At 48.8% G+C, this 115,343-nt stretch carries 93 protein-coding genes, 3 tRNA genes, 7 rRNA genes and 2 pseudogenes (2 of these 105 running past the window's edge); 60 read left to right on the top strand and 45 right to left on the bottom strand.

The features are described from left to right. The 3 genes from N5E87_RS19160 to N5E87_RS19150 all read right to left on the bottom strand — a co-directional run. A protein-coding gene (locus N5E87_RS19160) for a hypothetical protein (RefSeq protein WP_086903071.1) crosses the window boundary here: on the bottom strand, nt 1–71 show its 5' end (the start). 250 nt of this gene lie to the left of the window's left edge; the window shows 71 of its 321 coding nt (coding positions 1–71); its start codon is at nt 69–71; its stop codon lies off the left edge, out of view. A 95-nt stretch (nt 72–166) separates the two neighbouring features. Then, entirely contained in the window at nt 167–1,246 is a 1,080-nt protein-coding gene (locus N5E87_RS19155) for a PepSY domain-containing protein (RefSeq protein ID WP_279775720.1), read from the bottom strand. Continuing rightward, a complete protein-coding gene (locus N5E87_RS19150; RefSeq protein WP_086903073.1) occupies nt 1,243–1,947 on the bottom strand; it encodes a peptidase in 705 nt (234 codons plus the stop codon). The genes N5E87_RS19155 and N5E87_RS19150 overlap by 4 nt, the downstream gene beginning before the upstream one ends. A 517-nt stretch (nt 1,948–2,464) precedes the next feature. On the opposite strand from N5E87_RS19150, the gene mraZ reads away from it, so the two are divergent. The 15 genes from mraZ to lpxC all read left to right on the top strand — a co-directional run bounded on the left by mraZ (nt 2,465) and on the right by lpxC (nt 19,438). After that, nucleotides 2,465–2,923 (top strand): division/cell wall cluster transcriptional repressor MraZ, encoded by a 459-nt coding sequence (gene mraZ, locus N5E87_RS19145; RefSeq protein WP_011624306.1) that lies wholly within the window; start codon nt 2,465–2,467, stop codon nt 2,921–2,923. 30 nt (nt 2,924–2,953) lie between these two features. Beyond that, nucleotides 2,954–3,895 carry a 16S rRNA (cytosine(1402)-N(4))-methyltransferase RsmH gene (gene rsmH, locus N5E87_RS19140; protein WP_011624305.1) on the top strand — a complete coding sequence of 314 codons (942 nt, stop codon included), beginning with the start codon at nt 2,954–2,956 and terminating at the stop codon, nt 3,893–3,895. 12 nt (nt 3,896–3,907) lie between these two features. Further along, nucleotides 3,908–4,222: a cell division protein FtsL gene (gene ftsL / locus N5E87_RS19135; RefSeq protein ID WP_011624304.1), complete on the top strand. Its 315-nt coding sequence runs from the start codon at nt 3,908–3,910 to the stop codon at nt 4,220–4,222. 13 nt (nt 4,223–4,235) lie between these two features. Continuing rightward, nucleotides 4,236–5,987 (top strand): penicillin-binding transpeptidase domain-containing protein, encoded by a 1,752-nt coding sequence (locus N5E87_RS19130; protein ID WP_086903074.1) that lies wholly within the window; start codon nt 4,236–4,238, stop codon nt 5,985–5,987. Continuing rightward, nucleotides 5,984–7,465 (top strand): UDP-N-acetylmuramoyl-L-alanyl-D-glutamate--2,6-diaminopimelate ligase, encoded by a 1,482-nt coding sequence (murE, locus tag N5E87_RS19125; protein ID WP_279775717.1) that lies wholly within the window; start codon nt 5,984–5,986, stop codon nt 7,463–7,465. The genes N5E87_RS19130 and murE overlap by 4 nt, the downstream gene beginning before the upstream one ends. Then, nucleotides 7,462–8,844 carry a UDP-N-acetylmuramoyl-tripeptide--D-alanyl-D-alanine ligase gene (gene murF / locus N5E87_RS19120; RefSeq protein WP_279775715.1) on the top strand — a complete coding sequence of 461 codons (1,383 nt, stop codon included), beginning with the start codon at nt 7,462–7,464 and terminating at the stop codon, nt 8,842–8,844. The genes murE and murF overlap by 4 nt, the downstream gene beginning before the upstream one ends. Then, nucleotides 8,845–9,927, top strand: coding sequence for a phospho-N-acetylmuramoyl-pentapeptide-transferase (gene mraY, locus N5E87_RS19115; RefSeq protein WP_011624300.1), 1,083 nt, complete (start codon nt 8,845–8,847; stop codon nt 9,925–9,927). Nucleotides 9,928–9,933: 6 nt separating this feature from the next. After that, nucleotides 9,934–11,253, top strand: a complete 1,320-nt coding sequence (murD, locus tag N5E87_RS19110) for a UDP-N-acetylmuramoyl-L-alanine--D-glutamate ligase (RefSeq protein WP_011624299.1) — start codon at nt 9,934–9,936, stop codon at nt 11,251–11,253. Continuing rightward, nucleotides 11,243–12,454 carry a cell division protein FtsW gene (gene ftsW / locus N5E87_RS19105; protein ID WP_011624927.1) on the top strand — a complete coding sequence of 404 codons (1,212 nt, stop codon included), beginning with the start codon at nt 11,243–11,245 and terminating at the stop codon, nt 12,452–12,454. Before murD ends, ftsW begins: the two co-directional genes overlap by 11 nt. Beyond that, a complete protein-coding gene (gene murG / locus N5E87_RS19100; RefSeq protein ID WP_011624928.1) occupies nt 12,454–13,542 on the top strand; it encodes an undecaprenyldiphospho-muramoylpentapeptide beta-N-acetylglucosaminyltransferase in 1,089 nt (362 codons plus the stop codon). Before ftsW ends, murG begins: the two co-directional genes overlap by 1 nt. Before the next feature lie 2 nt (nt 13,543–13,544). Beyond that, a complete protein-coding gene (gene murC, locus N5E87_RS19095; RefSeq protein WP_086903077.1) occupies nt 13,545–15,011 on the top strand; it encodes a UDP-N-acetylmuramate--L-alanine ligase in 1,467 nt (488 codons plus the stop codon). 151 nt (nt 15,012–15,162) lie between these two features. Then, nucleotides 15,163–15,912 (top strand): cell division protein FtsQ/DivIB, encoded by a 750-nt coding sequence (locus N5E87_RS19090; RefSeq protein ID WP_011718495.1) that lies wholly within the window; start codon nt 15,163–15,165, stop codon nt 15,910–15,912. Beyond that, entirely contained in the window at nt 15,893–17,128 is a 1,236-nt protein-coding gene (gene ftsA, locus N5E87_RS19085) for a cell division protein FtsA (protein ID WP_011718494.1), read from the top strand. Before N5E87_RS19090 ends, ftsA begins: the two co-directional genes overlap by 20 nt. 27 nt (nt 17,129–17,155) lie before the next feature. Then, complete coding sequence (gene ftsZ / locus N5E87_RS19080) at nt 17,156–18,337, top strand: cell division protein FtsZ (RefSeq protein WP_279775714.1); 1,182 nt, start codon at nt 17,156–17,158, stop codon at nt 18,335–18,337. 180 nt (nt 18,338–18,517) lie between these two features. Beyond that, a complete protein-coding gene (gene lpxC / locus N5E87_RS19075; protein WP_011624293.1) occupies nt 18,518–19,438 on the top strand; it encodes a UDP-3-O-acyl-N-acetylglucosamine deacetylase in 921 nt (306 codons plus the stop codon). A gap of 13 nt (nt 19,439–19,451) precedes the next feature. Here lpxC and N5E87_RS19070 read toward each other — a convergent pair whose 3' ends face one another. Continuing rightward, complete coding sequence (locus N5E87_RS19070; RefSeq protein ID WP_011718492.1) at nt 19,452–19,898, bottom strand: DciA family protein; 447 nt, start codon at nt 19,896–19,898, stop codon at nt 19,452–19,454. Nucleotides 19,899–19,925: 27 nt separating this feature from the next. On the opposite strand from N5E87_RS19070, the gene N5E87_RS19065 reads away from it, so the two are divergent. The 12 genes from N5E87_RS19065 (at nt 19,926) to rrf (N5E87_RS19010) (ending at nt 35,837) form a co-directional block, all read left to right on the top strand. After that, nucleotides 19,926–20,825 carry a M23 family metallopeptidase gene (locus N5E87_RS19065; RefSeq protein ID WP_011624932.1) on the top strand — a complete coding sequence of 300 codons (900 nt, stop codon included), beginning with the start codon at nt 19,926–19,928 and terminating at the stop codon, nt 20,823–20,825. Between the two features lie 60 nt (nt 20,826–20,885). Next, nucleotides 20,886–23,612 carry a preprotein translocase subunit SecA gene (gene secA / locus N5E87_RS19060; RefSeq protein WP_011718491.1) on the top strand — a complete coding sequence of 909 codons (2,727 nt, stop codon included), beginning with the start codon at nt 20,886–20,888 and terminating at the stop codon, nt 23,610–23,612. Between the two features lie 647 nt (nt 23,613–24,259). Continuing rightward, nucleotides 24,260–25,802: ribosomal RNA gene (locus tag N5E87_RS19055) — 16S ribosomal RNA — on the top strand. A 162-nt stretch (nt 25,803–25,964) separates the two neighbouring features. Next, nucleotides 25,965–26,041 (top strand) — tRNA-Ile (locus tag N5E87_RS19050). Nucleotides 26,042–26,086: 45 nt separating this feature from the next. Further along, nucleotides 26,087–26,162: transfer RNA gene (locus N5E87_RS19045), tRNA-Ala, on the top strand. A 273-nt stretch (nt 26,163–26,435) separates the two neighbouring features. Next, nucleotides 26,436–29,329 (top strand): 23S ribosomal RNA (locus N5E87_RS19040). A gap of 130 nt (nt 29,330–29,459) precedes the next feature. Beyond that, nucleotides 29,460–29,575: ribosomal RNA gene (gene rrf / locus N5E87_RS19035) — 5S ribosomal RNA — on the top strand. Between the two features lie 33 nt (nt 29,576–29,608). Beyond that, a tRNA-Thr gene (locus tag N5E87_RS19030) sits at nt 29,609–29,684 on the top strand. A gap of 34 nt (nt 29,685–29,718) precedes the next feature. Beyond that, a 5S ribosomal RNA gene (rrf, locus tag N5E87_RS19025) occupies nt 29,719–29,834 on the top strand. 1,009 nt (nt 29,835–30,843) lie between these two features. Further along, nucleotides 30,844–32,386, top strand: a 16S ribosomal RNA gene (locus tag N5E87_RS19020). 311 nt (nt 32,387–32,697) lie between these two features. Continuing rightward, nucleotides 32,698–35,591, top strand: a 23S ribosomal RNA gene (locus tag N5E87_RS19015). 130 nt (nt 35,592–35,721) lie between these two features. Continuing rightward, nucleotides 35,722–35,837 (top strand): 5S ribosomal RNA (gene rrf, locus N5E87_RS19010). Together the 16S, 23S and 5S rRNA genes with 3 tRNA genes alongside form the textbook arrangement of a ribosomal RNA operon. Before the next feature lie 470 nt (nt 35,838–36,307). On the opposite strand, the gene hemB is transcribed toward rrf (N5E87_RS19010), so the two are convergent. From hemB to rraA, 12 genes are all read right to left on the bottom strand, one after another. Beyond that, entirely contained in the window at nt 36,308–37,318 is a 1,011-nt protein-coding gene (hemB, locus tag N5E87_RS19005) for a porphobilinogen synthase (protein ID WP_011624289.1), read from the bottom strand. Nucleotides 37,319–37,327: 9 nt separating this feature from the next. After that, entirely contained in the window at nt 37,328–39,205 is a 1,878-nt protein-coding gene (locus N5E87_RS19000; protein ID WP_279775711.1) for a diguanylate cyclase, read from the bottom strand. Next, nucleotides 39,198–40,001, bottom strand: a complete 804-nt coding sequence (locus N5E87_RS18995; RefSeq protein WP_279775709.1) for a TatD family hydrolase — start codon at nt 39,999–40,001, stop codon at nt 39,198–39,200. The genes N5E87_RS19000 and N5E87_RS18995 overlap by 8 nt, the downstream gene beginning before the upstream one ends. After that, entirely contained in the window at nt 40,001–40,537 is a 537-nt protein-coding gene (locus tag N5E87_RS18990; RefSeq protein WP_279775708.1) for a hypothetical protein, read from the bottom strand. The genes N5E87_RS18995 and N5E87_RS18990 overlap by 1 nt, the downstream gene beginning before the upstream one ends. A 44-nt stretch (nt 40,538–40,581) precedes the next feature. Beyond that, entirely contained in the window at nt 40,582–41,331 is a 750-nt protein-coding gene (gene tatC, locus N5E87_RS18985; protein WP_011718487.1) for a twin-arginine translocase subunit TatC, read from the bottom strand. A 3-nt stretch (nt 41,332–41,334) separates the two neighbouring features. Continuing rightward, entirely contained in the window at nt 41,335–41,778 is a 444-nt protein-coding gene (gene tatB / locus N5E87_RS18980; protein WP_086902291.1) for a Sec-independent protein translocase protein TatB, read from the bottom strand. Between the two features lie 6 nt (nt 41,779–41,784). After that, on the bottom strand, nt 41,785–42,042 hold the full coding sequence (gene tatA, locus N5E87_RS18975; protein WP_011718485.1) for a Sec-independent protein translocase subunit TatA: 258 nt from the start codon (nt 42,040–42,042) through the stop codon (nt 41,785–41,787). 59 nt (nt 42,043–42,101) lie between these two features. Continuing rightward, nucleotides 42,102–43,751 carry a ubiquinone biosynthesis regulatory protein kinase UbiB gene (gene ubiB / locus N5E87_RS18970; protein ID WP_226059454.1) on the bottom strand — a complete coding sequence of 550 codons (1,650 nt, stop codon included), beginning with the start codon at nt 43,749–43,751 and terminating at the stop codon, nt 42,102–42,104. Continuing rightward, nucleotides 43,748–44,368 carry an SCP2 sterol-binding domain-containing protein gene (locus N5E87_RS18965; protein WP_109287961.1) on the bottom strand — a complete coding sequence of 207 codons (621 nt, stop codon included), beginning with the start codon at nt 44,366–44,368 and terminating at the stop codon, nt 43,748–43,750. Before N5E87_RS18965 ends, ubiB begins: the two co-directional genes overlap by 4 nt. Then, nucleotides 44,368–45,123: a bifunctional demethylmenaquinone methyltransferase/2-methoxy-6-polyprenyl-1,4-benzoquinol methylase UbiE gene (ubiE, locus tag N5E87_RS18960; protein ID WP_011624280.1), complete on the bottom strand. Its 756-nt coding sequence runs from the start codon at nt 45,121–45,123 to the stop codon at nt 44,368–44,370. The genes N5E87_RS18965 and ubiE overlap by 1 nt, the downstream gene beginning before the upstream one ends. Nucleotides 45,124–45,364: 241 nt before the next feature. Further along, nucleotides 45,365–46,417: a formimidoylglutamase gene (locus tag N5E87_RS18955; protein WP_279775707.1), complete on the bottom strand. Its 1,053-nt coding sequence runs from the start codon at nt 46,415–46,417 to the stop codon at nt 45,365–45,367. A gap of 130 nt (nt 46,418–46,547) precedes the next feature. After that, nucleotides 46,548–47,033 carry a ribonuclease E activity regulator RraA gene (rraA, locus tag N5E87_RS18950; RefSeq protein ID WP_011624278.1) on the bottom strand — a complete coding sequence of 162 codons (486 nt, stop codon included), beginning with the start codon at nt 47,031–47,033 and terminating at the stop codon, nt 46,548–46,550. A gap of 323 nt (nt 47,034–47,356) precedes the next feature. Between rraA and N5E87_RS18945 the strand changes: the two genes are divergently transcribed. The 4 genes from N5E87_RS18945 (at nt 47,357) to N5E87_RS18930 (ending at nt 51,264) form a co-directional block, all read left to right on the top strand. Then, entirely contained in the window at nt 47,357–47,605 is a 249-nt protein-coding gene (locus tag N5E87_RS18945) for a YgjV family protein (RefSeq protein ID WP_011073879.1), read from the top strand. A gap of 357 nt (nt 47,606–47,962) precedes the next feature. Beyond that, a complete protein-coding gene (locus N5E87_RS18940) occupies nt 47,963–48,475 on the top strand; it encodes a phosphatase PAP2 family protein (RefSeq protein WP_088209987.1) in 513 nt (170 codons plus the stop codon). A gap of 73 nt (nt 48,476–48,548) precedes the next feature. After that, entirely contained in the window at nt 48,549–49,589 is a 1,041-nt protein-coding gene (locus N5E87_RS18935) for an MJ1255/VC2487 family glycosyltransferase (protein ID WP_279775706.1), read from the top strand. Nucleotides 49,590–49,728: 139 nt separating this feature from the next. Further along, nucleotides 49,729–51,264: a thioesterase gene (locus tag N5E87_RS18930; RefSeq protein ID WP_279775704.1), complete on the top strand. Its 1,536-nt coding sequence runs from the start codon at nt 49,729–49,731 to the stop codon at nt 51,262–51,264. A gap of 15 nt (nt 51,265–51,279) precedes the next feature. Here the strand turns inward: N5E87_RS18930 and N5E87_RS18925 are convergent, their stop codons facing one another. From N5E87_RS18925 to N5E87_RS18910, 4 genes are all read right to left on the bottom strand, one after another. Next, on the bottom strand, nt 51,280–51,891 hold the full coding sequence (locus tag N5E87_RS18925; protein ID WP_279775703.1) for a DedA family protein: 612 nt from the start codon (nt 51,889–51,891) through the stop codon (nt 51,280–51,282). Nucleotides 51,892–52,059: 168 nt separating this feature from the next. Further along, nucleotides 52,060–52,980, bottom strand: a complete 921-nt coding sequence (locus tag N5E87_RS18920) for a manganese-dependent inorganic pyrophosphatase (protein WP_011624271.1) — start codon at nt 52,978–52,980, stop codon at nt 52,060–52,062. Between the two features lie 143 nt (nt 52,981–53,123). After that, nucleotides 53,124–53,585 carry a YhcH/YjgK/YiaL family protein gene (locus tag N5E87_RS18915; protein WP_011624946.1) on the bottom strand — a complete coding sequence of 154 codons (462 nt, stop codon included), beginning with the start codon at nt 53,583–53,585 and terminating at the stop codon, nt 53,124–53,126. A gap of 127 nt (nt 53,586–53,712) precedes the next feature. Beyond that, the gene (locus N5E87_RS18910; RefSeq protein ID WP_279751575.1) at nt 53,713–56,106 is read right to left on the bottom strand and encodes a TonB-dependent receptor; all 2,394 of its coding nucleotides are present in this window, start codon (nt 56,104–56,106) and stop codon (nt 53,713–53,715) included. Between the two features lie 307 nt (nt 56,107–56,413). On the opposite strand from N5E87_RS18910, the gene N5E87_RS18905 reads away from it, so the two are divergent. The 4 genes from N5E87_RS18905 to N5E87_RS18890 all read left to right on the top strand — a co-directional run bounded on the left by N5E87_RS18905 (nt 56,414) and on the right by N5E87_RS18890 (nt 59,667). Further along, entirely contained in the window at nt 56,414–57,469 is a 1,056-nt protein-coding gene (locus N5E87_RS18905) for an alpha/beta hydrolase (RefSeq protein ID WP_279775702.1), read from the top strand. Between the two features lie 139 nt (nt 57,470–57,608). Next, nucleotides 57,609–58,184, top strand: a complete 576-nt coding sequence (locus N5E87_RS18900; RefSeq protein WP_023266878.1) for an LON peptidase substrate-binding domain-containing protein — start codon at nt 57,609–57,611, stop codon at nt 58,182–58,184. A 52-nt stretch (nt 58,185–58,236) separates the two neighbouring features. Further along, nucleotides 58,237–59,154, top strand: a complete 918-nt coding sequence (locus N5E87_RS18895) for a pseudouridine synthase (RefSeq protein WP_023266879.1) — start codon at nt 58,237–58,239, stop codon at nt 59,152–59,154. Between the two features lie 147 nt (nt 59,155–59,301). Further along, nucleotides 59,302–59,667 carry a hypothetical protein gene (locus tag N5E87_RS18890; protein ID WP_279775701.1) on the top strand — a complete coding sequence of 122 codons (366 nt, stop codon included), beginning with the start codon at nt 59,302–59,304 and terminating at the stop codon, nt 59,665–59,667. A gap of 1 nt (nt 59,668) precedes the next feature. On the opposite strand, the gene N5E87_RS18885 is transcribed toward N5E87_RS18890, so the two are convergent. Beyond that, nucleotides 59,669–61,516, bottom strand: a complete 1,848-nt coding sequence (locus tag N5E87_RS18885) for an alkaline phosphatase D family protein (protein ID WP_279775871.1) — start codon at nt 61,514–61,516, stop codon at nt 59,669–59,671. Nucleotides 61,517–61,696: 180 nt separating this feature from the next. Between N5E87_RS18885 and N5E87_RS18880 the strand changes: the two genes are divergently transcribed. From N5E87_RS18880 to N5E87_RS18865, 4 genes are read left to right on the top strand one after another with little or no spacing between them, the layout of a single operon-like run. Then, a complete protein-coding gene (locus N5E87_RS18880) occupies nt 61,697–62,626 on the top strand; it encodes an SDR family oxidoreductase (RefSeq protein ID WP_279775700.1) in 930 nt (309 codons plus the stop codon). Beyond that, nucleotides 62,619–63,908: an ATP-binding protein gene (locus tag N5E87_RS18875; protein ID WP_279775699.1), complete on the top strand. Its 1,290-nt coding sequence runs from the start codon at nt 62,619–62,621 to the stop codon at nt 63,906–63,908. The genes N5E87_RS18880 and N5E87_RS18875 overlap by 8 nt, the downstream gene beginning before the upstream one ends. Next, entirely contained in the window at nt 63,905–64,456 is a 552-nt protein-coding gene (locus tag N5E87_RS18870; protein ID WP_133182261.1) for a response regulator, read from the top strand. Before N5E87_RS18875 ends, N5E87_RS18870 begins: the two co-directional genes overlap by 4 nt. Nucleotides 64,457–64,487: 31 nt before the next feature. Beyond that, nucleotides 64,488–64,961: a hypothetical protein gene (locus N5E87_RS18865; RefSeq protein ID WP_218678280.1), complete on the top strand. Its 474-nt coding sequence runs from the start codon at nt 64,488–64,490 to the stop codon at nt 64,959–64,961. Between the two features lie 92 nt (nt 64,962–65,053). On the opposite strand, the gene N5E87_RS18860 is transcribed toward N5E87_RS18865, so the two are convergent. Then, on the bottom strand, nt 65,054–65,764 hold the full coding sequence (locus tag N5E87_RS18860; protein ID WP_218678281.1) for an SDR family oxidoreductase: 711 nt from the start codon (nt 65,762–65,764) through the stop codon (nt 65,054–65,056). Nucleotides 65,765–65,790: 26 nt separating this feature from the next. After that, on the bottom strand, nt 65,791–67,356 hold the full coding sequence (locus N5E87_RS18855) for a cryptochrome/photolyase family protein (RefSeq protein ID WP_279775698.1): 1,566 nt from the start codon (nt 67,354–67,356) through the stop codon (nt 65,791–65,793). 603 nt (nt 67,357–67,959) lie between these two features. Between N5E87_RS18855 and N5E87_RS18850 the strand changes: the two genes are divergently transcribed. Then, nucleotides 67,960–68,799 (top strand): DUF6236 family protein, encoded by an 840-nt coding sequence (locus tag N5E87_RS18850; protein WP_279775697.1) that lies wholly within the window; start codon nt 67,960–67,962, stop codon nt 68,797–68,799. A 422-nt stretch (nt 68,800–69,221) separates the two neighbouring features. On the opposite strand, the gene N5E87_RS18845 is transcribed toward N5E87_RS18850, so the two are convergent. The 9 genes and pseudogenes from N5E87_RS18845 to N5E87_RS18805 form a co-directional block, all read right to left on the bottom strand. Then, nucleotides 69,222–69,809: a DUF4375 domain-containing protein gene (locus N5E87_RS18845; RefSeq protein ID WP_279770385.1), complete on the bottom strand. Its 588-nt coding sequence runs from the start codon at nt 69,807–69,809 to the stop codon at nt 69,222–69,224. 372 nt (nt 69,810–70,181) lie between these two features. Beyond that, the gene (locus N5E87_RS18840; protein WP_133178288.1) at nt 70,182–70,568 is read right to left on the bottom strand and encodes a DUF971 domain-containing protein; all 387 of its coding nucleotides are present in this window, start codon (nt 70,566–70,568) and stop codon (nt 70,182–70,184) included. A 145-nt stretch (nt 70,569–70,713) separates the two neighbouring features. Continuing rightward, nucleotides 70,714–72,042, bottom strand: coding sequence for an ATP-dependent protease ATPase subunit HslU (gene hslU / locus N5E87_RS18835; RefSeq protein WP_055648059.1), 1,329 nt, complete (start codon nt 72,040–72,042; stop codon nt 70,714–70,716). A gap of 18 nt (nt 72,043–72,060) precedes the next feature. Further along, nucleotides 72,061–72,585 (bottom strand): ATP-dependent protease subunit HslV, encoded by a 525-nt coding sequence (hslV, locus tag N5E87_RS18830; RefSeq protein WP_011073856.1) that lies wholly within the window; start codon nt 72,583–72,585, stop codon nt 72,061–72,063. Nucleotides 72,586–72,832: 247 nt separating this feature from the next. Then, nucleotides 72,833–74,011, bottom strand: a complete 1,179-nt coding sequence (gene fliB / locus N5E87_RS18825) for a flagellin lysine-N-methylase (protein WP_086902266.1) — start codon at nt 74,009–74,011, stop codon at nt 72,833–72,835. Between the two features lie 243 nt (nt 74,012–74,254). Further along, a pseudogene (locus N5E87_RS18820) lies at nt 74,255–74,674 on the bottom strand (pilus assembly protein PilD); the annotation flags it as partial. A 16-nt stretch (nt 74,675–74,690) separates the two neighbouring features. After that, complete coding sequence (locus N5E87_RS18815; protein WP_011787758.1) at nt 74,691–76,301, bottom strand: IS1634-like element ISSpu7 family transposase; 1,611 nt, start codon at nt 76,299–76,301, stop codon at nt 74,691–74,693. Between the two features lie 131 nt (nt 76,302–76,432). After that, nucleotides 76,433–76,609, bottom strand: a pseudogene (locus N5E87_RS18810) (prepilin-type N-terminal cleavage/methylation domain-containing protein); the annotation flags it as partial. A gap of 424 nt (nt 76,610–77,033) precedes the next feature. After that, nucleotides 77,034–77,636, bottom strand: a complete 603-nt coding sequence (locus tag N5E87_RS18805) for a response regulator (RefSeq protein WP_037422732.1) — start codon at nt 77,634–77,636, stop codon at nt 77,034–77,036. Between the two features lie 208 nt (nt 77,637–77,844). Between N5E87_RS18805 and N5E87_RS18800 the strand changes: the two genes are divergently transcribed. Continuing rightward, nucleotides 77,845–79,650: a sensor histidine kinase gene (locus tag N5E87_RS18800; RefSeq protein ID WP_279775696.1), complete on the top strand. Its 1,806-nt coding sequence runs from the start codon at nt 77,845–77,847 to the stop codon at nt 79,648–79,650. 186 nt (nt 79,651–79,836) lie between these two features. Here N5E87_RS18800 and N5E87_RS18795 read toward each other — a convergent pair whose 3' ends face one another. The 5 genes from N5E87_RS18795 to N5E87_RS18775 all read right to left on the bottom strand — a co-directional run bounded on the left by N5E87_RS18795 (nt 79,837) and on the right by N5E87_RS18775 (nt 86,186). Next, nucleotides 79,837–80,997 (bottom strand): putative sulfate/molybdate transporter, encoded by a 1,161-nt coding sequence (locus tag N5E87_RS18795; protein ID WP_279775870.1) that lies wholly within the window; start codon nt 80,995–80,997, stop codon nt 79,837–79,839. 278 nt (nt 80,998–81,275) lie between these two features. Next, nucleotides 81,276–82,664 carry a tetrathionate reductase family octaheme c-type cytochrome gene (locus N5E87_RS18790; protein WP_279775695.1) on the bottom strand — a complete coding sequence of 463 codons (1,389 nt, stop codon included), beginning with the start codon at nt 82,662–82,664 and terminating at the stop codon, nt 81,276–81,278. Nucleotides 82,665–82,711: 47 nt separating this feature from the next. Next, nucleotides 82,712–84,442 carry a DUF3373 domain-containing protein gene (locus tag N5E87_RS18785; RefSeq protein ID WP_279775694.1) on the bottom strand — a complete coding sequence of 577 codons (1,731 nt, stop codon included), beginning with the start codon at nt 84,440–84,442 and terminating at the stop codon, nt 82,712–82,714. A 177-nt stretch (nt 84,443–84,619) separates the two neighbouring features. Further along, nucleotides 84,620–84,949 (bottom strand): cytochrome c, encoded by a 330-nt coding sequence (locus tag N5E87_RS18780; protein ID WP_279775693.1) that lies wholly within the window; start codon nt 84,947–84,949, stop codon nt 84,620–84,622. A 505-nt stretch (nt 84,950–85,454) separates the two neighbouring features. After that, complete coding sequence (locus N5E87_RS18775; protein WP_279775692.1) at nt 85,455–86,186, bottom strand: SDR family oxidoreductase; 732 nt, start codon at nt 86,184–86,186, stop codon at nt 85,455–85,457. Nucleotides 86,187–86,347: 161 nt separating this feature from the next. Between N5E87_RS18775 and N5E87_RS18770 the strand changes: the two genes are divergently transcribed. Next, nucleotides 86,348–87,187 carry a LysR family transcriptional regulator gene (locus tag N5E87_RS18770; RefSeq protein WP_011718450.1) on the top strand — a complete coding sequence of 280 codons (840 nt, stop codon included), beginning with the start codon at nt 86,348–86,350 and terminating at the stop codon, nt 87,185–87,187. Between the two features lie 63 nt (nt 87,188–87,250). Here N5E87_RS18770 and N5E87_RS18765 read toward each other — a convergent pair whose 3' ends face one another. Both N5E87_RS18765 and N5E87_RS18760 read right to left on the bottom strand, forming a co-directional pair. Further along, on the bottom strand, nt 87,251–88,789 hold the full coding sequence (locus N5E87_RS18765) for a tetratricopeptide repeat protein (RefSeq protein WP_279775691.1): 1,539 nt from the start codon (nt 88,787–88,789) through the stop codon (nt 87,251–87,253). A 117-nt stretch (nt 88,790–88,906) separates the two neighbouring features. Continuing rightward, nucleotides 88,907–89,743 (bottom strand): mechanosensitive ion channel family protein, encoded by an 837-nt coding sequence (locus tag N5E87_RS18760; protein WP_220054002.1) that lies wholly within the window; start codon nt 89,741–89,743, stop codon nt 88,907–88,909. 168 nt (nt 89,744–89,911) lie between these two features. On the opposite strand from N5E87_RS18760, the gene N5E87_RS18755 reads away from it, so the two are divergent. Further along, a complete protein-coding gene (locus N5E87_RS18755; protein WP_088210021.1) occupies nt 89,912–90,391 on the top strand; it encodes a hypothetical protein in 480 nt (159 codons plus the stop codon). Between the two features lie 430 nt (nt 90,392–90,821). Then, the gene (locus N5E87_RS18750) at nt 90,822–91,997 is read left to right on the top strand and encodes a type III PLP-dependent enzyme (protein WP_088210022.1); all 1,176 of its coding nucleotides are present in this window, start codon (nt 90,822–90,824) and stop codon (nt 91,995–91,997) included. A gap of 59 nt (nt 91,998–92,056) precedes the next feature. Here N5E87_RS18750 and N5E87_RS18745 read toward each other — a convergent pair whose 3' ends face one another. Beyond that, nucleotides 92,057–92,269 carry a YdcH family protein gene (locus N5E87_RS18745; protein ID WP_011624237.1) on the bottom strand — a complete coding sequence of 71 codons (213 nt, stop codon included), beginning with the start codon at nt 92,267–92,269 and terminating at the stop codon, nt 92,057–92,059. A 412-nt stretch (nt 92,270–92,681) separates the two neighbouring features. Between N5E87_RS18745 and udp the strand changes: the two genes are divergently transcribed. Beyond that, on the top strand, nt 92,682–93,440 hold the full coding sequence (gene udp / locus N5E87_RS18740) for a uridine phosphorylase (RefSeq protein ID WP_011624236.1): 759 nt from the start codon (nt 92,682–92,684) through the stop codon (nt 93,438–93,440). A 93-nt stretch (nt 93,441–93,533) separates the two neighbouring features. Here udp and N5E87_RS18735 read toward each other — a convergent pair whose 3' ends face one another. Beyond that, entirely contained in the window at nt 93,534–94,286 is a 753-nt protein-coding gene (locus N5E87_RS18735; RefSeq protein ID WP_011624976.1) for an outer membrane protein OmpK, read from the bottom strand. Nucleotides 94,287–94,773: 487 nt separating this feature from the next. On the opposite strand from N5E87_RS18735, the gene N5E87_RS18730 reads away from it, so the two are divergent. Genes N5E87_RS18730 through N5E87_RS18720 form a run of 3 tightly spaced genes read left to right on the top strand, consistent with a single transcriptional unit; the run spans nt 94,774 to nt 97,123 of the window. Continuing rightward, nucleotides 94,774–95,244 carry an NfeD family protein gene (locus N5E87_RS18730; RefSeq protein WP_011718445.1) on the top strand — a complete coding sequence of 157 codons (471 nt, stop codon included), beginning with the start codon at nt 94,774–94,776 and terminating at the stop codon, nt 95,242–95,244. Between the two features lie 11 nt (nt 95,245–95,255). Next, nucleotides 95,256–96,191 (top strand): slipin family protein, encoded by a 936-nt coding sequence (locus N5E87_RS18725; protein ID WP_279775690.1) that lies wholly within the window; start codon nt 95,256–95,258, stop codon nt 96,189–96,191. Beyond that, nucleotides 96,191–97,123, top strand: a complete 933-nt coding sequence (locus N5E87_RS18720; RefSeq protein ID WP_088210025.1) for a stomatin-like protein — start codon at nt 96,191–96,193, stop codon at nt 97,121–97,123. Before N5E87_RS18725 ends, N5E87_RS18720 begins: the two co-directional genes overlap by 1 nt. A gap of 207 nt (nt 97,124–97,330) precedes the next feature. On the opposite strand, the gene N5E87_RS18715 is transcribed toward N5E87_RS18720, so the two are convergent. The 4 genes from N5E87_RS18715 to priA form a co-directional block, all read right to left on the bottom strand. Next, nucleotides 97,331–97,555, bottom strand: coding sequence for a hypothetical protein (locus tag N5E87_RS18715; RefSeq protein ID WP_011624229.1), 225 nt, complete (start codon nt 97,553–97,555; stop codon nt 97,331–97,333). Between the two features lie 567 nt (nt 97,556–98,122). After that, entirely contained in the window at nt 98,123–98,818 is a 696-nt protein-coding gene (locus N5E87_RS18710) for an SPOR domain-containing protein (protein ID WP_279775688.1), read from the bottom strand. Nucleotides 98,819–98,821: 3 nt separating this feature from the next. Next, nucleotides 98,822–100,567 (bottom strand): arginine--tRNA ligase, encoded by a 1,746-nt coding sequence (argS, locus tag N5E87_RS18705; RefSeq protein WP_279775687.1) that lies wholly within the window; start codon nt 100,565–100,567, stop codon nt 98,822–98,824. A 111-nt stretch (nt 100,568–100,678) separates the two neighbouring features. After that, nucleotides 100,679–102,889 carry a primosomal protein N' gene (priA, locus tag N5E87_RS18700; RefSeq protein ID WP_279775686.1) on the bottom strand — a complete coding sequence of 737 codons (2,211 nt, stop codon included), beginning with the start codon at nt 102,887–102,889 and terminating at the stop codon, nt 100,679–100,681. 103 nt (nt 102,890–102,992) lie between these two features. Between priA and N5E87_RS18695 the strand changes: the two genes are divergently transcribed. The 12 genes from N5E87_RS18695 to N5E87_RS18640 form a co-directional block, all read left to right on the top strand. After that, on the top strand, nt 102,993–104,168 hold the full coding sequence (locus N5E87_RS18695; RefSeq protein ID WP_279775685.1) for a FimV/HubP family polar landmark protein: 1,176 nt from the start codon (nt 102,993–102,995) through the stop codon (nt 104,166–104,168). A 165-nt stretch (nt 104,169–104,333) separates the two neighbouring features. Next, nucleotides 104,334–104,546: a 50S ribosomal protein L31 gene (rpmE, locus tag N5E87_RS18690; protein ID WP_011624224.1), complete on the top strand. Its 213-nt coding sequence runs from the start codon at nt 104,334–104,336 to the stop codon at nt 104,544–104,546. 511 nt (nt 104,547–105,057) lie between these two features. After that, nucleotides 105,058–106,302, top strand: a complete 1,245-nt coding sequence (locus N5E87_RS18685) for a malic enzyme-like NAD(P)-binding protein (RefSeq protein WP_086902251.1) — start codon at nt 105,058–105,060, stop codon at nt 106,300–106,302. Between the two features lie 213 nt (nt 106,303–106,515). Then, on the top strand, nt 106,516–108,426 hold the full coding sequence (gene csrD / locus N5E87_RS18680; RefSeq protein WP_279775683.1) for an RNase E specificity factor CsrD: 1,911 nt from the start codon (nt 106,516–106,518) through the stop codon (nt 108,424–108,426). Between the two features lie 238 nt (nt 108,427–108,664). Next, nucleotides 108,665–109,543 (top strand): MSHA biogenesis protein MshI, encoded by an 879-nt coding sequence (locus tag N5E87_RS18675; protein WP_279775682.1) that lies wholly within the window; start codon nt 108,665–108,667, stop codon nt 109,541–109,543. Continuing rightward, nucleotides 109,540–110,142 (top strand): PilN domain-containing protein, encoded by a 603-nt coding sequence (locus N5E87_RS18670; RefSeq protein ID WP_279775681.1) that lies wholly within the window; start codon nt 109,540–109,542, stop codon nt 110,140–110,142. Before N5E87_RS18675 ends, N5E87_RS18670 begins: the two co-directional genes overlap by 4 nt. Next, the gene (locus tag N5E87_RS18665) at nt 110,139–110,789 is read left to right on the top strand and encodes an MSHA biogenesis protein MshJ (protein ID WP_279775680.1); all 651 of its coding nucleotides are present in this window, start codon (nt 110,139–110,141) and stop codon (nt 110,787–110,789) included. Before N5E87_RS18670 ends, N5E87_RS18665 begins: the two co-directional genes overlap by 4 nt. Beyond that, nucleotides 110,776–111,093, top strand: coding sequence for an MSHA biogenesis protein MshK (locus N5E87_RS18660; RefSeq protein WP_126512036.1), 318 nt, complete (start codon nt 110,776–110,778; stop codon nt 111,091–111,093). The genes N5E87_RS18665 and N5E87_RS18660 overlap by 14 nt, the downstream gene beginning before the upstream one ends. Nucleotides 111,094–111,107: 14 nt before the next feature. Further along, nucleotides 111,108–112,793 (top strand): pilus (MSHA type) biogenesis protein MshL, encoded by a 1,686-nt coding sequence (gene mshL / locus N5E87_RS18655; RefSeq protein ID WP_279775679.1) that lies wholly within the window; start codon nt 111,108–111,110, stop codon nt 112,791–112,793. Between the two features lie 6 nt (nt 112,794–112,799). After that, nucleotides 112,800–113,729 (top strand): AAA family ATPase, encoded by a 930-nt coding sequence (locus N5E87_RS18650; RefSeq protein ID WP_086902244.1) that lies wholly within the window; start codon nt 112,800–112,802, stop codon nt 113,727–113,729. Then, complete coding sequence (locus N5E87_RS18645) at nt 113,726–115,051, top strand: tetratricopeptide repeat protein (protein ID WP_279775678.1); 1,326 nt, start codon at nt 113,726–113,728, stop codon at nt 115,049–115,051. The genes N5E87_RS18650 and N5E87_RS18645 overlap by 4 nt, the downstream gene beginning before the upstream one ends. Beyond that, nucleotides 115,048–115,343, top strand: partial view of a GspE/PulE family protein gene (locus tag N5E87_RS18640; RefSeq protein ID WP_279775677.1) — the 5' end (the start) only. Its footprint extends 1,465 nt past the window's final position; 296 of the gene's 1,761 nt are visible here — the first part of the coding sequence; the start codon lies at nt 115,048–115,050; the stop codon falls past the right edge of the window. The genes N5E87_RS18645 and N5E87_RS18640 overlap by 4 nt, the downstream gene beginning before the upstream one ends.

The raw sequence follows: 115,343 nt of genomic DNA, 5'->3' as shown, positions 1-115,343 counted from the left end.
ACCCGTTTTGGGGTTAATACGGGTTTTACTGGCTGTGCCAGCATAGCGTAAAGACTGTCCAATCCACTCATAGCGCCTCCTTGGTTTATGACCACTTAACCTTTTATCGGCGGGAACTGCTTAATATTTAGACTATACGCCGATTTAAGCCTGTGCGCGACACTCTCTAGCGCTTGGACTGTGACCAATATCTGTGCTGGGCTTTGGTGACTAATTCTAGTTTTCCAGGGTGCGCCTCGTGTTGGCAGCTCAGGCGAATACCTTGTGCTAGCTCAGCGGCGGTGAGTTTATCTAGATCATAATCATTGGGGCTGGGCGCCTGCTCGACAAATCTGAGTTTACAGAGGCCGCAGCGTCCGCCACCGCCACATTGGGTTCTTAATCTTTCACTCTCTCGATTAATACTTTCTAAATAGCTGCCACTAAGGTCAGACAATTCGGTAAGAAGCTGAGCGTCTTGAGTAAAAAGCGTCAGTTTTCCGCTGGTGTTTTTGCGCCTCAATAACGGCAGCGATAACTGACCTTGATGGAATTTATGCCCAAGGATGTAAATCCCCGAAAGACCTAACAACAGCGCGGCAATGCTGACAAGTTGTAACAATAAGTGATTAAAACCAATGCCATTATTGGGAGCATAATCCATAAAATGCAGCATAAAGAGCAGATCTTTGAGATCCGATTGGCGATTTTGGTGGGCAAGAACCGTACCCGAAGCAGTATCGATATAAATCCGCGTTCCAACTTCGTCCACGGCTGTCAGCATAGCCACTGGGCCACTGGCATCGAATGGCGTTTCGTGGGTGAGGATTTGCGGTGCGCTGAGTTCACTAGGGCCTGAGTAACTCTGTTTGGCAATAGCGAGTATCTCGGCATCACTCAAGGATAGCGGCTTTAGTGAGTCCGCCCAAAACCAGCGAGTTTGTTGAGTTGTGCTGAGCGCATATACGGCGCGTTCGAGCACTGAGGTTAGCTTAAGTTCGATAATGCCTTCTGCTTGATATTGTTGCAGCAGATTAGCCGTGGGGGCGAGTGCAGTAGTGGGACTCGCGGTTTTATGCGTGGTGCGATATGGGTTCGCATCCAAAAAACGCTCGTCAATCAGGTTAAAGGCGAGTCCTGTCACGACCCAAATTAATAATTGCAGGCCAACGATAAGCCCGAGCCATTTATGTACGGTTTGCAATACTAGGCTAATGGGATGTTTGGTGGCAGTCATGCTGGTATGGCGAAGCGTCGAGAGGCTCATACTGGCTCCTCACGATTTTTGTGTCGAAAACTGATATAGGTCAAGGCGATACCAAAGAGTGCCGTCAACAAGGCGAGACTGCTCATGAGTGTGAGTAAAGGATTGTTTACGTTCTCTCGGGTTTCGTAGTCCATAATGTGCAGCATCCACATCACATCGAAGAGTCGCCAATAATCATGGCGGACTGTGACGAGCTGTCCGGTTATTGCTGAAACATAAAGCGTCGAGTGCATGGCATCGTCTAACGTCAGTTGCCAAACGGGGAGTGCGCGGGCAGGGATTTCATTCGGAGCGTTCTGCTCAATGAGTGTCGAGCCGATAAATTTAGCCTGACCCGTATAGACTCGCTGTGCGGCGTCGAGCGCCTGTTGTTTATCGAGCAGCGGTAATACTTCACCCGTCTCACTGCTAAAGCGCTGCAATTTTCCCGCGACATTGGCGCGATAGTAGAGTGTGCCTTGATTCGCATACAGGCTGATCTCGGTCGAGTCGGGATGTGCTTTGATAAAGTCAGTAAAGCTGAAGGCGGGCGCATCCACTTGATACATAGCCGTACTTGCCTTATCTACCAGTGGCTTACCGCGAATAAATTCGATATCCATCCACACCATATAAGCGCCGGTGGCTAACCAAAGCAGCAATTGAATCGCGGTAAGTAGCGCAAACCACTTGTGCCAGGTTCGGATTTGAGTAGCTGTCATAGCGTTATTCTTTGAGTTAGTCCCGCGGGAGTTTTGATCTTCCTCGCAATCGTGAAATAAAGGCATCCCTAAATTGCAGAATAAATCCGCAACTGAAAATAAAATTTCAGCGATTTATGCTAGAAATTGACGCTCTATAAGCCAATGCGAATGTAAAAAATGAGTCTATTTTGTTGCCCCTTGTGAGTCCAGTGTGATTTTTCACACGGGAAAATCCCATATTTACAGAAACCCTGTGGCAAATATTTCATTGCAACTCCCTGAAAGCAAAAGGCTGCTGCTTTTTTGTTCGCTTTATATTCCCGTGGTTTTCGCCGTTTAGCCGATTTTCCGCTGATCTTTTTGTCAAAACTTTGTCGCTAAGTGATGGGCTCAACATGCTGCTAACCCGCTTGCCGACTGGCTTTATAAAAGGATCCCATCCCTTGACAATGCTTGTCTACTATCCCTAAACTTAGCATTTGTGGGAAATAGTGGATATTTGTGGATCAAAAATCAAAGGATAGGATGAATTAGCGTGTTTCGTGGAGCCAGTGCTATCAACTTAGATACAAAGGGACGGATCGCTATTCCAGTGCGATACCGCGAACCTTTGCAGCTAGAGCACCAAGGCCGCATCGTCATCACAGTCGATATTCAATCTGCGTGTTTACTCCTTTATCCCATCCATGAGTGGGAATTGATCGAAGCTAAGTTACTCAAGCTTTCAGATACCGACAAAACCCAACGGTCCCTTAAGCGCATGTTGCTGGGTTATGCCCATGAGGTAGAACTCGATGGCAACGGGCGCATATTACTGCCACCGCCGCTAAGGCAATACGCCAATTTAGATAAGCGCATCATGCTGGTGGGACAGTTAAACAAGTTTGAGCTGTGGGATGAGCAAGCTTGGCTGCAGCAAATTGATGAGTGTCAGGAAACGATTCGAAGCGAGGAGCTCGCGAATAACGAGCGTCTGGCGGATTTTTCACTCTAACGAGTCGCATAACTAAATAAGAAGAGAGTAATGAGTCAAGAATTTGCCCATTTATCCGTTCTGCTCGAAGAAACGGTTGGCGGTTTGAACATCAAAGACGATGGCATCTATATCGATGGCACGTTCGGCCGCGGTGGTCATTCAAGACAAGTGCTGCAAAGACTGGGTGAAAACGGACGTCTGATTGCGATCGATCGTGATCCTCAAGCCATTGAAGCGGCTAAACAATTCGCCGATGATCCCCGTTTTCAAATCGTACATGGTGGTTTTGGCCAACTAGCCGATTACGTCGAAGAGCTTGGTCTGGTTGGCAAAATTGATGGTGTGTTACTCGACTTAGGCGTGTCTTCTCCGCAGCTCGATGATGCCGAACGTGGCTTTAGTTTCCTGCGCGATGGTCCGCTCGATATGCGCATGGACAATAGCCAAGGCGAAACCGCTGCTCAGTGGTTAGCGCGCGCCGAAATTGAAGATATGGCGTGGGTATTCAAAACCTATGGCGAAGAGAAAAATGCGCGCCATATTGCCCGTTGTATTGCGGCTGACCGTGATAAAACCCCGTTTTTACGCACCAAAGATTTAGCCGATTTGATTGCGCGGATCACTAAAAATAAAGAGCGTAACAAACACCCTGCAACTCGGGTATTTCAGGCGATCCGTATTTATATCAACAGTGAATTAGATCAAATTGATCAAGCGCTTGAAGGTGCATTAACCGTACTGGCGCCACAGGGACGTTTATCGATTATCAGCTTCCACTCTCTGGAAGATCGCATCGTAAAACGTTTTATTCGTCGCCATAGCCAAGGTGAGAGCGTGCCCCACGGTCTGCCAATCACCGAAGATCAAATTAACAAGTCGCGTAAATTGCGCGCCATTGGTAAGGCGATTATGCCTTCCGATGAGGAAATTGAACGCAATGCCAGAGCGCGCAGCTCAGTGTTACGCATTGCCGAGCGATTAGATTACTAGAGGGCAAACAAAGTGAGTAAGCCCTCATTAAATCTGCCACGGATAGTATTAAACGACCTGTGGCAACACAAATGGATCTTGTTACTCGCACTGCTCGTGCTCAGTAATGCTGTGGCTGTGGTCTATACCAGCCATGTGAGCCGTAAGCTCACCACCCAATGGGATCAGCTGCTGCAGGAGCGTGACAGATTAGATATCGAGTGGCGCAATTTATTATTGGAAGAGCAATCCCAGACCGAGCACAGCCGGATCACGCGGATTGCATCAAAGGATCTCAACATGAGTCGACCCTTACCCAGCGAAGAAGTTGTGGTAAAGGTGCCGTGAACATAGGGAAGATATGACTAGGCAAGCAAAAACCAAACAGGCCAGCAAAAAGCAAAAGCCACAATTGATCCACTGGCGTTTATACGTCGTGGTTGGCTTTGTATTTGCGATGTTTTCGAGCCTTGTGGGTCGTGCTGCTTATATTCAAATTATCGAGCCCGATAAGCTGCGTCACGAGAGCGACATGCGCACCCTGCGTACCACCAGTCGTGAGGTGCAGCGTGGCTTAATCACAGATCGTAACGGCGATATGCTGGCGGTGAGTGTGCCGGTGCGTGCCGTGTGGGCCGACCCTAAACAAGTCAATGATAACAATGGTTTTACCGATATGCGCCGCTGGCAAGCGTTGGCGGACGTATTGCACGAACCCGTGGAAGATGTGCTCGACAAGGTGCGCAGCAATCCAACCAAACGTTTTACCTACCTTAAACGCCAAGTCACGCCTGCGGTGGCAGACTATATCACTCAGCTTAAATTGCCTGGGGTGTTTTTAAAGTCCGAGTCACGCCGCTACTACCCCGGTGGTGAGATCACCGCCCAGCTTATCGGCATTACCAATATCGACGATGTCGGTATTGAAGGTGTCGAAAACGCTTACAACAGTTGGCTTACTGGTACACCATCTAAACAAAAAGTGCGTAAATCCCGCGATGGTCATGTGGTTGAGCGTCTCGATATCGTTCAGGAAGGCGAGAGCCCGAATGATCTAGTCTTGAGTATCGACCAACGAATTCAACAACTTGCCTACCGCGAGTTAAAGCGCACGACCGAGATGAACCAAGCGACCTCTGGCTCGATCGTAGTGCTCGATATCCACACTGGCGAAGTTTTAGCCATGGTGAATACGCCATCCTATAACCCCAACTCGCGCGACAATCTGCAAACCTTCAGAATGCGTAACCGCGCGATGACGGATACCTTCGAGCCTGGCTCGACCATTAAACCTTTTGTGGTTGCTGCGGCGTTAGAAGCGGGCACGGTTAAGTCTACCGATGTGATCCCAACCTCTCCGGGTTGGATGCGTTTAGGCGGTCGCCAAGTACGGGATGCGGCGAACTACGGCGATATGACACTGGCACGTATTCTGGCGAAATCCAGTAACGTGGGGATCAGTAAACTCGCCCTGTCAATTCCTGTGCAGCAGTTATTAGGCACTTATCAATCCATGGGCTTAGGCAGCTTTTCGGGGATTAACCTCACGGGTGAGAGCGCGGGTTTGATCCAAGACCGCCACCGCTGGTCTGATTTTGAGCGCGCAACCTTATCTTTCGGCTACGGCCTAACGGCGACCACACTGCAACTGGCACGGATGTACGCCACTTTAGGTAATGGCGGCACTTTATATCCTGTATCGATTTTAAAACTGAAAAAGCCGCCCGAAGGTGAGCGCGTGATCTCACAAGAGGTCGCTCACGATGTGCTGCAAATGATGGTGGGCGTGACCGAAAAAGGCGGTACAGGTACGCTTGCGCATATCGATGGCTACCCCGTTGCGGGTAAGTCGGGCACCAGCCGTAAGGCGGTAGCTGGCGGTTATGGTGATGATTATGTTGCGTTATTTGCTGGTGTCGCGCCGGTGAATAATCCCAAACTCGCGATTGTTGTCGTGGTGAACGAGCCGAAAGGCGATCTCTATTATGGTGGTTCAGTGGCAGGGCCGGCATTCGCTAAGGTGATGTCAGGCGCACTGCAAATGTTAAATGTCGAACCCATTTCCGATAAAGAACAGGTGCAATTGGCGGGACTCGCCGGGAGAACTGAATGATGTTGTTAAGGGATCTATTAGCGCCTTGGTTCCCCTACGCGGGCGAACAAACCTTCTTAGATTTGACTTTAGATAGCCGCGCAATACGTCGCGGCGATGTGTTTTTAGCGTTGCCCGGCCATAAGGTCGATGGCCGTCAATTTATCGATAAGGCCTTAGCCCAAGGTGCGACTGCGGTGTTAGTGCATACGGATAGCATTGAAGAGCAGGGCAAGGTTATTGCGACTGAGCAAGGCGTGCAGATTTATTTCTATCAGTTAGCGAAGCTAGTGTCAGCGGTTGCCGCAGTGCGTTATCCCGTTATCCAAGGTCAGTCGATGGGCATTGTCGGGATCACCGGCACCAACGGTAAAACCTCGACCAGTCAGCTCTGCGCGCAATTAGTTACATTACTTGAAGGTAAAGCGGCGGTGATGGGCACGCTCGGTAATGGCCTGTGGGGCGAGTTAGTCGATAGCGGTAATACGACCGCCGATGCCATTACCCTGATGCACCAACTACATGAGTTTGCAGACAAAGGCGTTAATACCTGCGCGATGGAAGTCTCAAGTCATGGGTTAGTCCAAGGCCGAGTCGATGCCGTGCCCTTCGATGTGGCGGTATTCACTAACCTGACCCGTGATCACTTGGACTACCACGGCGATATGGAAAACTATGCCGCGGCTAAGCAAATGCTGTTTCGTTTCGACGCCCTGCGTCACGGCTTAGTGAATCTCGACGATCCCGTTGGCGCCGCCTGGTTATCCGAGCTGGCAAATGTCCCCGCGAAGATGTGGGGCTTTAGCATTGAAGCGCATCCCGAGGCGGCGTTTTACACTAAGAATGCCCAATTTAACGATCAAGGCGTGCAGGCAACATTAGTCTGGCCCGAGGGCGAAATCGACATTCGCTCTCCTTTATTAGGCGCCTTTAATCTCTCGAATTTACTCGCTGCTTTATCCGCCTTGTATTTACAGGGCATGGATATGCGTGCTCTGGCCGCTAAAGTGCCTTATTTAGTGCCCGTGGCTGGCCGTATGGAACGTTTTACTACCGCGGACAACATCACCTTAGTCGTCGATTATGCCCACACCCCGGATGCGATTGAACAGGCGCTGAATGCCCTGCGTCGTCACTGCGCGGGTGAGTTGTGGTGCGTGTTTGGCTGTGGTGGCGACCGTGATAAGGGTAAACGCCCGCTAATGGGACAAGCGGCGGAGCAATGCGCCGATCGCATTATGGTGACTAGCGATAATGCCCGCAGCGAAGATCCTAACCAAATTATTACCGATATTATCCAAGGGCTGACTCACCCAGAGCGTGCGCTGACCGAGGTTGACCGTGTGGCGGCGATCAAACGCGTCGTGGCACAGGCTAAACCTGGGGATGTGATTCTGCTTGCGGGCAAAGGCCATGAAACTTACCAAGAGGCGGCAGGTGTGCGTCATGACTATGATGAGCGCGCCCTGGCACGTCAGTTATCGGAGCAAAGCCAATGATCCCAATTTCTCTCGAGGCGCTAAGCCAACACTTAAGTGCGCATCGAGTAGGTGACGATGTCACTATCCAAGCATTAAGCAGCGATAGCCGTAAAATCGGCCCTGCGACCCTGTTTGTCGCCTTAAAGGGCGAGCGTTTCGACGGCCATGATTTTGCAGCCACGGCAATTGAAAATGGTGCGGTTGCACTGCTGGTTGAGCGTGAATTGGCCTTCGATGTGCCGCAGCTTATTGTTGCCGATTGCCAAAAAGCCATGGGCGCGATTGGTGCCTATGTACGTGACCAAGTGGATCCCATTTGTGTGGCCTTAACTGGCTCCAATGGCAAAACCAGCGTGAAAGAAATGATCGCCACAATTTTATCGGCGAAGCATCAAGTGCTTTACACCGCTGGCAATTTTAATAATGAAATCGGTGTGCCACTCACCTTACTGCGCTTAACGCCCAAGGATAAATACGGGGTGTTTGAGCTTGGCGCTAACCATAAAGGTGAGATTGATTACACCTCGAGTTTGGTGCGTCCTCACGTAGCCTTAGTCAATAACGTTGGCAGCGCCCACTTAGAAGGCTTTGGCTCACAGGCGGGTGTCGCCCAGGCCAAATCGGAAATCTACAACCATCTGCAACCCGGCGGTACGGCAATTATCAATGCTGATGATGCCTTTGCCGATGTGATGCGGGTGAAAGCGAAACAATATAAGCAATTAAGCTTCTCCCAGCAGGAAGGCGCGGCTAAACGTCAAATTGATGTGATTGCGACTGGCCACAAAGCCAATAGCGAAGGTTGCTATCGTTTTATCCTCAATTACGCGGGAGAGTCCTGCGAAGTGACTCTGCCTCTCGCGGGTCGTCACCAAGTTAGCAACGCGTTGGCTGCTGCAAGTGTTTGTATTTCTTTGGGATTAAGCCTGAAGGAAATCGCCGATGGTTTGAGCCAGTTGACCCCTGTTAAGGGCCGTATGCAACCCACTCAATTAGGACGCGTTCGCTTAATCGATGATAGCTATAACGCCAATCCCGTGTCAGTGGGGGCGGCTATCGCTTGGTTAAAGGAAATTTCTGAAAATCGCTGTTTGGTACTGGGAGATTTGGGCGAATTAGGCGACAATGCGCCCCTTTTACACGCTGAACTGGGACAACTGGCAAAGCAACAGGGCATCGATGCTCTGTTCTGTACCGGCACCTTAACTCAGCACACTAGCCAAGCTTTCGGGGCGGAGCACCATGACAGCGTGGCGACGTTAGTAGAAAAACTCATAAAACACATCAACCAGTTGCCGGGACAGGTGACGGTTTTAGTTAAAGGTTCACGTAGTGCCGCAATGGAGCGGGTCGTGGATGGCCTAACAGTAGCCTTCGGGCGTGGGGAGTTAGTGTAGATGCTGGTGTATCTGGCCGAGTATTTAACCCGTTTTCATACTGGGTTTAACGTATTTTCCTATGTGACATTTCGAGCCATTTTAGGCTTGTTAACCGCATTAATGTTTAGTTTATGGTGGGGTCCTAAACTGATTGAGCGTTTGCAGTTAATGCAGATTGGTCAAGTCGTGCGTAACGACGGGCCAGAGTCGCATTTCAGTAAACGCGGTACGCCGACTATGGGCGGCCTGATGATTTTAGGCGCCATTTTTATCAGTGTGCTGTTGTGGGGCGATCTCGGTAGCCGTTATGTGTGGGTGATGCTGTTTGTATTAGGCAGCTTCGGCATGATCGGTTTTATTGATGATTACCGCAAAGTCGTGCGTAAAGATACTAAGGGACTGATCGCGCGTTGGAAGTATATTCTGCAATCCTTAGCGGCGTTGATCATTGCTTTCTTCCTCTACACCACAGCGTCTAATCCGGGTGAAACCCAGTTAGTCGTGCCTTTCTTTAAGGACGTGATGCCACAGCTTGGCGCTGTGTTTATCGTATTGGCCTACTTTACTATCGTGGGTTCGAGCAACGCGGTGAACCTAACCGATGGCCTCGACGGTTTGGCGATTATGCCAACGGTAATGGTGGCCGCGGCATTCGCCTTGATTGCGTATCTGTCTGGCCATGCTCAGTTTGCTAATTACCTGCACATTCCGCATTTACCTGGTTCGGGTGAGCTAGTGATCGTTTGTACTGCGATTGTGGGCGCAGGCTTAGGCTTTTTATGGTTTAACACTTATCCAGCACAGGTCTTCATGGGCGATGTGGGCTCGCTGTCTTTAGGCGCAGCCTTAGGCGCGATCGCGGTTCTGGTTCGCCAAGAAATCCTATTAGTGATTATGGGCGGTGTGTTTGTGATGGAAACTGTGTCTGTGATCCTGCAGGTCGGTTCTTACAAGTTACGTGGCCAGCGCATTTTCCGCATGGCGCCTATCCATCACCACTATGAGTTAAAGGGTTGGCCTGAACCACGCGTGATTGTCCGCTTTTGGATTATCTCGATTTTCTTAGTGTTACTCGGCTTAGCCACGTTGAAGTTAAGGTAATCGCTCATGCAAAGTCAGTATTCACACATAGTGTTAGGTTTGGGTGCCACCGGGCTCTCGGTAGTGCGCTATTTGTGTGGAAAAGGCATTACACCCTTGGTGATGGATAGTCGTCGCCAACCTCCCGGTGCGGACACCCTTGCCAGCGCATTCCCTGAGGTGCAGCTGATTGCCGGCGGATTTGATTGCCGTTACTTAGTGCAAGCAAAGCAAATCATTATCAGCCCAGGTATTGCGATTGATACGCCTGAAGTGCGCGCTGCACTGGATATGGGGATTGAAGTCATTGGCGATGTGGAGCTATTTGCCCGTGAGATTGCCGACCGTAAACCTTGTGTGATTGGGATTACTGGCTCAAACGGCAAGTCGACCGTTACCACCTTAGTGGGCGAAATGCTGCGTGAAGCCGGCATGGCGGTGGCCGTGGGTGGCAACATTGGCATTCCGGCGCTCGATCTGCTGACGGAAAATGCCGATATTTTTGTGCTTGAGCTGTCGAGCTTCCAGCTCGAAACCACCCACAGCTTAAACTGCGTGGCGTCGACCTGTTTGAACGTGACCGAAGATCATATGGACAGATACAGCGATATGGATGCCTATCGTAAGGCCAAGCTGCGTCTGTACCATCAAAGCCGCTCCATCATCTTTAACCGTGATGATGCGCTGACTATCCCGACTGAGCCGATGAACCAAAACAGCTTTGGTTTAGCGCCGCCAGAGGGCGACGAGTGGGGCATTTGTGATAGCAAGATTTACCACGGTCACAGTGAAATTATGCCGATCACCGAAGTATCGCTGATTGGTAGTCATAACCATGCCAACTTACTCGCTGCCATGGCGCTGGTGTATGCCGTGGGCGTCGATAAGCAAGTCATGGCTAAAGTGGCTCGTACCTTTACTGGCCTTTCTCATCGCTGTGAAGTGGTCGGTGTAAAAGCGGGCGTGACCTATGTGAACGATTCGAAGGCGACCAATGTTGGCGCCACCGTCGCGGCGCTCGATGGGTTAAGCGATCACTTAGGTGACATTATTTTGATTGCTGGTGGTGATGGTAAGGGCGCGGATTTCAGTCCGTTGGTCGAGCCGTTAACGAAAGTGACACACCTCATCACCTTAGGTCGCGATGGCAATAAGATAGCCGCATTGAAGGAAGGGGCCATTAAGGTGGACTCTATGGCTGCTGCTGTGGCTAAGGCCGCCGAGTTAGCCACCTCCGGCGATATCGTACTCCTATCGCCAGCCTGTGCGAGCCTAGATATGTACAGCAACTTTATGGCTCGTGGGGATGATTTTAGAAGCCAAGTGGAGCAACTCGATGGCGAGTGATGCAAGACAGCTCAGCCTGTTTGGGCGAGTGCTGAACGCACTGCCTAACTGGCAACGTGATAACGAGGTGCCGGGCGTGCAATTGTACGACCGGGCTTTGCTCACGGCCGTGCTGTCTTTGATTGGCTTTGGTTTTGTCATGGTAATGTCGGCCTCTATGCCTGAGGCGCAAACGCTGACGGGCAATCCCTTCCACTTTATGACCCGCCATGTGGGCTATCTGTTGGGATGCTTAGTGATTGCCGCTTTTGTGCTGAGGGTCGAGATGCAAACTTGGCAGCGGATGAGCCCCATCATGTTGCTAGGCGTGTTTTTGATGTTACTGGCGGTGCTGGTTGTCGGTACCACAGTCAACGGTGCGACCCGTTGGTTATCCATAGGTCCCATCCGTATTCAGGTGGCCGAGGTCGCTAAGTTTGCGTTCTCTGTGTACATGGCGGGCTATCTGGTGCGTCGACATCAGGAAGTGCGTGAAAATGCTAAGGGCTTCTATAAGCCGATTGCAGTATTTGCGATCTACGCAATTTTGATTTTAATGCAGCCCGACTTAGGAACCGTGGTGGTGTTATTCGTCGGTACTGTGGGGCTGTTGTTCCTCGCGGGCGCGCGTTTGCTGGACTTCTTCGCGCTGATTTTTGCCGGGGTGTTGGCATTCGTGGCACTGGTGCTACTCGAGCCTTACCGTATGCGCCGGGTGACCTCGTTTTTAGATCCTTGGCAAGATCCGTTCGGCAGTGGCTATCAGTTAACGCAATCGCTGATGGCCTATGGTCGTGGTGATTGGTTTGGTCAGGGCCTAGGTAACAGTATTCAGAAGTTGGAGTACCTCCCCGAGGCACATACCGACTTTATTTTTGCAGTGATTGGTGAAGAGTTAGGTTTTATCGGCATTATCGCTGTGTTATCTGTGCTGCTGTTTGTGGCATTGAGGGCCATTCGCCTCGGCAATTTATGTTTGGCGATGGACAAAGCCTTCGAAGGTTATCTGGCCTATGCCATCGGGATTTGGATCTGTTTCCAGACCGTCGTTAATGTGGGCGCAAGCATTGGTATGTTACCTACTAAAGGGTTAACACTGCCCTTTGTGAGTTACGGCGGTAGTAGTCTATGGGTCATGACGGCGGCGGCAATGACATTGCTGCGCATCGATTATGAGCGGCGCATGAGTTTAGTTCAGGCCGTGCAAGGGAGATTGAAGTAATGACCGACGCGGGTAAACGTATTTTAGTCATGGCAGGCGGCACGGGCGGACATGTGTTCCCAGCGCTCGCGGTGGCAAAGTATTTAGCGCAGCAAGGTTGGCAAGTTCGTTGGTTAGGAACAGCCGATCGTATGGAGGCACGTTTAGTGCCTCAGTATGGCTTCGATATCGATTTTATCGATATCAAGGGCGTGCGTGGTAATGGCTTAGTACGTAAATTGGCAGCGCCTTTTAAAGTGGTGCGCTCGATTCTGCAAGCCAAGGCCGTGATTGCTGAGTTCAAGCCCGATGTGGTGCTGGGCATGGGCGGATTTGCCAGTGGCCCGGGCGGTGTGGCGGCGAAATTGGCTGGCGTGCCCTTAGTGCTGCATGAGCAAAACGCCATTCCGGGAATGACCAACAAGTTACTCTCGCGAATTGCGAATCAAGTACTGTGCGCCTTTAAAAATACCTTCACTCAGGTGAAGGCCAAGGTGGTGGGGAACCCTATTCGTCGCGAGCTTATCGCCTTAGGTGCCGAACCTAAGCAAGCCGCGGATGATGCCTTAAAAGTCTTAGTGGTGGGCGGCAGTTTAGGCGCCAAAGTCTTTAACGACTTAATGCCTGAAGTGGTGGCCGCGCTGAGTAAGCAGCAGTCGATTACGGTTTGGCATCAAGTGGGTAAGGATAATCTGACGGGCGTTAAGTCGGCTTATCAACAGCAAGGACAAGAGGGCGGCGTTAACGTTGCCGAATTTATTGATGACATGGAAGCCGCCTATCGCTGGGCGGATGTGGTATTGTGCCGTGCCGGCGCGCTGACGGTATCCGAGTTAGCGGCGGTGGGACTACCGAGTATTCTGGTACCTTATCCCCATGCCGTGGATGATCATCAGACCCGTAACGCTCAAGTATTGGTTGAGGCTGGCGCCGCTTTCCTATTGCCGCAGGCCATCTTGGACGTGAATAAGCTGGTGAGTAAATTACAGTTACTCGCCAATGACAGAGCAGAATTAGCCCAAATGGGCCAAAGAGCGAGAGATGTTGCCGTGTTGGATGCGACCGAGCAGGTGGCCCAAGTGTGTATTGCTCTCGCCGAGAAAGGATAGGTATGACTAAGACAGAAAGATACTTACAGCTAAGAAGTATGATCCCCGAAATGCGCCGGATTAAGCGTATTCATTTCGTCGGCATTGGCGGCGCGGGCATGGGGGGGATCGCTGAAGTATTAGTAAACGAAGGTTATGTCGTCAGTGGTTCAGACATAGCGCAAAACGCCGTGACTGACAGACTCTGCCTGCTGGGCGCGAAAATTCATATCGGCCATGGCGCCGATAACGTGCAGCAAGCCGATGTGGTTGTGGTCTCGACCGCGATTAATCCTGAGAACCCAGAAATTATTGCGGCGAAGGAATTGCGTATTCCTATCGTGCGCCGCGCCGAAATGTTGGCCGAGTTGATGCGTTATCGCCATGGTGTGGCGATTGCGGGGACGCACGGTAAAACCACAACTACCAGTTTGATTGCCAGTTTGTATGGTCAAGCGGGTCGCGATCCGACCTTCGTGATCGGCGGCTTGCTGAACAGCGCAGGCACTAATGCCCGCTTAGGCACCAGTCGTTATCTTATCGCCGAAGCCGACGAGAGTGATGCCAGCTTCCTGCACCTGCAACCTATGGTCAGCGTGGTGACGAATATTGAAGCCGACCACATGGACACCTACGGTGGGGATTTTGAAAAGCTCAAATCGACCTTCGTGGACTTTTTACATAACCTGCCGTTCTATGGCGTGGCGGTAGTGTGTATCGACGATGCTGTGGTGCGCGAGATTATGCCGCGTATTGGTCGCCATATGATCACCTATGGCTTCAGTGACGATGCCGACGTGCAGGCACTGAACTTCCATCAGCAGGGTCATCAATGCCGCTTTACCGTCAGACGTAAAGGCAAAGAAGATTTAGATCTGCTGCTTAACCTGCCGGGTCAGCACAATGTATTAAATGCGCTCGCGGCGATTGCCGTGGCGACAGAAGATGAAATTGATGATAGCGCCATCATTCAAGCCTTGGCTGAATTCCAGGGTATTGGCCGTCGTTTCCAACACTTAGGTAAGTTCGCGACGCCAAAGGGCGAAGTGATCTTAGTGGACGACTATGGTCATCACCCCAGCGAAGTGGCGGCGACCATTAAAGCGGCGCGCGCAGGCTGGCCGGATAAACGCTTAGTCATGGCCTATCAGCCACACAGATACACTCGTACTCGTGACTTGTACGAAGACTTTATTGAAGTGTTATCTCAAGTGGATTGCTTGCTGTTACTCGAGGTGTATAGCGCGGGTGAAGCGCCGATCCCCGGTGCCGATGGCCGTGCACTGTGCCGCTCGATTCGTTTGCGCGGACAGTTAGACCCCATCTTTATCGCCAGCCCAGATCAGTTAGCCGAAGTGCTACCCGATGTGTTGCAGGAGGGGGATTTATTGTTGACCCAAGGTGCGGGTAATATAGGCGCCCTGTCGCGCCAGTTAGCCGCCTCTGAATTGGGCTTTAGCACTGCCGCGACAACCGAGGTAAAACCTTGATGTATTGCGGAACAACTCGGGTTTAAAGGAAATTTTGACCCGAGGCTTTAGCTCTATATAATGGCCGATTTTCTGTGGTTTTTAGTAGTGTCGTTGAAAGGTGGAAACAAACGTGTCTTGGAGTGATAAGAGGCGACACTGGTGGGCGAGGATGTCACGGGTTAATTGGTACCTGTGGAGCGGAATTGGTTTTTTATGGTTAGTCATTGGGAGTTTTGTCTTTGGTGGCTACCAACTGCATAAGTTTTTAAATGATGCCAGCACGCTGCCCATTGAGGCTGTGGCCATCAAAGGTGAACGGACTTACACCACAGATAGAGATATACAAATTGCACTACAGGATTTAATGCAGCGGAGTTTTTTCAGCGCAGACATCACCTTAGTGCAACAGGCGTTAGAAGCCTTACCTTGGGTGTATCGCGCGTCAGTGAGGCGTGAATGGCCAGCGAAACTCAGGGTGTATTTACAGGAGCAGCAACCGGTCGCCCATTGGAATGGCACCGCTTGGCTCAATGTGCATGGTGAAGTGTTTGAAGCGCCATCGCATCCTGAGCTAGAGCATTTGCCTTATTTATCTGGGCCAGATGATATGGGGACCGAAGTGTTAACCGCCTACGCGCAGGTTAACTCGCTACTGAAGATTAATGGCTTTACCTTGGCCAATTTGAGTTTAACGCCACGTCATGCGTGGCACGCGACACTGGGTAACGGTATTGTTTTAGACCTAGGTCGAGAAGATAAAATGGCAAGGATACAAAGGTTTATCACTGTTTATCCGTTACTGGCGAAACAAGATAAACCGATTGCCAGAGTGGATTTGCGCTACGACACAGGGTTGGCCGTAGGCTGGGGCGATGCACAAACAAGAGAGCCGATAATTAATGACCAAAAACCAAGATAGAAATCTGATCGTCGGATTGGACATAGGAACCTCTAAAGTCGCAGTGATCATAGGCGAAGTTCTGCCCGATGGCGAAATCAGCATAGTCGGCCTTGGTAACCACCCTTCAAGGGGCATGGATAAAGGTGGCGTTAACGATTTAGACTCCATCGTACGCAGTGTGCAACGCGCGCTCGATCAAGCGGAATTAATGGCAGACTGCCAAGTATCATCGGTTTACCTGAGCATTTCCGGTAAACATATCGCCTGCCAAAACGAAAATGGCATGGTGTCGATTAACGATGAAGAAGTGACACAGGAAGACGTCGACAACGTGATCCACACCGCGCGCTCGGTGAAGATCCCAACGGAACGCCGCATTCTGCATGTGTTACCACAGGAATATGCGATTGACGTACAAGACGGCATTCGCAGTCCTATCGGCATGTCAGGCATGCGGATGGAAGCCAAGGTACACATAGTGACCTGCGCCAATGATATGGCGAAGAACATCACTAAGAGTGTTGAACGCTGTGGCTTGAAGGTCGATGACTTAGTGTTTTCCGGCATTGCGTCGGCGGATGCGGTATTAACCTTCGATGAAAAAGACTTAGGTGTGTGTATCGTCGATATCGGCGGTGGTACGACGGATATCGCAGTGTACACCAATGGTGCGCTGCGTCATTGCGCGGTTGTGCCGGTTGCGGGCAACCAAGTGACCAACGATATCGCGAAGATTTTCCGCACACCCTCGTCACATGCTGAACAAATTAAAGTGCAGTTCGCCTGTGCGCGCAGCTCCATGGTGAGCCGCGAAGACAGTATCGAAGTGCCATCGGTCGGTGGTCGTCCATCACGCAGCATGTCGCGCCATACTTTGGCCGAAGTAGTTGAGCCGAGATATCAAGAGCTGTTTGAGTTAGTGCTCAAGGAGCTGAAAGACAGTGGTCTAGAAGATCAAATCGCCGCCGGTATCGTGCTCACAGGCGGTACGGCGTCGATCCAAGGCGTGGTGGACATCGCGGAGGCAACCTTTGGGATGCCGGTTCGCGTCGCCTCACCATTGCCGATTAAAGGGTTATACGAATACGTGGATCAGTCTATTTACTCCACTGGGGTTGGATTGCTTCATTACGGTGCAAGACGGGTGCTTGAGCGTCAATTCGAGCGTCCTGAGCGTCAAGGGGTTACCAGTGCTTGGAATCGGGTCCAAAGCTGGTTTAAGGGTGAATTTTAATAACGCAGGCAACACGGAGATCAGACAATGTTTGAGATCATGGACACTCACTCAGACGACGCGGTGATTAAAGTCATCGGCGTTGGCGGCGGCGGCGGTAATGCTGTCGAACATATGGTCAAACACAACATTGAAGGTGTTGAGTTTGTCGTTACCAACACAGACGCACAGGCGCTACGTAAATCAGGCGCTGGCTCAACGATTCAATTAGGTCGCGATGTCACTAAAGGTCTTGGCGCTGGCGCCAACCCAGAAGTAGGTCGTGCCGCAGCGGAAGAAGACCGTGAAAACATTCGTGCGGCGATCAAAGGCTCAGACATGATCTTTATCGCTGCCGGTATGGGCGGTGGTACGGGTACAGGTGCTGCGCCAGTCGTTGCTCAAATCGCTCGCGAAGAAGGCATCTTAACGGTTGCCGTCGTGACTAAGCCTTTCCCTTTCGAAGGCAAGAAGCGTATGGCTTATGCCGAGCAAGGTATTAGCGAACTGGCCAAGCACGTGGATTCGTTAATCACTATCCCTAACGAAAAATTATTAAAAGTATTGGGCCGTGGTACGTCATTACTCGATGCGTTTGCCGCAGCGAATAACGTGTTACTCGGTGCAGTACAAGGTATTGCCGAGCTTATCACTCGTCCTGGTCTGATTAACGTCGACTTTGCGGACGTGAAAACCGTTATGTCTGAAATGGGTAATGCCATGATGGGTACCGGTGTTGCGCGTGGTGAAGACCGTGCGGAAGAAGCGGCCGAAGCGGCAGTTGCCAGCCCATTATTAGAAGACATCGACTTAGCCGGTGCCCGTGGTGTGTTAGTTAACATTACCGCAGGTATGGACATGAGCATCGAAGAATTTGAAACCGTGGGTAACCATGTTAAAGCTTACGCTTCTGACAACGCGACAGTAGTTGTGGGTGCGGTGATCGACCCAGAAATGAGCGACGAGCTGCGTGTAACTGTGGTTGCAACGGGTATCGGTGCTGAAAAGCGTCCTGATATTCAACTGGTTTCTAAACCAGCACCACGTCCAGAGCCAGTGGTTGTGGAACCAAAAGTCGAAGCCTATGTCGAAGAAGCGACTCATGTGAGTTATGCGGCGCCAAAGGGTAACGTGTTACCTGCATCGCCCGCTCCAGCGCCAGCACCTTCAACAAAGCATGAATTGGATTACTTAGATATCCCAGCGTTTTTGCGTAAGCAAGCTGATTAAAACAGGTATTTGAGTCCAGCGTGTCGGGTGGTGCCTTGCTCTGTGAGGCTGTACCACCCAATGACTACATTTGTATGACATGGTCAACTTATGTTACCATGTAGCACCTATGTGGTCGTTTTGCCGCCGCTGTGTGTGCAAATATTAGGCTTAATTATAGAAATCTAAACGGGTAACTGAATGATATTTCAAAGAACTGTTCAAAAAATGGTGAAGGCTACTGGAGTCGGTTTGCACTCTGGGAATAAGGTCACCTTGAGCATTATGCCCGCACCAGTCAATACAGGGATCGTACTCGTGCGTACCGACATGAATCCTGCCGTTGCTATTCCAGCAAAGGCGGAACAAGTTCGCGAAACCACTATGTGCACGGCACTTGTCAATGACGAAGGTATTCGTATTTCGACTATTGAGCATTTATTTGCAGCCTTAGCGGGTTTAGGCATTGATAACGCCGTAATCGAAGTGGACGCGCCTGAAATCCCAATCATGGATGGCAGTGCGAGCCCATTTGTCTTCTTGCTTCAGTCTGCAGGTATTAAAGAGCAGGCTGCGCCTAAGAAGTACTTAAAGATTAAACGCCCTGTACGTGTTGAAGACGGTGATAAGTGGGCCGAGCTGAAGCCATTCAAAGGCTTTAGAGTCAACTTCAAAATTGACTTTGCTCACCCTGAAATTGCCCGTAGTCAACAGCATGTGGTGATGGACTTCTCTACTTCTGCTTTTGTTAAAGACATTAGCCGTGCCCGTACTTTTGGTTTTATGCGTGATATTGAGTATCTGCGTGCGAACAACCTAGCATTAGGTGGCAGCATGGAAAACGCGGTTGTACTTGATGAATATCGCGTCCTCAACCCCGACGGCCTGCGTTATGAGGATGAGTTCGTTAAGCACAAAATTTTAGATGCGTTTGGTGATCTCTACGTGGCAGGACACGCCATTCTTGGTGAGTTTACTGCCTATAAAACGGGTCATGCACTGAATAACCAATTAGTGCGAGCCTTATTGGCGCAGCAGGATGCGTGGGAGCTGGTGAGCTTTGAGAAAGAAGCCGATGTTCCCGTCAGCTTTACTGTGCCAGGTGGCGCGGTTTACGCTTAATAGCGCTTGATGTTTACTTATTACGGCTGGCCAATGTGGCCAGCCGTTTTAGTTTTTCGCCTAGTGTTCCGCTCACATTTTCTGCAAGCGCAGCAATATGTTCTGCCGCTGCTGGACTGAGTTGCTTGTGCGCCTGTTTCGGCTTTGCGTCATACAATGCTAATCTCGGGTTGACTTTAACTTCAATTGCGGTAAGGATTGGGAGCGTTTCTGCTTGAAGCTGCGCTAGTAGTTTCGGCTTTTGGAAATTAATTCGTGCGGCCCATGCTGCCGAAGTGGTTTCAACCACAAGAACACCCTGGCGGAAATTGGCGACTTTCAGCTGCTCCGCAACAGGACCTGCGACAATCTGCTTCACGTGCTGATCCAGATATAAAAGTAGTTCCGCTTTCTCAGCTATATCGGGCAATGTGCCTGACTGGTGTAGTAATTGGCTGAGATCCTGAGGGGGCTTTTTCATATGATAATAAGATGGCTGAATTAGGCTATGAGTGTAACAGTATTTATTCAAGGTCGGAATGGCGTCACGCGCTGGCAACCCAGTAAACGCTGGTTGCTCCTTCCCATGCTATTGTTGGCGACTGGTGCCGGTATTTATCAACACAACTCTGCTAAATTTGAAAACCAGCAAGCCAGTGTCGATAACGATCGTATCCAACGCGAACAACAAAAGAAGCAAGTCTTAGAATTAAAGAGTGCCACAGAGTCACAGCTAGCCATGCTGGCGACCCATGTTGCGCGCATGCAAGCTAAAATCACCCGTCTCGAGGCCTTAGGTCAACAAGTCGCTAAACAAAACAAATTGGATGAAGACTTTGATTTCTCCTCTGAAGTGGGGGTCGGTGGCTTGAGCGAATTAGGCTCGAATATCGAACTTGGTCAGCTTATCGATGATATGGATAAACTGGCGTCACGAATTGACAACAATAATGTTCAACTATCACTACTTGAAACAGTGTCATCTAACCACCATATAGATGCTGAACGTTATGTATCAGGGCTCCCACTCGATAAAGGTTGGTTATCGTCGCCCTACGGATTACGTAATGACCCTTTTAACGGTCGTCGAACCATGCATAAAGGGATCGATTTTACCGGTCGAGAAGGGGCTAAAGTTGTCGCGACTGCTGCAGGCGTGGTGACTTGGGCTGGGAATATGTTTGGCTATGGCGAATTGGTCGAAATCGATCATGGTAACGGTTTACGTACTCGCTATGGTCATAATAAAGCTTTGTCAGTAGCTGTAGGTGATGTGGTCGCTAAAGGCGAAACCATCGCCAGTATGGGAAGCACTGGGCGCTCAACAGGGGCTCATGTGCATTATGAAGTGTTGCGTGGCGGACAGCAGATAGATCCACAGAAGTTTGTCTACCGCAAGGCAGGTTAATTGAAACATTGGCTTCTAGTTTCCATCATGGACTTGGCCTACAGAAAATAAGTGATTCAGATGTTTGGTAAATTACTGACAAAAGTATTTGGTAGTCGCAACGACCGTACCCTCAAAGGGTTACAAAAAGTAGTTAATAAGATTAATGCGCTTGAAGCCGATTATGAAAAATTAACCGATGAACAGCTTAAGGCGAAAACCGCCGAGTTTCGCGAGCGTTTAGCGGCCGGAGCGTCGTTAGAGAGCATTATGGCGGAAGCCTTCGCTACAGTGCGTGAAGCATCGAAGCGTGTTTTCGAGATGCGTCACTTCGACGTGCAATTACTCGGTGGTATGGTGCTCGACAGTAACCGCATCGCTGAAATGCGTACCGGTGAAGGTAAAACCTTAACCGCGACCCTACCAGCCTATCTAAATGCCTTAACCGGTAAAGGCGTTCACGTTATTACCGTCAACGATTACTTAGCTCGTCGTGACGCCGAGAATAACCGCCCACTGTTCGAATTCTTAGGCTTAACGGTCGGCATTAACGTCGCAGGTCTAGGCCAGCAGGCGAAAAAAGACGCCTACAACGCCGACATTACTTACGGTACCAACAACGAATTTGGTTTCGACTATCTGCGCGACAACATGGCGTTCTCGCCACAAGAGCGTGTTCAACGTCCATTGCACTACGCACTGATCGACGAAGTCGACTCAATTCTTATCGACGAAGCTCGCACGCCACTGATTATCTCTGGTGCTGCGGAAGACAGCTCTGAGCTATATATCAAGATCAACACCTTAATCCCAAGTCTTATCCGTCAAGATAAAGAAGACTCTGAAGAGTATGTGGGTGAGGGTGACTACAGCATCGATGAAAAAGCCAAACAAGTGCACTTCACCGAGCGTGGTCAAGAGAAGGTTGAGAACCTGTTGATTGAGCGCGGCATGTTAGCCGAAGGCGACTCTCTCTACTCAGCGGCAAACATTTCTCTGCTGCACCATGTGAATGCGGCGCTGCGTGCGCATACCCTGTTTGAGCGTGACGTTGACTATATCGTTCAAGATGGCGAAGTGATCATCGTTGACGAACACACTGGCCGTACTATGCCAGGTCGTCGCTGGTCAGAAGGTTTACACCAAGCCGTTGAAGCCAAAGAAGGCGTTCGTATCCAAAACGAAAACCAAACCCTGGCATCGATTACCTTCCAAAACTACTTCCGTTTATATGAGAAGTTAGCGGGTATGACAGGTACGGCCGATACCGAAGCGTTTGAGTTCCAACACATCTACGGTCTAGATACTGTGGTTGTGCCAACCAACCGTCCTATGGTGCGTAAGGATATGGCGGATTTGGTTTACCTCACCGCCAATGAAAAATACCAAGCGATCATTAAAGACATCAAAGATTGCCGTGAACGTGGCCAACCTGTCCTAGTGGGTACAGTGTCTATCGAACAGTCTGAGCTGTTAGCGCGCTTAATGGTGAAGGAGAAGATCCCGCACCAAGTGCTTAACGCTAAGTTCCACGAAAAAGAAGCCGAAATTGTTGCCCAAGCGGGTCGTACTGGCGCTGTGACTATTGCTACTAACATGGCGGGTCGTGGTACCGACATCGTGTTAGGCGGCAACTGGAATATGGAAATCGAAGCCCTCGAGAATCCAACTGCTGAGCAAAAAGCCAAAATCAAGGCCGACTGGCAAGAGCGCCACGATGCCGTGGTCGCCGCCGGTGGTTTACACATTTTAGGTACTGAGCGCCACGAATCTCGCCGTATCGACAACCAGCTACGTGGTCGTGCGGGTCGTCAAGGTGATGCAGGTTCTTCACGTTTTTACCTTTCTATGGAAGATAGCTTAATGCGCATCTTCGCCTCGGATCGTGTCTCAGGCATGATGAAGAAACTGGGGATGGAAGAAGGCGAAGCTATTGAACATCCATGGGTTTCCCGTGCGATTGAAAACGCACAACGTAAAGTGGAAGCGCGTAACTTCGATATTCGTAAGCAACTGCTCGAATTTGACGACGTCGCAAACGACCAGCGTCAAGTGGTTTACGCACAGCGTAACGAGTTGATGGATGCCGAAAGTATCGAAGACACCATCAAAAACATCCAAGACGATGTGATCAGTGCGGTGATCGATCAATACATTCCACCACAATCAGTGGAAGAGTTATGGGATGTGCCTGGTTTAGAGCAACGTTTACAGCAAGAATTTATGCTGAAACTGCCAATCCAAGAATGGCTAGATAAAGAAGACGACTTACACGAAGAAACATTACGTGAGCGTATCATCACTTCTTGGTCTGATGCATATAAAGCAAAAGAAGAAATGGTCGGTGCGCCAGTACTGCGCCAGTTCGAAAAAGCAGTGATGCTACAAACCCTCGATGGTCTGTGGAAAGAACACTTAGCGGCAATGGACCACTTACGCCAAGGTATCCACTTACGTGGTTACGCGCAGAAGAATCCAAAGCAAGAATATAAGCGCGAGTCTTTCGAACTGTTCCAACAATTACTTTCGACCTTAAAGCATGACGTGATTAGCGTGCTATCTAAGGTACAAGTACAAGCACAGTCAGACGTAGAAGAGATGGAAGCGCGTCGTCGTGAAGAAGATGCCAAGATCCAACGCGACTATCAGCATGCAGCAGCCGAAGCCTTAGTGGGTGGGGATGATGGTAGCGACGAGATGATGGCTCATACGCCAATGATCCGCGATGGCGATAAAGTGGGTCGTAACGATCCTTGTCCTTGTGGCTCAGGCCGTAAGTATAAGCAGTGCCACGGCAAGCTAAGCTAATAAACACGTAAACTCAATTTAAAAGGCGACTGAAATAGTCGCCTTTTTCATGCCTGCTTCTTTATAGGTGCTTTAACTCTCTACCGACTATAAAACCCTTCGTCTATAAATCGTAATCAGTATTGCTGCACTAAAATTAACCGCTTTTATCTGTTTTGTGGATAAGTTTGAGGATAAATAGTGGGTATTTTGTGACTAACTGAAACTATTGAAAAAAGATCAAAAAAACCGAAAAAAGCCCTTGCACAAAAAGTTCAGCTCCCTATAATGCGCATCCACTGACACGGCAGACAGCGATACGCAGTTTCAAGTGCCAGTTCATCGAGTGATTCACTCCTCGGTGAGCGAAAAGAAAGTTGCAAAAACTACTTGACGCAAAAACGGGAATGCGTAGAATACGCAGCCCTGACCCGCTGAAATCAATTACGATAAGGCGATGGTCAACGCTCTTTAACAATTTATCAAGCAAATCTGTGTGGACACTCACAGGTGTTGAGTTAATCGAAATTACTCTGCCGTTTGGCGAGTAATCAAAATTTACATCAATGAATGAGTGTTCATAGCAATATGTACAGTTTGTTTTGACTTTCGAGTTGAAACGACAAATCAGAATTCATTGAGCCGAACCTTCGGGTTCACAAAACTTTTAATTGAAGAGTTTGATCATGGCTCAGATTGAACGCTGGCGGCAGGCCTAACACATGCAAGTCGAGCGGCAGCACAAGTGAGTTTACTCATGAGGTGGCGAGCGGCGGACGGGTGAGTAATGCCTAGGGATCTGCCCAGTCGTGGGGGATAACAGTTGGAAACGACTGCTAATACCGCATACGCCCTACGGGGGAAAGGAGGGGACCTTCGGGCCTTCCGCGATTGGATGAACCTAGGTGGGATTAGCTAGTTGGTGAGGTAATGGCTCACCAAGGCGACGATCCCTAGCTGTTCTGAGAGGATGATCAGCCACACTGGGACTGAGACACGGCCCAGACTCCTACGGGAGGCAGCAGTGGGGAATATTGCACAATGGGGGAAACCCTGATGCAGCCATGCCGCGTGTGTGAAGAAGGCCTTCGGGTTGTAAAGCACTTTCAGTAGGGAGGAAAGGTTGTAAGTTAATACCTTGCAGCTGTGACGTTACCTACAGAAGAAGGACCGGCTAACTCCGTGCCAGCAGCCGCGGTAATACGGAGGGTCCAAGCGTTAATCGGAATTACTGGGCGTAAAGCGTGCGCAGGCGGTTTGTTAAGCGAGATGTGAAAGCCCCGGGCTCAACCTGGGAATTGCATTTCGAACTGGCAAACTAGAGTCTTGTAGAGGGGGGTAGAATTCCAGGTGTAGCGGTGAAATGCGTAGAGATCTGGAGGAATACCGGTGGCGAAGGCGGCCCCCTGGACAAAGACTGACGCTCAGGCACGAAAGCGTGGGGAGCAAACAGGATTAGATACCCTGGTAGTCCACGCCGTAAACGATGTCTACTCGGAGTTTGGTGTCTTGAACACTGGGCTCTCAAGCTAACGCATTAAGTAGACCGCCTGGGGAGTACGGCCGCAAGGTTAAAACTCAAATGAATTGACGGGGGCCCGCACAAGCGGTGGAGCATGTGGTTTAATTCGATGCAACGCGAAGAACCTTACCTACTCTTGACATCCAGAGAATTCGCTAGAGATAGCTTAGTGCCTTCGGGAACTCTGAGACAGGTGCTGCATGGCTGTCGTCAGCTCGTGTTGTGAAATGTTGGGTTAAGTCCCGCAACGAGCGCAACCCCTATCCTTATTTGCCAGCACGTAATGGTGGGAACTCTAGGGAGACTGCCGGTGATAAACCGGAGGAAGGTGGGGACGACGTCAAGTCATCATGGCCCTTACGAGTAGGGCTACACACGTGCTACAATGGCGAGTACAGAGGGTTGCAAAGCCGCGAGGTGGAGCTAATCTCACAAAGCTCGTCGTAGTCCGGATTGGAGTCTGCAACTCGACTCCATGAAGTCGGAATCGCTAGTAATCGTGGATCAGAATGCCACGGTGAATACGTTCCCGGGCCTTGTACACACCGCCCGTCACACCATGGGAGTGGGCTGCAAAAGAAGTGGGTAGCTTAACCTTCGGGAGGGCGCTCACCACTTTGTGGTTCATGACTGGGGTGAAGTCGTAACAAGGTAGCCCTAGGGGAACCTGGGGCTGGATCACCTCCTTACCTATACGACTAACTCGATGTTTGTTGAGTGTTCACACAGATTTGCTTGATAGAAGATAGAGTAAACGATGGGTCTGTAGTTTAGCTGGTTAGCACCTCAATCCCCTCATAAAGAGTAGGGTGAGGTCGGTGGTTCTAGATGAACTTAGATTTATCAAAGATGGGTCTGTAGCTCAGCTGGTTAGAGCGCACCCCTGATAAGGGTGAGGTCGGTGGTTCAAGTCCACTCTGACCCACCAATCCTTTGAGGGTTGGGACATCTGATACTCGCACTGCATGTAAATGGGGCTATAGCTCAGCTGGGAGAGCGCCTGCCTTGCACGCAGGAGGTCTGCGGTTCGATCCCGCATAGCTCCACCACTTACTGCAATCTGGTTAGAGATGCCAAAGATAAACTGAAAAATTATCTTTGGCTTTTTTAAGCCCGCTCTTTAACAATTTGGAAAGCTGATAGTAATTAATACAATGATGTCTGTCGTTGTGTTAATACGAAAAAATTGAGTTCTTAAAACACTTTTTAAGTGTCTTGAATATTCAAGTCTAAGGCGAGTCCATCTTCTTGGTCGAAGATGAGACAAGTAAAACCAGCTGGTCGCAACGACGCAAGTGACGTGAAACTCATTTGGGTTGTATGGTTAAGCGACTAAGCGTATACGGTGGATGCCTTGGCAGTCAGAGGCGATGAAGGACGTAGTAACTTGCGAAAAGCGTTGGCGAGCTAGTAACAAGCATTTGAGCTAACGATGTCCGAATGGGGGAACCCAGCAGCATAAGCTGTTATCACTACATGAATACATAGTGTAGTGAGGCAAACGAGGGGAACTGAAACATCTAAGTACCCTTAGGAAAAGAAATCAACCGAGATTCCCCTAGTAGCGGCGAGCGAACGGGGATTAGCCCTTAAGTCAGAGGGGTGTTAGTGGAATGGTCTGGAAAGTCCAGCGGCACAGGGTGATAGCCCCGTACACGAAAACTAACCTTTGATGAAAACGAGTAAGGCGGGACACGTGATATCCTGTTTGAATATGGGGGGACCATCCTCCAAGGCTAAATACTCCTGACTGACCGATAGTGAACCAGTACCGTGAGGGAAAGGCGAAAAGAACCCCTGTGAGGGGAGTGAAATAGAACCTGAAACCGTATACGTACAAGCAGTGGGAGCGGTTCTTGAGACCGTGACTGCGTACCTTTTGTATAATGGGTCAGCGACTTACGTTTTGTAGCGAGGTTAAGCGAATAGCGGAGCCGTAGGGAAACCGAGTGTTAACTGCGCGTTTAGTTGCAAGGCGTAGACCCGAAACCCGGTGATCTAGCCATGGGCAGGTTGAAGGTTGAGTAACATCAACTGGAGGACCGAACCGACTAATGTTGAAAAATTAGCGGATGACTTGTGGCTGGGGGTGAAAGGCCAATCAAACCGGGAGATATCTGGTTCTCCTCGAAAGCTATTTAGGTAGCGCCTCGGACGAACACCTTTGGGGGTAGAGCACTGTTAAGGCTAGGGGGTCATCCCGACTTACCAACCCTTTGCAAACTCCGAATACCAAAGAGTGCTATCCGGGAGACAGACGGCGGGTGCTAACGTCCGTCGTCAAAAGGGAAACAACCCAGACCGTCAGCTAAGGTCCCAAAGTGTATGTTAAGTGGGAAACGATGTGGGAAGGCTTAGACAGCTAGGATGTTGGCTTAGAAGCAGCCATCATTTAAAGAAAGCGTAATAGCTCACTAGTCGAGTCGGCCTGCGCGGAAGATGTAACGGGGCTAAACATACCACCGAAGCTACGGGTGCAATCCATTAGGGTTGCGCGGTAGAGGAGCGTTCTGTAAGCCGTTGAAGGTGAAGGGGTAACCCACGCTGGAGGTATCAGAAGTGCGAATGCTGACATGAGTAACGATAAAGGGGGTGAAAAACCCCCTCGCCGAAAGACCAAGGGTTCCTGTCCAACGTTAATCGGGGCAGGGTGAGTCGACCCCTAAGGCGAGGCCGAAAGGCGTAGTCGATGGGAAACAGATTAATATTTCTGTACTTCCGCTAACTGCGATGGAGAGACGGAGAAGGCTAGGCTAGCGCGGCGTTGGTAGTCCGCGTTTAAGGTGGTAGGTGGAACGCTTAGGCAAATCCGGGCGTTCTTAACACTGAGAGCTGATGACGAGTCCCCAAGGGGATGAAGTAGTTGATGCCATGCTTCCAGGAAAATCTTCTAAGCTTCAGGTTAGCGGGAATCGTACCCCAAACCGACACAGGTGGTCGGGTAGAGAATACCAAGGCGCTTGAGAGAACTCGGCTGAAGGAACTAGGCAAAATGGTACCGTAACTTCGGGAGAAGGTACGCTGCTGTTGGTGATGGGACTTGCTCCCTAAGCTGACGGCAGTCGCAGATACCAGGTGGCTGCAACTGTTTATCAAAAACACAGCACTGTGCAAAATCGCAAGATGACGTATACGGTGTGACGCCTGCCCGGTGCCGGAAGGTTAATTGATTGGGTTATCGCAAGAGAAGCTCATGATCGAAGCCCCGGTAAACGGCGGCCGTAACTATAACGGTCCTAAGGTAGCGAAATTCCTTGTCGGGTAAGTTCCGACCTGCACGAATGGCGTAATGATGGCCACGCTGTCTCCAGCCGAGACTCAGTGAAGTTGAAATTGCGGTGAAGATGCCGTATACCCGCGGCTAGACGGAAAGACCCCGTGAACCTTTACTATAGCTTGGCACTGAACATTGACCCTACATGTGTAGGATAGGTGGGAGACTTTGAAGCGGGAACGCTAGTTCTCGTGGAGTCGTCCTTGAAATACCACCCTTGTAGTGTTGATGTTCTAACTTGGGCCCCTAATCGGGGTTAAGGACAGTGCCTGGTGGGTAGTTTGACTGGGGCGGTCTCCTCCCAAAGAGTAACGGAGGAGCACGAAGGTTGGCTAAGTACGGTCGGACATCGTACGGTTAGTGCAATGGCATAAGCCAGCTTAACTGCGAGACAGACACGTCGAGCAGGTACGAAAGTAGGTCATAGTGATCCGGTGGTTCTGAATGGAAGGGCCATCGCTCAACGGATAAAAGGTACTCCGGGGATAACAGGCTGATACCGCCCAAGAGTTCATATCGACGGCGGTGTTTGGCACCTCGATGTCGGCTCATCACATCCTGGGGCTGAAGTCGGTCCCAAGGGTATGGCTGTTCGCCATTTAAAGTGGTACGCGAGCTGGGTTCAGAACGTCGTGAGACAGTTCGGTCCCTATCTGCCGTGGGCGTTGGATGATTGAGGGGAGTTGCTCCTAGTACGAGAGGACCGGAGTGAACGAACCGCTGGTGTTCGGGTTGTCATGCCAATGGCATTGCCCGGTAGCTATGTTCGGAATCGATAACCGCTGAAAGCATCTAAGCGGGAAGCGAGCCCCAAGATGAGTCATCCCTTGGACTATAAGTCCACTAAAGAGCCGTTCGAGACTAGGACGTTGATAGGTCAGGTGTGTAAGCGTTGTGAGGCGTTGAGCTAACTGATACTAATGACTCGAGAGGCTTAACCATACAACCCAGATGGGTTTTGCTAAGAGTACTTAGCTTGAATACAAACACTTAAGAAGTGTAACTCAAACAGCTTTCCGAATTTAATTTACTGCCTGCATCAAGATAAGACGGGTAGTGAATAACAAATTTGCTTGGTGACAATAGCATTGTGGTCCCACCTGATCCCATCCCGAACTCAGAAGTGAAACGCAATCGCGCCGATGGTAGTGTGGGGTCTCCCCATGTGAGAGTAGGTCATCGCCAAGCGCCTAATTAAATCATCATTGATGATAAAGAATTGCTGATATGGCTCAGTCGGTAGAGCGCATCCTTGGTAAGGATGAGGTCCCCAGTTCGATTCTGGGTATCAGCACCATACAATCTAGTGTGTTGTCCTAGAGCAAAATTTGTTTGGTGACAATAGCATTGTGGTCCCACCTGATCCCATCCCGAACTCAGAAGTGAAACGCAATCGCGCCGATGGTAGTGTGGGGTCTCCCCATGTGAGAGTAGGTCATCGCCAAACGCTAAATTAAGAGAGGCCACCTAATAAGGTGGCCTTTTTGTTTTCCTAGAGTTTTTTTCCATAGTTTGCTCATCTCCTCCAGCTAGATATGCCATGTAATAAGCCTTGGTTAGCTAAGCAATCAATATAGCTATATTTCTACGATTCTTTCCTATTCACTATTCCTTCCTCAGATATGAGTTATTAGCGCCTGGATGTGCATTAAGCCGCTTATCAATAATTATTGAGTGAACATCCTAATTTTGTTTTCAATTCTCCTACCCTCTCTAAGTCATTCGTTACCCTACATCTCGACTACGACAAATTAAGTGAGGGCGCTGATCTTTGTAGGTTTTGAAATTACTAATTTCTTAATGATAACTATCCACTTATTTAAATCATTGCGTCGAATAAATCTCTGATACAAGGTGCTACGACTAAAACTATTCGTAGAATACCGTAAACAACGAACTTTAACGCACTAAACAGCGGGTGATTAAAAGGGGACGATGATTAGGAAATCTGGCGCAATGTGGATAACTATGGGTATAACTCGTGGGTAGTTTGTGCCTAGGTTGGGTGTAAAAAACGATTTGAAAAATAATGCAAAAAACTTCAAAAAAGCCCTTGCACAAAAGTTTTCGGTGCCTATAATGCGCATCCACTGACACGGCAGACAGCGAAAGCAACTGCGGTTACAGTGCGAGTCGGATGCAAAATGTGCAGTTGATTCGAAAGCCTCCAGAAGTTTGCAAAAACGCCTTGACGCGACTGGGGAAATGCGTAGAATACGCACCCCTGACCCGGTGAGCGGTAACGCGAAGTAAATGGTCAAATGCTCTTTAACAATCTAAACAAGAAATCTGTGTGGGCACTCACAGGTGTTGAGTTAATCGAAATTACTCTGCCGTTTGGCGAGTAATCAAAATTTACATCAATGAATGAGTGTTCATAGCAATATGTACAACGACTTATTAAGTTAAGTCGATTCAGAATTCATTGAGCCGAACCTTCGGGTTCACAAAACTTTTAATTGAAGAGTTTGATCATGGCTCAGATTGAACGCTGGCGGCAGGCCTAACACATGCAAGTCGAGCGGCAGCACAAGTGAGTTTACTCATGAGGTGGCGAGCGGCGGACGGGTGAGTAATGCCTAGGGATCTGCCCAGTCGAGGGGGATAACAGTTGGAAACGACTGCTAATACCGCATACGCCCTACGGGGGAAAGAGGGGGACTTTCGGGCCTCTCGCGATTGGATGAACCTAGGTGGGATTAGCTAGTTGGTGAGGTAATGGCTCACCAAGGCGACGATCCCTAGCTGTTCTGAGAGGATGATCAGCCACACTGGGACTGAGACACGGCCCAGACTCCTACGGGAGGCAGCAGTGGGGAATATTGCACAATGGGGGAAACCCTGATGCAGCCATGCCGCGTGTGTGAAGAAGGCCTTCGGGTTGTAAAGCACTTTCAGTAGGGAGGAAAGGTTGTAAGTTAATACCTTGCAGCTGTGACGTTACCTACAGAAGAAGGACCGGCTAACTCCGTGCCAGCAGCCGCGGTAATACGGAGGGTCCAAGCGTTAATCGGAATTACTGGGCGTAAAGCGTGCGCAGGCGGTTTGTTAAGCGAGATGTGAAAGCCCCGGGCTCAACCTGGGAATTGCATTTCGAACTGGCAAACTAGAGTCTTGTAGAGGGGGGTAGAATTCCAGGTGTAGCGGTGAAATGCGTAGAGATCTGGAGGAATACCGGTGGCGAAGGCGGCCCCCTGGACAAAGACTGACGCTCAGGCACGAAAGCGTGGGGAGCAAACAGGATTAGATACCCTGGTAGTCCACGCCGTAAACGATGTCTACTCGGAGTTTGGTGTCTTGAACACTGGGCTCTCAAGCTAACGCATTAAGTAGACCGCCTGGGGAGTACGGCCGCAAGGTTAAAACTCAAATGAATTGACGGGGGCCCGCACAAGCGGTGGAGCATGTGGTTTAATTCGATGCAACGCGAAGAACCTTACCTACTCTTGACATCCAGAGAATTCGCTAGAGATAGCTTAGTGCCTTCGGGAACTCTGAGACAGGTGCTGCATGGCTGTCGTCAGCTCGTGTTGTGAAATGTTGGGTTAAGTCCCGCAACGAGCGCAACCCCTATCCTTATTTGCCAGCACGTAATGGTGGGAACTCTAGGGAGACTGCCGGTGATAAACCGGAGGAAGGTGGGGACGACGTCAAGTCATCATGGCCCTTACGAGTAGGGCTACACACGTGCTACAATGGCGAGTACAGAGGGTTGCAAAGCCGCGAGGTGGAGCTAATCTCACAAAGCTCGTCGTAGTCCGGATTGGAGTCTGCAACTCGACTCCATGAAGTCGGAATCGCTAGTAATCGTGGATCAGAATGCCACGGTGAATACGTTCCCGGGCCTTGTACACACCGCCCGTCACACCATGGGAGTGGGCTGCAAAAGAAGTGGGTAGCTTAACCTTCGGGAGGGCGCTCACCACTTTGTGGTTCATGACTGGGGTGAAGTCGTAACAAGGTAGCCCTAGGGGAACCTGGGCCTGGATCACCTCCTTACCTATACGACTAACTCGATGTTTGTTGAGTGTTCACACAGATGGCTTGTTGAACTTCTCGAAAGAGGAGGGAGAGCGAAATGCACCGCTTGCCGGTAAGCATTGTTCTTTAACAATTTGGAAAGCTGATAGTAATTAATGCAATGATGTCTGTCGTTGTGTTAATACGAAAAAAATTGAGTTCTTAAAACACTTTTTAAGTGTCTTGAATATTCAAGTCTAAGGCGAGTCCATTTCCTTGGTCGGAAATGAGACAAGTAAAACCAGCTGGTCGCAACGACGCAAGTGACGTGAAACTCATTTGGGTTGTATGGTTAAGCGACTAAGCGTATACGGTGGATGCCTTGGCAGTCAGAGGCGATGAAGGACGTAGTAACTTGCGAAAAGCGTTGGCGAGCTAGTAACAAGCATTTGAGCTAACGATGTCCGAATGGGGGAACCCAGCAGCATAAGCTGTTATCACTACATGAATACATAGTGTAGTGAGGCAAACGAGGGGAACTGAAACATCTAAGTACCCTTAGGAAAAGAAATCAACCGAGATTCCCCTAGTAGCGGCGAGCGAACGGGGATTAGCCCTTAAGTCAGAGGGGTGTTAGTGGAATGGTCTGGAAAGTCCAGCGGCACAGGGTGATAGCCCCGTACACGAAAACTAACCTTTGATGAAAACGAGTAAGGCGGGACACGTGATATCCTGTTTGAATATGGGGGGACCATCCTCCAAGGCTAAATACTCCTGACTGACCGATAGTGAACCAGTACCGTGAGGGAAAGGCGAAAAGAACCCCTGTGAGGGGAGTGAAATAGAACCTGAAACCGTATACGTACAAGCAGTGGGAGCGGTTCTTGAGACCGTGACTGCGTACCTTTTGTATAATGGGTCAGCGACTTACGTTTTGTAGCGAGGTTAAGCGAATAGCGGAGCCGTAGGGAAACCGAGTGTTAACTGCGCGTTTAGTTGCAAGGCGTAGACCCGAAACCCGGTGATCTAGCCATGGGCAGGTTGAAGGTTGAGTAACATCAACTGGAGGACCGAACCGACTAATGTTGAAAAATTAGCGGATGACTTGTGGCTGGGGGTGAAAGGCCAATCAAACCGGGAGATATCTGGTTCTCCTCGAAAGCTATTTAGGTAGCGCCTCGGACGAACACCTTTGGGGGTAGAGCACTGTTAAGGCTAGGGGGTCATCCCGACTTACCAACCCTTTGCAAACTCCGAATACCAAAGAGTGCTATCCGGGAGACAGACGGCGGGTGCTAACGTCCGTCGTCAAAAGGGAAACAACCCAGACCGTCAGCTAAGGTCCCAAAGTGTATGTTAAGTGGGAAACGATGTGGGAAGGCTTAGACAGCTAGGATGTTGGCTTAGAAGCAGCCATCATTTAAAGAAAGCGTAATAGCTCACTAGTCGAGTCGGCCTGCGCGGAAGATGTAACGGGGCTAAACATACCACCGAAGCTACGGGTGCAATCCATTAGGGTTGCGCGGTAGAGGAGCGTTCTGTAAGCCGTTGAAGGTGAAGGGGTAACCCACGCTGGAGGTATCAGAAGTGCGAATGCTGACATGAGTAACGATAAAGGGGGTGAAAAACCCCCTCGCCGAAAGACCAAGGGTTCCTGTCCAACGTTAATCGGGGCAGGGTGAGTCGACCCCTAAGGCGAGGCCGAAAGGCGTAGTCGATGGGAAACAGATTAATATTTCTGTACTTCCGCTAACTGCGATGGAGAGACGGAGAAGGCTAGGCTAGCGCGGCGTTGGTAGTCCGCGTTTAAGGTGGTAGGTGGAACGCTTAGGCAAATCCGGGCGTTCTTAACACTGAGAGCTGATGACGAGTCCCCAAGGGGATGAAGTAGTTGATGCCATGCTTCCAGGAAAATCTTCTAAGCTTCAGGTTAGCGGGAATCGTACCCCAAACCGACACAGGTGGTCGGGTAGAGAATACCAAGGCGCTTGAGAGAACTCGGCTGAAGGAACTAGGCAAAATGGTACCGTAACTTCGGGAGAAGGTACGCTGCTGTTGGTGATGGGACTTGCTCCCTAAGCTGACGGCAGTCGCAGATACCAGGTGGCTGCAACTGTTTATCAAAAACACAGCACTGTGCAAAATCGCAAGATGACGTATACGGTGTGACGCCTGCCCGGTGCCGGAAGGTTAATTGATTGGGTTATCGCAAGAGAAGCTCATGATCGAAGCCCCGGTAAACGGCGGCCGTAACTATAACGGTCCTAAGGTAGCGAAATTCCTTGTCGGGTAAGTTCCGACCTGCACGAATGGCGTAATGATGGCCACGCTGTCTCCAGCCGAGACTCAGTGAAGTTGAAATTGCGGTGAAGATGCCGTATACCCGCGGCTAGACGGAAAGACCCCGTGAACCTTTACTATAGCTTGGCACTGAACATTGACCCTACATGTGTAGGATAGGTGGGAGACTTTGAAGCGGGAACGCTAGTTCTCGTGGAGTCGTCCTTGAAATACCACCCTTGTAGTGTTGATGTTCTAACTTGGGCCCCTAATCGGGGTTAAGGACAGTGCCTGGTGGGTAGTTTGACTGGGGCGGTCTCCTCCCAAAGAGTAACGGAGGAGCACGAAGGTTGGCTAAGTACGGTCGGACATCGTACGGTTAGTGCAATGGCATAAGCCAGCTTAACTGCGAGACAGACACGTCGAGCAGGTACGAAAGTAGGTCATAGTGATCCGGTGGTTCTGAATGGAAGGGCCATCGCTCAACGGATAAAAGGTACTCCGGGGATAACAGGCTGATACCGCCCAAGAGTTCATATCGACGGCGGTGTTTGGCACCTCGATGTCGGCTCATCACATCCTGGGGCTGAAGTCGGTCCCAAGGGTATGGCTGTTCGCCATTTAAAGTGGTACGCGAGCTGGGTTCAGAACGTCGTGAGACAGTTCGGTCCCTATCTGCCGTGGGCGTTGGATGATTGAGGGGAGTTGCTCCTAGTACGAGAGGACCGGAGTGAACGAACCGCTGGTGTTCGGGTTGTCATGCCAATGGCATTGCCCGGTAGCTATGTTCGGAATCGATAACCGCTGAAAGCATCTAAGCGGGAAGCGAGCCCCAAGATGAGTCATCCCTTGGACTATAAGTCCACTAAAGAGCCGTTCGAGACTAGGACGTTGATAGGTCAGGTGTGTAAGCGTTGTGAGGCGTTGAGCTAACTGATACTAATGACTCGAGAGGCTTAACCATACAACCCAGATGGGTTTTGCTAAGAGTACTTAGCTTGAATACAAACACTTAAGAAGTGTAACTCAAACAGCTTTCCGAATTTAATTTACTGCCTGCATCAAGATAAGACGGGTAGTGAATAACAAATTTGCTTGGTGACAATAGCATTGTGGTCCCACCTGATCCCATCCCGAACTCAGAAGTGAAACGCAATCGCGCCGATGGTAGTGTGGGGTCTCCCCATGTGAGAGTAGGTCATCGCCAAGCGCCCAAATAAACAGAAAAGCCCTAGCCTAAACCGCTAGGGCTTTTCTGTTTATACGCTCCGCGAAAAGCTACCTCGATGTCGCCCCGCCGCTATGCGGGCTCCCCAGCTACGAAGACAAGCTTCTTCGCGTTCAATCATAGCTAAATACTGCGTATTTATAGCGCTATGATTTCACCCCCATCTGAGAATAGGTCATCGCCAAGCGCCTAATTTGATTTCACTTTTAAAAGTGAAGACAAACAGTCTCGAAAGAGAGCAGAAAGCCAGCTGAAGAAGCTGGCTTTTTTGTTTTTGCCGTTTTCAATTTCAACGTTCTATTTCTTCCTTTTATTCGCCTCTGCGATGACCATATTCATTGTCTGCTTATCGTTTTGAACGATAAAGCAGTAGTTTCAAGAGCTTTGTTCGAGCCAATAAAAAGGGCAGCGTATGGCTGCCCTTTATGCTTAGAATTGGTTTCTAAACCCGATTATTTAGCTTCTTTTAGCCACTGTGCTGCACGTTTAGCAAAGTAGGTTAGGATGCCATCGGCGCCAGCGCGTTTGAAGCATAGCAGCGATTCCATGACGATGGCCTTTTCCGCTAACCAACCATTTTGAATGGCTGCCATGTGCATGGCATATTCGCCACTCACTTGGTAAGCGAAGGTAGGCACAGCTAATTCGGTTTTTACGCGGTGAACGATATCTAGGTAAGGCATACCAGGCTTCACCATCACCATGTCTGCGCCTTCTTGGATGTCTAGCGCAACTTCATGCAGCGCTTCATCGCTGTTGGCCGGATCCATTTGATAGCTATGTTTATTGCCACCTTTTAGGTTGCCTGCTGAGCCGACGGCATCACGGAAGGGACCATAGTAGCTTGAGGAGTATTTGGCTGAATAAGCCATGATTTGGGTGTTTACATGGCCTGCGGCTTCGAGTGCTTGGCGAATCGCACCAATACGACCATCCATCATGTCCGATGGCGCAACAATGTCTGCACCCGCTTCAGCATGGGATAATGCTTGTTTCACTAAGATCTCAGTAGTGATGTCATTCAGGATGTAGCCTGTTTCATCGATAATGCCGTCTTGACCGTGGGTGGTGAAAGGATCTAAGGCCACGTCAGTCATAATACCCAGTTGTGGGAAGGCCTTTTTCAGTTCACGTACGGCCCGCTGCACTAAAGCATCGGCATTGTAGGCTTCTTCTGCCATCAGTGATTTCTTCTCTGCTGGCGTAACAGGGAACAGGGCAATTAACGGAATACCGAGTTCGACTAGCTCTTCGGCTTCTTTTAACAGTAAATCGATAGAGTAGCGCTCAACCCCTGGCATAGAGGCGACTTTTTCGCTGCGATTGGTGCCTTCAAGCACAAACATGGGGTAGATCAAGTCATTGACTGTTAGGTGATTCTCAGCCATCAGACGACGGCTAAAGTCATGTTTACGCATGCGGCGCATTCTGCGCTGAGGGAAGGCACTGGTAATGATGTTCACATTAGACTCCTAAGTAGGTTCTGTTTGTGCTGGCGCATACAATTTGACTTGGTTGCGTCCGCTATTTTTTGCCTGATAGAGCGCCTTGTCGGCTTGCTCTAATAATTCGGTACTGTGTTGGTCGTTACTGATCACGTCGGCACTGACACCGATACTCACGGTCAAGGGAATGGGCTTTCCTTCCCATGCTAGGCCGATGCTAGTCACTGCGTCTCTAATGCTTTCAGCGACTTGAATGGCGCCGTCCGCAGTCGTATTGGGGAGAATAATAGCAAACTCTTCACCACCAAAACGTGATACTAGATCGGTTGGTCGTTTTAAATGTTGCTGTAAGGTTGTCGCAATCACTTTTAAGGCTTGATCCCCTGCTAGGTGGCCGAATTGATCGTTAATCGATTTAAAGCGGTCGATATCCAGCATCAATAGGGCGATAGGGGTCTCTTGGCGACGGCTGATCCGGCTCTCGGCGAGTAGTCGTTTATCGAAGGCGCTGCGGTTTTTCACACCGGTTAAGCTATCGATAGTGCTCTGCTCGGTAAGCTTTTGGTTAACTTCATGCAATTCGCGCAGGGTGATTTCAAGCTCTAGGGTACGCTCCTGCACCATCTGTTCGAGTCTTTCATTGGTTTCAGCTTCCACTTTTAAGGCTTCCTCGCGCGCACTACGGATCTTTTGCGCTTGCTTGAGGGCCTCCTGTTGAATGCGGAGCTTAGATTTGCGCTCATCGTTATAGCGGATAGCGAGTACCAGCGACATAAAGATGATTTCGAAGGTGAGCCCAAGCATCACCGGCGTTTGCGGCTTGATATTAAACTCGATAACACTCAAATAGAGTAGGCTGCTGATGCAGGCGCCGGTAAGCATACTCACCCAGCCGATGGTATAGAGCTTTGCCAGCTTTTGACCATTAATGGCTTGTATTATGGCAAGTATCATCATGATGATGCTGAGTATCGCTACCGAGATTATCTCGATATACAGCACTGTTCCATAGCGCAAAAAGGGGACTAAAAGACCAACAAGAATAATGTAGACCGCGCTGTAGCGGCACATTAATAACATCCGGCGGTTATAGTATTTCAGTTGCAGGATTTTCTCGGTGAACATTAAGGCAAAGGCCATCACCAGAGGTAACAGCACGGGAACCATCAGTTGCTGTAACGCAGGCCAATTGGGCCAGAGAAAACGGAATGCATAACCATTGATCGTGGCCACTAATAGCGTCATGCACAGGACATAACCTGAGTAATAACTATAGCTGAATGAACCAGAGGCCAAGGCGATAAACAGACTGAAAATCCCTATCGCGGCGAGCACGCCGAGCTGAAAGCCATGCTCAACGGCTGTCGATTCGGCAATTTGAGCTAAATCATTGGCTGACCAAAGGCTGAGAGGTACTGCCGCACTGCCTTCGGTAACGATATGCAGATAGAAGGTGTGTTGCTCATTGCTGCTTAGTTTAAAAGGATACAGAAAGATATTGCTCGGCAGTGGGCGGTTTTTATAGAGCAGTGTATCCCCCATCTCTGTGGTGTTGATGAGTTGGTTATTCACCAAATGGAAGACGGTCACTCTATCCAATAGCGGATTATCGAGGGCGAGAATGCGTGCAAGACTCTCATCACCACTGGTAATGTTTACTCTCAGCCAAAAATCATGTTGGCTAAGGCGTTGAATATCATCACTGGTAAACTTGTGCCATTGCGACTTGGGTAAAGCCTGAATATCGCCTAGCTGAGGGTTAGCATTGGAGTGCGTCACCATCAACCACGGGGTTAGGTTTAGTGGTGTAGTCGTCTGCTCATCTATGCTCATCGTATTGGCAAAGCCGCCAAATGATATGAGCATACCGAGTAACAAAACCAATAAGCTGCCGAACTTAGCCATTCGCTTGACTCAAATTAAAAAAGGCTAGGCTATTTTGATAGCACTGTTTGGCAAATTCAGCCGCATTTTCACCCCGCAGATTGGCAATATATTGCGCAATATAGGGCAAGTACTCGGGTTTATTTTTACTGGACTTAGGTTTGGGCCGCATACTGCGTGGTAGCAGGTAAGGGCTGTCCGTTTCAATCAATAAACGCTCTTTCGGAATAAACGGGACGAGCTCGGCAAGTTCCTGGCCGCGCCTCTCATCACATACCCATCCAGTAATGCCTAGATGTAGATCGAGCTCAATATAGGCTTCCATTTGAGCCTGGGTGCCAGTAAAGCAGTGCAGTAATGCGCCGCTGAGATGGGGGCGGTATTCTTTAACAATACTCAAAAAATCAGCGTGGGCATCTCGTTCATGCATGAGTACCGGCTTTTTGAGTTCAACCGCGAGTTCGAGCTGGTCGATAAACGCTTGGCGCTGGGCCGGGCGAGGGGAGAAGTCCCGGTTGTAGTCTAGTCCGCATTCGCCGACGGCAACGACTTGTGGCGCTTGGCAGAGTGTGGTTTGTAACTGTTTGGAGTCTGCTTGCCATTCGCTAGCATGGTGGGGATGTACGCCTGCGGTGCAGTAAAGCTGTTTGGGATACTGTTGGCATAATTGAATGGCGGCGGCGCTTTCAGTTAAATCGCTGCCAATAACAATTAACGGCGAAACCCCTTGGTCCGCCGCTGCTTGTACGATTTGCGCTATGTCTGGTTCGAGTGCGCTGCCAAGCAAGTTGACAGCGATATCTATATAAGATGACATTATTTTAGGCGCTTTACCCTCACCTTAGCATTACGACTTTCAGTGCCCATTAAGAAAGAGCCAAGCGCGGCTTTTTCGATAAATACCTTTTCACCGACTTTTAAGTTGAATTTACGGTTTTCGGTTTGTTTCCAAATTTGGCCATTGGTAAAGGTAATCTTTAACGCGCCGTAGGCATCTTCTGCTATTGACTCCACATCGAGATAAATTTTGTCGGTCGTATTTTCTTGGACGCGTTTAACTTCCATACCGAAATTATCTTCGGCATTGGTCGCGGCAGCTGCAGCTGCAACAGGAGCAGCACTCGCCACAACTGCAGGGGCAGCAGCGGGTGTGACAACAGGGGCGACAGCTATCGGTGCCGTGGTGTTATTGGTCACTGTGGTGACTTGAATTGTTGCCGCGAGGTTGTCATAACATACCAAGCGCTCGAGCTTGTCCGTTATCCCTGCACATTGAGTTAATTGCTGCTCAATCGCGGCATTAGCCTGTGAAGATACCAGTAACACTGCACCAGTCAGTAAAGTAAAACGCATCCCAGTTTCCTTATTATTATTTTCCTCTAATGCCGATTAAGGCATTAGTCGTTCGTTGATTCTTCTTCGTCGGACTCGTCATCAGCTTTACTGTAAAAACGAGCCGCAAATAATCCGCCTTCGAACAATAACAGCATTGGTACGGCAAGCATAGTCTGGGAGATAACATCCGGTGGCGTTAACAGCATGCCCACCACGAATGCGCCGACAATGATATAAGGGCGTTTTTGTTTGAGATCTTCAGGCGTGGTGACACCCGCCCAGCAAAGCAGGACTACGGCAACCGGGATTTCAAAGGATAGGCCAAAGGCAAAAAACAATTTCAGCACAAAGTCGAGATAGCTGCTGATGTCGGTTGCCACTTGCACACCCTCGGGGGCCGTGTTGGCGAAGAAGCCAAATACCACGGGGAATACAACGAAATACGCAAAGGCGATCCCTAAGTAAAACAGCACTGTGCTACTGAAGAGTAGCGGCATGACTAAGCGTTTTTCATGCTTATATAAACCTGGCGCCACGAAGGACCAAATTTGATAGAGCACGTAGGGAACAGCCACAAAAAATGACAGGACTAACGTCAGTTTGAAAGGGGCGAAGAAAGGCGCGGCGACATCGGTCGCAATCATGCTGCCACCTAAGGGCAAAGACTGCATTAAAGGGATTGCCATGTAGTGGTAAATATCATTTGCCCAATACACGCTACAAATGAACACGATTAACACACTGGCAATGGATTTAAGCAGCTTGGACCTGAGTTCAAGCAAATGGCTGATAAGTGGCTGCTGTTGCGACATGAATTATCCGTTAGCTTTCGGGTTGGAACGGGTATCCTCGCCCTGATTGGACTCGCTAGTGGGGGCGGAGGAAGCCGAAGGACTCGCCTCTGTAGAAACACTCTGGCTCGCAGGGTTGTGGATCTGGTTTTCCGGTGCGGGAACATCTTGCACTTGGTAAGGACGATTCACAGACTGTGCTGCTTGCTTTAACTGGTCGATCGATTCTTGCAGTTCGGGTGAGAGGTTAGATAGACCTTTACTCTCTGCTTTTTTGAGGTCGGCGTGCAACTGCTCGATCTTTAGCTCTTGCTCAAGTTCTTCTTTGACTGAGTTGGCCATGCGTTTCATCGCGCGGATCCAACCTGTTACTGAACGTACTGCAACCGGTAGACGTTCGGGGCCAAGTACCACAAGCCCCAGAACACCGATCAGCAGCAGCTCCATAAAGCCGATACCGTCAAACATAAAGAGTTACGCCTGTTCTTTGTTAGACTCAGGTTTCTTTTCAGTCGCCTGTTGGGTTGGTTGTGCAGTTTGTGCTGTTTGCACGGATTTTGCTGCTTCAGCATCTTCTAACGCTTTTTTATCTTCGTCTGAAGACATAGCGTTTTTAAAGCCCTTAACAGCACCACCTAAATCACCACCCAAAGAGCGTAATTTCTTTGTTCCAAACAATAAGACAACGATTAACGCGATGATAAGAAGTTGCCAAATACTAATGCCACCCATGAAGGTATCCTCTTAATTGATATCGGTTCTATTATGAACCTCTGATTAATTAGTGCTAGCTAAAATTTACGATTCTTTGGCCTAGATCGCCATCCGATAATCCACAACACCGCGCCTGAAATCAGACACACGTAAGGGCTCCACAGTGTAGCGTCTTGGTTGAACAATAACGTGCCGCAGATCAATAAAATTGCAGAAGTGATGAGCAAGTAATTACTCTTGTGTGCTTGCTGCTGATATTTCAGATACTTATCTAGCATTTGTTGCTGAGAACTCAGCAATTTCCTGCCTAATTTAAGGTTATCGTAAATTAGCTCAGGGAATTCCGGAAGCTTATCAGACCAATATGGCAGTTTTGTGGATACCTTTTTAAACATTGCCTTAGGGCCCACTTGCTCGGCCATCCACTGTTCTAAAAAGGGCTTCGCCGTTTGCCAGAGATCCAGCTGCGGATAGAGCTGACGTCCTAAGCCTTCGATATAGAGTAATGTCTTCTCAAGCAGCACGAGCTGAGGCTGCACGACGATATCGAAGTGGCGTGCGGTGCGGAACAGTTCTAATAACACATGACCGAAGGAGATTTCATCTAAGGGCTTGTTAAACATGGGTTCACAAACCACCTTGATGGCTTGTTCGAAGGCTTGTAGATCGGTTTTTTCCGATACCCAACCCGATTCGATATACAGCTGCGCGATACGGTGGTAATCACGATTGAAAAACGCGAGGAAATTTTCCGCTAAATAGCGCTTATCGACTTCGCTGAGAGTGCCCATAATGCCGCAATCTAGGCCGATATAATAAGGATTTTCGGGATGATCGCGGGAGATAAAAATATTCCCAGGATGCATATCGGCATGGAAAAAGTTATCGCGGAACACTTGGGTGAAAAACAACTCTACGCCACGCTCGGCCAAGAGTTTAAAGTTAGTGCCCTGTGCCTTCAGCGCGGCGATATCCGACACCGGAATACCGTAAATGCGCTCCATCACCATTAAACGTGGATAGCAAAACTCTTCGTAGACATACGGAATATAGAGCGCGTCTGAGTCGAGGAAGTTATTGCGCAGCTTAATGGCATTGAGTGCCTCAAGCTTAAGATTGAGCTCACCTAAAATAGTCACGCGGTAATCTTCAATCACCTCAGAGGGGCGCAGGCGATTCCCTTCACCGAGGAGATAATCGATGACCTTAGCCGTTTGCGACATCAACAGCAGATCGGCTTGGATTTTAGTTTCCACATTCGGGCGCAGCACTTTTAAGACCACGGCCTTGCCGTTGGATTTGAGCGTGGCGGTATGCACTTGGGAAATCGAGGCTGAGGCTAAGGGTGTTTCGTCAAAGTCGTCGAAGTAGCTCTCGATGGGGGCTTTAAGTTCGGCTTCAATCGCTTGACGCGCCAAGGCGCCATCGAAGGGCGGAACTTTATCCTGCAACATGGCAAGTTCATTGGCCCACTCATCGCTGAGTAAGTCACGGCGAGTTGACAGCATTTGCCCGAGCTTAATATACACAGGGCCAAGCTCTTGCATCGCCAGCTTTAAACGCTCGCCGCCAGATTTGCCTTTGTGCTTATTGCGGATCCAAAACAGGCTGTTGCGGGCGAGTTTAAAGTACCAAGGGGTCATCTTTGGCGGTAATACGTCATCTAACCCATATTGCAGTAGAGTTTTAATGACATGATAACCGCGGCGGATACTGGCAAGGGTCATGGCTTAATTTGGTCTCTTAATTTGGCAATCCGTTGTTCGAGCGCACGAGTATCGTCAACTAAGTCATCCATTTGATCGCGAAAATGAATGAGTTCAATCCGGTGTGGCGCAAGGCGATATTCTTCGATAGCGAGTTGCCCCAAATGCGAGCGGGTTTTACGCAGTACTTCAAGTGCTAAGGTTTTAGCCTGCAGTCCCGTGCTCAGTAGTTTATGGGTCGGCCCATCGCCTAAATAGCGCGACAGTGGCTCGGCAAAATCAAACTCTATGCTACGCAGATAATGGCTGAAGCTTTGTAACAGATTGAGGTCACCTTCGAGGCTGAGCTTATCCTGTTTGATGAGTTCGGTGAGGTTAGCACCTTCTGTTACGCGATAGAGCGTCGTGGCATCGGCATGCAGACTGACATCCACATCGCCTTCATAGCGACTCAGCACTTGGATTTCTTTAGCGAAGACTAAGTAAATTGGCCAACTGAGTTGTGATAATTGAATGCGAAAGACTTTGCCATGTAACTGACGCTGGCGAGCATAGGCGTCGCCAGCTTGGGTCTGAAGTTGCTTCAGACCCGTCTCAATGGCGGCGCAGGCAAGTAACACCACTTCTTGCGGCATCATTAGAATTTATAACCGCGGTGCAGGGCAACAATGCCGTCGGTCATGTTGGTGTAATCGACCTGTTCAAAGCCCGCATCGACCATCATTTGCTTGAGGGTCTCTTGGTCTGGGTGCATACGAATCGACTCGGCTAAATACTCATAGCTGTCCGCGTCTTTAGTAATGATTTCACCCATTTTCGGCAGCACTTTAAAGCTGTATAAGTCATAGACTTTGCGCATCAGCTCGTGCTGTGGCTTAGAAAACTCTAACACTAACAACTTACCGCCTGGCTTAAGCACACGGTTCATTGAACGCAGCGCCGCGTCTTTATCGGTCACGTTACGCAGACCAAAGGCGATAGTGATGATATCGAAGTGATTATCGGGGAAAGGCAGCGCTTCGGCATTGGCTTGTACATAGCTCACATTGCCAACGATGCCTCGGTCACGCAGTTTAGTGCGGCCCACTTTCAGCATAGAATCGTTGATATCCGCTAATACTACTTCGCCTTTTTCGCCCACCAAATGGGAGAACTTAGCGGTTAAATCGCCAGTGCCACCCGCAAGGTCGAGTACTTTCATGCCGGGGCGCGCGCCAGAAACTTCAATGGTGTAACGCTTCCAAAAACGGTGAATACCGAAGGACATAACGTCATTCATGATATCGTACTTGGCGGCAACCGAATGAAACACGCCGGCAACGAGATCGGCCTTTTTGTCCGCCTCTACGGTTTTATAACCAAAGTGGGTATTTTTAGATTCGCCCTCAGACATCAATGTATTCCTATTGTTTTGCAAAGTATTAGTGGCGAGTGTAAGCCATCGCCTGCATTTGCTGAATCTTTGATCTATCACTCTGTGATCGAGTTAGTAAACTCTCCTCAAGGCGTTGGCTTGAGGCGTTTGGCATTGGCCAATGTTGAGTGCGCCGACCCGATAAAATGGATTGGCATTAGACCACAATATCAGGATTTGGTGAATAGCTTAGCGCCCACAAGGGCGCAAGCTTAACATGCTATTGGGCTAAAAAATGACGCCTTGCCTGCACATAGGCATAGATTAACTCGCTGATACTCTGGCCGACATCCCTAAATCCGGCTTCAATTCCCGCCTCATGGCAGCTCGGCGCGGCTTCGGCTAAGTGCAAATAAGCACAGGGACAATGGCTGGCGATGTAACTGATATAGTGCGCGGCATCGAGCAGCGGAATGCCCGCCGCCGTTGAGGCGCTGCTGGGCATTTTTGCTATGGCATCGACATCGAGCTCTAATCCAACGGGCAGGGCGGTGTGATTGAGTTTGCTGGCTATCTCCTGTAGCGCCTCAGCGAGGCTCACTTCGCGACGAATCCAAATCTGTTGCAGGCTATGCCAAGTGCCACCAAAGTCAGACAGTTGCTGTAAATTTGCCTCGCTGTTTTTGAGCTCGTGTAAACCGAGCACATGGTAATAACCCAGCGCGCCGCGATCGGCGGCATAACTAAAGCCATTACCGCTGTGGCGCCCTTCGAGTAGACGGAAATCACTGTGCGGATCTAAATTCACCGCGGCAACTTGGCGTTGATAATGGGCCGAAGTCGCCATTAACAGACCGTAGGCATTGTTGTGACCGCCGCCAATCAGTATGGGTTCAAGTCCAGCCGCTTGTATGGCGCTAACGATGCTAATCACCCGTTCATCGAGTTGCTCAACCGCCTGGCGTAGATGGGGTAGGCTTGCGCCTTCGCCATCCTGCGCCTGTAATTGCAGATCCGCCGTATGAACTTGCCCTAAAATCAGGCATTCGGCGCCCGAAAGAAAACGATTGGACTGTAAATTCAACCATTGGCGCATGCTGGTGGTAAAGGCATCGGTGGCGCCACCTCTGCCTAAGTTTGCTCTAGGCCCGATATCTTCCCCGACACCCAGAATGGCAAATTGAGCCCCGTGGGCTTTGGCGGTGGCGAGTATCGCCTCGAGCGGATGTTCGTGATTGGCCAAATGTACACATTGACCAATTTTGGTTTCACCCGCTCTTGGGCTCACTAAGCTGGCGACATCGGCTTGAGTAAATGGAATAAATTCAGACATGGATTCGTATTCTTATCGGTAGGGACTGAGATATTGTGGCGTACCCAAGGACGAATATTCAATGGGACTTAGCGAAAAACAGCCAATAAAAAAGCCAGCTTAGCTGGCTTTCTTGATAGGTAATTTGTCATTACTCAATGTCGAGTGGTTCTGGCGACAGGATAATGCCAGTGTTGTCGGCATAGATATGATCGCCTGGGAGGAAGGTTACGCCGCCAAAGTTGACCGGAATTTCCACTTCGCCCACTGAATTGCCATCGGCACCCACTGGAATTGAGGCAAGGGCTTGAATGCCGATGTCTAACTCTTCCAGTGCATCCACATCGCGTACTGAACCGTAAACGATAATGCCTTCCCAGTTGTTGTTGACTGCGATTTCAGCGATAGAAGCATCGATCAGGGCGCGGCGTAATGAGCCACCACCGTCAACCAGTAAGACTTTACCTTGGCCATCTTCTTGTAAGACCTCGGTGATTAGGCCGTTGTCTTCAAAGCACTTAATTGTGCTGATAGAACCGCCAAAAGAGCTACAACCACCGTAGTTACTGAACATGGGCTCGACTACATCTACGACATCTAAGTACATGTCACATAGTTCTGAGGTGTTGTATTCCATATTTACACTCCTATTGATCCGCGTTGCGTACAGTTTAGCGAGTTTACGCCAGTATAAAAGGGATTACTGAAAAGAAAAGTGTTATCAATCACGGTATTGTTGCACTTGGGGGTTAACACTTCTGTTGTAAACTTTCGTCACTTAACAGGGGTTTGTCCTCAAAACTTGATATCAGTCATTAAATAACGGTTTTTTATTACAACTCTGTTGCGTGTTTTGGTATTATATCCCAAGTTTAAATTAACTTACTTAACTTAATTTGCTTTAGGGGCAAGGACCCCCCGTTACGCTTATGGACGGTAGAGGGCCTTCGAGAGGTGCCTATGGAAGCTGTAAACACAATTGAAATTATTGGTTATTTTGCCTCAGTGATGGTGGCAATTTCACTTATGATGAAGAACATCATCTGGTTAAGATGGTTAAACTTTGTCGGCTGTACCCTGTTTGTAATCTACGGCGTATTTATTTCAGCCTGGCCAGTTGCAGGTATGAACGCTTTCGTAGCCTGTATTAATATCTATCATCTGACGAAAATTTACCGCGCCAAAGCGTTGGAACAAGCCGTCGCTTGAAGGTTTTCTGACAGTGTTGCCCAAGCTTAGCATCAGGGCAGCACTGTATCTCCCGGCACGTTTTCCTTAATCTTTGCAGTCATTACTTCATCCCTCGCGATTCATTCCCTCTGCGCTAGTGTCATAAAACTTTAGGCCTGATGTCACTTTGCCGTCATCGGGAGTTCTTAGTCTCACCTTAACACTGAGTACTTAAGCAATATCTGTTTAAGTCGCCATAGGGTTTAGCGTGGGGTTCTATCGTGAAATAGTCGTCTGACAGGGCGTTAAAATATGCAGACGCTAACGGTTGTCGAGAGAATGCACTCATTAACATCGCCATGATACTCGCTGGCATGCCAGCAAGGAGCCTGTTTTATGTTGAGTTACATTACAGACTTAGATAAGCGCATGTTTTATCGCATTGTAGGTTTGAGCCAACGTCACGGTGTTTATGATTGGGCGAAGCGGATATCGGCAACTGGAGATGGGCATGTGTATTTGTATCTTGCTGTCGGGTTGATGCTGACACACTCCCAAGGACAGAGCCTGTTCAATCTGCTGTTGGCGAGTTTTTTGGTTGAATTGCCGCTGTACTTATTACTCAAAAATAGCATTCGCCGCACTCGGCCCTGTCACGCATTGGTTGGGTTTGAGAAGGGATTCGAACCTTCAGACAGATTCAGCCTACCTTCGGGGCACACGGCGGCCGCCTTTGTGATGGCCACGAGTGTGGCGCAGGTGTATCCCGTGGCTGCGCCTCTTGCTTACCTGTGGGCACTCAGTATTGGTGCTTCACGCATCGCACTTGGGGTGCATTACCCTTCTGATATTGCTGCAGGCGCCGTGTTAGGTACGGGTGCTGTGCTGCTCGTGCATCCTGTGATTTAACCCAAATCAGGCGCTTATTCGTTGGATATCTCCTTGATTCACCACTCTTTCATTCACAATTAAAGGATAAGCAATGCGAATACTCTACGGAGTTCAAGGCACAGGGAATGGCCACCTAAGTCGTGCTCGAGTGATGGCAAAAGCCTTAATTGAGCACAATATTCAAGTCGACTTTTTGTTTTCGGGGCGTAAGCCTGAGCATTTTTTCGATATGGAGTGTTTTGGGGAGTATCGCGTACAGGCGGGAATGACCTTTGCAACCCACTCTGGGCGGGTGAATGTGCCACAAACGGTAAGACAAAATTGCTCCTTGTCATTGCTTAAGGATATCCAAGCATTGGATTTGAGTTGCTACGACCTAGTGCTGAATGATTTTGAACCCGTATCCGCATGGGCGGCGAGGCGTCAAGGAGTCCCTTCTATTGGGATAAGTCATCAAGCGGCCTTGACGCATCCTGTACCTAAGTTGGGAAGCACTTGGTTTAATGAGTTACTACTCAACTATTTTGCGCCAGTAGATGTGGCACTGGGGTGTCATTGGCATCATTTTGGTTTTCCGATCCTACCTCCCTTTGTTGAAGTCGATGCCAGTCCGATTGAACATACCCATCAAATCTTGGTGTATTTACCCTTCGAAGAGGCGGATGCGATCGCCGCATTTTTTAAGCCATTTACGGATTATCAGTTCTTGGTGTATCACGCTAAGCAGCCGACTGCACCGCTCGCCGACCATATTCAATGGCATGGTTTTAACCGTGACGGATTTAAACAGCACTTAGCGAGCTGCGGTGGGGTGATTGGTAATGCCGGATTTGAGTTGGCGAGCGAGGCGCTGACCTTAGGTAAGAAGTTGTTGGTCAAGCCGCTGATTGGGCAATTTGAACAGTTGTCGAATGTTGCAGCGCTCCAATTATTGGGCGCAGGTGACAGTATGATGAGTCTGGATACGGGCGTGGTCAAACGTTGGCTCAAGGCGGCATCGCCAAATCCAATCGACTATCCACAGGTGGGCGATGCTTTAGTGAAATGGATTTGTAGCGGTCAGTGGCAACATACCGCGCCATTGTGCGATGACCTTTGGAGTCAAGTGAAGCTGCCCGACACTTGGCGCTAACTCGAGTAAGCATGATGATAAAAGGCGTAGTCGGCTCTAGCTGGAAATTTGGGGTTAGCGTATAATTTGGCCAATTTTGCTGTTAGCCCCAGCAGCGTGTCTATATTGGCCTAGTCTGGCCACAATTTAGTTGTCATAAATGAGCCTTAAGAAGTTTACGCAGTACAAGCTACTGTTTTTAATGTTGTTGTCCCTCGGTATTTTACTTCCTTTTATTCCTGACCAAGCCTATCACATCCCCGGCCCTGATATTGCTACGCAAAATCTGCATGTGATTGAATTTAACGATCAAGGTCAGCCACACAACGATGGACAATGGCAAGGGCTCAAGGCGCGGATTTTACAACCCAATAATGGCACGGCTCCCGAACTGCTGATTTTTGTCCACGGCTGGCACCACAGTGCAAATCCGACGGACGAAAACTTTGTCGCGTTCGAGCAGTTTTATCAGCAGATGGCGGCATCCGACTCCCAGCGTAACCTATTGGGTTTATACATAGGCTGGCGAGGCGACAAGCTGGATCCCTTCTGGCTCGATGGCTCAGAAGATGCTACCAGTTGGATTGAACCGCTGGATTTCCCGACCATTTTACAGCGTAAAGCCGTGGCCAAGCGCATAGGGCAAACCGGGCTATCGCAGTTGCTGGATAAGCTGGATGTGTTAGTGGCTGAACATCAATTAATGCGTTATACCGTGATTGGTCACAGCCTTGGCGGCTTAGTGGTGCTGCATGCCAGTAAAGACAGAATTAAGGCGGCTATCGATAATGAGCAGGATAATCCGAATCTTTTCTTACTGTTAAATCCTGCCGCGCCGGCGCAGGATTTTAAGCCACTCGATACTCTGATGAGCCTAGATAGGCAAAAACCGAGTATGGTGGTGCTGCAATCTAAGGGCGATTTTGCGGTAAAAGAGGCCTTTAATTACATCAAGGACGGCGAGCGGGCGCTGGGTAACTCTTGGGCTATTACCCACGATATCGATAAATGCTCTGGCGGTAATTGTTCGACCCCGATGAAGATGCCCTCTGCATTAATGGCTCACGATCAAATTCCAGGTTGTATGATGACCTTGCCGCATTCGGGCTGGAAAATTCGTGCTCGCCTGCAGGCGCGGCGCAGCGTGCAAACCTGTCCTGACGCCAATATGCAGGCAGTATGGGTGCTGGCCGTGTCCGATGAGATTGTCTCTGGGCATAATGGTATTTTAACGCCTGACCACGCCAAGGCGCTGTCCGAGGTGATGGGCATGATTGATTTATATCGAAATCAATTGCCTAAACATGCGGTTGAAAGCCCTGCGAATGAAGATTTAGCGACGTTGGCGCCAGACTCTGAGACAACAAATACCAGCGATACACAAACCAGTCCCCCCGCAGAACCCGTGGTGCTAGTCGAGCCGTTACCTGAAGGTGAGCAACCTAAGCCACAAGAGACTCAAGCGCCGAGTGAGGTGAGTCCCCCTGTTGCGCCGTCACAAGCTGATGAACAAATACAGCCGCAAGCTATGGATGCTAAACCGAGTGAAGTTGATGATAAGACAAAACAAGAGGTAACTGAGTCCACGGACAAGCAATCAATAATCAATGCCGAACCTCAACGTCAGAAAAATACTTCTAACGAGATTCCGTCGAATGAACCAACTCAGCCTCAATCTAAGGTAGAGACTGAGTAAAGGATCGTATTCGCCTTACTGATTTTTAATCTGCCATTTACGCCAACTAAAATGAAGTAAAAGGACTAAAAGCAGGCTAACGATCGCCCATGTAGGGTATTTATGTTGATGATAAAACGCGAGTATTGGGGCGATTTCATCGCGGATGAATACTGGACCTAAGCCAAAAAGCGTTACCCAAATGCTGGTGGCGAGTAGGTTTCCCATCACGAATTGCTTAAAGGGCATTTTGGCTAGCCCACAGCCAATAAACATAAACTGCTTAAGCCCTTCGACAAAGCGGCTGAGCACTAAGGCTGCAATGCCATACTGGCCAATCACACTGTGGATCTTGTCCTCAAGCTGCGGCTTTATCCAACCTTTTTGCAGCAATACCTCGCCGAAGCGGCGACCGATAAAGTAGCCTAAACTGTTGCCACTCAGGGCAGCTGCGCAGGCAACGATGAGGACTAATGGCAGCGACATTTGCCCCGTGGCAGCCAATAAACTGGCAACAATCAGTAAGGATTGTCCCGGTGCAGGAATCCCAAATCCCTCGACGGCAATGGCCACGAATAGCAGCAGATAACCGTATTGCTGCAACCAAGGTGTCATTTCGGTGATTAGGTGTTGTAAGGCTTCTGGCATGATGAAAACAGAGTGCGAGAATGAATCATCCCATCTTACTCGGCGTAGCCAAATTTAGGATAGCTTTATGAGCAAAGTTTCATGCCGATTTTATGGTGGTGACTAAATCGAAGGCATAAAAAAGCCGAACTGAGTTCGGCTTTTTATGCATGACAACTTAATGCTAGCTTAAGCGAAAGCGGCCTGCAGTTGTGGCACAACTTGCTTCTTACGGCTTAATACGCCGTCTAACCACACTTTGCCATCGACTGGGGTTTTACCGTAGGCACGGTTAACCAGATCGGCATCGTCAGAAACCACTAACAGCTCTGAGCCTTCTTTCATAATGTCAGTCAGCAGTAACAGTACGCTGTGACGGTTGCCTTCAACTTTCAGGGCTTTGATATCGGCTTCCAGCTCGGCTTTGATTGAATCAAATACAGACAGATCAATTACTTCTAACTGGCCGATACCCACTAAGTTACCGTTCATGTTGAAGTCTTTAAAGTCGCGCATCACGAGATCGCGTGCGGGCGTGCCTTCAACAGCCGATTTTACCTTGAACATTTCCATGCCCAGCGCTTTAAAGTCTTCAACGCCCGCGATTTCGGCCAAGGCTTCAACGCAGCGAATGTCGGCTGTAGTGCAGGTCGGTGATTTGAAGATCACAGTGTCGCTCAGGATGGCGCACATCATGATGCCAGCGATATTTTTAGGGATGGCAACTTGGTGGAAGTCGTACATCATCTTAATGACTGTGTTGCTGCAACCAACAGGGCGGATCCAGCACTCTAAAGGCGTATCAGTGGTCAGATCGCCTAATTTGTGGTGATCCACAATACCTACGATAGTCGCTTGAGCGATATCGTCCGGTGCTTGAGTCAGTTCAGAGTGGTCAACAATGTAGACCTGCTCGCCAGCATAGCTGGTTTTGTATTCTGGCGCTTCAAAGCCAAAACGCTCCAGAATAAAAGCGGTTTCGGGTGATAACTCACCTAAACGTGCGGCAACGGCTTCTTCACCGATTTGGTTTTTTAAATAAGCTAACGCGATAGCACCGCAGATTGAATCAGAATCGGGGATTTTGTGACCGACAACGTACATAGGCATTTCAGGGACTCTCCTTTAAATTTGTGGCAATTTTAACAATATTTCGCCCGATTCGGAAATAGCCAAAGCGCATATCGCTGCGCCCTTAAGTCGCTATTCCACTAAAAACCGACCGCTGGCAGTGGCCATTATTTACACAAGTGTTAGATCTTCACTTTTATCACGACTTTACGCACCGCTGTCGGCGTATCACTCGTGCCGGGCATATGCATGTCGCCAGGGAAAAAGAGCGCAAACATCCCCGCCTTTAGTTGAATGTAGGAGGCGTTGGCTTTATTCGACTCGTAATCGAACTCGGCGTAATCGTGCTTTTCGAAATAAGGTTTTGAGGGTGTTTGGTCGGCCAATGGTAGATAGCCAAACTCTTCTTCGCCGCTGACCACATACTGCACATCGATGTATTTTTGATGTACTTCAAAGGGTTCGGTCGATTGTGGCTTAGTGTGGTAATCGTTGACTATTACGAAAATATCCTCGCCATCGAGGGGATAGTTGCCAACGGGCAGTTGGCTAAAGTCAGTGCTGGCAAGATGTGCTAATGCCGTGGCAATGCGTGGACTGAGTGATTGATAAATATGGCGATTAGCTAAGGTATCGACAATCATGGGGTACTCGATATGGCGTAAGTAAATGAGTGAATTGTAAAGATTATAATCAGTTCACCGCCGTTAGAACATAAGCGATAGACATAAAAAAACAGGCCATTTATGGCCTGTTTTCATTGTTTGCGGCTTAGTAAGTGTACTTGGCCTCGAGGAAGTAGTAGCCCCCATTAAATCCAAACGGTGTGTTGGTTAATGGATAGACGAAAATACCATTGAAGTTATTGTCATCTGGGCGTTTTTCAGGATACACATCAAACAAGTTTTGCACGCCAGCGGTGAAGCTTAAGGCATCGGTTGCGGCGTAGCGCACGGATAAATCCATCACCCATTGGTCGCTGTAATTCACATCACCCGTTGAGTAACCCACTGTGTAATCGCCGAAGTAGCTGAGGCGAATATTAGTCTTAAAGTCACCTAATTCATGGGTTAGACCTAGGTTACCCGTATTGTGCGGCGTGGCCGAGGTCATGCGGGTTTGTTCGATATTATCGAAGAGTTTAGGGCCGAGTCCGTCCAAAATTTCAGGGAAATGAATATCTTGGATTTCTGTTTTGTTATAAGCGTACGCCAAGTTAGCGCGTAAATCGCCCCAGTTGCCAAGATCAAAATCTTGGCTCACCACTAAATCGACGCCGCGAGTACGGGTATCGACGGCGTTAATAAAGAAGCGCGCCGATTCAGCATTGGTATTGGCCAGCGCCGCTGCAACTGCGGGCGAGTCGTTTGGCGTCACTGAGCTTGAGAGGATAATCCTGTCATCGATTGAAATCTGATAGGCATCCAAGGTCAGGGCTAGACCCGTATCATTGGTGTAGACCAAGCCTAAGCTGAAGGATTGCGATAGCTCTGGGTCGAGCTCGTTAATGCCTAGGGCCTTAGTCACTGGCGATAAGGTGTTGAAGGTGCCTGATTCTGTTGGCACTAACTGGCCGGTAGTCGGATCAGGATTAAACAGGGTCGAGATATTGCTGAAGTACAACTGTTGTACGCTCGGCGCTCTAAAGCCTGTGTTCACTGTGCCACGCAGGGCTAAATGGTCGGTGAAGTCGTAACGGCCCGCGAGCTTCCAACTGGTGTTGCCGCCAAAGTCAGAATAGTTTTCGTAACGCAGCGCCGCTGCCCAATAAAACTCAGTAGTTAACTGGTTTTCAAGCTCGACATAAACACCGGTATTGTCGCGAGTTTCATCGACTTCTGACTCGGGCGTAAAGCCAGTAAAGCCTTGGCTACCCGCTGCACGGTTATCATAACCGCCATTGATATAAGAACCCGGTTCGCCCGCCTCAATCTGATAACCGTTTTGGCGCCAAGAGACACCCGTCGCCACTAAAATCTCTGAGTCATTGGCAAAGTTATAGTAGCGCGAGGCATCGATGTTCAGGTTTGTTTCGCTGGTGGACAGGGTTCCAGCATCAAATTCGGTCGGGCTATCTGGGCCGAGTGATGCATTTAGGGTGTTGACAATGTTGTATTCGAACGAGTTTCCGCCATATCCCGCTGAGGTATCGATATTCCATTCACCGAGGGTGAATTCATAGCCTAGGACTAATGATGAGTCGATGATCTTAGGATTGATCTGCGGTAAAAAGCCGTCGGGATACAGTTCGGTCAAGTTACGGGCATCGAGCGCGCGGCGATAAAATGCGCCGGATTTGGTTTCACGCTGGCTAATGCCACCGAAGGCATAGAGTTTACTGTCGTTTGAGAAAGGCTGCGCCGCGTTGATAAATAAGCCTAAGTTATCGTATTCGGCGTCGCCCACTTGGTGACTCTTGCGGTTGAAAGTTGCTTCGCGCGGATCAGCCGAACCTTCTGGCAGCTTAGGATATTGTTGACGTGGATCTAAGCCTGCGCGATTGGTGCTGTCTTTATGGTGGGCTTCGACGCCAATATTCACAAAACCGTCGTTGTTTAAGCTGATCCCGTGGTTCACTCCTACGCGCCATTGTTCACCGTCACCCAGATAGGTTTGTCCGGCTTGAGCCGAGACACTACCGCCTTGGTCGTTATCTTTTAAGACTACGTTGATAACACCGGCAATCGCATCTGAGCCGTATTGTGCCGAGGCGCCATCACGCAGAATTTCGATGCGTTTAATTGACGTCATCGGAATAGCGTTCAAATCGACGTTAGATGAGCCCTTGCCGACAGTGCCGCTTAAATGCACCAGCGCCGAACCATGGCGGCGTTTACCGTTTACCAGTACTAGCGTGTGGTCAGGCGACAGGCCGCGTAAGCTGGCAGGGCGCACCGCGTCTGAGCCATCGGTGACCGATGAGAAGGGGAAACTGTAACTTGGCGCGGCAAATTGCAGCGCCTTAGCGGTTTCGGTCATACCTGTGGATTCGAGTTGCTCCGCGGTAATGATATCGACGGGGGCAACGCTGTCGGTTGCGGTGCGTAGGGCGATCCGCGAGCCGACGACTTCAATTTTCTCAAAGCTGCTGGCCTGTTCTTCTGCTTGTACGACAGGAAAAACCAAAGTTGAAGATACTGCTAATGCGATAACGGCTGGACGCATAAAACCTCTCAATGTGGAGTAACCTTTAGGCTGGAACGAAAACATTGAACCAACGAAAGTAACAATTCGATAGGGCGAAGGTTATCACTGTAACAATTGTTACATCTAGACAGAAAAGAACTAACTCAGAGCTTACTGTTCTAGATAATTCTTGAAAGCCAGTCGAATATGTCGCCATAGGAGAAGTGATGGGCTAAGTGAATAAAATCATCTAGATTCATTAGGTGTACTGAAGGTTTATCGCGCTGAGTGGCTGTGTTTTAATGGCGCTAAACCTCGGGTTTGAGGCACTTTAAGGAGTTAAGTTTTGCCCGCATTACGCTTTCTTGCAGGTCCTACGGCCTTTACCATTATCAGGGAACAAGGTCTGCATCCCGATGCTTTTACACAACTATTGGCTGCATCCGGTGGACCCAAATGGTTAGGGATTGCGGGTCTTGATAAGTATCTCTTCACGGAATTCTTTAAGCAGCGTAAGACACCGCTTTATACCTTAGGGGCGTCGTCGGGAGCGTGGCGTTTAGCCTGTTTGGCGCAGCAGGATCCACTACAAGCCTACGGACGTTTAGAGGATTACTACATTGGCCAGCGGTATGAAACCATACCGACACCGCTGGAAGTGAGCGAGCAGGTAAAAGGTATTGTCCAAGGCATTCTCGGCGAGTCGGGCGGGCGCGAGATAGTCAATCATCCCTTCATTCACAGTCACTTAATTGCCTGCCGGGCTAAACATATTAATCGTCTTAGCCATAAATTGCCCTTGGCAGCAGGGTTAGCGATAACGGCTGCGACCAACCTTATTAGCCGTAAAACCTTGGGTTGGCATTTCGAGCGGGTGGTTTTTAGTCAGCAAGTGGCAGCATCACCCTTTAGACAACTTGCGGATTTACCCAGCCAACAGGCGCAGCTCACCGAAAACAATATGAATTCTGTGATGTTAGCGACGGGATCGATTCCACTTGTGCTTGCACCCGTATCTCAAATTGAGGGTGTTGCCTCAGGGCAATACTATGATGGTGGCATCACCGACTATCACTTCGATTTGCCTTTATCACATGCCACAGGTTTAACCTTGTATCCGCATTTTTATCCCCACATGAGCCCCGGATGGTTTGATAAATCCTTAACCTGGCGCCGTGCACGCACCAATTACGATAACGCTTTGGTATTGGCGCCTTCGGCGGAGTTTGTGGCTTCGTTACCTTTTAGTAAGGTGCCCGACCGTGAAGACTTTAAGCAATTGGATACGGCGCAGCGGATGCAGTATTGGCGCCGCTCTGTTGCCTTAAGCGAACGCCTAGCCGATGAATTTGCCGAGGTATATGAAAAGGGAAATATCGCTGCATACCTAGCACCGCTGTAAGGAGAGAGCGGCAAGCAAGCCTAAATTCTTTTTTGCTGTCAGCGACTTTAGGAAGGAAATTATTTCTCCTGCTACACTCTAAATTAATAAGGAGTGGCTAATTTTTGTTCGCTCCGATGTCGGTGGGCAGGAGGTTGCTATGCAAACACGAGAAATGGCGTTAATTATGCGCGATGCCTTGTTGCTGCCACAGGGAAGGATTGAAGTCCGCGTGGTCGAACCGGGTCAATTACGTATGGTCGCGGATGTCTTGAAAGGCAAATATCATTTAGCCTTTGCGGCGATGAAACCCAGTGGTACTCCTCCCTGTTATCCCACAGCCACTCAGTGCGACATCATCGATTTCAACCAACTGGAAGATGAGTCCCTCAGCATAGTGTTAGAGGGGCGACAAAGAGTTAGCATTCTCTCGGCGGCAGAAGCAAAAGATAAGCTGTGGATGTCCCGCACTTTGCCCTGTCAAAATTGGCAAGAAGAGCCGATTGAAGGGGAGTTCGAGCTGATCAGTGCCGCGCTGGAGCAATTCTATGAGGTGAACCCTGACTTGTTGGAGCTCTATTCCCAAGTGCATTTAGAGGATGCGGCTTGGGTGAGTCAGCGTTGGTTAGAAGTGCTGCCCATGTATAACCGCGATAAGCTGGTGCTAGTAAATCAACCCGACTGCCATAAAACGATGGATTTTGTCCTGCAACTCATCAAGTCCCATGTGGACTGAAAAACCACACCGAGGCTAAAATAGCGGCTCATTGTAGCCGCTAGTTGTTTCTATGACTCAAACCGCCCGTGCCGCCCAACCTTCCTTTGTGGTTCTTCCCTTGGAGGTGGTTGATAAACCAACCGTATTTTCTTTTTTGATCGACCATTATGCCCATATTGGCGAAGCGGTTTGGCGCCAGCGGATCCTCGACGGTAAAGTACATTGGCAAGATGGCAGCTTAATTGGGTTGGAGACTGCCTATCGCCCGACGGCGAGGGCCTATTACTACCGTGAAGTCTCCGTCGAGGCACAAGTCCCCTTCGAATCGCCGATTTTGTTTCAAGATGACAATCTTATCTTGGCCTACAAACCGCATTTTTTACCCGTCACCCCCAGTGGCGATTATGTCAATGAGTGCCTAGTACACAGATTACGCTTAAGCACTGGGATAGACACTATCGCTCCAGCACACAGGTTAGACCGTGAAACCGCAGGCGTGATCCTGATGACGACTCGCCCAGAGACGCGGCATATTTATCACCAATTATTTATCGATGATGCGATTCGTAAAGATTATCAAGCGATTGCCAAACTCACCCCTGAGATAATGGCGCAATATGCCAGTGGCGAATTAACCCTGCCATTGCATTGGACGGTAAAAAATCGCATGCAACGAAGCGAGCCGAGTTTTACCATGAAAATAGTTGAAGGAGAGGCAAATACCCACTCTGAAATCAGCTTAGTGGCGATTCATGGGGAGTTTGGTTTATTCGAGTTAAGCCCTATTACGGGCAAGACACACCAGCTACGGGTCCATATGCAAAGCCTTGGTATGCCACTGTTAAATGACCGCTTTTATCCGACCTTATACCCTAAAGGACCGGATGATTTTAGCAAGCCGCTACAACTCTTGGCGCAGCGATTACGTTTTGTCGATCCAATCAGTGGTCGCTCGCACGATATTGAATGTGATGGATTAACGTTTTAGTCAGCGGAAAGCATTATTGCCACAGTATAAAAAGTGGGGTACTGCAAGATGATTGTGTGAGCTTCTCTGCAATGGTAAGAATACAGACTCTGTTATGCTCATTAGTTGTAAGGAGTCTGACGCTGATTGTTTGAGGAACTCAATAGAATGACCAAATCTGCAATCGTTTCAATTTTACTCTGTGCCGCGGTGTTGCTGGGCGCCATGTATTTTGGCAGTTGGACTAAGCATCCCTATGTACAAGAGCTGACGACGGAAATCCGTAAAGCCAGCGCGGTGATCGAGCCGAAGAAACCGAGTGCCGAGGCGATGCAGGATGCTGAGAATCAAACCGATGTGTCGTTACAGCCCAAGGGCGTTTGGGATCAGATGCGTGATGATGCAACGCCGCAAAAACGCCTTGAGTCCCAGCTATTTAAACAGAGCTTGCCTAACCAAGAAGCCACCGCTAAACCTGTGGATTCTGGAGCGGGAGCAACCAGTTCTGAAGCGGCAAAACACAACCCTGTTTAAGCTATTCCTGCCTCGGTGGTTCGAACCGAGTCTCGGTCATATCCCCATGTAAAACCGCAATTTTTGTTGGTTCACCATTTTCAGCTAACGCTAAAATCCCTATCCCACTGCGGTTGACTAAACGCTTGCTGCGCTCGCCATTAGGGCGCCGACCACGAAGCGACATTCGCTTACGTTTGGTGAATAGGTTTAACGGCGAGAAGTGGCCGTAAAGCCAGCCGTTGAGCTTATCGAAAAACGGCAGTAGTTTCTCGGGGAACTGGTTTTTAATCCCGCTACAGGTAATTTGGTAAATATTGGGGCTGCTACGGCGGAAGCGAATGCTGATGTCATAGGCGAAGGAGTAGTGCACATCCCCCGAGAGGATCACAAATTGCTCTGGGGTTTTGCGGTGCATAAAGATACTCAGCAAAGCATTGGCTGCGCCCGGATGCGCCATCCAGTTTTCGGCATCAACTAGCAGTGAAGCGCCTATAAATGTCGCCATACGTTGTACGGCTTCAATCACCTTGACCCCAAACATCGGCGCGGGTGAAACAATAATCACCTTAGATTGGCCGAGTAGCGCCTGTTGTAAGTCCATTAAGGCTTCCCAATCCATTAGGCCTGAGGGTTTGGCGAGATTAGATTCACTGCGCCAGCGGCGGGTGCGGGTATCTAACACAACCAGCTTAGGCGAAGTGTCTAAGGTGTAATGCCATTGCTCGAATTTGAGTAATAGATCGATTAATTCATCTTGGGCTTCTGGCGCTGGGCGGGCGAAAAAACCATCTAACAACGGTCGAACCTCGGTATCAAACTGGCTAGGTGCGTTGCCTAAACCTTGGAATAAGGTATAGGCAATCAAGGCATTACCAATAATGCGCTTCGAAAAGTCGTGGCCGTAGGCCGCCTGTTCCCACTTGGCGGTGAGGTTCCAATCGTCGGTGATGTCATGGTCATCGAACATCATATACACGGGAATATGCGCCATTAGGCGCCTAACCTGTTTTAGCCCCACCTTAAAGGCCAATAGATTTTGCCATTCGCGCTGCCAACGTAGCTGATTCGCCGCCGATAGTCCCTCAACCTCCTTGGGTAAGTCGATAAGCTCCCATAATTCGGGCGACCAAGTCAGCAGATACAGGGCAATCATCTCATTGAGACTGACTAAATGGTTTTCGGCAATCGATGAGGTAAAAATCGGATGATTGATATACCAGCGCCAGATTGCGGTTTTGGCGGAATATTCGGTGCGCGGCAACAAATTTTTATGGCGTAAATACAAATGCTCGGGCTGATAACTGATGACCTCGCTTCCCGCAATAGCGGCGCCGTGAAAGGCTTCATGGTGCAAACCTAGTTTTTCGATCACTTGACCTATGGCGGATAGCATGGGGCCTGCCACATCATCCACATAGACCTGATCGCCGCTGAGCATCAATAGCGCAGGGAGTTCGTTATTGCCTTTATCGATAAGCTGGGCGAGTTTGGTGTCGGCGGCGACTAAAGCATCCTCACTGTGGTGATGGGGATTGCGGCATGAGCCGTGCCATACCTGTGTCAGTGTTTGGCTAAAGTAAAGATGGGGCGAGTCGGCATCGCCATAACTCAACTCTTTGACGTTATTAAATAGGTCATCAATCCCCTTGGCCGATACGCGATATTGGATAACCGTTTGGGGCGTAAGCAGTTCGGGGCGCGCCAGGCGAAGTAAATACTGAAAGGCATGCTGACCGAGTGGCACGCTGTGCACTTCTTCCTCTGTTAACGGGTAACTTTGTTTCTCTAAGGTAAGCTGTAATTCGCTTAACGGCTCACGGCTCACAAACCAGAGGGTAAAGTGTGAGGTGTCGCAGTGGCGCAGCATGGGGCCTGCAAGAATGAGGGGAAGTGCTTGAGTCAAATTCAGCCTTTTGGTTGTTAATTGGGTTAAGTGGTACAAATTCGATGCGGTTAAGCACTGGTAAATAAGAGTAAACAAGTGCGTTGAATATGAAAAGCTTTTAGAATTATGAGCCAAATGAATGGCTAAGGATCGCGGGGCAATATGGCAAACATTATGGTAACGGGCGCAACTGGATTACTCGGCAGGGCGGTCGTCAAACAGTTAACCGCCGTGGGTCATAGGGTGATTGCCACAGGTTTTAGCCGCGCCGAGGCGGGGACTCATCGGCTCGATCTAACCCAAGCCGCGGAGGTTGAAGCTTTTATTGCCCGTGAGCAGCCCGAGGTGATAGTACACTGCGCCGCCGAGCGTCGCCCCGATGTGTCCGAGCGCTCGCCAGAACATGCCTTAGCACTGAATCTTAGTGCTAGCCAAACCTTAGCCGAGGTCGCCAAGACCCATCACGCTTGGTTGCTTTATATTTCCACCGACTATGTGTTTGATGGCACAACGCCTCCCTATGCCGAAGATGCAGCGCCCAATCCGGTCAATTTTTATGGCGAGTCTAAATTGCAGGGCGAAACTTGTGTACTGAACACCGACAGTGGTTTTGCGGTGTTACGCTTACCTATCCTCTACGGCGAAGTGACTCAGCTGAGCGAATCTGCGGTATTGGTACTAATCAACCAATTGCTGGATAGCAGACCGCAGCGGGTCGACCATTGGGCCATTCGTGCACCAACATCGACGGCGGATATTGCCAATGCCATTGCTAAGCTCATCCAGCGGCAGTTACATGCTGCCGATGTGTCAGGGATTTACCATTTTAGTGCCACGCAAACCATGACTAAGTATCAAATGCTGCTCGGCTTAAGTGAACTGTTAGGGATTGATAGCGCGCATTTACTTCCTGAGCAAACACCCATGGATAGCGCCAAAAGGCCGCAAGATTGCACCTTAAGTTGTGGGCGTTTAGCCGCCTTGGGGATCTACTCTGAGTTAGCGTTTAAGACAGGGCTAACTCAGGCGCTTAGCCAATCCAGCGCGGCACTGGCGGCGGTAGGCTGTAGTTTAAGGAATCTCCATGGTTAAGATTTTAGGTACAAATTTACAAGCCGCCGACCAAGTGGCGCTGCTTAGAACCTTAGGCCTATTGCTGCAAATCGGTTTGACGTTGTTTGCCGCTGATACTTTTGGCCTGAGTTTACAAATGGAGCCGCTAGTGCATGTGTTTGTGCTGGAGGTGTTGTATTTGTCGCTCACCTTGGCATTGCGTAAGCCCTTGTTTGCGAAAGAGCGTGGCCTGTTTATTGCCCTGAGTCTCGATACCTTGTTTTGGATCTCTTGGCTGTATTTTTCGGGCGGGGCGACCAATGCGTTTATCTCCTTACTGCTATTACCCATAGCGCTCGCCGCCGTGACGCTGCCGATTTGGGCGCCTTGGAGCCTGACGGCGATCTCTACGCTTGCCTACAGCCTGATGATTTTTACCGTGCCAGAGTCGCAAATGCATCACCACGGTATGGATATGAGCTCCCACTATCTCGGCATGTGGTTTAACTTTGTGATTTCGGCGCTGGTATTGACCACGAGTGTGGCGTTAATTGCCAAGCGCATGCGCCGTCAAGATGCGCAGCTTGCCTATATGCGCGAAGGACAACTGCGACAGGAGCAGTTATTGGCGCTAGGTACTGTGTCAGCACAAATGGCCCATCAACTGGCGACGCCGCTATCGACACTGCGGTTATTGCTCGACGAATTAAGGGAAGAACAACCCGAACCTTCGATTACTGTAGTTGAAATGGAGACTGCATTAGGTCGCTGCGAACATACCTTGACTGAGCTGCGGCTGGCGACAGAGTCGATTCGTGATCGTCGTCAGCGGCCACAAAAGGTCACTGAGCTGGTGGCGGGATTAAAGCAGAAAACCCAGTTATTGATGCCGCAAACCGAACTCAATTGGTTGATCACCTGCGCGCCTAAGCAGTTGGAAGAACAACAGATCTTAACCGATATGAGCTTAACCCCCGCCATTATGGCCTTGATTGAAAATGCCGCCCGCGCCAGTGTCGAAACCATAGGTACTTCGCAGGTGGATATTAGCGTCGATTGTTCGCCAAGCGAGGGGCGGGCTTATTTGCAGATCCGTGATTATGGCGCGGGTATCGCTCCCTCATTATTGCCACAATTGGGTACCTTATTAATCGAGAGCCCCAACGGCTTAGGCGTGGCCTTGTTACTCAGCCATGCCAGCCTAGAACGTTTGGGGGCGGAGTTGATCCTCGCCAATCATCCTCAAGGGGGTACAGTGGCGCAAATTCGTTTTACTCTCTTGCACCCTAATGCATCGGCCACGACTGCGGAGGCGCTATGAAACGGCTATTGATTATTGAAGACGATCAGGCTCTTGCAGGCGTGCTTGCGCGGCGGTTGACTCGCCATGGTTTCGAATGCCGCTTAAGTCACGATGCCAGTAATGCGCTGCTGGTGGCGCGGGAATTTTGCCCAACCCATATCCTGTTGGATATGAAACTGGCCGAGGCCAATGGCCTGAGTTTGATCGTGCCCCTGCGTAATCTGTTGCCTAAGGTGATCATGGTGCTGCTAACGGGGTACGCCAGTATTGCTACCGCAGTAGAAGCGATTCGCCTCGGCGCCGACAACTATCTTGCTAAACCCGTCGATACCCAAACCTTGTTGGCGGCCTTCGAGGTGAATAGTCAGGCGAGTGCACTACCTGAAGATGAAATCGACGACTCGCCGCTCAGCCCTAAACGGCTGGAATGGGAGCATATTCAACAAGTACTCAATGCTAATCAGGGCAATGTGTCGGCAACCGCCCGCCAACTGGGGATGCACCGCCGTACCTTACAGCGTAAGTTATTAAAGAAGCCCGTGAGTGAAACCGGGCCGCTCAAGTAAATGAGAATTTGCTCAAGGAAGGAGTTGTAGTATGCGTGAGTATGATGGGATTGAGGTGCGTTATCGCAGGCCCGATGCCGATTTAGCTAAAAGCTTACAAGTTGTTGAAAATCTATTGGGCTTTGCTCCAGAACCTCTGCAGTTAGACTTTGATTTATCCTTTTGGGCTGGTGGTGCTGGGGTGCTTGATAAGCTGGCTATCTCCTGCAATGTCACGCTCGAGCAGTGGCGAACACTCAAACAAAAGCTGGACTTATATTCCCCAGAAGAGATGGTTGCTAGGGAAGATTGCCGCGAAGACTTTATCTGGTTAGTTGCCGACGATGAGTGCAGTGATATTTTGGCGGCTTCGGCGCAATTTATTAATGACAACAAGGCGCCGTTTCAAGAAGCATGCGATACATCGCAGGCAATCCACTTTGGCTATATGAGCGATGTGAATACTTGGACGGCTGTATGGGGGCAAGGCAGCCGGATAAACTATGCCTACTTTTGTCAAGGTTAAGAGGTGCCAAGGCTAAGTGTTGTCAGGGTTAAGCACTGTCATTACTGAAAGCTGCCAAGGTTAATCCGTATCTGTGCTAAACGCTTGTATCGCTACCAAGGCAGTTCTGCACCATCGTAGGCCAAAAAGCTGCCCGTTTGTGCAGGTGTGGCATTGGCGATAATACTGACTAAACATTGGGCGACGTACTCTGGTGTAAACAGCTTTTGTTTGGGCACGTTCTGCTGAAAAGGTTTGGATAATCGCGTATCCGTAGTGCCGGGATGCAGTGCTAGCACCACGCAGTGTTTCATGCTTCTCTGCCATTCAATCGATAGCGTGTGAAGGAACATATTCAGCGCCGCTTTCGAGGCGCGATAGCTGTACCAACCCCCTAATCTGTTATCACTAATGCTGCCGACTTTGGCCGATATCACCGCAAATCTTGCCGACTCACTGCGCTTTAACGTGGGTTCAAAGTGCTTTGCCAACATCATACTGGGCAGCGTGTTTAGCTTGATATTGTGCAGGAAAAAATCCCCATCGAGTGCCTGCACGCTTTTTTCTGGCCCCTTATCCTCGGTGTGTAGCATGCCAATACAGTTGATTAGCCAATCTAATTGGGGAATGTTTTGACTCAGTTGCTTAATCTCCTCCTCAAGGGTGATATCCAGCCGATGCCAGATAACGCCATCGCCTCGCCCTGTATCTGGCTGATGATGTTTATAGGTCGCATAAATAGTGGCCTCGGGATAGGTTTCGCGCAGCTTATTCACCATGGCGTGACCTATACCACCGCTGCCACCTAATACCAAAATATTCATCGCGTTTCTCCCATGCGAATAAGCCTTTAAAGGCGTTCAAGTTGCGCCAGATGTTGTTCGGCTGTTGCCAGAATGGCTTGCCTGGCCGCCTCATCGGTTTTATCCCAAGTGCGGTACAGCATGGCGATGCGTGGATTGTGGGTGAATTGTGCGCGGTGTTTATCCATAAAGCGCCAATACAGGCTGTTCAATGGGCAGGCAAGGGCGCCGCTACGTTCTTTTATCTTGTAATGACAACTGCCGCAGTAATCACTCATTTTATTGATATAACTGCCGCTCGCGGCATAGGGTTTAGTGCCGACTATGCCGCCATCGGCAAATAGCGCCATACCGCGAGTGTTGGGCATTTCGACCCATTCAATCGCATCCACATATACGCCTAAGTACCATTTATCTACTTCATCGGGGGCGATTTCGGTCAATAAACAAAAGTTGCCAATCACCATCAAACGTTGAATATGATGGGCATAGGCATAATCGAGTGACTGAGATAAGGCGTGGTGCAGGCAATTCATTCGAGTCTTGCCATGCCAAAAGTAGTCGGGCAGCTTGCGCGTGGCCTCGAGGGCGTTAATGTTGGCGTAGTTGGGCATATTCGCCCAATAGATGCCGCGCACATATTCACGCCAGCCGATGATTTGCCGAACAAAGCCTTCGACCTGGGCTATCTCAATAAAAGGATTGGCATGATAGTGCTCAATCACCGCATTGATCACTTCTAATGGGCTGATAAGCTTGGCGTTTAAGCTAAAGGACAGCCGACTATGGTACAGGCTCCACTGCGCCGGATGTTGCTGAGTCATCGCATCTTGAAAACGACCAAAGGCGGGCAGGCAGTACTCACAAAAATACTGAAGTAATTCGAGGCTTTGCACGCGGTTTATCGGCCAGAGTAAATGCGTATCCGCCTTGCCCATAGTATTAATCCCATGGCGCGTAAGGCGAGCGAGAATGTCTTGCACATTGTGGCCAAACATCAAAGGTGTAGGTAAAGATTTGATATCTTGGGATTTAAGCTTTTGCCTGTTGTTGGCATCAAAGTTCCACTGTCCGCCAACGGGCTTGCCATCTGTCATTAAGATATTGAATCTTTTGCGCATTCGCCGATAAAAATGCTCCATCAGCCTGTGTTGCCCTTGGGGGAATTCCCTATCAATTTCGTCAAAGGGCAATAAAAAGTGCTCGGTATCGACGCAATTCACCACGGCATTGGCCAACTTCAACTGGCTTAATTGCGCGAGGAGTCGATATTCGTCAGGCCGTTGATATTCAAACTTAATCGCCCCCGTTTCGGCGACAAAATACTCTAGTAATGCGTTGAGATCGGCAAAGTCTTGGGTATCGTCGAGGGTGAGGTAACGCACTTGATGCCCTGCAGCACCAAGCTCGCTGGCAAACTGCGCCATGGCACCAAAGAACGCGCAAATCTTTTGCACATGATGCGTCACATAGGTGTTTTCTTGATGCAATTCTGCGATTAAATACAGCACCTTGGGATCGATTTGCTGATACCAAGTATGTTGGGCATTAAGCTGATCGCCTAAAATCAGCCTAACCGTATGGAAGTGTTGTAATTGCTGCCGTAATTGCATTAGCTGGACTCTGATGGATGACTGTCGCGGTTACATCTTTCGCGATGGGATATTGCTGAACATTACGGATTGCAGCACTGTGAGGATCACAGGGCGAGGTATTTGTCGGGATTCCGACAATAAGGTTTATTTGTAAACTTCGTTTATTGCGTTTAAAAGGCTTTTAAAATTAAAGTCAAAGTCAACGTCGTGGGGCTTCATCCCACACCCGACCAAGAGGGGATCAACAGCAATTCCCTCTTGGATCTCCCTTGCCGCCCCTAGCGAAGTTAGATGCATTAGAGACTGGCCTTGGTCTTATGGATAAATTGCTATCGCTTCCGAAGGCAACGTCCCTGTACCTGCGAAAGCTAGCCGGTCATCCATGACCGGACTCACGCAATTTATTCCAACGCCCCGCGGCAACTTCGCAGGGGAAGGTAAACTCCTGTGGGTGTTGCTTTAACAGATGATCACGAAAGAATTCAGTCTTATATTTTATTGCAAATTAGAGATGAGAATATGCTCGATCTTTCTTTGCAGATCTGATTGCTAGTATTAGACTTGAAAATTAAATAGTGAATTGAATTCTTTTCTTAAAAGAGCTTAATAAGGTTAAGTGCAATGACTCCTCGTGGATTAATGATTACACAAAACATTGATGTTAACGCTTCTGGATTTACATTTAATGGAGGAATTGATGCACAGAATCTTAGACAATACCTTCTTTTTTGGGATCATATTGTCTGCCCTCAAAGCAACCTTATCCATTTTGGTATGGGGCAAGATTTTGAGTATTTAATGAATGCAGGTGTAGCGCAATATGTAAGTGTAAATTTTTACGGTGCTACGAATATTGGCTCAACTTTTTGGCGAACTTTAGAGAGCAAAGCTTTTGAACAATTACTAACTGATAAAAATATTGAGTGGAGTTTAGCATCTAACATTAGGACTCTAGGACTTAATGCATTAAAAGAAAGCAAGCAAGAAGCATTATGTTTTAGTCTAATTGATGCACTGAAAGTATTTACTCCCGACGTTCCTCTTCCTGAAATACTTGAATTCAAACAAAAACGTCAGAATATGCTGCTTGAGTTGCGAGACAGTATTGATGAACTCAAAGATAGCATATGTGTATCTCAGAACAGTTTGGAAGCACTTGAACGAAAAAAACGAAAAGTTGAAAAGGATATTACAGAGTTAAATCAATTAATTGATGAAACTAAATATCCTTCTATAAGCAGATGTGCTGTAGATGTTTTAACTGTTGAAGGTGTAGTAGGTTTTACCTCTGCCATACTAACTGAGATAGGAATAGGTAATGGATATGGCTTAACTTTAAAAGGTTTATCAGTGATGGGAGGCATTGGTTTTAACATGATGAAATGCAATCGCCCAGTGAAATTACCTAGTCATCTGAAACAATATGCTTATATAGCGTGTGCTAAACAAGAACTTATTTAGCTTTATAATATAAAGTTTAACTCGATAAATATAAATCGAACAGACATAGCTTTTATGCCTGAACAGTGTACCAATCACATCAGAGTCAAAGGAATACATCATCCCCTCGGAGTTGCCGCAGGGCTAATAGACAAATTGCGTGAGTCTCGCCATGGATGGCGAGCTAGCTTTCGCAGGTGCAGGGAAGCATCCTTCGGAAGCGATAGCAAATTTGGCTATGAGCACAAGGGGTTTTCAACTCCGTTGGGGCGTCTTGGAGCATCCAAGGAGGATAGGACGAGCAGTCCTCCTTGGTCGGGTGTGGGGTGAAGCCCCACGACTTTGAGTAGTGTCATTCAATGAGCCAACCAAGATTAAGCTGAATGCCTTTAGCTCTTGGTATGGATCACTTAATGATTGAATTAATTGAGGTAAACCCGCAATCATTCGATTGCGCTAACCAATCCAGTTTGTATTGCATAGCTCTCTAGCTTGATATCAAGATTATCCAAATCTTTATAAAACTCATCATCGAGTTGATTGAGTCGGGCTTCGGCGACTGGATTATCGGTTGCGGCCAGACGCAGATCTCTATCTGTGGGGACGGGATCGTCGCCAAATACCACCTGTTTAGCCTGTTGTAATAGGGCTAACGAGTGCAAAGCGCCAATTTGCTCAAGGCCGCGCTCGGCAACAGCATAATGCTCACCCGATGAGTTATCGAAATACTGGATAAAGCCGCCGTTGTAGACTTCGCCAGAGAGACAATTGACGGCGTAATAGTGCTGCGCCGCTTCACTTAACGTGTGAAAGCCCTGCTTATCGTCGTGCACCCGCACCACAATATCTCGCAACAACGCTCTAAAAGGGCAGGTTTTATCTAATTCCCGCTCCTTTTGGTAGTAGGCTTTTGCCTGCTCAATATTTTCACGATTGCCATTTTTGCAGGGCATACATAAGCCTGCGTTGCGCTCGGCGGTGCTTGGCATGATTAAGGTTTGGCAGGCTGTGCAGGGGACTTTTTCCGACATTATCTTTCCTTAGATACTCAGATCAGCAAGAGAAGTAACAGATTCACAAACTACTCATGGCATTTATCGAGACACCCATTGTTAAATTTTACAATGTTGATTGCTCTTGGTATTAACAGCTTACGCCGAAGTTACAGAATACACATCCCCTCGGAGTTGCCGCAGGGCATTTGCGTTCGTTGCGTGAGCGAGGCATGGATGCCGAGATAACGTCAGTCGAATCAGGGACGAGCGTCTGACGCGATAGCATAAGAACGCTTTATGCCCAAGGGGCTTTCAACTCCGTTGGGGCGTCTTGGAGCATCCAAGGAGGATAGGACGAGCAGTCCTCCTTGGTCGGGTGTGGGGTGAAGCCCCACGACTTTAATTCGATTAGTTGTACTTTATATTCATCGCGATCAAGGGTTCGCGTGAAGCCTTTTCGGCTCGTAGGCGTGCAAGGTACTTTTCCCATAGTTCCACTTGGTGAGTAGCGAGATCGTAAAGCACTTGCCAGGAGAATAGGCCAGTATCATGGCCATCGTCGAAGACGATTTTTACCGCGTAGTTACCTACGGGTTCGATGCGGGTGATATTGACGTTTTTCTTGTGGGTGACCAGCTTAGGGTTACCGTGACCATGCACTTCGGCGGAGGGAGAATAGACGCGTAACATCTCACAGCTGAGTTGATACTGCTCGCCGTTATCGAAGCTGATTTCTAAAATGCGCGATTTACGCTTGAGCTTAAGATCGGTGACATTGGGTGTGCTAGTGGTCATAGGTAGTGCCAAGAAAATGCTGAGAATGGACAAGCTGTAACATAACAATTTGTGGCTAAGGTTACAAAGTGTAAGCCTTAGCCACAGTCACAATTTTGCACTCAATGTTCGGAACGAACATAGTAGGCTTGGATAACAGCCCTAGTTACAGGATAAAGCGGCTTAGGTCTTCGTCTTGAACCAGATTATCTAAGTGAGCACTCACATAATCGGCATCAATCACAAATGAGCTGCCAGACTTGTCAGAAGCCTCATAGGAGATATCTTCCATCAGCTTTTCCATCACGGTATGCAGACGACGGGCACCAATGTTTTCGGTGCGCTCGTTCACCTGCCATGCCGCTTTGGCTATGCTCTCAATGCCTGATTCGGTAAACTCAATGGTCACGCCTTCGGTGGCCATCAGCGCGATATATTGCTCGGTCAGTGAGGCATGTGGCTCAGTTAAAATGCGTTTAAAATCATCGGCTGATAGCGCATCTAGCTCAACGCGGATCGGTAAACGGCCTTGTAGCTCAGGGATTAAATCCGATGGTTTTGACATCTGGAATGCGCCCGACGCAATAAACAGAATATGGTCGGTTTTCACCATGCCGTGTTTAGTGGTGACTGTGCAGCCTTCGACTAAAGGTAATAGGTCGCGCTGTACGCCTTCGCGGGAAACGTCTGGGCCTGAGGTTTCGCCACGCTTACAGATTTTGTCGATTTCGTCGAGGAACACGATACCGTGCTGCTCAACCAATTCAATGGCTTGCTCTTTTAAATCTTCTTGATTTACCAGCTTGGCCGCTTCTTCTTCGATCAACAGCTTAAAGGCTTCTTTGATCTTCATCTTGCGACGTTTTGCCGGTGCTTGGCCCATGTTTTTAAACAGGCTTTGCAGTTGGTTGGTCATTTCTTCCATGCCGGGCGGTGACATGATTTCAATACCAATTTGTGGCTGGGCCACGTCGATATCGATTTCTTTGTCATCTAATTGGCCTTCGCGCAGCTTCTTACGGAAGATTTGACGGGTATTGGAGCTGGTATCGCTTTCCGTGTTATCCCAGTCATTTTTCGGCTTGGGCAGCAGGGCATCGAGAATGCGCTCTTCAGCGTGTTCTTCGGCGCGTTGGCGGCATTTGCCCATTTGCTGCTCGCGGGTCAGCTTGATGGCGATGTCGGTTAAATCACGGATGATTTGCTCGACTTCTTTACCCACGTAACCCACTTCGGTGAACTTAGTGGCTTCAACCTTGATAAATGGCGCGTTGGCGAGTTTGGCCAAACGGCGGGCGATTTCAGTTTTACCTACGCCGGTTGGGCCAATCATCAGAATGTTTTTTGGGGTAACTTCTTGACGGAAATCGGCATCTAGCTGCATGCGGCGCCAGCGGTTACGCAGGGCGACGGCGACGGAACGTTTGGCCTTTTTCTGGCCGATAATGTGGGCATCCAGCTCGTGGACAATCTCACGGGGGGTCATTTCAGACATAATATTCCTCACGCCCTGTTAGTAATTAAGTTCTTCAATTGTCTTGAATTGATTGGTGAATACGCAGATATCGCCGGCAATAGTCAATGACTTTTCTGCAATTTCCAGCGCCGATAATTCGGTATTTTGCAGTAGTGCCAGTGCCGCCGCTTGGGCATAGTTGCCGCCCGAGCCAATAGCGACTAAATCATGCTCTGGCTGCACTACGTCACCATTACCTGTGATAATAAGTGAGGCTTCGGCATCGGCGACCACTAGCATAGCCTCGAGTTTGCGCAGCATACGGTCGGTACGCCAATCTTTGGCAAGTTCAACAGCCGAGCGTAATAGGTGACCTTGGTGCATCTCGAGTTTGGACTCGAAACGCTCAAATAGGGTAAAAGCGTCGGCGGTGCCGCCAGCAAAACCTGCCAACACTTTGTTGTGATACAAGCGACGCACTTTTTTGGCGTTACCTTTCATGACGGTATTGCCTAGGGAGACTTGGCCATCGCCAGCGATGACAACTTGGTTATTACGGCGTACTGATACGATAGTGGTCACAATGAATCCTCTTCTCTTGCCCGCAATGAAAATTCTGCGGTGGATGATGGACTAAATATGGGGATGGATAGTCAGAATTCAAGTTATTGCAGAAAAAGCCAATGGGGTTTACGTGTTCGGGCGCCTTTTGCAACAAAATTAAAGCTTACTGGGAAATGGCGGCCAGCTTCAGTCTTGCCACTATAGAGGCGTCGGCTGATACGCAAAGACTGCCGTTGGTGCTATTTCGGCAGTCTCGCCTCGGCGATCACGAGGTTTTTAATAGACTGATGGCGGCGGGAATACTATCAATACCACATTCTTGCAGGGTCTGATTGATGCCCTCGGCAAATTTCGCTTTATGTTGGCGCACAACGCTATAGATCTGAAAACAAAGCACTATGTCACTGTCTGTCAGTCCATTATTTTTAAATGCCATGGCAGATAAGTAACAGCGGATCATAAAGCAATCTATCACGAGCAGGCGAAATGCCATCCAAGGCTGCTGCGAATGACTCATGGGGAAATGCTCATGGTAAAGCGAATATAAAATATAACGGTCAAATAAATCCTGATAATTGCTCAACGCGGGTAATGCTTTTTCTTCCCAAGCTTTATTTAAATGATCAATTTGATATTGATTACTCTCATTACATAACAAACCAATTGCTTCATTAAGCGAGGTAAAGCGAGGCTTTAAACTTCTTGAGTGGAGTTTACATAATTGATCGTGTATCGAAACAAAAGCATGGGTTTGGGGCTGTGGTGTATAGGGTATTTTTTGATATTGCTCATCGATTTGATTGGTTTGAGCCAGCAAGATTAATTGTTCAAAACGCTGATCTATCTGTGCAATAGGCAGGGCATTTTGCCTTACTTGGTCACTGACTTTTACCAATAATCCTATGGCCATGAGTGCCTGTTGCCAATCCACGCCCATATTTATTAATAGATCCAAACTGTAATCGTAGGTTTTTTCTAACCATGCAGGATTGGCTGCAGTTGGACGTTTTGCGCCACCGCTCTTTGCCTCAAATTGAAACGCATTGGCGTCAAATAGCACCAGACGGGCAGCTTCAGGGCATGATAGAGATAAACTTTCGTATTTAGTGGTTGCGATAACATTGTTAATACGGGGGTAGGTTTTACAGGTATGACTTAAGGCTGTTTCACCCGCCGCGGCATGGATGGCACACAACTGCTGTTCGTTTACAAATGGGCAGGTGCCATTGGCGTTAAGTTTGATTTGCGCCCACTGGTTAGCATCGGTTTTGGTTTCAATAAATGCCTCTTTGGCGAGAGAGGCGAGTTTGGGATGGTTAAGGGTATTTTTATAACTCTTTTTGTCAAAAATGATGGTCCAGTCATGGCAGCAACTGTCTTCACATGCGGAGCCTATACAACTGAATTGTGAAGCGTAGCCTGGTGTAACAATTAGATTATTCATTGGCGTTTATTCATCTGGGTGTTCCATAAACAAAAAGGTAACAAATCTATAGAATTAATACCAATCTTTGGTGAGTTTGATGACCGCATGTAAAAGGAATCTTGGTGTCTTCCCGCAATGAAAATGATGCGGTGAAAAACAACGTCGCTATCGGATGGATAGTCAGAATTCAAGTTATTGCAGAAAAAGCCACAGGACTTTGTTGATTTTTGTCCTGTGGTGAAAGCGGATATGCAGGATGGATTAAGGTGCAGATAACGAGGAGCGGCCGACAACAGTACGTCCATCGAGGGGATAGTATTTTAGCTCCCAATTCTCGCTGCCAAGGCGGCGATCATCCGACACATAGTTAAAGTAACAATAAGTATTAGGGTCACTTATCGCGCCGCCGCTATACCAGTAGACGATGTCGATATTGGGTGCTTGTTGCGTTTCCCAATCCGTGTGTGTGGTAAGGACAAAGTCCTGATTATCGAGTAACGATTGCCACAGTTCTCCGCAGTAAGCGCCTTGTAATTGAGTGCCTTGGCTGCTGCTTTGAGCCGTGTCTTTTCCGAGTGGAAAGCCCGTGGTGGTCGAGTCGATAGTGCCATCACCATAGCAAGCGAGATTTTGGGTATATCCCGAGTGTCCGCCCGCAAGCCAACAACTGTGATACAGCCGACATTCCGCAGCTAATTTAGGAATAAACTACCTCATAGAATCTACCGAGTAATTTGAGTAGTTGTGTTTGGTGATCTTGAAGTCCAGTGATGAACCTTTGGCCGTTAATCTCTAGCGTATCTATGCCTTCGAATTGCAAGAAGACCCAACGTGCCGTCGGTCTGGAGGTCGTCTTGTTCTTTACCATACTTGGGAAGAACGCTTCGGTTTGTGCGAGTTGTTCTCTGATTTTGTGTTCTAAACTAGCGTAAACAAGCAAGCTCAACGTCATTATCATTAGCAACGCTTCAATGCGCTCAGGCTTTTTCAAGAAGATGGAAGAGGTTAAAAACTCAGGGCTTTTTAGAAAACGGAAGCCGCGCTCGACTTTTTGTTGCGATTTGTAATGTGCTAGAAGAGCCGCCATGGTGAGTGCTTCATTGTCGGTGTCATTCGTCGCGAGGATAAACATGCCTACTTTGAGCTTAGCCAGTTTTACTTTTTCTAGGTCGGTGAAGGGGGCGGCTTCGATAAAGTATTGGTATCCTGTCGGTGCTTCATCTGTCTTTGGGCGGCCCGAATGAGAGTAAGTCGGCTGTTTGATGAGAGTGCCTTGTTCAAACCCAAGTAAGTCACATTGTTTCTTGAAATCGTTAAACGCTAATTCTGCGTCAACTTCACAAGCGAATGGTTTTTTACTTAGCTTTTCCAACGCTTTGATTTCTTTTGCTATGTTTTTCTCTAAGTTCTTGAAGAAAGTGATTTCTTCCCGCTTGGTGGCCTGTTCACTGTGAACGAGCAACCAACGTTGATTGACCTTTCCGTAATCCGAGTCTATCCAACATCCTGAGTAGCCATGACCGATAGTGCTTAATTGCTCTGGCTCTAGCGCAAGTAGTGCTTGTTTTGCGAGCTTGATGGTCATGGGGACACGGGTAATGAATTTTTGATTTTGCTCATCTAGCGAGGAGATGCTTTCTTCGGTGTACAAAGCGGCATCAGCGATAAAGTAACGACTATTTTGCGCGGCTTTTAGGCAATGTATGTGTCTTTTAGTGACTTCAGCGAATGCCTTGGCATCATTGGTGTTACCACTCAGTGCTTGCATGTAAACAGGAATACCTGCTTGGTTTTCACAGATGAGTTCAAGCACGACTTGGTTAAGCTCTGGCCTATGATCCCGACTATAACCTCTTACAAGCTTAATCACGTTGGTGTTTTCATCTTGTGCATACTCACCATCAACGTGGAAGCTAGTGATATCAAGATGAACAGAATCGGTCGTCAAGCCCAGTTTATCAACAACACGCTCAGCAATAACCTGATAGAGCGCTGAGACATCGGCTTCGTATAGAGCATCTAATGTGCGGCCTAGTACATCATCAGTCAGGTGGTGTGCTTCAATGTCTTTGGCGAGTAGCTTAGATACAGGCTTGGTCTTAAAAAAGTCCGAGAACATGTGCAGTGTTCTGCTATGAAAGCCAAGTCCATTTAGGAGCATGGCCAATACCGCGTCACCATGAGAAACATTGTGGTCAGAATATTTTGGGATAACGGCATCTATCATCCGTGGCAGGCCAATTTCGTGACAAAAGGCGGCAATGAGACCAAGGTGATCTAAGCGTTTAATAACAGGATGGGTAGACATATTTTGAGACCGTCAAATAGCAGTAATAGATCAAAACTGTCGATCGCGGTCAAGATGGTGTCGTAGTTTTTATGAAAAGCTGATCGCCAGATCACACTATTTAAATTCTGGAATTAGCTGCGGAATGACGGATACAGCTTGACGCCAGAGGTAAAAGCAGCAAAAGCAGCTTTTGCCCGAGTATCGTGGGCATCTTGACTTAGATTCATAAAGCGCGGGGCTGCGACTACGGCAAGAATGCCTAAAATGATGATAACCACCACTAGTTCGATTAGGGTGAATCCCTTAGATGTGTGTAAACGACTCATACTGCTCACCTGTTGCCAAGATAGTCGCATTCTAACTTCATTTTGAAAAATTATCATTAAGTTATTGATAGATATTAATTTAATTAACAATAGCGCTACATTGGTTGTTCGGGTTTTGGGCGGCGAGGCGGGGTTTGTAGGGATAAAAAAATCCCCGAGGACACTGGCCGTACTCGGGGAAAGGTTCAAAAGCAGTGGATCTTTAATGCCTACGGAGCATAAAGGAGAGAACCTAACTTGAGTGTGGCAGTGAATGGTGTTTGATACAAAGCCAAAGATGCAAACTGCGACAGCTTGTCGCAGTTTGGATGAAAACGCCGCCATCAGCGCATTCTAAATGGTCTGAGTTATATGGAATTAGCGGTTTAATCGTGACAAGCGTGGCGAGAATATATTGCGATTGTTTAGCGTGCTGGTCACTGATTTATAAAACAGAATTTAGATTTCCTAAGTGTTGTACTAACTCTGCCATATTGTTCACTTCAAGCTTTTTCATAATCTTTGCGCGATGCACTTCGATGGTTCTTAAGGATAAATACATGGCTTCGGAGATCTGTTTGTTGGTCATGCCTTGAACCACATGGGCTAATACTTGTTGTTCGCGCTCAGTCAGTTGGGCAAATTTCTGCTGCAGACTCTGTTGCTCAAAGCTGGATTGGCTTTCTTTATGTGCTTTTTCAATCGCTTGTACAAGGGCTTTACCCGACACAGGTTTTTGAAAAAAGTCGCATGCGCCTTTACGAAAAGCGCTTAATGCCATGGGTAAATCACCGTGGCCAGTGAGAAAAATCACTCCTAATGGACTTTGGGTTTCAAGCAGCTTTTGCTGCACTTCTTGGCCAGTGATCTCCGGCATTCGGCTATCTAAGATGACACAGCCCGCTTGAGTTAACGGGCATTGGGCTAAAAAATCCCGCCCACTGCTAAAGGTTTGTACTTGGTAGCCAAATTGCCCGAGCATAAACCCTAAGGAGTCGAGAATCGCTTCATCATCATCGACTAAATACAGCGGCAGCATAGTGGACATGGTTTTCCTTTTGGTGGTGGGACTCTTTATCAGCTTAAGCCTGCCTTATCGTAGGCTCAATTTTAAGCCTAGGTCTTGGGAGGTTTATCACTAAATTAGTTAAATCACTTTAGGGGGAATGCCAGAGTTTGGTGTTATTCACAGCATCATTTTGGCCTTGCGTATAAAGTACTCCGAATACAAAAGCATACAAGACAGGGCGATAGCAATGAGAACTTGGTGTAGGGCAATACTCGTGAGCTGCATATTGAGCGTAATGATGCTTAATTTGTCCTATGCCGATGAAGACATTCCCGTTCATGAATTTAAAGTGGGAGTGCTGGCGAATCATGGGGTGTTACAGGCAAAACAGCGCTGGCAGCCTATGATGGATTACCTTAGCGAAAACGTCCCTAATAGCCGTTTTGAAGTGGTGCCCGTCGACTTTAATGGTATGCGTAGCCAGTTACTGAGCAATGAATTGCAGTTTATTGTGACTAACCCCGGCCAGTATCTGCACTTGAGTAATAATTTCCCCCTCTCTTGGCTGGCGACCATGAAAAGCCGTAAACATCAGGGCAGCACTTTCACCATAGGCGCGACCATTATTGTGCGTGCCGATAGCCCTATACGTAGCTTGCAGGATTTACGCGGTAAGAATGTGGTTGCTAGCGATCCGCAGGCACTTGGCGGCTATCAGGCTGCGATGGGATTACTGCATAAAATGGGTTATTTACCGGAGCAATTCTTTGGCCAAGTGCGATTTTTAGGATTTCCCCTCGCGCCGCTGATCTATCAAGTGCGCGATGGGAGTGCCGATGCCGCCATTGCGCCTTTTTGTACCCTAGAGGAAATGATTGAAACTGGGCTTATCAATAAGGCGGACTATCGTGTCATTCATCCAACCCATCCTCCTGGATATGACTGCGAGGTGAGCACCCAACTCTATCCTAATTGGTCATTTGCGGCGGCGGATACTGTATCGCCGCGCATTACCATGCAAATCACCCGTGCCTTGTTTGACCTGCCCCCAGACCATGTGGCAGCCATTACCGCCGATACTTTAGGTTGGACTGCGCCGGTGAGTCAGCTAAAGGTGATTGAATTATTTAAAGAATTACAGCTGCAAGGTGCATCACCTCCCTTATATCAAACCGTGTATAAATGGATGGAGAAAAATAAAGAGTGGGGTGGGGTATTACTGCTGATCTTTATTGTGTCGACCATTTATCACCTGTGGCTCGAATATAAATTCCGCCAAAAGAGCGAGTTTTTAGTCAGTACTGAGCGGCAATTAAAAGACAAGGCATTGCAGTTAGAACGCTTACAAAGTGCGGCGATCCTTGGGGAGATTGGTGCTGGGTTGGCCCATGAACTGAATCAACCGATTGCCGCCATAACCCAATACAGTGAAGGCGCCATGCTACAGCTAGAAAGGCTGGGGCAGGATAATCCTGAACTCTATGATATTTTGGGTAAAATCAACGCGCAATCGATACGGGCCGGGGCGGTTGTGCACCGTATTCGCGGTTTACTCAAACGTCGCCAGTCTAAGGCCGAACCGCTCAATGTGACCCTAGTCGTCAAAGAAGCCTTAGCCCTGCTGCGGCGCGAGTTAGACCGCGCAGGTGTGCAAGTCACAGTGCTGGTTGAAGGTCATCCCTTTGAAGTCTTGGGGGATAGCGTGGGCCTCAGTCAAATGTGGGTCAACCTAGTCAAAAATAGTTTAGATGCGCTAGAAGCCTGTGAAGATCACCGAGTGCGCCAGTTAAGGATTGAGATCCACTATCAACCCACTGAAATTAAAGTATTAGTGATTGATAATGGTGAGGGATTGCAACGCCAAGCCAGCGAGCTAATGGCCTCATTTGCCTCCACCAAGGATGCGGGACTCGGTTTAGGCTTAGCCATTTGTAAGGATGTCGTCAGCCGCCACCATGGCAGTATTGAGATTGAAAACTGCAAGCAATCGGCACATACCCAATTACCCTGGCAGCAAGGCTGTGTGGTAACCGTGGTATTGCCTAAAGGATAGGCTTAGCCCAAATACGCCATAGCAGGATTTTCTGTTAATTTGGTTATCGTTTTGTGTCGTATAAGGCATAAGCTAAATGGGCGCTGGCACAAAAGGATACGCCCACCAATCCTGCAAGAACATTTTAAGAGATAAAACAACAGCGCATGATGCGCTGTTGTTTTTATGGCGGAGTGATATTGGTACTTAACGCATCGCGAGCATTGCCCAAGTGCGGCGACCTTGCTCAAGAAGAATGCCAACAGCCAGGCCCGCTGCGGCGTTGACAGCCAAGCAAGTGACTGCGGTTGCGAGGATCACAAAGATACAGAAGGGCTTACCATCGATAAGGCGCTTTGACCACGCCAGTTGCAAACCGCCGATGGACAGCAAACTGCCGAGAATCGCCACAGGGATAAGCCCGAGCAACCACGCAATTTGCCCATCCCAGAATAGAGCGATAACCACACAAGTACCGCCGAAGATTAATGGCGCGAGGTGAGTGCGTGCGCCAAAGTGGTATTGCACCGCAAGGCCTCCTGCACCATGGCACATGGCTGCCGCACCAAAAGGCGCGAGTAACAAATTGGCCAGCCCAGAGCTAATGGCCAAATTTTTGGGTGTGAGTTTGGCGGCATCTTCGGGAAATTTTTCCTGCGCCATGGCTGAAGTTGCAATGACCGCATTGGTTAAGGTGAGGGCGAGCTGTGGCAGTACCAGTAAAATCGCTGCTGAACTCCACTCGTTAAGGCTAGGCAAAGCTAAATGTAAGGATGTACTCAAAGCGGGAATGTTCAGGCTGGTGGCGATGTCGGTTTGGCTGTTGGCTTGCCACAACATGCCCGCTGCGATCACCAGTGGCATAGCAAGGTAACGTAACGGTAAGAATTTACTCACAAATAGCAAGGCAAACGCGCCGAGTCCGAGCAGCCAAAAGTCGCTCATCATCTTAGTGCCCATCCACATCAATTGCAGACCAATTGCTAGTTGAATGCCGACACTCACGGCTTGGGATAATTGCTTGGCAAGCCAAGTAATGGCGCCACTAAACGCCAAGATTAACAGTATGATACCCATCAGCATGGCGCTGGCTTGCAACATCCCAGGCGTTAAGCCTTGGGCGATGACGAGGGCGGCGATGACCTTCATGGGTTGGACGGGAATAGGGCGGCGATAAAATAAGGCGCTTAAGATCGCGAATAAGCCGAAACCTAAAAATATCCCTTGGGGCGAAAATTGGTTTAGGGCAATTAAGCCCAAGACTAAGGGTAAAAAAGTGCCTAGGTCGGCAAAGGCGCCGCTGGTTTCACCGAGTAAACGGTTGAGCGGTTGAGTCGGGTGCTGTGTTGGGGTTTTGCCCGCGGTCATAGAGGTTGCCACAATTAAACATTGCCTGATTAGGCAAAATAAATGCCATAAAAATCAGTTAATTTGACTTATAAACAGAGCCAAACTCCTTTTCACGCCTGTAGGTTGAGACAAACTGGGACAGTATTATTTTTTAACTGCGGCGATTTGTCTTTGTTGGCAGAGTATAGCTGATAAAAAAGAGAGCTTAGCCAGCGGGTACTAAGCTCTCAAAGGTTTGCAGGGGAGCGATACTCGCTATGCCTTAAGTTCGGTTAGGCGATAGCGAGTGGAACAGCTTATGGTTGTTTATGCTTAGGGCCTTGCTTGTTTTTCATGGGGTCGCCTTGATAGCCCAAGGCTTGCCAATCGAGGCGAGTGCCTTTGTTGTGGCAGTCATTACAGTTAAGCGCTTGTTCCTTCGGTGACACCATGTGGTTGATACGCCACCACATTTCAGTGGCAGCAAAATCATATTCACCACTGTATTTGATGCCTTTTTCAGTCATGGTAGTGTTTGCTTCCATACCCAGTTTCGCCGCTAAATTCCAATCAAACTCGCTCCAATATCCGCCCTTGCCATAGGTTTTTGGGGTGATAAAGATATTGAGTTTCTTGTCGTAAATCTGCTTACCTGTATGCACCTTAAAGGGATAAATCTTGGCTTTAGCGTCGTTAATGTCGCCCATGGGGTAGGTCAGCTTAGTGACGACATTCGGGTCCATCTTGTCCCCCGCCATATAAGCGTTAGCCGTGCCGTTGTACCAAGCGTACTGGGGCTTGACCATTTTCTCCCACACAAAGTCACCCTTTTTCTTCTGATAGGTGTGTTTGCCATATTGATCTACGGTCTCAGGTTTATCATCACCCGCAGTTGACCAATCCCAGTGCATCTTGGTGGGTTCATTCTTCGCGAAGAAGGGAATATGGCAGGTTTGGCAAGCCACGGTTGCGGTATGGGTATTGAGCTTTTTGTTGCTGTGCGGTGCACTCTCGTGGCAGTTCTCACAACCTATATGGTCGATACCGCCTGGGGATACCCCCATGGCATTACCCGAGATTTGATGTTTTTCAGTGGTATGACAGTTTTGGCATTGGAAGTTATTGCCGTCGCTGTCCATGTGTACATCGGTGGCTTTATCGGGGTAGGCCATGGAGGAGTCGAGGTCCCCGTGCTTGACCGCATCACCACCGCCACCATAGAAGTGGCAGCTACCGCAGTTATCCCGCACGGGTTCACCCACGTTTTGCGCGATCTTAGCCAGATCGAGTTTTGCCATGGGCTCGCCTGCACCGGCGGGGTCTTTTACATAGGTGCCTGTGGTGTCGTGGCAGACTAGGTAGTCCACTTTGGTTTTATCTTTAAAATCAAAGTTACTGTCCTTCCAGCCATAACCTGCGTGGCAGCTGGTGCAGCGAGGCTCGTTGCTGGAAATCGACACACAGAAGTTATTGATACTGTTTTTCTTACCGCGTAATACGGTTCTATCGGGGAGCTTTTGTTCTAACTCCCATGTCCAGTGGGAGGTTTTCATCATGTCTGTGGCTTGGTCTTCGTGGCAGGTTAAACACTGAGTTGTGACCTCAGAACCTGTGGCGAAGGGGCCTTTGAGAACGTCTTTATGGGGATTGGCAGCCTGCGCTTGCAACGCCATACCCGCTAAGGCAATAACAATGAGTTTTTTCATTCTGTACTCCCGCCCTCGGCGATACCGAGGGCTGAATGGCGTCTAGGTTAGAAGTTAATGGTCAGCGAGGCGTTAACATCGAAGGCCTTATCGACTACCGGTAGCATCGAGTAGGCTGAGCCCGCTAACACCTCATCGATTTTTTGTGGTGCGCCAACAGGTGTGCCGCTACCTGTGTATTCGTAGTCGTAGTAGAGTCCTGCCAGTTTGATAAACATTTTTGGATTGATATCAAAGATGTAATAGGCTTCGCCGACGTGGCCACGGGTGGCTAACTTGCTACCGATTGGGTCATCTTGGGCTTGGGTGAAGGGCGTCCAGTATTTAGAACCGTAGTTATATTCCAAGCCGAATTTGCCGTAGGGCGCTGGGATTTGAATACCCACATAGATGCCATAACCATCTTTGATATCGGTATCATCGCTGGTTTTCGGCACCATAATGATTTCGGTGCCAGTGCTATTGAGCTCAGCTTCAAATACTGCATCGGATAACATGCCGCCGAACATACCCGCATTACCATTTGGCTCTGCACGTGTCCAACCCAGTGAGGCAAACCATTTGATATCGTTAGCTTCTTCCCGCGCAAAACCAATGCCGCCGAGGTACATATCACCTATGGCGCCGCTGGGCTGTACTCGGGTGACAAAGTTAAAGTTGTCGAACTTTTGCATATCTTGATACATGGTGGGGGCGAAAATACCCGCCAGTTGGGTCGGGAAGGCCATAGTGCCTTTAAAGCCGTCGTTGATGTCTTTGGCACCAAACAGGGTAAATTGCAGGAAGTTAGTGCCGTCGTTGATGGCATCGATATTAAAGCCGCCGAGGTGGGTATCCTTGGTGACTATATCGCCAAACATTTCGCCATTCCCCCATTGGGATTCAAAGCCTTGGCCATAACAGAAGCGAACCACTTGCCCCTCAACCCCAGTGATTTCCCCTAGGTTGTAGCCTAAGGTGGCACCGTCGAAGTTAAAGTTGACTAAATGGCCTGAAGGCGTGCCGCCACGCAGTTCGTTTTCACGGTAGTGGCTTGGTGGGCCATAGGTGGATGGGCGGCGGCCAATCGAGAGATAAAACTCAGAGCCATTGATTTTTTTCCAGTCGAAATAGGCGCGCTCTACCCTTAACCAGTCACCACTGGTGTTGCCGCTGCTAGTGCCATCCATAGTAAATGAGCGCCAAGAGTCGAACACTTGCACGCCTGTGGAGTCGCCCCAGTTTTTGTACATGCTCAGACGACCGGCAAAGCTAACGTTATCCCATACCTTGGCCTTAAGATTTAACCGTAGACGAGTGGTGTAAAAGATGTCGTTATCAATATCTTGGATATGTTGCTGCGCCAGTACGTAGGGCATTACGCCCTGTAGCATGCCATTTTGAAAGGCGGCGGCCAGATCTGGGTTGGCTTGCATCATCTGTCCGAGTGGCGAGTTAGGATCGTTTGGCATTCCAAAGGCGCCGGACATGGCCTTGGCGCCAAAGTCATTAAAGTTCACCTTAATGGCGGGGTTCCAAACGACATCGCGGTAATGCAGTGAGTGAGCCTTGGTTCTAAAGTCACCAGTGATTTCAAGGCGGTCTAACGAGGTGTGGCGCTCGGTTTTATCGACACGGCTATTGAGCTCATCGAGCTGTTCGGTGATATCGGCCAGTTGTTGTTTCAGCTCGGCCATTTTTTGGGTGTCGGCTGGCGTTTCATTGGCGGCGGCAAAGGCTTGGCCAGACATAAACAGCGCATTCGCAACCAATATCGAAATGAGTGTAGGTGTACGCATAGGGTTTCTCCCTGAGTATTCCGCTGGCACTGGTTCAAGGCCCTGTGCCAAATTTACCCAACAGGAGGCCCTGGGGTGTGCTCCCCATTTTTCTCTTATTGGGCTTGGTTTTATTTCAATGGGTTAACTTACAGTTGCAGGCCTGCGGTTATCCCTTTGATTTCGGGTTAGCAGCGATTAACCGCAGGTTTGCGGTTGCTCCGAGTCGGCGGCATGGTCATACAGGAATTGCTGTATATCTTTGAGATCTTGTTCGGTGAGGTCGTTGAATACCTCAGGTTTGAGTTTGTGTTTATCTTTGTCGAAGAAGCGATCCCATTGGCTCATGGTTTTGCTCATTGGGGTCAGCTCGCTACCTTCACCACCTTGGCTATGGCAGGCTTTACATTCTTTTTTATAGAGGTGTTTCCCCTTTTTGGGATTGCCTCCCTCGGCGGCGTAGGCTTGAAGTCCCAAACTGCTGATTAGCGCGACGGCGATTGCGATCTTAGTTGAAGTTTTCATCATCTCATCCTTTCTTAATTGTCATTCACATGACTTTGTTGGTGGAATGTGGCTATTGCTTCCACCTTGTGAATAAATTTATCAAAGGTGATGGGATGTTTATTTGAGGTGTATTACTTCCATTAAAAAAATCTAATTGATAAAAAATTCATTGATAAAAATCTAATTGATTGGTGGTGGATTGATTTGGGCGGGAATTTACATTTTCAAAAACAACGATTTGTTTTTATTGCTAAATTAGCTTGTTGTGTCGCAGCTAGGATTTTAGGTCTGAGATGGCGAAAAAATGAGAGTGATCGAGTTAACACTTTGTAAAATTTGCGATTGCTAAAGTAGTCAATCGGAGTGATTTCGCCCGAAATCCACTTTGCTTAAGTGTGAATCTAGCGTAATTCGGTACAGTGGCTAGGGTTGAGGACGCTCGGTCGATTTCTAAGTTTTTAACGCAGCGGCACTCGCACACTGCGTTTCACCCATGACTAGAGCGAGGTCGCGCCAAGCAAGTCGCTTAAGGTTGTTGGCGTGTCGGCGCTAACACTATCTCACGCACACAGACATTTTGTGGTTGTTGCCAAGCAAATAATGCTGCTGCGGCAACGTTTTCGGGGGCAATCACGCCGCCCATTTGATGTTTCCAATCATGGTAACCGGCTTTGATAGCATCATCCGTGGTGTGGCTTAAGAGTTCTGTCTCGACCGCACCTGGCGCAATGGTGATCAGGCGCACATCGTCCATTGCGACTTCTTCGCGGATATTTTCGGTTAAGGCATGCACGGCAAATTTAGTCGCGCAATAAGCCGCATGGTTGGGGAAGGTCTTACGTCCTGCGACCGAACTGATATTGATAATGGTGCCCGTTTTGCGCGCCTTCATTCCGGCTAAAACCGCATGGATACCATTGAGCACGCCCATCACATTGATATTGAGCATGCGGCTCCATTCGTTGGGATCTTGGGTATCGATTTGCCCAAGCAGCATGACGCCAGCGTTGTTGATAAGGCAACCGACTGGGCCAAACTGTGCTTCCGCTTGGTTAATGGCGGCCTTGATGGCGGTGGTGTCGGTTACATCGACACCTATGGACAGGCTATTGGGTAACTCAAGGGCTTGCATTGGCTCTACACGGCGTGCCAGCAGTAATAGTGGGTGTCCTGCTGCGCTAAATTGTTTAGCGATGGCGGCACCTATGCCCGATGAGGCGCCAGTGATCACAACGAGGGGCTGAGTGATATTGGTCATTTGTCATTCCTATCTTTAGACGCGGTAAATAAGGTGGATTGATAGTTCTCTAACTTGGGAGTCAGTATAAGTAGCGGTTTCTAGGCTGAAAAATACTTATTTCCACTGAATATGATAGGCTTTGCCTATGACAGGATTTTGGGCGGACAAGGTGAAGGCATATGGTAGATTTACGCTTATTGCGCTTTTTTATCGCGATTTATGAAGAAAACAATATTACAGCGGCGGCAACGCGCTGTTATGTCAGCCAGCCCTCGCTCTCGGCTGGGCTTAAACAGTTAGAGGAAGAGCTTGGCGGCGCCTTATTCGAGCGCAGTAAAAAAGGCGTAAAAGCCCTAGATAGCGCCCACTATCTGTATCCGCTGGCGGTTAAGTTGGTGGAGGAAGCCAGTAAATTACCCGCTCTATTTATGGCAAAAGCGAGTCGGCAAAAGCTGCGCTTAGCCGTGATGCCCGATTTGAGTCAGCGTCGCCTTGCTGGGCTATTAACTCAAATCAATCAGGCGATTAGCCATTTAGATTTAGAGCTGGTGGATTATCAAAGTCCTGCGGATTGCCGATTAACCTTAGACAGTTTACGCCATGAGGATGAAGTGTTTTTTCCGTTGTGGGAGGAGGACTATGTGCTATGTGTGCCAAGGGAGCATTCACTGGCCCAAGTTAGCAGTATTCGCCCCGAAGAGTTAAGTCAGTACGACTTTATTGAGTGCCCACCCTGTGAGGCACACCAGCAAACCATAGGCTTACTCGCCTGCAGCAATTTGTCGCTCAATTTGGTGGCGAAGGCAGAATCTAAGTCTTTGGTGATGTCACTGGTACTGGCGGGATTTGGGGTGAGTTTTCTCCCCGATGGATTAATCGAAGATGAGCCTAGGCTTAAACAGATTAAATTCGATGGTCCTCGGATGTTTCGCCGTATTGGTTTGTGTTATCCATCCCATCAAACCGTTGCGCCAACGTTGGCAACATTGTTGCGGCATTTGAGCAAAACCACGGCCTAAGCCGTGGTTTTAAGTGCAGGGGTTGGCCAAGCGGCTAAACCCTAGCAATCAGCCGCTTATCCCTTATTCATTACTCTGTAGGTAAGGCGCTAGTTGGGTTTCAATCCTCTCGATTTCATCTTGGGCATACAACAGTTCGGACTCCGTTAAGCGGGATAGGGCCTGTTGTTGATACAAGAGTTGATCGCTATTCATCCCGTATTGACCAAAGTTGCGCAGTAATATGCTCGACCAAATATATGTTTGTACCGGTTTATCAATCGACTCATGGCGGTTGATGTCAACGAGGGCTTGCATGCCATCTTGGCTTCCTAAATCAGCGGCTTTGCGGTACCAAGACTCTGCGGTTTGCAGCGCTTCGCGGCTCGGATGCTCGCCCTTGCGGCAGGTTTCTGCTTGGTTAAGATGGTAATACGCCTGCTGCTGATTGGGGATAGGGTGTTGATGCAAAAAGTTATTACACAGGTTCTGGGCTTCGCGGATCTCTAAGGTGCCCAAGCGCTTACTGAGCTTCTCGTATGCGTCTTGATAGTCACTGATATGGCTCATGGCCGCCAGTTGGTAATACATTAAGGCTTTAATCGGTTGGCGCGAGACGCCTAAGCCTTCCTCGTAGATTTTACCTAGACCGAATAGGGCTTCCTCTTGCCACTGGGACGCCAGCGTCTCGAATTCTGTTCTTGCCTGCTGGTAGTCATTATCCGTTTGTGGGTCGAGTAGTTTAAGGTGTGCCAGCGCTAACTTAGCAAAGACATTGTCAGTGGCGCAGGATTTTTCTAACCAATGGCGAGCCTTGCCGTAGTCGACGGCAAAATCTTCACCATAGAGGAAACGTTTGCCTAGGTAATACTGGCGAAAATCATTTTCTGCAGCATATTCGCTGAGTAAGGCTTCGGCGCGGACGAGATCCCTTGGGCCGCCTTGGCCTGAGGCCAGCATATGACCTAAGTTATCTTTTGCGAGTTCATCACCGGCGGCGACGGCTTTCTCAAAGTATTCCCGCGCTTTGCTATAGTCTGGCGTGACACGTTCATCATGCCAATACAGGGTGCCTAAGTGGTAATAGGCATCTTGATTTCCTTGAGCGGCTGCCTTTTCGAACCAGTAAATGGCTTGGCTTGCATCGGGATCGAGAAAGGCTTGTCTGAGATACAAATAGGCGAGCTCATATTGAAACTCGACTTGCCCCGCTTCAGCACTGGCTTTGAGTTGTTCTACCTGCTCGCGTAACTGCTCTGGTGTTTGCGCCTCTGAGGCGACCAAGCTAGTCAGGGTGAGCATGGGTAAATATTGCGGATCGATTTCGGCGGCTTTTCGATACCAATATTCAGATGCCTTAGGATCGGCGGGGACTTGGGGGAATCGACCCGAATACAGCTCGGCCATGGCAATGGCGGCTACGGCGAAGCCTTTATCAATGGCCTGCTGAATATAGTCTAGGCCCGAGTTGACTTGACCCTGATTGATTAATGTAAGTCCGTGATTGAGTAGCGCCGAAGGTTCCCCAGCGGCAAGCGCTTCGGCTTGTATCTTCTTTTTTTGGTATTTGGCAAAAAGAATAAACAGAACGACAAAGGCTATAATGATAAGTATCAACGACATAGTATTCCATCACTATCGATATTTGGGCTGCACAGTAAACGCGTATCCCGACAAAATTGCAAGTTAACTGTGTCAGATGAGGCGGATGTTTGAAGTCATTCGCCTCGATGGATGCGCTTACTTTTCTTGCAAATGAATTTCTCGCACTGGGCAAGCCATTTCGATTCCAGCCTGTTTGAGGGCGTTGTAAATCGCTAGATTTATCTTGTATTTATGCTGGAAGTAACTTTGGGTCGGTACCCAGTAACGCACACCAATCTCGATGCCGATGGCATTAAAACCATTGATACCAATATTTGGCGTAGTGTCCTGACTGACATTGGGGTTTTGGCTCAGCAGCTCAGTGATGAGGCTTATCGCCGCCTCGGGGTCGTTGTTATAACTCAGGTTAAATTGGGTTTCGACCAGCTTATTGCTGAAGGAGTTATGTAAGATCTCGCCGACGATGTGCTTGTTAGGAATGCTAATTTGCTCGCCTTCCTCATTGGTTAAAATCGTCATCCCCAAATTAATCCGCGTGACGACACCACTTTCACCTTTGATTTCGATGGTATTTCCGACCACAAAAGGGCGAGTCACAATAATGGTGACCCCAGCGGCATAGTTCGACAGCATCCCCTGTAGGGCTAAACCTGCACCGAGGGAAGCTGCACCAATTGCCGCCACCATGGGGGTGACGCTAATGCCTATCTTGCCTAGGGCTATAATCGCCACCATGACAATGATCAGGATACGGATCAGATTGCTGACAAAGTTACTGAGGGTGATGTCGATTTGGTGTTTTTCACACTGTTTGGCCACTAAGCGCGAGACTTTGCTGGCGACCCACAGACCCAACAAAAAGACCAGCGCGGCACCGAGTAATTGGAAACTATAATTGACTAAAAACTCGGTGATCAGCTGGTAAACGCCCTGCAGTTGTTGCAATTCTTGATCGAGTCCTGGTGTTATCATTATGATATCCTTGCAATAAATTTAACCGCCCTAGTATAACGCACAATTGCTTTGAAAGGCGTATTCGTCATGCATTGTGAAGCGTATCATGTAATGGTTCGGATTAAATGAGCCGATTGCGAGACTCGGGTATGCTATTGCCCGTATCAAAAATGGAGTTAAGTGTTTATGAGAAAGCTGTTGTTGTGCCTGTCCTTCCTTTTCACTCCCATGATGGCCTTGGCGGCAAGTTATGTTGCTGGGGATGCGATCAATCCTATTTCATTACAGGATCAAAACGAGCAAGCGGTCAGTGTGACCGACGACACCAAAGTGGTGCTTTTTAGCCGTAGTATGAAAGGTGGCGATATTATTAAAGAAACCCTGACGCCATTGGCGGGAGATAAATTTCCGCAGCATTTAGTTTATGTGGCGGATATCAGTGGCATGCCATCGTTGATCGCTAAATTTGTCGCCGTGCCGCAAATGCAGGAGTTGCCCTTTGCCATTGGGTTAGACAGAGAGGGCGAGATCAGCCGCCTGTTACCCGATACTAAAGATATGGCGACGATGATTTTACTGGATCACCGCAATATTCAGGACATCGCCTACTTCGATTCGAGTGAAGCCTTAAGCCAAGCTCTAGCTAAATTAAACGAGTCGCAATAGCCCGTTCTTCGTGGTCAATGTTGAGGGGGGCTATGTTGAAGGGCTCACCCCTCAACTCATTTCATCTCGCTTTAGAGTGGTGATTCTGGGCTCGCACGGATTGAGCTGGAATCGCTCATCGGCCGACCAGTGTTACTCAGTATTTTTCCTCAGATCATCCTTAGCTGCATAAGCTTGGATTGTCGTCGTAAAAAATTCATTTTTCCTACCTCAAAAACGTCAAAATTCTCTGTTGTGCTCTTGTGCATAATTATCTGTTTTGATGGCAGTTTTTTTACGTTTGTCACTGCTTAAAATTTCGCGGAATAAAAAGTTAGTTATTAAGCATAAAAATTCGTTGCGTTAAATAAAAAAATAGCGTTTACTGCGCACGTTTTTAAGACAGATAACCCAATTTTTTACCATTTGACCCAAAGGAGACTCTGGCCCAATGAGCCAATTTCAATCTATTGATGTTGCTGACTATTATGATGCTCAAACCTTCAAGCGTATTGAAGAGTTTGCCAAAGATAAAGCGACCCCGTTCGTGGTGATTGATACCAGTATCATTGCGAAACAATACGATGACATGGTTAATAGTTTTCCTTATGCCGATGTTTATTATGCAGTTAAGGCAAACCCTGCGGCTGAGATCCTGACGTTACTGAAAAACAAAGGGTCAAACTTCGATATTGCGTCGATTTATGAATTAGATATGGTCACTAACGTGGGCGTAACGCCTGACCGCGTGAGCTATGGCAATACCATCAAAAAGCGTCAAGATGTGCGTGCGTTTTATGAGCGTGGTGTGCGTATGTATGCATCGGATTCTGAAGCCGACTTACGTATGATCGCCGAAGAAGCGCCGGGTTCACGCATCTATGTGCGTATCCTGACCGAAGGCACAGACACCGCCGACTGGCCACTGTCTCGTAAGTTTGGTTGCCAAAATGAGATGGCTTATGAGCTGTTAGTTCTGGCGAAGGAATTAGGCTTAGAGCCCTTTGGTATTTCATTCCACGTGGGTTCACAGCAACGTGATATCGGCGCTTGGGATTCGGCGATTGGTAAAGTGAAGAGCATCTTCGACCGTCTGCGCGATGAGCACAATATCGTCCTGAAGATGATCAATATGGGTGGCGGTTTCCCTGCTAACTATATCGACAAAACCAATCAACTCGGTGTGTATGCTGAGCAAATCACTCACTTCCTGAAGGAAGATTTTGGTGACGATTTGCCACAGATCATTCTGGAGCCAGGTCGCTCGCTGATCTCTAACGCTGGGGTATTGGTGTCTGAGGTGGTGCTGATCAGTAAGAAATCCTACACTGCATTAGAGCGTTGGGTATTTACCGATGTGGGTAAGTTCTCTGGTCTAATCGAAACTATGGATGAAGCAATCAAATTCCCAATCTTCACCCATAAACAAGGTGAGTTGGATAAATGTGTTATCGCCGGCCCGACTTGCGATAGTGCCGACATCATGTACGAGCACTACAGCTATGGTCTGCCGAATGACCTAGCGATTGGAGACCGTATGTACTGGTTAACTGCTGGTGCTTACACCACCACTTATTCAGCGGTGTGTTTTAACGGTTTCCCGCCTCTGAAGGATTACTACCTGTAATCTTGACCGCAAGGCAACAAAAAGGGCGCTTAGGCGCCCTTCGTTTTTGGCGTCACCACTTAATTGTGGGATTTGAGAATTTGATAGATCTCTTCTTTTAAATGCAGTTTTTTGCTTTTGAGTTCTTTCACTGTGGGATTGAAATCACTGCCAACGCGTTTTTCCAGTTGTTTGATTTCTTCATCTAATTGATTGTGCTCGTTGAATTTACGTTGAAAATGAGCATCTTGAGTCTTTAAGGTGGTAATGAGATCTCGATATTCTGGAAACATTGGCGTTCTCCTTGTCGTCTTTTATCGTGCTTTGGTCTCGTCTTAACCCTAACCTTAGGCACGATGATGAAACGTGATATGGATCAATATTTGTCCTCCTACAGATTAATACTAAAGGGTGATTTCAGCAAACTAGATATAAATCAATAACCTATATATTTTATATTGCTCGGTGTGGCGAGTGAGTCAGATCTGGCTCACACTTACTTTCACCTGATTGGCGAGTGCCCACAGAAACATCACAGATTTGCTATCTTTGTGATCAAGCTGTAATAGGTTTGGTAATTACATTACGAATGAACAATTCTTCTTGCCGATAATTCTGTGATCAAGTTAACCTTCACCGCTTCGATACTAGGTTAAAGTCGATTCAATAAGAATTTTATTATCAAAAATGAAAGGGGTTTTCACGATGGCTGATGTATTTCACTTAGGTTTGACCAAAGCGATGCTCGATGGTGCCACTTTGGCGATTGTGCCGGGCGATCCAGAGCGTGTAAAACGTATTGCCGAGTTAATGGATAATGCCACATTCCTCGCAAGCCACCGCGAGTACACCAGCTACTTAGCGTATGCTGACGGTAAGCCTGTGGTGATTTGCTCTACCGGTATCGGTGGTCCATCGACTTCTATCGCAGTAGAAGAGTTAGCGCAATTAGGCGTGAATACCTTCCTGCGTGTGGGTACCACAGGTGCGATTCAACCCCATGTAAATGTGGGTGATGTGATTGTGACTCAAGCGTCAGTGCGTTTAGATGGCGCAAGCTTACATTTTGCACCTATGGAGTTCCCAGCGGTTGCTAACTTCGAATGTACCACAGCTATGGTTGCTGCGTGCCGCGATGCGGGCGTAGAGCCACATATCGGTGTTACTGCATCTTCTGATACCTTCTACCCAGGTCAAGAGCGCTATGACACTGTGACTGGCCGTGTGACCCGTCGTTTTGCTGGCTCAATGAAAGAGTGGCAGGATATGGGCGTGCTGAACTATGAAATGGAATCAGCGACCCTATTCACTATGTGTGCGACTCAAGGTTGGCGTGCGGCGTGTGTGGCTGGCGTTATCGTAAACCGCACTCAACAGGAAATCCCGAACGAAGCGACAATGAAGCAAACTGAAGTCAGTGCTGTTTCTATCGTTGTAGCTGCGGCTAAGAAGCTTCTGGCTTAATTCGGCGACGCGCTCCCCTGCAAAGCGAGTGTTGCGTGCGTAATAAAAAAGGTGCCCTAGGCACCTTTTTTATTCGCTGTTGTATCACTTAGATTAGAAGTGGTACTGAGCAATCACAGAATAAGTGTCTTGGTCGACACCCTTCACGCCGTACTTGTTGGTCCACAGATCGTACTCGATACCGACAAGTAATTTATTTGCCTTATGGTCACCAAATAGGCTCTTACCTAAATCGTATTTCAGCTGCGGGTTGAAGTGGAAGTTTTCTTCGTAGCCACTGTTATCCGTGGCAAATACCCAATCGATAAAGCCATCGAGCACGATATTAGCAGACCCTACAGGGATATCGATTCTGAAGACTGGGGTGAACTGCCAGCCATCACTGATATTGCCAGAGCTCATCGCATCGCGACGATAGGTGTTGAAGTTAAGGTAGGTAAAGTAAGGTACGGCAACATCGACCCCTAAGCCATAGAGCAAGCTATGCACAGGGCCTTCACCTTCTTCGTAGGTGAGGGCTAATGAAAGATCGGTAATAGGGCCGAACGCAATTTTTTCGCCGAGGATTTTGCTCGCGCTAAAGCGAGGTGAAATCTCTCCGTAGGTGGTGCTATCCATGCCCGTGTGGTCGCCTTTGAAGTAGATAAAATCTTGGAAGGCAAACCAATCACCGTATTTCCATGCACCAGCGGTTTCGAGTGTGACTGTCGCTTGCTTGTCCGAAGGAGCCAAGTCGTAGTCTTCGCCATAAAGAGCGGTTGCACTGAAATCCCACCACTGTACTAAGTCACCAGCAAATGCTTGAGGTGAAAGCATTAATGCTAGACATAGGCATGTCTTTTTCATTGTTATTTCCTGTTGTAGGGGTAGAGGCTAAATAAAGTTGTACTCAGTTCCTGCTCCGAGGGCAGAACCTACAAACGGCTAGGGTGGAGCGGCTTGTATGGGTGCTGGCTGAGGGCAAGGTAAAAAGTGCGGGCAATATATGCAAAAATTTACAATTATTCAAAGTTTTTATCGAATGTTGTTGTGAAAATCACATAATCAAATTGTGAATTTTAAGGTGTTTAATTTATTGATTTTTAGTGATTATTTTATTTTTCGATACGTTGTTGATGATATTGTGAGCTAACTTTTTGAATTGATTGTGCTTAATTTTAGAACAACTCGGGTCGATATTTTGCCGCGAGTCAATTCATCCCCTCATTTTCCCAAGTTAATTGTCTTGCCGTGCTTTTTAAATCGGCGTATAAATTTATGACATATTATGTCGCATATCTGTCACTCTGCTGCTATAGTGCTGCACAGGATGCTCTCATTTCAGGGGGGGAATATGGAGTTTTCGAATCTGATTTTAGTTTGGTCTATTATCGGGATTATCTTGATGTTAGCCGAGCTGGTGATACCTGGAGGTATTGTCGTGCTACTCGGCGCCGCCTGCTTAGTGGTGGCTGGCGCCTTATGGATTGGCCTAGTGGAAGGTGTGGTTCAAAGCCTGACACTGTGGTTTATTTCCGCCATCGTCTTATTACTCGCCTTTCGGCAAGTCACTCAAAAATTGGTTGGTGGAGATTCCCATGTGGATAACACCGATGAAGAACTTGATATTTACAATCAAATCGCCCGTGTGAAACAAACCATAGGTCCAGGACAAACGACAGGAAGAGTCGAGTTTCAAGGGAGCGAATGGCCCGCATTGGGGGATGGTAGTATCATTGCTGCGGGCACTGAGGTCAGGATTATCTGCCGTGAAAACATTGCCCTAGTGGTTGAGCCTGTTGATCAGGCAACGTCTCAAAACTAAAGGATGAGTCTATGTTTGTGTTTACCTTAGTCATTTTATTTGTCTTGTTTATTCTCTATAAGCTGATGCTGATAGTGCCGATGCGTGAGGTGCATGTCATTGAGCGGTTGGGGAAATTCCGTACCGTACTGCAACCTGGATTCCACTTCTTAATCCCTTTCTTCGATCGCGTCGCATATAAACACGATACCCGTGAGCAAGTGCTCGACGTGCCGCCACAAAGCTGTATCTCAAAGGATAACACTCAGCTTGAAGTGGATGGTTTAGTGTATCTCAAGGTCATGGACGGCAAGTTAGCGAGCTACGGTATTGAAAACTATCGTAAAGCTGCCGTGAATCTGGCACAGACCACTATGCGTTCTGAAATCGGTAAGCTCACACTTAGCGAGACCTTTTCCGAGCGTGACCGCTTAAATGAATCCATAGTGCGCGAGATTGATAAGGCGTCAGAGCCTTGGGGGATCAAAGTCCTACGTTATGAGATCCGCAATATCACGCCATCGCGCCATGTGATCCATACCCTCGAAAAACAAATGGAAGCCGAGCGTCGTAAGCGCGCCGAAATCACCTTGGCCAATGCCGAAAAGGCCGCGATGATCAATATGTCAGAGGGTGAACGCCAAGAGGCGATTAACATTTCTGAAGGCCAAAAACAGAAGCGTATCAACGAAGCTAAAGGTACGGGACAAGAAATTGCCATTATCGCTAAGGCCAAGTCTGAAGGCATGGCAATGATTTCCCAAGCGTTAGCGGTCAATGGCGGTAACGATGCGATGAATATGTTGTTAAAAGAGCAGTTTATTGCTCAGGTCGGTAAGATCCTCAACGATTCGCAAGTGTCAGTTGTCCCCGCAGAGATGGCAAAACTCGAAGGATTCTTCGAAGGAATGGAACAAGTCACCCAAACCGTGGCTGGCCATAATGCAACTAGCAAAGGAGCACGCTAATGCAAATCCCATTGAATACTGATGTCGCGGTAATGGTCATTTGGGGACTAATTTTCGCCATATTTGTGATTAAGCTGTTCCAATCCATCCGCTTAGTTCCGACTAAATCGGCTTATATTGTTGAACGTTTAGGTAAGTACCACTCGACGCTAGATGCGGGGTTCCACACCTTAATTCCTTTTGTCGATAAAGTGGCTTATATCCATGACTTAAAAGAGGAAACGATCGACGTACCACCACAGGAGTGTTTCTCAAGTGACGAAGTGAATGTGGAAGTCGATGGGGTGATTTATATCTCTGTTACCGATCCTGTGAAGGCCAGCTATGGCATCACAGACTATCGCTATGCAGCGATTCAATTAGCGCAGACCACCACGCGCTCAGTGATCGGCACCTTAGATCTCGACCGCACCTTCGAAGAGAGGGATGTGATTTCCGCCAAGGTAGTGGAAGTGCTCGACCAAGCGGGTGCCATGTGGGGTATTCGCGTACACCGCTATGAGATTAAGAACATCACGCCGCCCGAGACAGTGAAAAACGCCATGGAAATGCAAGTGAACGCTGAGCGTGAGCGCCGTGCATTACTGGCAAAGAGTGAGGGTGATAAGCAGAGTAAGATCAATCGCTCCGAAGGGATTAAAGCGGAAACCGTAAACCGCTCTGAGGGTGAAATGCAGCGCCGTATCAACGAGGCTGAAGGTAAAGCGGAGGAGATTTTAACCCTGTCGCGAGCCACTGCGGAATCGATTGAGCGTTTAGCGACTGTAATTGCGGCGCCAGGTGGCCATAACGCACTGCGGATGCAGCTCGGTGAGCAGTACTTTAAGCAGCTCGATGGCTTAAGCCAGAAATCTAGCCGTGTGGTGCTGCCCGGTAATATGGTCGATTTCGATTACTGGATGAATAGCATAGGCTTAAAAGAGAAAGCTTAATGCGCATAAACTATGCTACGGCTTAAATATTCATCAGCTTAAGCCCCATAAACCTAAGGCCAAATAGTGATATTTGGCCTTATTTTTTGCGGTTTTGCATGGGATTAAGGATAGAAAAAGCAGGTTAAAAATATCTGTTAACTGGCGCGGCGAATGGGGAACTCAATGCAGCCGTCCATTGGCGTATCGCGTCATCTTCAGCCGTGATTAATAGGCCAGACGCTCTGAAATTTCAGAGTGGGAATGGGTTTCGATAAGACGCGCTATGGTGTCTTGTTCGAGCACCGCTAGGGCCGAAATCTCGTTGTAAATCTTATCCTGTACATCCAGAGGCATGTGCACATGCTCCATATACATTCGGATGCTTAAGGCGTCACCGCTTTTGAACAGTTGGCTGAATTCAGAGGCTTCAATCTCGATTAATGCATTCATAATACTTCACCCTGAGGTTGGATTTTTGATGAGTAGACAACAGGTTTTGCTGTTACCTAAGAGATACGCCTAAGTTTGATCTAGGTCAATTAAACGCCATATTAATCTTTCTTAATAAACAAGTTTACTCTTTAAAAATAAATGGTTATAAATTTCATATAATGAAATTGTGACTTATACCAATCACATTAAATATCTAATCAGTTCAGAGCCTCACAGGCATCTCAATCCAAGGCGCATTGACGAAGAAATGGTTATTCCCTTTTAAGTCAATGTAACACGGGAGTGAGATGCCTGTGAGGCTCCCGAAGGGCGGGGTTGAACGGGCTTTATACTGCGTTTAAGGCTTTCGACAGAGCGCCACTATGCCTTCAAGCCTTCGCCTTGTCTAAAGCCCGTTTAACTCCCGCTGAATGAACAGATATTTAATACGATTGGTATTAGCTCAATGTTTGAAACGGGGCGAAAGAGGGGGGGGGAGCAAACTTCAGTTGGCAAGAAGATAAAAAAATCGCGGCGCGTGATGGGTCACGCGCCGCGATATTCAGACTGATTTAGCGAGCGGAGTTACTTTGGAACGGCTAACAGCTGGCAGCCATTGATCCCCGCATTTTGCAAGGTGTGGCGTTTACGCTCGGCATCACGCCTACGTTCGTAGGGGCCGAGGATAACCTTGTACCACGTGCCTGAGGTGCCTTCAATTTGTCTGACCTGCGCTTCTAATCCTTGGAACGCAATCACTGCCTTCATCTGGTTCGCCTGAGACTCTTGACGGAATGAGGCGCACTGCAATTGATATTGCTGTGGTGTACGCGTCGACACGACATCGGGAATATCCACTTCGACGTTTTTATTCTCAAGCTCGTCCAGATAGGTCCATTCTTCCTTAGGCTTGGGTGGCAAGGCGTTCGGATCTTTCTTCGGCGCTTCAACGACCGGCTTTTCTTCCACCGGTGCAGTGACTACCACGGCTTGGCGCTCGGCCTCTTTCACCTTAGGCGTCAGAATCGTTGCCGGTTCTTTTGCCTTAGTCAGCTTCTCGGTTTTCACCTCGACAGGCGCTTCCTGCTTGGCGGTATCTTTAATGCTAAACAGAAAATAGCCAAAACTGCCGACGGCAATAAAGGCGAACAGGATCAACGGGATCGGGAGTTTACGGCGAGGCGCAGCCTTTTTAGCCGCAGGCCTCGCTCGTGTTGCGCGCATGGGGCGCTGTTTCGCGCCTGCTTGCGGTCTTCTGTTGGCATAGTCACGATTGCTCATGGCTTACATCCGTTCTAGGGTTTCGATACCTAGTAGATTTAGGCCTTTTTGCAGCGTGTTGGCCGTCAATTGTGACAGCAGTAAACGGCTATGCTTTTGCTCGTCGTTATCGGCGGCAAGCACTGGGCAGGCCTCGTAGAAGCTAGAGAAAGCCCCCGCTAATTCATAGAGGTAACCGCAAAGTACATGTGGTTGGCCCTTGTTGACCACGCGGCTGAGGATTTCACCAAACTGCGCCAGTTTGTTGCCTAGATCTTTCTCTTTTTCGTGGTCGAGTACAATCTTGGCTTGGCTTAAGTCAATATCGGTCGCACGTTTGAAGATACCAGCAACGCGGGTGTAGGCGTAAAGCAGGTAAGGCGCGGTATTGCCTTCAAAACTCAGCATTTGCTCGAAGCTGAAGATGTAATCGCTGGTACGGTTTTTCGACAGGTCAGCGTATTTGACTGCGCTGATCCCCACAACACGGGCAATTTCAGCTAGGGTCGCTTCATCCATATCTGGGTTTTTGCTGCGAACCAGCTCAAGCGCGCGAGTATTGGCTTCATCCAGTAGATCAACCAGTTTCACCACGCCACCGGTACGGGTCTTGAACGGACGACCATCTTCGCCATTCATGGTACCGAAGCCTAAGTGCTCCAGTGACATATCGTTACGGACAAACTTGGCCAGCTTGGCAAGGCTAAATACTTGTTGGAAGTGCAGCGCTTGGCGTAAATCGACAAAGTAGAGTACGCGGTCGGCTTTTAGCACGCTTGAACGGTAACGCATAGCCGCTAAGTCGGTAGTGGCATAGAGGTAACCACCATCGGCCTTTTGAATGATAACAGGCAGCGCCTCGCCTTCTTTGTTACGGAATTCTTCTTGGAAGACCACTTTGGCGCCGTTGCTTTGGGTCAGTAAACCTTGGGCGTCTAAATCTTTGACTACTTGTTCTAAGTCGGCGTTATAGGCGCTTTCACCGTGTACGTCGGCGCGGGTTAAGCTCACCCCCAAACGCTCGTACACTTCGTGGCAGTGACTTAAGGAAATGTCGTTAAATTCACGCCACAGTTTGTTGCAGTATTCGTCGCCTGATTGCAGTTCAACCACGAGCTGACGGGCACGGGTCGCGAACTCTGCAGATTCGTCAAAACGCAGTTTGGCGGCGCGGTAGAAGGTTTCGAGATCCGATAATTCTAATTGGGCTTGTTCGCCATTTTGCGCGCGCAATTCTTCCATGTAAGCCAGCAACATACCAAACTGGGTACCCCAGTCGCCTACGTGGTTTTGGCGGATCACTTTGTGGCCTAAAAACTCGAGGGTACGCACCACGCTGTCACCAATGATGGTCGAACGCAGGTGGCCGACGTGCATCTCTTTGGCGAGGTTAGGTGAAGAGTAGTCCACGACGATAGTTTGTGGCGTTGGTAGCTTAATCCCTAAATGCTCATCGCTAATTGCAGCCTGTAATTGGTTCGCTAAGGCGCTGTCATCAATGAAGAAGTTGATAAAACCAGGGCCTGCGATTTCAACTTTCGCCACATAGGCTGAGGCGGGTAGGTTGTCGATGATCAGCTGCGCCAATTCGCGGGGATTTTTACCCGCCGCTTTGGTTAGCATCATGGCTAAGTTGGTTGCCAGATCGCCATGGCTCTTATCCTTGGTTCGATCTACTTGAATTCGCGCCTCAAAATCCGCAGGCAAAATACCTTGTTGTTTAAAGGATTCGATAGTTTGTTCAAGTAATGATTGGATATGTGATTTCATGGATTAATTAGCTACTAACTTTAAGAATGAATACAGGGAATAACCGCGTATTTTAGCCGTTTGTGGTGACTAATTGCTATCTTCCCGATGATTTTTTATCAAATTATTGAATCACAACAGATCCTGCGGATCTCTGTCTAGGCTCCAGCGACAACGTTTGGCCTCTGGCAGCTGTTCGACGAGGGGATAAATCCGCTCAAACTCCTGCTGTAATCTATGTCTGTGCTTGGCTTGAAACATCAATTGGCGGCGAAACTTGCCAGCTTTTCTGTCGAGTGGCGCTGGCATTGGGCCGATGATTTCAAACTCTTTATCCTGGGGCAGCAGCGCTGCAAACGCATTAAGAAAGTTATCGGCATCCACGGCGGAGTGGGCTTCTGCGCGCACTAGTACCATGTGCCAAGCGGGAGGCAGCAGCGCCATTTGGCGCTCCTTTAATTGGCTGCGGGCAAACTCGCCATAACCCCGGTGGAGCAAATCCCTCAGTATCGGGTTATCACTCTGGTGAGTTTGCAGCAATACAGTGCCGGGTTTGTTGGCGCGACCAGCACGGCCAGCGACCTGTGTATAGAGCTGGCCGAAGCGCTCTGGCGCCCTAAAGTCGGCGCTAAAGAGCGCGCCATCGACATCCAGTAATCCCACTAAGGTCACATCAGGAAAGTGGTGCCCCTTGGCAAGCATTTGAGTGCCGACCAAGATCTTGTATTCGCCCTTATGAATAGCGCTTAAGTGGCTTTCGAGCGAGCCCTTAAGGCGGGTGGTGTCACGATCGATTCGCACCACGGGATATTTTGGGAATTCCTGCTGCAATGCTTCGGCGAGCTGTTCTGTGCCGATACCTTGGCCCACCAACATGGTGCTGCCGCAATTATGGCACTGCCTTGGAATGGCATATTGGTTGCCACAGTGGTGGCAGCGGATCTCCCCAAGGGATTGATGCACAGTAAAAAAGGCATCGCAGCGGTCACACTCGTGTAAGTGCCCACACTCGTGGCAGAGCAGTGCTGGAGCAAAGCCTCGGCGGTTCAAAAACAGTAATACCTGATTCCCAGCCTCTAAATGGCTGCGGATTTCATTGATGAGTGGCGCCGACATCCCCGCCTTGAGGGGCAGGTTTTTGATATCGATAATCCCTTGGCGTACTTTTTTCGCATTACCCGCTCGCTCCCCGAGTTGCAGGTGATGATATCTACCACTGAGGGCATTTTGCAGGGTTTCTAACGAGGGTGTCGCCGAACCTAAAATCACCGGGATCGATTCTAAATGTCCGCGCATCACGGCGAGGTCTCGGGCGTGGTAGCCAACGCCTTCCTGCTGTTTAAAGCTACTGTCGTGCTCTTCGTCGAGAATAATCACGCCGGGAAAAGCCATGGGCGTAAATAGGGCGGAGCGAGTACCAATGATGATGGCGGCTTGGCCACAGCGGGCCTGTCGCCAAGCTTCGAGGCGCTGGTTATCGGTCAGCCCCGAATGCAGCACGGCCACATTGACCTTAAAGCGGCGCTTAAAACGATTGATGGTTTGCGGCGTTAAGCCAATCTCAGGTACGAGGATCAGCGCTTGCTTACCCTGCTTAAGGATATGTTCGAGTACGGCTAAATAGACCTCGGTTTTACCCGAACCGGTAATGCCCTCGAGCAGAGTGCAGTGGTATCCTTGCTGTTGGGTGAGCAGAGTGACGGCAACTGCTTGTTCCTTATTGAGTCTATGGGGGGCTTCATCGAGTTCCAGTTGGCTGCGCCAATCGAGATTGAGCTCGGCGAGTTTCTCGTGTCTAGCAATCCAGCCCTTATCCTCTAAGGTTTTGAGCGCGGCTTTATTCAGTTCTAAACTGATGACGTCTTCCTGCGTCAGGCTGGTTTGCTGTAAGCGTTCGAGTAAGCGTTTTTGAGCCGGAGCGCGTTTTAATGTCTCAGGCGCAATATTGCTGCCCAGCTCTGTGATTTGCCAGTACTGAATTTTTTGCGGCGCTGCATCGAGCCCTTTACGCAGCGCCACGGGGAGCGCCTGTGTCAGCATTTGCCCTTGGCTGCAAAAGTAATATCTTGCGGCCCAGAGGGTTAATTTATAAAGCGATTCTGGCAATAAAGGTGCGTCATCAATAAACTCTATGACAGATTTGAGTTGCGTAGGTGCCAGTTCGCAGCTGTCGGTGATGGCGGTAACAAGGCCAATCAGTTGCTGGCGTCCAAAGGGGACTTTTACTCTTATACCAATCTGAGGCTCTTGGGTGCTTTGATTAGCGTGTTCATCGGTATCGACTCGATAGGTAAAGTTTTGCCGCATAGGCACCGGTAACGCAACTTCAACAAACAGTGACATATGCAGGTCGAGTCTTAAGGGAAATGAGGTTTAGTGTACTCAGCACGGCTAGCGAGGGCTAGTCCTAATGACAGTTTATCCAAGGATAGTTGAGAGTAAGTAAATGACTAAAATAGCGAAATCATTAGGACTATTCGCCTTAGTGTGTTGCGCTTGTGTGCAGGCGCAAGTTTCCCATGTGAGTATCAATAGCCGCATGTTTGAATTGGGCGCTTACCCCAGAATGCGCGTCAATGTGATCACCGATAATCAGGATATGACGCGGCTCGAATTTGCGGTGCTGCAGTCAGGCGGTGAAGAGAAACTCATGGCCGAGCAGCTTAACCGTTTCTTGGTTTTGCTAACGGGTGTGGAGGATGTGACCGACCCCAAGGCACGGCTGTTGGTACGTGAATATCGTGTCGACCGCTGGTATGAAGTGAAAAATCTGCCACTGTTTGATAATGCTTCCTCTGCGGTATCACCCGTAACGCAAGCAAAAACGGCGGTTGTGAAATCAAGCAAAGCGGCCGCAGCCGAGACCAGTCAGCTGGCGGCAAGCTCTGCTAAAAGTGACAAAACCACAGTTAAATCAACTAAGGTTGTGCAAGAGGTGAATTTAGTCACCGCTGAAGCTGATGTTGTGCCCGTTGCGCCCGTTGTTGTGGCTGCGGTGACGGCAGAAGTTGCCGCGACGCCTCGCAGCTCTGGATTTACCTTCCCTGAGGATAAGTCTGAGATTAAAGCATCCTCCACCTCGAGTTCGTCTGTAGTGAAATCTGATGAAGCTAAACCTAAGGCTGCTAAATCAGAAGTGACTAACTCTGATCCATCTAAATCTGAGCCATCTAAAGCTGATATGCCTACACCTGAGCCGTCGACAACAGAAGTCGCAAGCGTGCAGGCTGTTGCGCAAGCGCCAGCTGATGTACCAAAAGTCGACAAGAGCAAGACTGCGGTTGATGCACCCGAAGTTAAGGCAGCCGAAGCAACTGCTGTAGAGGCTAAGATCGTGAGTTCGATAAATGCCAATGCAACAAACTCGGGTGAGTGTATGTTGGATTATCACAACGAGACGTTATGGCGTATTGCCAATCGCTATGCCCCTGAATGGAAAGTGAGTGTGTATGGCGCCATGCTGGCGATCCACGATGCCAACCCTAAGGCATTTTCGAAGAATCGGATTAACGCGCTGAAGAAAGATGCCACGCTTTATTGCCCATCGGCCGAGATACTTTCGCGTTATCCCGATGCGCAGGCGGCAAGGACGAGTTTCGAAGATAGGGAAGCGGGGAGATAACTGTCAGTGAACAAGTAGACTATCGTGAAAATGCTCAGATAATCTACTTGTGTCTGCGTGGGTGATACTGTAGTATCCTGCGCCCTAACATATCGTTATTAACTGCATGTGGTGTCCGACTTCGGGTTGGAAGAGCGACATGGCCTTACATTTGAGGTAATCCCAATGAAACCAGGTATCCACCCAGAATATGCAGTAATCACTGCAAACTGTACTTGTGGCAACGTAATCAAAGTAAACTCTACTGCTGGTAAAGACCTGCACTTAGACGTTTGTGGTGCATGTCACCCATTCTACACAGGTACACAAAAAGTTGTTGATACAGGCGGTCGTATCGACAAGTTCAACAAGCGTTTCGGTATGCTTGGCAAGAAATAATTGCGTTAGCAATGTTTCTAAAAGAGGCGCCTATGGCGCCTTTTTGCTTTCTGGTCTTCTGGCACAAAATCGCTACTTATCTGCCTTTCTGGTACGACTTCACTTAAAAAAGCATCAAAGTCACTTTATAGGGGCTTAAAGTCGCCTAAATCGACTTATTTATAGCAATTAACTATAAGATAACTGAGTTACTCATCTCTATTGTAATTTAATCAACATTTTTCGCATTGTGAGGCGTTTTTTCATTGCTTTAGTGGGTTATGTTCGTTTGTTTCCTACAAATTTAAACGGATAATCATCCTCTATTGGCAGAGATAAGTTTATAAAACTTGGCTTAGAGAGATAAATCTGTCGCAAAGGCGAAATTTCTCAATATCTTATTTAAAAATTAACCCAATTGGCGTATCTTACCCCGACCTGCCACACTGTTTAAATCGCCCGTAAATGAGGTGATCTTGGGTTGGTCGGCCTTACTTCCATACTTATAAATGTCGCATTTCAGGATGTTAAAATGTCAGATATTCGTCAACAAGCACTCGATTATCATGAATTCCCCGTTCCCGGTAAAACCGCAGTCTGCCTCACTAAACCTGCTGAAACCAGCCATGACCTCGCACTAGCCTATAGCCCTGGTGTTGCTGAACCGGTACGTGAAATTGCTGCTAATCCTGACAATGCATATCGTTACACCAACAAAGGTAACACAGTCGCTGTTATCACCAACGGCACAGCGATTCTGGGTTTAGGTAACTTAGGCCCATTGGCGTCAAAACCGGTGATGGAAGGTAAGGCTCTGTTGTTTAAACACTTTGCAAATATCGACTCGACCGATATCGAAGTGACCCACAATACTCCTGAAGAGTTTATTAACACAGTTGCGGCGATCGCTGGCACCTTTGGTGGGATTAACCTCGAAGACATCAAGGCGCCGGAGTGCTTTGTTATCGAGCGCGAATTGATTGAGCGTTGTAATGTGCCCGTGTTCCACGATGACCAGCACGGCACCGCCATTGTGACCGCAGCGGGTATGATCAACGCCTTAGAAATCCAAGGTAAACTGATCAGTGATGCGACCTTTGTATGTATGGGGGCTGGCGCAGCAGCTATCGCCTGTATGACCATGTTGGTTAAGTGTGGTGCAAACCGTGCCAACATCTATATGTTAGATACCAAAGGCGTTATCCATGCGGGTCGTACCGATCTGAATGAATATAAAGCCCTGTTTGCGAACGATACCGACAAGCGCACCTTGCAAGATGTGATTAAAGGTGCCGACGTTTTCTTAGGTTTATCTGGCCCGAACGTGATTGGCGCTGAAGAAGTGGCCATGATGGCGGATAAGCCAGTGATTTTTGCCTGCTCAAACCCAGATCCTGAAATCAAACCTGAGCTTGCCCACGCAACGCGTAGCGATTTAATCATGGGTACTGGCCGCAGCGATTATCCAAACCAAGTGAACAACGTACTGTGTTTCCCATTCATTTTCCGTGGTGCCTTGGATGTACGTGCATCTTGCATTAACGACGAGATGAAAGTGGCCGCGGTTCACGCGATTGCTGCTTTAGCAAAAGAAGAAGTTCCCGCGAGCGTATTGAAGGCCTATCCAAAGGTGAGTTCATTAAGTTTTGGCCCTGAATATGTGCTGCCAAAACCAATGGATCCACGCTTGTTACCTCGTGTTGCCCGTGCGGTTGCACAGGCTGCGATTGATTCGGGTGTTGCGGCAATCACTACGCTGCCACAATATGCGGATTAAGCGCTAAGTTGATTAACAAAAAAGAGGCTAATTAGCCTCTTTTTTGTTTTAACCTCGGATGAAATTTCTGCGATCAGAATTAGTTTTAGTGGCTTTGAAAACCAATCCTTAGTTGCCTTTTAGCGTATGCTACTGAATAATCTTGGCAGCATTTGTTGAACTCGTGTTAAGAGTGCACCGATAATTATAATAATCCAGCAGGATAGCGGATCGATGAAATTCACTCGAATGTTAACCACAAAATTAACCAGTTTTTGGTTAATGTCTTTGGCCGCTATCGCCTTCGTCTTTTTACTCAGCGCCATGATGAGCTTTGTGCAGTTGACCTATAAGTTTCAACAGCAGAAAGTGTCTGAGCTTGAATCCCTACTTATTGAACATTATCAAACGCAGCCCGATTGGGAATTAGAGTCTTGGTTGCCGCCTATGTTGCTGGCGTACAACGCCGTCGAATTCCGTTTGACCATGAAGAGCGAAGTGCTTTTTGCCTATCAGGGCAATGTGCAGACGCAAAATGCCATGGTGTATACCCATTTGCTCGATCCCAAGTCGGGATTGAATATGACCCTCACGCTGCCACAGCCCTTCGAGCATTACAGCGTCAGTTGGTATGAGTTGCTCATTTTAGGCGTGGGCTTGCTGGCAGTGATTGCGCTGGTGCGTTTTGGTCATGTGTGGTTTTCACAGCAGTTGGATGGTATTGAAGAACTTGCCCAGCGTAGCCGACTGATTTTGCAAGGCAAGCACGAACAAGCACTCGCGACCCCGGGTAATGGTAAGCCGAGGCTGATCAACCGAGCCTTAACTAAGCTGCTCGAAGAATTGCAGGACGCCCATAAAGAGCGCGGCCGTTTCGATAAGTTTATTCGTTCCAACACCTTTTTAGATGCACAAACCCGTATCGGTAATCGACTGTTTCTAAACAACCGTCTGGATGCCTTGAGCCATGATCAAGGCATGGTGGCCCACGGGGTCATTTATCTGTTGGAGATGGACGACCTCGATTTACTGCAACAGGCGAAAGGGGAGAGCGCGGTTAAAGAGTTGCTCCATGCGACAGTTAACAGCATTAACTCTATTTTGCAGACCTTACCCAACAGTATTTTTGCACGCCGCTCCCACAATCAATTTGCGATTGTCGTGCCCCATGTGTCTTTGATTGAGGCCGACCAACTTGCCAGTAAATTACTCAAAGTCTGTCTGAGCCAACCTTTGCCCGATGATGTGGAGAATCAAGACAACTTTTATCACTTGGGCTGCGCTTACTTTACCGCCGGAGATAATGTTAATCAGCTGCTCGATGAAGCCGATATGGCATTACGCGCTGCGCAGTTACAAGGTAACAGTAATTGGTTTATGTATGATAAGGGCGCAATTGATGAGGAGTTTGCCAAAGGCTCAGTGCGTTGGCGCAGCTTCTTGGAGAATACCTTAGTCCAGCGGCGTTTTTATCCCTTTAGCCAACCAGTGATGGATTCTGACGGCGTTGAACATCACAAGGAAATCTTTACCCGGGCGCGGGATAATCAGGGCGCCTTAGTTCGGGCGACACTCTTTATCCCTATGGCAAACAAATGCGGTTTGATGCCTCAGGTAGAACGGCAGATGATTGAGCGCGTGTTGGGCTTGTTGGCGCAGGAACAACATAAAAATCAAGTTTATAGTGTGAACCTGAGCCTAGATACCTTAATGAGCCGTGCCTTTACTCAGTGGCTTAAAACCACTCTGCTCGAATATCGCCATCTGACGCCACAACTGATTTTTGAGGTGTCTGAAGACATCGTTATCCAGCACCAGGATAAGCTTAAGCCTAAGCTGGATATGATCCGTAAGATGGGCGCGCGACTGTGCGTCGACCATGTGGGTCAGCAGGTGGTGGGCACTTACTATATTCGTGAATGCCATTTCGACATGATTAAACTGCATAGATCGATTGTGCGCCATATTCATTTGCGCCCAGAAAATCAATTGTTTATTCGTAGTCTTATCGGTGGTTTATATCGAACCGAAGTGCAAGTCTGTGCCGAGGGCATCGAAGTCTTTGAGGAATGGCAAACCCTACAAATCCTCGGTGTAGGTATGGCGCAGGGCATGTATTTTAGTGAGCCAATTGAGGTGCAATAGCGGGGAATTATTTCCTCAGCGTATGTGATCGCTGTGGAAGAATAGGGCCAAAATGTCGGATTTCTCTATAAAATTCACTGATTAGCGGCTAAACTAGCCTGTGCCAAAATTATGACGCTGGATATGATGGGTTTCACATTTTACAGGTGATGCACATTATCCTTATTTCAGTTTTGGACGTTTGTTATTCGCGCTCTTATGACTCAAGCTTTAACTTTATCGGAAGACAGGCATTTTTATGGATAAAGGACTTTTTGCTCGGTTGGCCTTTTGGCGAGCCAAACAGGCTGGTTCGGCGCTCGGTGTCTATGTCTGTGCCGATAAGCTGTGGGTCTATGCTCCCGCGACTGAAAGTCTTGCAGAACAATGGGTTTCCTATGAGCTGCAACAGGACCAATGGCAACAGGCCTTTGCCAAACTTGCCAATGCCTTTCCCCACGCTTCCTTACAAATAGTCCTTGGTAGTGGCCGCTATCAATTGCTCGTGGCCGACAAACCGAATGTCGATAGTGATGAATTATCCCAAGCTCTGCTTTGGTCCATCAAAGACATGGTGAATATCCCTGTGCCGCAAATTCACTTGGATTACTTTGAGTCGCCCCTGCCGAGCAATAAGCTCAGTGTGGTTGTGGTCGATAAAGAAAAGTTGCGCGCTATGGTGCAGGCCATCAGCGATCAAGGTTTAAGTGTGCTAGGCATTAGCATCGAAGAATTAGCCATGACCAACCTGTTTGATGAGGATAATCAGGCGAGATTGGTCGTGAGCCATCATACAGGGCAAGAGTTATTGCTGACTGTGGTCAAGCAAGGTCAGCTCTATATGCAGCGCCGAGTGCGGGGCTTTACCGAGCTGGATAAGGCCGAAGTCGATGAGCTTAATTACGGACTGGCGGATAACTTAAGCCTAGAAATTCAGCGTTCTATGGATTACTTTGAAAGCCAATTGCGTCAGCCTCCAGTCGCCTCAATTGAATTATTTGCCGACGGCGCAGTGGATGCCTTGGCTAAGTTGGTATCGGCTAACTTTAACCAAGCCGTTAATGTCGTTAATAAGCGTGCCGTGGGCGCGAGCATGGCGGGATTAGCCTTTAGTGAACTTTCACGAGGTGCCGAGTGATAAAATCGAGAGTCAATCTATATTCTGCGGCATTATTACCTCCAAAGCAGAGCCTAACCTTTTCGAAATTAAGGAGTTATACCCTAGGCTTGGTTCTGGTCTGCGCCATACTTGCGGCCTTTAGCTATTGGCAATTGGCCGAGTCTCAGCGGGCGCTGAGCCAAGCCTCTGCGCAAAAACAGCAATTCGATCAGCAAAAAGCGGAACTGGAAGCGCAAATCGCCGCTCGTAAACCCGATGCTGAGTTAGTCGCGCGCGTTGAGCTTGAGTCGCAGCAGCTCGAGTTAAAACAATTATTGATGAATGAGCTGGCACTGCGCTCATCCCTCACCAGCCGAGGTTTTGCGCCCGTGCTGAAGGATTTAGCTATGGTGGCCGATGCGAGTGTTTGGCTGAACCATATTGTGATTAACGAGCAGCACTTTATGTTTGAAGGCTTTGCCGATCATCCGCAGAGCATTCCGCAATGGGTGGGCAAGTTAAAGACAACGAACACTTTAAAAGGTCAGGCTTTTTCGTCTATGACCATGGATCGCGGTGAGGATAAACCGCTGGCTTTCACGCTGACGAGTGAGACCCCAGAGGAGCAGGCGCGATGAAAGCCCGATTTGAACAGTTAGCGCAAAAGTTTGATGTTCTCAGCCAGCGTGAGCGCGGGCTTATCGCTCTCGCCGTGTTAGTGCTGGTCGCCATGTCGGCCTATATGCCTATCGAGTCGCTGTGGAAACAACAGCACTCGATGGCGCAACAAGTGAAGGCGTTAGAGCAAGAAAACAAGATTTCGATGCAACAGATTGATTTATATCAGCAGCGATTGGCTATGGATCCTAATCAGGACTATCGCCAGCGTTTAAACTTGTTGCAGCAACAGAATCAAGAGATTGATGCTCAGCTCAATGAGCAGATGGTGGATATGGTGCCCGCCGATTATATGCCTGAGCTATTAGGTAATCTGCTTGGGCAGGTTCAAGGTATTAAATTACTTAAGTTTACCTCGGTTACGCCCGTGCCACTCCTTGCCGTGGGTGAAGAGAAAAAGCTGAACCTCTACAGCCATGGAATACGCATGAGCTTGGAGGGGGATTATTTTTCTGTGCTGCGCTTTGTTGAAGCGGTAGAGGCTATGCCCGACAAACTTTACTGGAAACGACTCGACTATAAAGTAGCCGAATACCCTAAGGGGAAAATCGATATTGAGCTTTATACCTTGAGTATCAATAAGGACTTTATCAGTGTCGCTAAATAAGCCTTATATTTTCATTGCATTATTGGGGTTGTCGGCCCAAGTATCGGCCGAAACCTTAAGGGATCCGACCTTGCCCGGCAAAGGCTACTCGGCCGCCGGCGCCGTGACTCAGAACCAAAACAAAGCCCTAGTGCTTAACAGCATTGTCAGCTCGGGCAACACGGCCTATGCCGTGATCAACAATAAGATTGTGTCCGTGGGAGACAGCATTCAAGGGGTCAAAGTGGTGCGTATCACCCCCTCGTCGGTCTCCTTGTCTGACGGACGGAAATTAGCATTATTTCAAGCAATAATAGAGAGATAGGGAATAACACTCAGATGACAGCCATTAAATATATTACGCCTCTACTCTCACTTTGCCTTATGGCCTGCCAAACCACGGATAGACCGCAGCCCGTTGCTTCAAAAGAAGCGCTGGCCACCTCAATGCAAACCGCGAGTCAGCCAACGCCTCCACCACCGGCAACTATGCCCGATGCGGTGCAGCGTGAGCTGAACGCCAATGCCATGATGGGTGGGTTAACTCCGCCAATGGAAACGGAGCGTCGTATCGATGTGTCTGCCCATGATGTGGATGCTAGGGTGTTTTTCCCAAGCCTAGTGCAGGGCACTCCCTTTAGCGTGGCAGTGCATCCCGATGTGCAGGGGACGATTTCATTGTCACTTAAAGGCGTGACACTGAGTGAAGCCATTCAAGTGGTGGAAGATATTTATGGTTATGAGGTGAGCCGTGAAGGGCGCATCCTGCGCGTGTTCCCTGCGGGCATGCGGACTGAGACTTTCCCTTTAAATTACTTATACATGGAGCGTGATGGTCTCTCGCTGACCTCAGTGAGTTCGGGCCGGATCTCCGACAATAACAACTCGAATAACAATAACTCCAATAACAACAATTCGAACAACGGCAATTTTGGCAATAACAGCAACAATAACAATTCCAACAACGGTAATTACGGCAACAATAACAGCAGCGATAGCACTAACGGCACCTTTATTCGCTCGCGCACTAAGACCGATTTTTGGGGCGAATTGAAAGAAACCTTGAGCGCCATTATTGGTGACACTGGCGGTGGTCGTCAGGTGGTGGTGACGCCACAGGCGGGATTAGTGACTATTCGTGCCTATCCTAATGAGCTGCGCCAAGTACGCGCCTTTTTAAATTCCGCCGAGAGCCATCTGCAACGCCAAGTGATCCTCGAAGCGAAGATCCTCGAAGTCACTTTGTCTGATGGTTATCAGCAAGGTATTCAGTGGGATAACGTATTGGGCCACGTAGGTAATACCAATATCAATTTTGGTACCTCTGCGGGCGCAGGCTTGAGCGATAAAATCACAGCTTCCCTCGGTGGCGTGACGTCTGTAAGCATTAAAGGCTCAGATTTCAATACCATGATTAGTCTGCTCGACACCCAAGGCGATGTGGACGTGTTATCCAGTCCAAGGGTGACGGCATCGAACAACCAAAAGGCAGTGATTAAGGTCGGTACTGACGAGTATTTTGTGACTGACGTGTCATCAACCACAGTGGCGGGCACTACACCTGTAACCACGCCTCAGGTAGAGTTAACGCCGTTTTTCTCGGGCATCGCGTTGGATGTGACGCCACAAATCGACAAAGACGGCAATGTGCTGCTCCATGTGCATCCTTCCGTTATCGATGTAAAAGAGCAAACCAAGGACATTAAGGTCAGCAGCGAATCCTTAGAACTGCCGCTGGCACAGAGCGAGATCCGTGAATCCGATACCGTTATCCGCGCAGCCTCAGGCGATGTGGTGGTGATCGGTGGTTTGATGAAGAGCGAAAATACTGAAGTGGTTTCTCAAGTGCCACTGCTCGGTGATATTCCGCTCGTGGGCGAATTATTTAAAAACCGCAGCAAGCAGAAGAAGAAAACCGAGCTGATTATTATGTTAAAACCGACCGTTGTGGGCGGGGATACGTGGAAAAACGAGTTAGAGCGTTCTAAGACCTTACTCGACCGTTGGTATCCAGAAAATAAGTAAGCTTCCATGTATTTGAAGCACTTTGGACTCAGTCAAACGCCATTTTCGTTAACACCTAATACCGGATTTTTTTTCGGGTTATCCCCGCACGTAGAGGCGCTGCAAGTGTTGCAGACCGCCCTACAAACCGGGGAGGGTTTTATCAAAGTCACTGGCGAAGTGGGCACGGGCAAAACCTTAATCTGCCGTAAGTTGATTAATGAGCTGCCGCAGGGTTTCCATTGTGCATATCTTCCTAATCCTTATCTCACCCCCGCCGAGCTGCGCTGGGCGGTGGCAAATGAACTTGGATTAAAATACACCAGCGAAATCGATCAGCAGCAACTTACCGGACTTATCCAGCAGCAATTACTTGCTCTGAGTGCCCATGGTCACGCCATTGTATTAGTGCTCGACGAAGCGCAGGCTTTACCCGATGAGAGCCTAGAAGCGCTGCGACTGTTTACCAATCTTGAAACCGAAAGCCGTAAGTTGCTGCAAGTGGTGCTATTTGGTCAGCCTGAGTTGGACGAGCGATTAAAGCGTCAAGCCTTTAGACAACTGCGGCAGCGCATCACCTTTAGCTACAGTCTGCGGCCGTTAACCTGGGATGAAACCGATGCCTACATTCGCTATCGCTTAGCGGTGGCAGGCTATGCGGGACAAGCCTTATTTGGCCCTAAACTTACCCGTAAGATCGCCGAGGCATCACGTGGCATTCCAAGATTGATCAACATTTTAGCCCATAAGGCCTTGATGCTCAGTTTCGGCGAAGGCGCAACTCAGGTGCGTATGGCCCACATTAAGGGCGCGATACAGGATACCGAAGATGCTAGTCGCGGCTCACAAAGGTGGCCAGCGTATATGGCGATCGCACTGATAGCATGTGCAGCGGCAATTGGGGCATTACTGCTCTCTGGCGTTAACCTGCAACAATTGTGGGGAGGCGTCGCATGAGCGTGATCAACAAGATGCTGCAAGATCTCGAAAAGCGCCAGCAGGGCCATGCTCTCAGCAATGTTGCTGTGCATCAGGCGCAGTATTTAGGGCGCCCCAATCCATCACGCAAATGGTTAGTAATCAGCTTAGTGTCGCTGCTGGTGGGCGGCTTATCGGTCTATGCTTTTCAGGCGAGTTACGGCGTAAAGAGCGTCGTGGATGACAGTGTAAATCCTGTGGCGAGTGCGCAAACTCAGCCGGATAACGTCAGCCCAAAGACAAATACGAGTCCTCTGGAAACAGAAACGACTAAATCAACAGATACGACGACACCAACTGAGCCAACTGCAGAGATGGCGCAAGTGAGTCCGCCGTCAACAGCAGCTCCTGCAAAGGAGATCTCTGCGTCAGCAGAATCTGCCCCAAGTGTGGCTCAATCTTCCCGTGTCAACGCGGCGGCCGTTGAGGCAATGAGTGAACAGACAACTGTGTCGATTGCTGCAAGCCCCTCAACTGATACGCCTAATAAGGCTGCATTAACCCAAGAGTCGGTGCAAACACAGGCTGAGTCACAACAGGTTGCGGTTAAAGCAAATCAAGCAGACGTTAACGCAAATCAGAGCGAAGTAAAAATAACTCAAACTGAGACCAAGGCGAGTGATCCCGTCGTGCCTGCTGCGACTCAAGCTTCGAGCCAGGCTTCAAGCCAAGCTTCGGCTCAGGCAGCGGGGAAAATGGCGATAAGAGAAGTGAAGTTATCCCCAAGCCAACTCGCGCAAAAGCAGTTAGTGTTGGCGGCGGATGCCGAAAAGCAGGGGCAGCTGGTTAAGGCGATGGATTACTACGCTAAAGCACTCAAGCTCGACCCAAGCTTGCACGAGTCGCGCAAACAACTGGCGGCGCTGCATTATGGTCAAGGCGAGCTGGCGCAAGCGGCCGAAGTGTTGGCGCAGGGGCGATTGCTTTATCCGCAAGAGTTTGAATTTGCTTTACTATTGGCAAGGGTGCAACATGCTATGGGCGAGACAGATTCGGCTCTTGCTAGCCTTGCTCAAATCCCCGATAGCCATAGCTTGGCGAGGCAAAAGTGGTTAGCGCAGACGGATTTGGCCCAAAAACAAGGGCAATATCCGTTAGTTGAACAGGCTTACCGTAAGTTATTGCAGCAGGAGCCACAGCAGGGGAAATGGTGGATGGGATTAGCCTATGCCCTCGATTCACAGCAACAATTCGGCCCCGCCAGTCAGGCCTATCGCACCGCCTTAAGTTATTCAGGCCTGTCGACCCAAGCCACGGCTTTTATTGAACAACGTTTACAACAACTAGGAGATAGCCAATGAAACCCAGATTAAAGATGCGTTTGGGCGATCTGTTAGTTCAAGAATCGATTATTACTGAAGAGCAGCTACAACAAGCTTTGGGAGAGCAGCGCAAGACTGGGCATAAGCTCGGCCGCACCCTGATTGAGTTGCGCTCTATTACCGAAACCCAACTGTTGCAATTTTTGTCGCAGCAGCTCAATCTGCCGCTGCTGGATATCAGCAAACGCCCCATCCCCGCCGAAGTGGTGAACCTTATCCCCGAGGTGCAAGCGCGGCGTTTTCGCGCCCTCGCGGTGGAAGATCGGGGTGA

The organism is Shewanella sp. GD03713 (assembly GCF_029843705.1).
In the GTDB taxonomy this organism is placed as follows: Bacteria; Pseudomonadota; Gammaproteobacteria; order Enterobacterales; family Shewanellaceae; genus Shewanella.
Note: the sequence above shows the minus strand (reverse complement) of the source record. Positions and strands in the feature narration are given on the sequence as shown.

Bases quoted from the DNA above. Each gene is read 5' to 3' on its own strand.
- fliB (WP_086902266.1), bottom strand. From the start codon at position 74,011: ATGAATAATCTAATTGTTACACCAGGCTACGCTTCACAATTCAGTTGT.
- N5E87_RS18710 (WP_279775688.1), bottom strand. From the start codon at position 98,818: ATGAGCAATCGTGACTATGCCAACAGAAGACCGCAAGCAGGCGCGAAA.
- N5E87_RS18645 (WP_279775678.1), top strand. From the start codon at position 113,726: ATGAGCGTGATCAACAAGATGCTGCAAGATCTCGAAAAGCGCCAGCAG.
- N5E87_RS19000 (WP_279775711.1), bottom strand. From the start codon at position 39,205: ATGGCTAAGTTCGGCAGCTTATTGGTTTTGTTACTCGGTATGCTCATA.
- N5E87_RS19130 (WP_086903074.1), top strand. From the start codon at position 4,236: ATGACTAGGCAAGCAAAAACCAAACAGGCCAGCAAAAAGCAAAAGCCA.
- N5E87_RS18730 (WP_011718445.1), top strand. From the start codon at position 94,774: ATGGAGTTTTCGAATCTGATTTTAGTTTGGTCTATTATCGGGATTATC.
- N5E87_RS18935 (WP_279775706.1), top strand. From the start codon at position 48,549: ATGCGAATACTCTACGGAGTTCAAGGCACAGGGAATGGCCACCTAAGT.
- murF (WP_279775715.1), top strand. From the start codon at position 7,462: ATGATCCCAATTTCTCTCGAGGCGCTAAGCCAACACTTAAGTGCGCAT.
- ftsW (WP_011624927.1), top strand. From the start codon at position 11,243: ATGGCGAGTGATGCAAGACAGCTCAGCCTGTTTGGGCGAGTGCTGAAC.
- N5E87_RS18865 (WP_218678280.1), top strand. From the start codon at position 64,488: ATGCGTGAGTATGATGGGATTGAGGTGCGTTATCGCAGGCCCGATGCC.
- secA (WP_011718491.1), top strand. From the start codon at position 20,886: ATGTTTGGTAAATTACTGACAAAAGTATTTGGTAGTCGCAACGACCGT.
- N5E87_RS18790 (WP_279775695.1), bottom strand. From the start codon at position 82,664: ATGAAAAAACTCATTGTTATTGCCTTAGCGGGTATGGCGTTGCAAGCG.
- N5E87_RS18725 (WP_279775690.1), top strand. From the start codon at position 95,256: ATGTTTGTGTTTACCTTAGTCATTTTATTTGTCTTGTTTATTCTCTAT.
- argS (WP_279775687.1), bottom strand. From the start codon at position 100,567: ATGAAATCACATATCCAATCATTACTTGAACAAACTATCGAATCCTTT.
- N5E87_RS18930 (WP_279775704.1), top strand. From the start codon at position 49,729: ATGAGCCTTAAGAAGTTTACGCAGTACAAGCTACTGTTTTTAATGTTG.
- N5E87_RS18885 (WP_279775871.1), bottom strand. From the start codon at position 61,516: ATGCTGCGCCACTGCGACACCTCACACTTTACCCTCTGGTTTGTGAGC.
- priA (WP_279775686.1), bottom strand. From the start codon at position 102,889: ATGTCACTGTTTGTTGAAGTTGCGTTACCGGTGCCTATGCGGCAAAAC.
- mshL (WP_279775679.1), top strand. From the start codon at position 111,108: ATGACAGCCATTAAATATATTACGCCTCTACTCTCACTTTGCCTTATG.
- N5E87_RS18895 (WP_023266879.1), top strand. From the start codon at position 58,237: ATGACTCAAACCGCCCGTGCCGCCCAACCTTCCTTTGTGGTTCTTCCC.
- ubiB (WP_226059454.1), bottom strand. From the start codon at position 43,751: ATGACCCTTGCCAGTATCCGCCGCGGTTATCATGTCATTAAAACTCTA.
- N5E87_RS18965 (WP_109287961.1), bottom strand. From the start codon at position 44,368: ATGATGCCGCAAGAAGTGGTGTTACTTGCCTGCGCCGCCATTGAGACG.
- N5E87_RS18815 (WP_011787758.1), bottom strand. From the start codon at position 76,301: ATGTCTACCCATCCTGTTATTAAACGCTTAGATCACCTTGGTCTCATT.
- N5E87_RS18735 (WP_011624976.1), bottom strand. From the start codon at position 94,286: ATGAAAAAGACATGCCTATGTCTAGCATTAATGCTTTCACCTCAAGCA.
- N5E87_RS18770 (WP_011718450.1), top strand. From the start codon at position 86,348: ATGGTAGATTTACGCTTATTGCGCTTTTTTATCGCGATTTATGAAGAA.
- N5E87_RS18665 (WP_279775680.1), top strand. From the start codon at position 110,139: ATGAAAGCCCGATTTGAACAGTTAGCGCAAAAGTTTGATGTTCTCAGC.
- N5E87_RS18805 (WP_037422732.1), bottom strand. From the start codon at position 77,636: ATGTCCACTATGCTGCCGCTGTATTTAGTCGATGATGATGAAGCGATT.
- N5E87_RS18855 (WP_279775698.1), bottom strand. From the start codon at position 67,356: ATGCAATTACGGCAGCAATTACAACACTTCCATACGGTTAGGCTGATT.
- murG (WP_011624928.1), top strand. From the start codon at position 12,454: ATGACCGACGCGGGTAAACGTATTTTAGTCATGGCAGGCGGCACGGGC.
- N5E87_RS18675 (WP_279775682.1), top strand. From the start codon at position 108,665: ATGGATAAAGGACTTTTTGCTCGGTTGGCCTTTTGGCGAGCCAAACAG.
- lpxC (WP_011624293.1), top strand. From the start codon at position 18,518: ATGATATTTCAAAGAACTGTTCAAAAAATGGTGAAGGCTACTGGAGTC.
- udp (WP_011624236.1), top strand. From the start codon at position 92,682: ATGGCTGATGTATTTCACTTAGGTTTGACCAAAGCGATGCTCGATGGT.
- murE (WP_279775717.1), top strand. From the start codon at position 5,984: ATGATGTTGTTAAGGGATCTATTAGCGCCTTGGTTCCCCTACGCGGGC.
- ftsZ (WP_279775714.1), top strand. From the start codon at position 17,156: ATGTTTGAGATCATGGACACTCACTCAGACGACGCGGTGATTAAAGTC.
- N5E87_RS18840 (WP_133178288.1), bottom strand. From the start codon at position 70,568: ATGACCACTAGCACACCCAATGTCACCGATCTTAAGCTCAAGCGTAAA.
- N5E87_RS18945 (WP_011073879.1), top strand. From the start codon at position 47,357: ATGGAAGCTGTAAACACAATTGAAATTATTGGTTATTTTGCCTCAGTG.
- tatB (WP_086902291.1), bottom strand. From the start codon at position 41,778: ATGTTTGACGGTATCGGCTTTATGGAGCTGCTGCTGATCGGTGTTCTG.
- N5E87_RS18900 (WP_023266878.1), top strand. From the start codon at position 57,609: ATGCAAACACGAGAAATGGCGTTAATTATGCGCGATGCCTTGTTGCTG.
- N5E87_RS18850 (WP_279775697.1), top strand. From the start codon at position 67,960: ATGACTCCTCGTGGATTAATGATTACACAAAACATTGATGTTAACGCT.
- N5E87_RS18720 (WP_088210025.1), top strand. From the start codon at position 96,191: ATGCAAATCCCATTGAATACTGATGTCGCGGTAATGGTCATTTGGGGA.
- N5E87_RS18685 (WP_086902251.1), top strand. From the start codon at position 105,058: ATGTCAGATATTCGTCAACAAGCACTCGATTATCATGAATTCCCCGTT.
- N5E87_RS18715 (WP_011624229.1), bottom strand. From the start codon at position 97,555: ATGAATGCATTAATCGAGATTGAAGCCTCTGAATTCAGCCAACTGTTC.
- N5E87_RS18795 (WP_279775870.1), bottom strand. From the start codon at position 80,997: ATGACCGCGGGCAAAACCCCAACACAGCACCCGACTCAACCGCTCAAC.
- N5E87_RS18990 (WP_279775708.1), bottom strand. From the start codon at position 40,537: ATGCGTTTTACTTTACTGACTGGTGCAGTGTTACTGGTATCTTCACAG.
- murD (WP_011624299.1), top strand. From the start codon at position 9,934: ATGCAAAGTCAGTATTCACACATAGTGTTAGGTTTGGGTGCCACCGGG.
- ubiE (WP_011624280.1), bottom strand. From the start codon at position 45,123: ATGTCTGAGGGCGAATCTAAAAATACCCACTTTGGTTATAAAACCGTA.
- mraY (WP_011624300.1), top strand. From the start codon at position 8,845: ATGCTGGTGTATCTGGCCGAGTATTTAACCCGTTTTCATACTGGGTTT.
- N5E87_RS18915 (WP_011624946.1), bottom strand. From the start codon at position 53,585: ATGATTGTCGATACCTTAGCTAATCGCCATATTTATCAATCACTCAGT.
- N5E87_RS18775 (WP_279775692.1), bottom strand. From the start codon at position 86,186: ATGACCAATATCACTCAGCCCCTCGTTGTGATCACTGGCGCCTCATCG.
- N5E87_RS18845 (WP_279770385.1), bottom strand. From the start codon at position 69,809: ATGTCGGAAAAAGTCCCCTGCACAGCCTGCCAAACCTTAATCATGCCA.
- tatA (WP_011718485.1), bottom strand. From the start codon at position 42,042: ATGGGTGGCATTAGTATTTGGCAACTTCTTATCATCGCGTTAATCGTT.
- rsmH (WP_011624305.1), top strand. From the start codon at position 2,954: ATGAGTCAAGAATTTGCCCATTTATCCGTTCTGCTCGAAGAAACGGTT.
- N5E87_RS19155 (WP_279775720.1), bottom strand. From the start codon at position 1,246: ATGAGCCTCTCGACGCTTCGCCATACCAGCATGACTGCCACCAAACAT.
- N5E87_RS18870 (WP_133182261.1), top strand. From the start codon at position 63,905: ATGAAACGGCTATTGATTATTGAAGACGATCAGGCTCTTGCAGGCGTG.
- N5E87_RS18995 (WP_279775709.1), bottom strand. From the start codon at position 40,001: ATGTCATCTTATATAGATATCGCTGTCAACTTGCTTGGCAGCGCACTC.
- csrD (WP_279775683.1), top strand. From the start codon at position 106,516: ATGAAATTCACTCGAATGTTAACCACAAAATTAACCAGTTTTTGGTTA.
- rraA (WP_011624278.1), bottom strand. From the start codon at position 47,033: ATGGAATACAACACCTCAGAACTATGTGACATGTACTTAGATGTCGTA.
- N5E87_RS18940 (WP_088209987.1), top strand. From the start codon at position 47,963: ATGTTGAGTTACATTACAGACTTAGATAAGCGCATGTTTTATCGCATT.
- N5E87_RS18765 (WP_279775691.1), bottom strand. From the start codon at position 88,789: ATGTCGTTGATACTTATCATTATAGCCTTTGTCGTTCTGTTTATTCTT.
- N5E87_RS19150 (WP_086903073.1), bottom strand. From the start codon at position 1,947: ATGACAGCTACTCAAATCCGAACCTGGCACAAGTGGTTTGCGCTACTT.
- N5E87_RS18780 (WP_279775693.1), bottom strand. From the start codon at position 84,949: ATGATGAAAACTTCAACTAAGATCGCAATCGCCGTCGCGCTAATCAGC.
- N5E87_RS18890 (WP_279775701.1), top strand. From the start codon at position 59,302: ATGACCAAATCTGCAATCGTTTCAATTTTACTCTGTGCCGCGGTGTTG.
- hslU (WP_055648059.1), bottom strand. From the start codon at position 72,042: ATGTCTGAAATGACCCCCCGTGAGATTGTCCACGAGCTGGATGCCCAC.
- N5E87_RS18880 (WP_279775700.1), top strand. From the start codon at position 61,697: ATGGCAAACATTATGGTAACGGGCGCAACTGGATTACTCGGCAGGGCG.
- N5E87_RS18875 (WP_279775699.1), top strand. From the start codon at position 62,619: ATGGTTAAGATTTTAGGTACAAATTTACAAGCCGCCGACCAAGTGGCG.
- murC (WP_086903077.1), top strand. From the start codon at position 13,545: ATGACTAAGACAGAAAGATACTTACAGCTAAGAAGTATGATCCCCGAA.
- ftsA (WP_011718494.1), top strand. From the start codon at position 15,893: ATGACCAAAAACCAAGATAGAAATCTGATCGTCGGATTGGACATAGGA.
- N5E87_RS18800 (WP_279775696.1), top strand. From the start codon at position 77,845: ATGAGAACTTGGTGTAGGGCAATACTCGTGAGCTGCATATTGAGCGTA.
- N5E87_RS18745 (WP_011624237.1), bottom strand. From the start codon at position 92,269: ATGTTTCCAGAATATCGAGATCTCATTACCACCTTAAAGACTCAAGAT.
- N5E87_RS18860 (WP_218678281.1), bottom strand. From the start codon at position 65,764: ATGAATATTTTGGTATTAGGTGGCAGCGGTGGTATAGGTCACGCCATG.
- N5E87_RS18925 (WP_279775703.1), bottom strand. From the start codon at position 51,891: ATGCCAGAAGCCTTACAACACCTAATCACCGAAATGACACCTTGGTTG.
- N5E87_RS18760 (WP_220054002.1), bottom strand. From the start codon at position 89,743: ATGATAACACCAGGACTCGATCAAGAATTGCAACAACTGCAGGGCGTT.
- N5E87_RS18785 (WP_279775694.1), bottom strand. From the start codon at position 84,442: ATGCGTACACCTACACTCATTTCGATATTGGTTGCGAATGCGCTGTTT.
- N5E87_RS18910 (WP_279751575.1), bottom strand. From the start codon at position 56,106: ATGCGTCCAGCCGTTATCGCATTAGCAGTATCTTCAACTTTGGTTTTT.
- N5E87_RS18650 (WP_086902244.1), top strand. From the start codon at position 112,800: ATGTATTTGAAGCACTTTGGACTCAGTCAAACGCCATTTTCGTTAACA.
- N5E87_RS18955 (WP_279775707.1), bottom strand. From the start codon at position 46,417: ATGTCTGAATTTATTCCATTTACTCAAGCCGATGTCGCCAGCTTAGTG.
- N5E87_RS19090 (WP_011718495.1), top strand. From the start codon at position 15,163: ATGTCACGGGTTAATTGGTACCTGTGGAGCGGAATTGGTTTTTTATGG.
- N5E87_RS18750 (WP_088210022.1), top strand. From the start codon at position 90,822: ATGAGCCAATTTCAATCTATTGATGTTGCTGACTATTATGATGCTCAA.
- N5E87_RS19070 (WP_011718492.1), bottom strand. From the start codon at position 19,898: ATGAAAAAGCCCCCTCAGGATCTCAGCCAATTACTACACCAGTCAGGC.
- N5E87_RS18920 (WP_011624271.1), bottom strand. From the start codon at position 52,980: ATGCCTATGTACGTTGTCGGTCACAAAATCCCCGATTCTGATTCAATC.
- tatC (WP_011718487.1), bottom strand. From the start codon at position 41,331: ATGTCGCAACAGCAGCCACTTATCAGCCATTTGCTTGAACTCAGGTCC.
- N5E87_RS19065 (WP_011624932.1), top strand. From the start codon at position 19,926: ATGAGTGTAACAGTATTTATTCAAGGTCGGAATGGCGTCACGCGCTGG.
- rpmE (WP_011624224.1), top strand. From the start codon at position 104,334: ATGAAACCAGGTATCCACCCAGAATATGCAGTAATCACTGCAAACTGT.
- N5E87_RS18695 (WP_279775685.1), top strand. From the start codon at position 102,993: ATGACTAAAATAGCGAAATCATTAGGACTATTCGCCTTAGTGTGTTGC.
- N5E87_RS18755 (WP_088210021.1), top strand. From the start codon at position 89,912: ATGAGAAAGCTGTTGTTGTGCCTGTCCTTCCTTTTCACTCCCATGATG.